General features: G+C 67.4%; 109 protein-coding genes (1 of these 109 cut by a window edge). 47 read left to right on the plus strand and 62 right to left on the minus strand.

The window, feature by feature from the left end; genetic code table 11:
• Positions 1-213, plus strand: a 213-nt coding sequence (locus ACF8O7_RS07675; RefSeq protein ID WP_392442960.1) for a helix-turn-helix domain-containing protein, incomplete at its 5' end; no start/stop codon positions are given.
• A 95-nt stretch (positions 214-308) separates the two neighbouring features.
• On the opposite strand, the gene ACF8O7_RS07680 is transcribed toward ACF8O7_RS07675, so the two are convergent.
• Positions 309-1,106: an SDR family NAD(P)-dependent oxidoreductase gene (locus tag ACF8O7_RS07680; RefSeq protein WP_016450161.1), complete on the minus strand. Its 798-nt coding sequence runs from the start codon at positions 1,104-1,106 to the stop codon at positions 309-311.
• Between the two features lie 118 nt (positions 1,107-1,224).
• On the opposite strand from ACF8O7_RS07680, the gene ACF8O7_RS07685 reads away from it, so the two are divergent.
• On the plus strand, positions 1,225-2,124 hold the full coding sequence (locus tag ACF8O7_RS07685) for a LysR family transcriptional regulator (RefSeq protein WP_016450162.1): 900 nt from the start codon (positions 1,225-1,227) through the stop codon (positions 2,122-2,124).
• 29 nt (positions 2,125-2,153) lie between these two features.
• On the opposite strand, the gene ACF8O7_RS07690 is transcribed toward ACF8O7_RS07685, so the two are convergent.
• The 3 genes from ACF8O7_RS07690 to ACF8O7_RS07700 all read right to left on the minus strand — a co-directional run bounded on the left by ACF8O7_RS07690 (position 2,154) and on the right by ACF8O7_RS07700 (position 4,966).
• Positions 2,154-3,146 carry a Bug family tripartite tricarboxylate transporter substrate binding protein gene (locus ACF8O7_RS07690; protein ID WP_392442964.1) on the minus strand — a complete coding sequence of 331 codons (993 nt, stop codon included), beginning with the start codon at positions 3,144-3,146 and terminating at the stop codon, positions 2,154-2,156.
• Between the two features lie 73 nt (positions 3,147-3,219).
• Positions 3,220-4,062: an alpha/beta fold hydrolase gene (locus tag ACF8O7_RS07695; protein ID WP_189354077.1), complete on the minus strand. Its 843-nt coding sequence runs from the start codon at positions 4,060-4,062 to the stop codon at positions 3,220-3,222.
• 115 nt (positions 4,063-4,177) lie between these two features.
• Positions 4,178-4,966, minus strand: coding sequence for an IclR family transcriptional regulator (locus tag ACF8O7_RS07700; RefSeq protein WP_074923052.1), 789 nt, complete (start codon positions 4,964-4,966; stop codon positions 4,178-4,180).
• A gap of 274 nt (positions 4,967-5,240) precedes the next feature.
• On the opposite strand from ACF8O7_RS07700, the gene ACF8O7_RS07705 reads away from it, so the two are divergent.
• The 4 genes from ACF8O7_RS07705 to ACF8O7_RS07720 all read left to right on the plus strand — a co-directional run bounded on the left by ACF8O7_RS07705 (position 5,241) and on the right by ACF8O7_RS07720 (position 10,559).
• Complete coding sequence (locus ACF8O7_RS07705) at positions 5,241-6,218, plus strand: tripartite tricarboxylate transporter substrate binding protein (protein WP_016453777.1); 978 nt, start codon at positions 5,241-5,243, stop codon at positions 6,216-6,218.
• A 33-nt stretch (positions 6,219-6,251) separates the two neighbouring features.
• The gene (locus ACF8O7_RS07710) at positions 6,252-7,043 is read left to right on the plus strand and encodes an enoyl-CoA hydratase/isomerase family protein (RefSeq protein WP_392442967.1); all 792 of its coding nucleotides are present in this window, start codon (positions 6,252-6,254) and stop codon (positions 7,041-7,043) included.
• A gap of 4 nt (positions 7,044-7,047) precedes the next feature.
• A complete protein-coding gene (locus ACF8O7_RS07715; protein ID WP_392442970.1) occupies positions 7,048-9,150 on the plus strand; it encodes an acetate--CoA ligase family protein in 2,103 nt (700 codons plus the stop codon).
• A 71-nt stretch (positions 9,151-9,221) separates the two neighbouring features.
• Positions 9,222-10,559, plus strand: a complete 1,338-nt coding sequence (locus ACF8O7_RS07720) for an MmgE/PrpD family protein (RefSeq protein WP_349335493.1) — start codon at positions 9,222-9,224, stop codon at positions 10,557-10,559.
• A 23-nt stretch (positions 10,560-10,582) separates the two neighbouring features.
• Here the strand turns inward: ACF8O7_RS07720 and ssuD are convergent, their stop codons facing one another.
• The 14 genes from ssuD to ACF8O7_RS07790 form a co-directional block, all read right to left on the minus strand.
• A complete protein-coding gene (gene ssuD, locus ACF8O7_RS07725) occupies positions 10,583-11,737 on the minus strand; it encodes an FMNH2-dependent alkanesulfonate monooxygenase (RefSeq protein WP_046988041.1) in 1,155 nt (384 codons plus the stop codon).
• Entirely contained in the window at positions 11,734-12,894 is a 1,161-nt protein-coding gene (locus ACF8O7_RS07730) for a sigma-54-dependent Fis family transcriptional regulator (protein WP_047217980.1), read from the minus strand. The genes ssuD and ACF8O7_RS07730 overlap by 4 nt, the downstream gene beginning before the upstream one ends.
• A gap of 9 nt (positions 12,895-12,903) precedes the next feature.
• On the minus strand, positions 12,904-14,085 hold the full coding sequence (locus ACF8O7_RS07735; RefSeq protein WP_043791122.1) for an acyl-CoA dehydrogenase family protein: 1,182 nt from the start codon (positions 14,083-14,085) through the stop codon (positions 12,904-12,906).
• Positions 14,082-14,711 (minus strand): FMN reductase, encoded by a 630-nt coding sequence (gene msuE, locus ACF8O7_RS07740; RefSeq protein WP_392442973.1) that lies wholly within the window; start codon positions 14,709-14,711, stop codon positions 14,082-14,084. The genes ACF8O7_RS07735 and msuE overlap by 4 nt, the downstream gene beginning before the upstream one ends.
• 271 nt (positions 14,712-14,982) lie before the next feature.
• The gene (locus tag ACF8O7_RS07745) at positions 14,983-16,284 is read right to left on the minus strand and encodes an acyl-CoA dehydrogenase family protein (RefSeq protein ID WP_392442975.1); all 1,302 of its coding nucleotides are present in this window, start codon (positions 16,282-16,284) and stop codon (positions 14,983-14,985) included.
• Between the two features lie 125 nt (positions 16,285-16,409).
• Positions 16,410-17,774 carry an LLM class flavin-dependent oxidoreductase gene (locus ACF8O7_RS07750; protein WP_392442978.1) on the minus strand — a complete coding sequence of 455 codons (1,365 nt, stop codon included), beginning with the start codon at positions 17,772-17,774 and terminating at the stop codon, positions 16,410-16,412.
• A gap of 25 nt (positions 17,775-17,799) precedes the next feature.
• Positions 17,800-18,624, minus strand: a complete 825-nt coding sequence (locus tag ACF8O7_RS07755) for a MetQ/NlpA family ABC transporter substrate-binding protein (protein ID WP_392442980.1) — start codon at positions 18,622-18,624, stop codon at positions 17,800-17,802.
• Between the two features lie 25 nt (positions 18,625-18,649).
• Positions 18,650-19,927 carry an SfnB family sulfur acquisition oxidoreductase gene (locus tag ACF8O7_RS07760; RefSeq protein WP_392442983.1) on the minus strand — a complete coding sequence of 426 codons (1,278 nt, stop codon included), beginning with the start codon at positions 19,925-19,927 and terminating at the stop codon, positions 18,650-18,652.
• Between the two features lie 5 nt (positions 19,928-19,932).
• Entirely contained in the window at positions 19,933-21,225 is a 1,293-nt protein-coding gene (locus ACF8O7_RS07765; RefSeq protein ID WP_392442985.1) for an SfnB family sulfur acquisition oxidoreductase, read from the minus strand.
• Positions 21,226-21,308: 83 nt separating this feature from the next.
• Entirely contained in the window at positions 21,309-21,971 is a 663-nt protein-coding gene (locus ACF8O7_RS07770) for a methionine ABC transporter permease (protein WP_012203707.1), read from the minus strand.
• Positions 21,943-23,136 carry a methionine ABC transporter ATP-binding protein gene (locus ACF8O7_RS07775; protein WP_392442987.1) on the minus strand — a complete coding sequence of 398 codons (1,194 nt, stop codon included), beginning with the start codon at positions 23,134-23,136 and terminating at the stop codon, positions 21,943-21,945. The genes ACF8O7_RS07770 and ACF8O7_RS07775 overlap by 29 nt, the downstream gene beginning before the upstream one ends.
• A 23-nt stretch (positions 23,137-23,159) precedes the next feature.
• Positions 23,160-23,966, minus strand: a complete 807-nt coding sequence (locus ACF8O7_RS07780; protein WP_016454128.1) for a MetQ/NlpA family ABC transporter substrate-binding protein — start codon at positions 23,964-23,966, stop codon at positions 23,160-23,162.
• 47 nt (positions 23,967-24,013) lie between these two features.
• Positions 24,014-24,829 carry a MetQ/NlpA family ABC transporter substrate-binding protein gene (locus tag ACF8O7_RS07785; protein WP_016449091.1) on the minus strand — a complete coding sequence of 272 codons (816 nt, stop codon included), beginning with the start codon at positions 24,827-24,829 and terminating at the stop codon, positions 24,014-24,016.
• A gap of 267 nt (positions 24,830-25,096) precedes the next feature.
• The gene (locus ACF8O7_RS07790; protein ID WP_392442989.1) at positions 25,097-25,669 is read right to left on the minus strand and encodes a MarR family winged helix-turn-helix transcriptional regulator; all 573 of its coding nucleotides are present in this window, start codon (positions 25,667-25,669) and stop codon (positions 25,097-25,099) included.
• 141 nt (positions 25,670-25,810) lie between these two features.
• Here ACF8O7_RS07790 and ACF8O7_RS07795 point away from each other — a divergent pair, with 141 nt between their 5' ends.
• From ACF8O7_RS07795 to ACF8O7_RS07810, 4 genes are all read left to right on the plus strand, one after another.
• Positions 25,811-26,269, plus strand: a complete 459-nt coding sequence (locus ACF8O7_RS07795) for a VOC family protein (RefSeq protein WP_013803950.1) — start codon at positions 25,811-25,813, stop codon at positions 26,267-26,269.
• Positions 26,270-26,308: 39 nt separating this feature from the next.
• Complete coding sequence (locus ACF8O7_RS07800; RefSeq protein WP_047326040.1) at positions 26,309-26,995, plus strand: flavin reductase family protein; 687 nt, start codon at positions 26,309-26,311, stop codon at positions 26,993-26,995.
• 10 nt (positions 26,996-27,005) lie between these two features.
• On the plus strand, positions 27,006-27,809 hold the full coding sequence (gene hpaH, locus ACF8O7_RS07805) for a 2-oxo-hept-4-ene-1,7-dioate hydratase (protein ID WP_026062081.1): 804 nt from the start codon (positions 27,006-27,008) through the stop codon (positions 27,807-27,809).
• A gap of 138 nt (positions 27,810-27,947) precedes the next feature.
• A complete protein-coding gene (locus ACF8O7_RS07810; RefSeq protein ID WP_013803947.1) occupies positions 27,948-28,718 on the plus strand; it encodes an SDR family oxidoreductase in 771 nt (256 codons plus the stop codon).
• An 18-nt stretch (positions 28,719-28,736) separates the two neighbouring features.
• On the opposite strand, the gene ACF8O7_RS07815 is transcribed toward ACF8O7_RS07810, so the two are convergent.
• A complete protein-coding gene (locus ACF8O7_RS07815) occupies positions 28,737-29,744 on the minus strand; it encodes an AraC family transcriptional regulator (RefSeq protein WP_392442992.1) in 1,008 nt (335 codons plus the stop codon).
• A 192-nt stretch (positions 29,745-29,936) separates the two neighbouring features.
• On the opposite strand from ACF8O7_RS07815, the gene ACF8O7_RS07820 reads away from it, so the two are divergent.
• The 8 genes from ACF8O7_RS07820 to cutA all read left to right on the plus strand — a co-directional run bounded on the left by ACF8O7_RS07820 (position 29,937) and on the right by cutA (position 36,968).
• Positions 29,937-30,728 carry an SDR family oxidoreductase gene (locus tag ACF8O7_RS07820; protein WP_012203717.1) on the plus strand — a complete coding sequence of 264 codons (792 nt, stop codon included), beginning with the start codon at positions 29,937-29,939 and terminating at the stop codon, positions 30,726-30,728.
• Positions 30,729-30,764: 36 nt separating this feature from the next.
• A complete protein-coding gene (locus tag ACF8O7_RS07825; RefSeq protein ID WP_392442994.1) occupies positions 30,765-32,072 on the plus strand; it encodes a styrene monooxygenase/indole monooxygenase family protein in 1,308 nt (435 codons plus the stop codon).
• A 14-nt stretch (positions 32,073-32,086) separates the two neighbouring features.
• Positions 32,087-32,614, plus strand: coding sequence for a flavin reductase family protein (locus ACF8O7_RS07830; protein WP_074923062.1), 528 nt, complete (start codon positions 32,087-32,089; stop codon positions 32,612-32,614).
• Between the two features lie 59 nt (positions 32,615-32,673).
• Positions 32,674-33,909, plus strand: a complete 1,236-nt coding sequence (locus ACF8O7_RS07835; RefSeq protein WP_016449084.1) for a dienelactone hydrolase family protein — start codon at positions 32,674-32,676, stop codon at positions 33,907-33,909.
• A gap of 180 nt (positions 33,910-34,089) precedes the next feature.
• Positions 34,090-34,647: a MarR family winged helix-turn-helix transcriptional regulator gene (locus tag ACF8O7_RS07840; protein ID WP_392442996.1), complete on the plus strand. Its 558-nt coding sequence runs from the start codon at positions 34,090-34,092 to the stop codon at positions 34,645-34,647.
• A complete protein-coding gene (locus ACF8O7_RS07845) occupies positions 34,640-35,473 on the plus strand; it encodes a class II aldolase/adducin family protein (RefSeq protein ID WP_262984789.1) in 834 nt (277 codons plus the stop codon). Before ACF8O7_RS07840 ends, ACF8O7_RS07845 begins: the two co-directional genes overlap by 8 nt.
• An 18-nt stretch (positions 35,474-35,491) precedes the next feature.
• Positions 35,492-36,517: a 2-dehydropantoate 2-reductase gene (locus ACF8O7_RS07850; RefSeq protein ID WP_017404218.1), complete on the plus strand. Its 1,026-nt coding sequence runs from the start codon at positions 35,492-35,494 to the stop codon at positions 36,515-36,517.
• A gap of 52 nt (positions 36,518-36,569) precedes the next feature.
• Positions 36,570-36,968, plus strand: coding sequence for a divalent-cation tolerance protein CutA (gene cutA, locus ACF8O7_RS07855; RefSeq protein WP_017404219.1), 399 nt, complete (start codon positions 36,570-36,572; stop codon positions 36,966-36,968).
• On the opposite strand, the gene ACF8O7_RS07860 is transcribed toward cutA, so the two are convergent.
• The 6 genes from ACF8O7_RS07860 to ftsY all read right to left on the minus strand — a co-directional run bounded on the left by ACF8O7_RS07860 (position 36,955) and on the right by ftsY (position 44,662).
• Positions 36,955-37,944, minus strand: coding sequence for a Bug family tripartite tricarboxylate transporter substrate binding protein (locus tag ACF8O7_RS07860; protein ID WP_392442999.1), 990 nt, complete (start codon positions 37,942-37,944; stop codon positions 36,955-36,957). The two genes, cutA and ACF8O7_RS07860, sit on opposite strands and share 14 nt — an antisense overlap.
• A gap of 323 nt (positions 37,945-38,267) precedes the next feature.
• The gene (locus ACF8O7_RS07865; RefSeq protein WP_061288227.1) at positions 38,268-39,197 is read right to left on the minus strand and encodes a DMT family transporter; all 930 of its coding nucleotides are present in this window, start codon (positions 39,195-39,197) and stop codon (positions 38,268-38,270) included.
• A 120-nt stretch (positions 39,198-39,317) separates the two neighbouring features.
• On the minus strand, positions 39,318-40,289 hold the full coding sequence (locus ACF8O7_RS07870) for a hypothetical protein (protein ID WP_392443000.1): 972 nt from the start codon (positions 40,287-40,289) through the stop codon (positions 39,318-39,320).
• A 10-nt stretch (positions 40,290-40,299) separates the two neighbouring features.
• Complete coding sequence (locus ACF8O7_RS07875) at positions 40,300-41,427, minus strand: hypothetical protein (protein ID WP_082145145.1); 1,128 nt, start codon at positions 41,425-41,427, stop codon at positions 40,300-40,302.
• A 344-nt stretch (positions 41,428-41,771) separates the two neighbouring features.
• Positions 41,772-42,509, minus strand: coding sequence for a GntR family transcriptional regulator (locus ACF8O7_RS07880; RefSeq protein ID WP_223275154.1), 738 nt, complete (start codon positions 42,507-42,509; stop codon positions 41,772-41,774).
• A gap of 932 nt (positions 42,510-43,441) precedes the next feature.
• Positions 43,442-44,662, minus strand: a complete 1,221-nt coding sequence (gene ftsY, locus ACF8O7_RS07885) for a signal recognition particle-docking protein FtsY (protein WP_392443004.1) — start codon at positions 44,660-44,662, stop codon at positions 43,442-43,444.
• A 28-nt stretch (positions 44,663-44,690) separates the two neighbouring features.
• On the opposite strand from ftsY, the gene ACF8O7_RS07890 reads away from it, so the two are divergent.
• The 4 genes from ACF8O7_RS07890 (at position 44,691) to coaD (ending at position 48,892) form a co-directional block, all read left to right on the plus strand.
• The gene (locus ACF8O7_RS07890; RefSeq protein WP_392443007.1) at positions 44,691-46,169 is read left to right on the plus strand and encodes a M16 family metallopeptidase; all 1,479 of its coding nucleotides are present in this window, start codon (positions 44,691-44,693) and stop codon (positions 46,167-46,169) included.
• Positions 46,170-46,195: 26 nt separating this feature from the next.
• A complete protein-coding gene (locus ACF8O7_RS07895) occupies positions 46,196-47,557 on the plus strand; it encodes a M16 family metallopeptidase (RefSeq protein WP_392443010.1) in 1,362 nt (453 codons plus the stop codon).
• On the plus strand, positions 47,554-48,261 hold the full coding sequence (gene rsmD, locus ACF8O7_RS07900) for a 16S rRNA (guanine(966)-N(2))-methyltransferase RsmD (RefSeq protein ID WP_016449073.1): 708 nt from the start codon (positions 47,554-47,556) through the stop codon (positions 48,259-48,261). Before ACF8O7_RS07895 ends, rsmD begins: the two co-directional genes overlap by 4 nt.
• Before the next feature lie 130 nt (positions 48,262-48,391).
• Positions 48,392-48,892 (plus strand): pantetheine-phosphate adenylyltransferase, encoded by a 501-nt coding sequence (gene coaD, locus ACF8O7_RS07905; protein WP_016449072.1) that lies wholly within the window; start codon positions 48,392-48,394, stop codon positions 48,890-48,892.
• A gap of 53 nt (positions 48,893-48,945) precedes the next feature.
• Here the strand turns inward: coaD and ACF8O7_RS07910 are convergent, their stop codons facing one another.
• The 5 genes from ACF8O7_RS07910 to ACF8O7_RS07930 all read right to left on the minus strand — a co-directional run bounded on the left by ACF8O7_RS07910 (position 48,946) and on the right by ACF8O7_RS07930 (position 52,877).
• Positions 48,946-50,064, minus strand: coding sequence for a putative zinc-binding metallopeptidase (locus tag ACF8O7_RS07910; protein ID WP_016449071.1), 1,119 nt, complete (start codon positions 50,062-50,064; stop codon positions 48,946-48,948).
• Positions 50,065-50,229: 165 nt separating this feature from the next.
• The gene (locus ACF8O7_RS07915) at positions 50,230-50,550 is read right to left on the minus strand and encodes a BON domain-containing protein (RefSeq protein WP_012203732.1); all 321 of its coding nucleotides are present in this window, start codon (positions 50,548-50,550) and stop codon (positions 50,230-50,232) included.
• 70 nt (positions 50,551-50,620) lie between these two features.
• Positions 50,621-51,010, minus strand: a complete 390-nt coding sequence (locus tag ACF8O7_RS07920) for a hypothetical protein (protein WP_016449070.1) — start codon at positions 51,008-51,010, stop codon at positions 50,621-50,623.
• A gap of 111 nt (positions 51,011-51,121) precedes the next feature.
• Positions 51,122-51,283, minus strand: coding sequence for a DUF1328 domain-containing protein (locus ACF8O7_RS07925; protein WP_013803930.1), 162 nt, complete (start codon positions 51,281-51,283; stop codon positions 51,122-51,124).
• A 244-nt stretch (positions 51,284-51,527) separates the two neighbouring features.
• The gene (locus ACF8O7_RS07930; protein WP_016449069.1) at positions 51,528-52,877 is read right to left on the minus strand and encodes a CHASE3 domain-containing protein; all 1,350 of its coding nucleotides are present in this window, start codon (positions 52,875-52,877) and stop codon (positions 51,528-51,530) included.
• A gap of 143 nt (positions 52,878-53,020) precedes the next feature.
• Here ACF8O7_RS07930 and ACF8O7_RS07935 point away from each other — a divergent pair, with 143 nt between their 5' ends.
• Positions 53,021-53,653, plus strand: a complete 633-nt coding sequence (locus tag ACF8O7_RS07935) for a response regulator transcription factor (protein WP_012203736.1) — start codon at positions 53,021-53,023, stop codon at positions 53,651-53,653.
• Between the two features lie 89 nt (positions 53,654-53,742).
• Here the strand turns inward: ACF8O7_RS07935 and ACF8O7_RS07940 are convergent, their stop codons facing one another.
• From ACF8O7_RS07940 to gpmA, 4 genes are all read right to left on the minus strand, one after another.
• The gene (locus tag ACF8O7_RS07940) at positions 53,743-54,141 is read right to left on the minus strand and encodes a response regulator (protein WP_013803928.1); all 399 of its coding nucleotides are present in this window, start codon (positions 54,139-54,141) and stop codon (positions 53,743-53,745) included.
• Positions 54,142-54,260: 119 nt separating this feature from the next.
• Positions 54,261-55,013: a HesA/MoeB/ThiF family protein gene (locus ACF8O7_RS07945; RefSeq protein WP_034366075.1), complete on the minus strand. Its 753-nt coding sequence runs from the start codon at positions 55,011-55,013 to the stop codon at positions 54,261-54,263.
• A gap of 71 nt (positions 55,014-55,084) precedes the next feature.
• A complete protein-coding gene (locus ACF8O7_RS07950) occupies positions 55,085-56,521 on the minus strand; it encodes a S41 family peptidase (RefSeq protein ID WP_016449067.1) in 1,437 nt (478 codons plus the stop codon).
• A 121-nt stretch (positions 56,522-56,642) separates the two neighbouring features.
• Positions 56,643-57,386, minus strand: coding sequence for a 2,3-diphosphoglycerate-dependent phosphoglycerate mutase (gene gpmA, locus ACF8O7_RS07955; protein ID WP_034366077.1), 744 nt, complete (start codon positions 57,384-57,386; stop codon positions 56,643-56,645).
• A 98-nt stretch (positions 57,387-57,484) separates the two neighbouring features.
• Here gpmA and ACF8O7_RS07960 point away from each other — a divergent pair, with 98 nt between their 5' ends.
• From ACF8O7_RS07960 to ACF8O7_RS07975, 4 genes are all read left to right on the plus strand, one after another.
• The gene (locus tag ACF8O7_RS07960; RefSeq protein ID WP_016449065.1) at positions 57,485-57,892 is read left to right on the plus strand and encodes a rhodanese-like domain-containing protein; all 408 of its coding nucleotides are present in this window, start codon (positions 57,485-57,487) and stop codon (positions 57,890-57,892) included.
• Positions 57,893-57,980: 88 nt separating this feature from the next.
• Positions 57,981-58,238 (plus strand): glutaredoxin 3, encoded by a 258-nt coding sequence (grxC, locus tag ACF8O7_RS07965; protein WP_016449064.1) that lies wholly within the window; start codon positions 57,981-57,983, stop codon positions 58,236-58,238.
• 129 nt (positions 58,239-58,367) lie between these two features.
• Complete coding sequence (secB, locus tag ACF8O7_RS07970; protein WP_013803924.1) at positions 58,368-58,823, plus strand: protein-export chaperone SecB; 456 nt, start codon at positions 58,368-58,370, stop codon at positions 58,821-58,823.
• 120 nt (positions 58,824-58,943) lie between these two features.
• Positions 58,944-59,954: an NAD(P)H-dependent glycerol-3-phosphate dehydrogenase gene (locus tag ACF8O7_RS07975; protein WP_016454153.1), complete on the plus strand. Its 1,011-nt coding sequence runs from the start codon at positions 58,944-58,946 to the stop codon at positions 59,952-59,954.
• Positions 59,955-60,144: 190 nt separating this feature from the next.
• On the opposite strand, the gene lysA is transcribed toward ACF8O7_RS07975, so the two are convergent.
• A complete protein-coding gene (lysA, locus tag ACF8O7_RS07980) occupies positions 60,145-61,398 on the minus strand; it encodes a diaminopimelate decarboxylase (protein WP_392443013.1) in 1,254 nt (417 codons plus the stop codon).
• Between the two features lie 102 nt (positions 61,399-61,500).
• Between lysA and ACF8O7_RS07985 the strand changes: the two genes are divergently transcribed.
• Positions 61,501-62,430, plus strand: coding sequence for a LysR family transcriptional regulator (locus ACF8O7_RS07985; protein ID WP_061288238.1), 930 nt, complete (start codon positions 61,501-61,503; stop codon positions 62,428-62,430).
• 16 nt (positions 62,431-62,446) lie between these two features.
• On the opposite strand, the gene ACF8O7_RS07990 is transcribed toward ACF8O7_RS07985, so the two are convergent.
• The 5 genes from ACF8O7_RS07990 to ACF8O7_RS08010 all read right to left on the minus strand — a co-directional run bounded on the left by ACF8O7_RS07990 (position 62,447) and on the right by ACF8O7_RS08010 (position 67,395).
• On the minus strand, positions 62,447-62,659 hold the full coding sequence (locus tag ACF8O7_RS07990) for a DUF3079 domain-containing protein (protein ID WP_016454156.1): 213 nt from the start codon (positions 62,657-62,659) through the stop codon (positions 62,447-62,449).
• 45 nt (positions 62,660-62,704) lie between these two features.
• On the minus strand, positions 62,705-63,556 hold the full coding sequence (gene panC / locus ACF8O7_RS07995; RefSeq protein WP_016449059.1) for a pantoate--beta-alanine ligase: 852 nt from the start codon (positions 63,554-63,556) through the stop codon (positions 62,705-62,707).
• Between the two features lie 74 nt (positions 63,557-63,630).
• Complete coding sequence (gene panB, locus ACF8O7_RS08000; protein ID WP_012203749.1) at positions 63,631-64,512, minus strand: 3-methyl-2-oxobutanoate hydroxymethyltransferase; 882 nt, start codon at positions 64,510-64,512, stop codon at positions 63,631-63,633.
• An 87-nt stretch (positions 64,513-64,599) separates the two neighbouring features.
• Positions 64,600-66,162, minus strand: coding sequence for a hypothetical protein (locus ACF8O7_RS08005; RefSeq protein ID WP_392443017.1), 1,563 nt, complete (start codon positions 66,160-66,162; stop codon positions 64,600-64,602).
• A gap of 3 nt (positions 66,163-66,165) precedes the next feature.
• Positions 66,166-67,395, minus strand: a complete 1,230-nt coding sequence (locus ACF8O7_RS08010) for an ATP-binding cassette domain-containing protein (protein WP_392443020.1) — start codon at positions 67,393-67,395, stop codon at positions 66,166-66,168.
• Between the two features lie 165 nt (positions 67,396-67,560).
• On the opposite strand from ACF8O7_RS08010, the gene ACF8O7_RS08015 reads away from it, so the two are divergent.
• The 5 genes from ACF8O7_RS08015 to ACF8O7_RS08035 all read left to right on the plus strand — a co-directional run bounded on the left by ACF8O7_RS08015 (position 67,561) and on the right by ACF8O7_RS08035 (position 71,941).
• Positions 67,561-68,289, plus strand: a complete 729-nt coding sequence (locus ACF8O7_RS08015; RefSeq protein ID WP_016449056.1) for a Crp/Fnr family transcriptional regulator — start codon at positions 67,561-67,563, stop codon at positions 68,287-68,289.
• A 221-nt stretch (positions 68,290-68,510) separates the two neighbouring features.
• Complete coding sequence (locus ACF8O7_RS08020; RefSeq protein WP_016449055.1) at positions 68,511-68,822, plus strand: DUF4148 domain-containing protein; 312 nt, start codon at positions 68,511-68,513, stop codon at positions 68,820-68,822.
• A gap of 189 nt (positions 68,823-69,011) precedes the next feature.
• Entirely contained in the window at positions 69,012-70,169 is a 1,158-nt protein-coding gene (gene pabB, locus ACF8O7_RS08025) for an aminodeoxychorismate synthase component I (protein ID WP_160853971.1), read from the plus strand.
• Positions 70,170-70,183: 14 nt separating this feature from the next.
• Complete coding sequence (locus ACF8O7_RS08030; RefSeq protein WP_017404243.1) at positions 70,184-70,819, plus strand: aminotransferase class IV; 636 nt, start codon at positions 70,184-70,186, stop codon at positions 70,817-70,819.
• Between the two features lie 138 nt (positions 70,820-70,957).
• Positions 70,958-71,941, plus strand: coding sequence for a tripartite tricarboxylate transporter substrate binding protein (locus ACF8O7_RS08035; protein WP_126312553.1), 984 nt, complete (start codon positions 70,958-70,960; stop codon positions 71,939-71,941).
• Positions 71,942-71,989: 48 nt separating this feature from the next.
• Here ACF8O7_RS08035 and ACF8O7_RS08040 read toward each other — a convergent pair whose 3' ends face one another.
• From ACF8O7_RS08040 to ACF8O7_RS08085, 10 genes are all read right to left on the minus strand, one after another.
• Entirely contained in the window at positions 71,990-72,628 is a 639-nt protein-coding gene (locus ACF8O7_RS08040) for a tRNA-uridine aminocarboxypropyltransferase (protein ID WP_016449051.1), read from the minus strand.
• Between the two features lie 15 nt (positions 72,629-72,643).
• Positions 72,644-73,003 carry a 5-carboxymethyl-2-hydroxymuconate Delta-isomerase gene (locus ACF8O7_RS08045; protein WP_012203756.1) on the minus strand — a complete coding sequence of 120 codons (360 nt, stop codon included), beginning with the start codon at positions 73,001-73,003 and terminating at the stop codon, positions 72,644-72,646.
• 31 nt (positions 73,004-73,034) lie between these two features.
• Positions 73,035-74,252 carry an 8-amino-7-oxononanoate synthase gene (gene bioF, locus ACF8O7_RS08050; RefSeq protein ID WP_043824586.1) on the minus strand — a complete coding sequence of 406 codons (1,218 nt, stop codon included), beginning with the start codon at positions 74,250-74,252 and terminating at the stop codon, positions 73,035-73,037.
• A complete protein-coding gene (bioD, locus tag ACF8O7_RS08055) occupies positions 74,249-74,950 on the minus strand; it encodes a dethiobiotin synthase (protein ID WP_046984872.1) in 702 nt (233 codons plus the stop codon). Before bioD ends, bioF begins: the two co-directional genes overlap by 4 nt.
• Positions 74,947-76,269 (minus strand): adenosylmethionine--8-amino-7-oxononanoate transaminase, encoded by a 1,323-nt coding sequence (bioA, locus tag ACF8O7_RS08060; protein WP_016449048.1) that lies wholly within the window; start codon positions 76,267-76,269, stop codon positions 74,947-74,949. The genes bioD and bioA overlap by 4 nt, the downstream gene beginning before the upstream one ends.
• A gap of 27 nt (positions 76,270-76,296) precedes the next feature.
• The gene (gene panD, locus ACF8O7_RS08065; protein WP_016449047.1) at positions 76,297-76,677 is read right to left on the minus strand and encodes an aspartate 1-decarboxylase; all 381 of its coding nucleotides are present in this window, start codon (positions 76,675-76,677) and stop codon (positions 76,297-76,299) included.
• 151 nt (positions 76,678-76,828) lie between these two features.
• The gene (locus tag ACF8O7_RS08070) at positions 76,829-77,194 is read right to left on the minus strand and encodes a 6-carboxytetrahydropterin synthase (protein WP_016449046.1); all 366 of its coding nucleotides are present in this window, start codon (positions 77,192-77,194) and stop codon (positions 76,829-76,831) included.
• An 8-nt stretch (positions 77,195-77,202) separates the two neighbouring features.
• Complete coding sequence (gene queE / locus ACF8O7_RS08075) at positions 77,203-77,841, minus strand: 7-carboxy-7-deazaguanine synthase (protein ID WP_016449045.1); 639 nt, start codon at positions 77,839-77,841, stop codon at positions 77,203-77,205.
• Between the two features lie 59 nt (positions 77,842-77,900).
• Positions 77,901-78,767, minus strand: a complete 867-nt coding sequence (locus ACF8O7_RS08080; RefSeq protein WP_026062089.1) for a segregation/condensation protein A — start codon at positions 78,765-78,767, stop codon at positions 77,901-77,903.
• Between the two features lie 75 nt (positions 78,768-78,842).
• Positions 78,843-79,046, minus strand: a complete 204-nt coding sequence (locus tag ACF8O7_RS08085; RefSeq protein ID WP_016449043.1) for a DUF3460 family protein — start codon at positions 79,044-79,046, stop codon at positions 78,843-78,845.
• A gap of 46 nt (positions 79,047-79,092) precedes the next feature.
• Between ACF8O7_RS08085 and ACF8O7_RS08090 the strand changes: the two genes are divergently transcribed.
• Entirely contained in the window at positions 79,093-79,590 is a 498-nt protein-coding gene (locus ACF8O7_RS08090; RefSeq protein ID WP_392443026.1) for an outer membrane protein assembly factor BamE, read from the plus strand.
• Positions 79,591-79,763: 173 nt separating this feature from the next.
• Complete coding sequence (locus tag ACF8O7_RS08095; protein ID WP_016449041.1) at positions 79,764-80,414, plus strand: YitT family protein; 651 nt, start codon at positions 79,764-79,766, stop codon at positions 80,412-80,414.
• Between the two features lie 2 nt (positions 80,415-80,416).
• Here the strand turns inward: ACF8O7_RS08095 and ACF8O7_RS08100 are convergent, their stop codons facing one another.
• From ACF8O7_RS08100 to ACF8O7_RS08115, 4 genes are all read right to left on the minus strand, one after another.
• Positions 80,417-80,701 carry a hypothetical protein gene (locus ACF8O7_RS08100; protein WP_126312550.1) on the minus strand — a complete coding sequence of 95 codons (285 nt, stop codon included), beginning with the start codon at positions 80,699-80,701 and terminating at the stop codon, positions 80,417-80,419.
• Between the two features lie 12 nt (positions 80,702-80,713).
• Positions 80,714-82,780 carry a methionine--tRNA ligase gene (gene metG / locus ACF8O7_RS08105; protein WP_017404253.1) on the minus strand — a complete coding sequence of 689 codons (2,067 nt, stop codon included), beginning with the start codon at positions 82,778-82,780 and terminating at the stop codon, positions 80,714-80,716.
• Between the two features lie 139 nt (positions 82,781-82,919).
• Positions 82,920-84,158 (minus strand): patatin-like phospholipase family protein, encoded by a 1,239-nt coding sequence (locus tag ACF8O7_RS08110; RefSeq protein WP_016449038.1) that lies wholly within the window; start codon positions 84,156-84,158, stop codon positions 82,920-82,922.
• Positions 84,159-84,214: 56 nt separating this feature from the next.
• Entirely contained in the window at positions 84,215-84,775 is a 561-nt protein-coding gene (locus ACF8O7_RS08115) for a restriction endonuclease (protein ID WP_016449037.1), read from the minus strand.
• 138 nt (positions 84,776-84,913) lie between these two features.
• On the opposite strand from ACF8O7_RS08115, the gene apbC reads away from it, so the two are divergent.
• Entirely contained in the window at positions 84,914-86,005 is a 1,092-nt protein-coding gene (apbC, locus tag ACF8O7_RS08120; protein ID WP_012203771.1) for an iron-sulfur cluster carrier protein ApbC, read from the plus strand.
• A 192-nt stretch (positions 86,006-86,197) separates the two neighbouring features.
• Positions 86,198-87,166, plus strand: coding sequence for a LysR family transcriptional regulator (locus ACF8O7_RS08125; protein WP_392443030.1), 969 nt, complete (start codon positions 86,198-86,200; stop codon positions 87,164-87,166).
• On the opposite strand, the gene ACF8O7_RS08130 is transcribed toward ACF8O7_RS08125, so the two are convergent.
• The 5 genes from ACF8O7_RS08130 to ACF8O7_RS08150 form a co-directional block, all read right to left on the minus strand.
• Complete coding sequence (locus tag ACF8O7_RS08130) at positions 87,163-89,487, minus strand: molybdopterin cofactor-binding domain-containing protein (protein ID WP_392443033.1); 2,325 nt, start codon at positions 89,485-89,487, stop codon at positions 87,163-87,165. The two genes, ACF8O7_RS08125 and ACF8O7_RS08130, sit on opposite strands and share 4 nt — an antisense overlap.
• Positions 89,488-89,594: 107 nt before the next feature.
• The gene (locus tag ACF8O7_RS08135) at positions 89,595-90,272 is read right to left on the minus strand and encodes an N-carbamoylsarcosine amidohydrolase (protein ID WP_016454168.1); all 678 of its coding nucleotides are present in this window, start codon (positions 90,270-90,272) and stop codon (positions 89,595-89,597) included.
• Positions 90,269-91,354, minus strand: coding sequence for a peptidase M29 (locus tag ACF8O7_RS08140; RefSeq protein WP_017406171.1), 1,086 nt, complete (start codon positions 91,352-91,354; stop codon positions 90,269-90,271). Before ACF8O7_RS08140 ends, ACF8O7_RS08135 begins: the two co-directional genes overlap by 4 nt.
• Positions 91,355-91,404: 50 nt before the next feature.
• Positions 91,405-92,250: an alpha/beta fold hydrolase gene (locus ACF8O7_RS08145; RefSeq protein ID WP_074923075.1), complete on the minus strand. Its 846-nt coding sequence runs from the start codon at positions 92,248-92,250 to the stop codon at positions 91,405-91,407.
• A gap of 11 nt (positions 92,251-92,261) precedes the next feature.
• Positions 92,262-93,050 (minus strand): Asp/Glu racemase, encoded by a 789-nt coding sequence (locus ACF8O7_RS08150; protein WP_043824574.1) that lies wholly within the window; start codon positions 93,048-93,050, stop codon positions 92,262-92,264.
• Positions 93,051-93,373: 323 nt separating this feature from the next.
• Between ACF8O7_RS08150 and ACF8O7_RS08155 the strand changes: the two genes are divergently transcribed.
• The 6 genes from ACF8O7_RS08155 (at position 93,374) to ACF8O7_RS08180 (ending at position 101,190) form a co-directional block, all read left to right on the plus strand.
• Positions 93,374-94,531: an FAD-dependent monooxygenase gene (locus ACF8O7_RS08155; RefSeq protein ID WP_016449030.1), complete on the plus strand. Its 1,158-nt coding sequence runs from the start codon at positions 93,374-93,376 to the stop codon at positions 94,529-94,531.
• 108 nt (positions 94,532-94,639) lie between these two features.
• Positions 94,640-95,197: a (2Fe-2S)-binding protein gene (locus ACF8O7_RS08160; RefSeq protein ID WP_016454170.1), complete on the plus strand. Its 558-nt coding sequence runs from the start codon at positions 94,640-94,642 to the stop codon at positions 95,195-95,197.
• Positions 95,194-98,202: a c-type cytochrome gene (locus ACF8O7_RS08165; protein WP_392443037.1), complete on the plus strand. Its 3,009-nt coding sequence runs from the start codon at positions 95,194-95,196 to the stop codon at positions 98,200-98,202. The genes ACF8O7_RS08160 and ACF8O7_RS08165 overlap by 4 nt, the downstream gene beginning before the upstream one ends.
• A 353-nt stretch (positions 98,203-98,555) precedes the next feature.
• The gene (locus tag ACF8O7_RS08170; RefSeq protein ID WP_026062635.1) at positions 98,556-99,872 is read left to right on the plus strand and encodes an MFS transporter; all 1,317 of its coding nucleotides are present in this window, start codon (positions 98,556-98,558) and stop codon (positions 99,870-99,872) included.
• Positions 99,873-100,117: 245 nt separating this feature from the next.
• Entirely contained in the window at positions 100,118-100,750 is a 633-nt protein-coding gene (locus tag ACF8O7_RS08175; RefSeq protein WP_043790601.1) for a peptidoglycan recognition family protein, read from the plus strand.
• A 5-nt stretch (positions 100,751-100,755) separates the two neighbouring features.
• Positions 100,756-101,190, plus strand: a complete 435-nt coding sequence (locus tag ACF8O7_RS08180) for a hypothetical protein (protein WP_074923077.1) — start codon at positions 100,756-100,758, stop codon at positions 101,188-101,190.
• Between the two features lie 61 nt (positions 101,191-101,251).
• Here the strand turns inward: ACF8O7_RS08180 and ACF8O7_RS08185 are convergent, their stop codons facing one another.
• Positions 101,252-101,695: a MarR family winged helix-turn-helix transcriptional regulator gene (locus ACF8O7_RS08185; protein WP_016449026.1), complete on the minus strand. Its 444-nt coding sequence runs from the start codon at positions 101,693-101,695 to the stop codon at positions 101,252-101,254.
• A 299-nt stretch (positions 101,696-101,994) separates the two neighbouring features.
• Between ACF8O7_RS08185 and ACF8O7_RS08190 the strand changes: the two genes are divergently transcribed.
• From ACF8O7_RS08190 to ACF8O7_RS08200, 3 genes are read left to right on the plus strand one after another with little or no spacing between them, the layout of a single operon-like run.
• The gene (locus ACF8O7_RS08190) at positions 101,995-104,187 is read left to right on the plus strand and encodes a formate dehydrogenase subunit gamma (RefSeq protein ID WP_392443040.1); all 2,193 of its coding nucleotides are present in this window, start codon (positions 101,995-101,997) and stop codon (positions 104,185-104,187) included.
• A 12-nt stretch (positions 104,188-104,199) separates the two neighbouring features.
• On the plus strand, positions 104,200-107,145 hold the full coding sequence (fdhF, locus tag ACF8O7_RS08195; protein WP_392443043.1) for a formate dehydrogenase subunit alpha: 2,946 nt from the start codon (positions 104,200-104,202) through the stop codon (positions 107,143-107,145).
• Positions 107,145-107,387, plus strand: a complete 243-nt coding sequence (locus ACF8O7_RS08200; protein ID WP_126312543.1) for a formate dehydrogenase subunit delta — start codon at positions 107,145-107,147, stop codon at positions 107,385-107,387. The genes fdhF and ACF8O7_RS08200 overlap by 1 nt, the downstream gene beginning before the upstream one ends.
• Here the strand turns inward: ACF8O7_RS08200 and ACF8O7_RS08205 are convergent.
• Entirely contained in the window at positions 107,384-108,268 is an 885-nt protein-coding gene (locus ACF8O7_RS08205; RefSeq protein WP_017406361.1) for a LysR family transcriptional regulator, read from the minus strand. The genes ACF8O7_RS08200 and ACF8O7_RS08205 overlap by 4 nt on opposite strands.
• A gap of 72 nt (positions 108,269-108,340) precedes the next feature.
• On the opposite strand from ACF8O7_RS08205, the gene ACF8O7_RS08210 reads away from it, so the two are divergent.
• Positions 108,341-109,297 (plus strand): DMT family transporter, encoded by a 957-nt coding sequence (locus tag ACF8O7_RS08210; protein ID WP_043790604.1) that lies wholly within the window; start codon positions 108,341-108,343, stop codon positions 109,295-109,297.
• Positions 109,298-109,313: 16 nt separating this feature from the next.
• Here ACF8O7_RS08210 and ACF8O7_RS08215 read toward each other — a convergent pair whose 3' ends face one another.
• Positions 109,314-109,411: the 3' portion of a tripartite tricarboxylate transporter substrate binding protein gene (locus ACF8O7_RS08215; RefSeq protein WP_012203791.1), read on the minus strand. Its footprint extends 898 nt past the window's final position; only the last 98 of its 996 coding nucleotides appear in the window; its start codon lies off the right edge, out of view — the gene reads right to left on this strand; the stop codon is at positions 109,314-109,316.

The raw sequence follows: 109,411 nt of genomic DNA on the forward strand, positions 1-109,411 counted from the left end.
CTGCACGATGTGCTGCACCGCGCACCAGCGCGCACCGCCTTGGCTGGCAATGCCGGCGAGCCCGCCGCACAGGCGCTGGAACAGCTGCTTGCGCAATGCCAGGGCAATGTCTCCGAGGCGGCGCGCCAGCTCGGCGTCAGCCGCTCCACCATCCACCGGCGAATCCAGCAGCTGCAGCTGGGCGTGCGGCATGCCCATTGGCGCGGGACATAGCACGGCCTTCGCCCCAGGGCCCATGCGATGTCCATGGCGGCTGGCCGCGGCGATCGGCCCGTCGGTCGCAGCGCCATGTCAGTCGCAGTGCAATTTCAGTCGCAGCGGGCGGTCATGCCGCCGTCCACGACAAGCTCGGTTCCCGTCACGAAGCGGGCCTCGTCGCTGGCCAGGTACAGGGCGGCACTGGCGGTATCGCGGCCATCGCCCATGAAGCCCAGCGGGATGCGCCTGACCCGCGAGGCCAGCAGCGTCTCCACATCGCCGCCTGTGCGCTGCCTGGCCAGCCGCGCTTGCACCATGGGGGTGTGCAGCTGGCCCGGCACCACCGTGTTCACGCGAATGCCGTCAGGCGCATGCTGCACGGCCACCACGCGGGACAGGTGGATCACGCCGGCCTTGCTGGCCGCATAGGCGACCTGCGCGCTGCCGGTCCAGCGCAGGCCCGAGGTGGACGCCACGTTGACGATGGCGCCGCTGCCGCGTTCGACCATGTGCGGGAGCACATGCTTGCAGGTCAGAAAGACGCTCTTGAGGTTGATGTCGATCTGGCTGTCCCAGTCCTGCTCGCTCAGCTGAATGGGGCCGCCGGCTGCGGAGCCGCCCACGTTGTTGATCAGGATGTCCGGGACGCCCCAGGCCTGCAGGCAGGTCTGGACCATGGCCTTGACGCTGGACGAGTCGGTGACATCGCAGATGCAGGTCGTGATGGACGCTGCCGCCTCGCCGGCCAGGGACAGCGTTTCGTCAAGCCGCGCCTGGTCACGGTCCACCGCCAGCACCTTCGCGCCTTCCTCCGCCAGGCGCACGGCCATGGCCCTGCCGTTGCCCCAGCCTGCTGCCACGCATCCGGCCCCCGTAACGATGGCTATCTTGGACTTGAACCTGCTCATTGGCTTTCCTCATGTGACACGGTGGAGCCGCTGTGGCAAGCGGCGATGCAGGCCAGTTTGCGATCGATGCCGGCAAAGTTAAACTGGATGGCGCCTATACCAGCTATGTTGAATACCTATGGATCTGCGCCAACTGGAGTACTTCGTCGCCGTGGTGGAGCACGGCAGCATCAGCCGCGCGGCCGTGGCGCTGAATTTGGCGCAGCCGAGCGTGAGCCGCCAGATCGCACTGCTGGAAGAGGAGCTGGGGCAGCGGCTGCTGGACAGGACAGGGCGCGGCGTGGCAGCAACCGCGGCCGGGGAGACACTGCTGTCGCATGCACGCACGATGCTCAACTCGGCCAGCCAGGCGCTGTCCGATCTCAAGGAAATGCATGCCGAGCCCGTCGGCAGCGTGGTCGTGGGCCTGCCCCACCGGGTGGCGGCAAGCCTGGCCGTGCCGCTGATACGGGAGTTCCGGCGCCGGCTGCCGCATGCACTGCTTTCGGTGGTGGAGGGGCTGAGCCTGTCCTTGCGTGAGGGAATGATTGCGGGCCGCATCGACCTGGGTCTGATGTTCGACCCTGCTCCGACGCCCCTGCTGTCCTACGAACCCCTGATGCGCGAGTCCATGCTGCTGGTGGCTCCCAAGGGCTACCGGTTGCCGTCGCGCATCGGCCTTTCGGCCCTGGCGGACTTTCCGCTGGTGCTGCCGGGCACCCATAACCCGATACGCAGCCTCGTGGACGCCGTCCTGCTGCCGCGCAAGATCCGGCTGAACGTGGTGGCCGAGGTGGGGGCCGTGCACACGGCGCTGTCCGTGGTGGAGGAGGGACTGGCTTGCTCCATTCTTCCGGACAGTGCGTTGAATCTGGCCGGTGCCCGCACTGGCATACAGTCTGCGCCCATCGGCCCGCCGGCCATACGCAACCAGCTCGTGCTGGCCATGCCCAGGGCGCGTCCCGCGAACCGGCTGATCGCGGAAACCGCCAAGTTGCTGCGCGAGCTTGACTTTCGCAAGGGCGCCCGCGCCGTGTAGGGCATGCCTCCCGGATCGGAAGCGGCAGGTCAGTCGATGCGGATGCCCGCTTCCCTGACGGCCTTGCCGATCTTGTTCAGGTCGTCAGCGATCAATTTCCGGAACTGCGCAGGACTGGACTTCGCGGGGACAAAGGACAGTTCGGCGAACCTGGATTTCAGCGACGGCGCCTCCACGGCCTTTGAAATTTCGGTGTTCAACCTGTGGGTGATGTCTGCGGGCAGGCCGGCCGGGCCCCAGATTCCGTACCAGGACAGGAGCTCGAACCCGGCAATGGTGCCCTCCGCCAGCGTCGGCACATCGGGCAGCGACGGGACGCGGGTCTTGCTGGTGACAGCAAGGGGCCGCAGACGGCCGGCCTGCACGAAGGGCATGACACCCGGCATGGGCGAGATGGCCGCGGAGACATGGCCGCCGATCACGTCCGTCAATTGGGGAACGGCACCCTTGTAGGCGACGATGTCCATCTGCAGGCCAAGGGCCCGGTTCAGCATCTCTTCGCTCAGGTGGCTGGTGGTACCCAGGCCGGAAGTCGCCCAGGTGTACTTGCCTGGATGGGCCCTGGCCAGTTGCACGAACTCTGCCACGGTCCTGACGGGCAACTCGTTGGTGACCGCCACGATCAGCGGCACGTACCCGATTTGCCCCACGGGCGTGAAGTCACGCTCGGCGTCATAGGTTTTCTTGGAACTGACCAGCGGCAGGTAGGCGTGGCTGGAGGCATTGAAGATGAGCGTGTATCCGTCAGGCTTGGCCTTCTTGACCTGCAGGGTTCCCAACAGGCCGGAAGCCCCCGGAACGTTCTCGATCACGATGGCCTGGCCCAGCTGCCTTTGCAGTTGGTCGGCCACCAGGCGGCCCACGGTGTCGATCGAGCCACCCGGCGTGTACGGAATCACCATGCGGATCGGCTTGCCCGGATAGTCTTGCGCGCACACCAGGGTGCAGGTGGCCCAGGCAGCACAGGTCATGGCGATCTTCCAGGTTTTCCTGATGGCGGCTGCGGGCGTGTGGATGGTCATCGTTGTCTCCTGAGCACTGTTTCTGTCCGGCGCATCCCCGAAGGGGCCGGGTGTCTTGCGGGCAAGGGCTGGCCTAGGCGGCGTACACGCGGCGCGTGAATGCCGCAATGGCGTCTGCCATGGCAAGGGGCTGCTCGGGCGCCAGGGCGTGGCCCGCGTCGGCAATCACCTGTTCCGTCACCCGCTCGCCCAGGCAGGACTTCATCACATGGGGGATCACGACCGCGTCATGTTCGGCCCGAAGGTCCAGTATGGGAACGGTCGTTCCTGCGCTGAAGTAGTCATCGACGGGCGTGACGCGCCGTGCATGGCCTTGCGCTTCATGGGCCTGGGCGTTCCACCCGTCCAGCCAGGCGCTGGGGTCATGTCCCGGGGCAAAGAAGGCGCGGCGCAGGCAGTCCAGGCGCTGCTCCCTGGACAGCCGTGCATCGCCCGCGCCGTCGATTGCGTCCCGCAGGCGGCCATACGGCATTTCGTCCGATCCCGGCGGCAGCTTGCCTGCCGAGGCGGCGGCCATGACGACGCCGCGCACCAGGTCCGGCCTGTCGGCCGCCAGCATGCGCGCCGGCTGGCTGCCCCAGGCATGACCCACGACCACGACAGGGCCGGTGGCTTCGTGGTCGATGACGGCCGCGACGTCGGCTGCGAAGTCATGCAGCGTCAGCCCCTGCATGGGGCCACGGCTTTGGCCTATGCCCCGAGGCTCGGGGCGCAGTACCCGCAGCCCTTGCGCCTGCAGATGGCGGGCAACGACGTCGTAGTCCCGGCCGGAACGGGCCAGCGATGGCAGCATGCAGACGACCGGCCCTGCGCCCTGGTCCGCATACTCGATTTGAATCTCGTCCTTCGCAGCCTGCGGGCGGTAGCGCACGAGCCGGCGAGTGACGCCGGTTGTCTCCAGATGGGTGTTTGTCATGCCGCCAGTCTGGGTTTCGGGCGCCATTGCGATAAGGCAATGCAGCCTATATCAGCTATGTTTTTTCCCTATGCAAAGCGGGCCGCCCGCAGGTGCGCGGAACGGCGGGCAAACCTCACCGTTTCTCCAGCAGGCTCTGAATCTGGCGGCCCAGCTGCAGCAACGCCGGGTGCAGCTCCTGCACGATGGCTGGCACAGGCTCCGTCGTGGACACGCTGCAGTTCAGGACATAGATGGCATCGGGTGTCACCAGCGGCGTGGCCAGTGCAACCACTTCCGGCTGCCACGATGCAGCGCAGAAGCCTTGGCTTTTCACGGACCTGATGGCCGCCTGGATCTGTTTTTCCAGGTCGCGCCATTGGGCGCCTCTCTTGAGCCTGAAGCTGTCGAACAGTGCCTTGCGCCTGGCAGGCGGCGCCACGGCAAGGTAGGCACGGCCCAGCGACGTCAGCTCCATGGGCACGCGCTGACCCGACACCACATGCCTGAGCACAATCCGGCGGTTGTAGCGGATCGATTCCAGATAGACCATCTCGTCCCTGTCGGGACAGGCCAGGCCCACGTTGATCCTGCGTGTCTCGGCGAGGGTGCGCATCAGGGGGGCCGCCATCGACAGCACTGTCGATCCGGTACGCATGGCGTGCGCCAGGCTCAGGACAGCGGGAGCCAGGCGAAAGGCGCGGCTTTGGTGATCGGCCTGCAGTATGCCGCAGCCCACCAGGGTCTGCGTCAGCCGGCTCACGGTGGCCTTGGACAGTCCGGTGCGTTCCACCAGGTCGCCGTTGCCCAGCAGTTCCGACCCGGGCCTGAACGCACGGAGTATTTCGATGCCTCTTTCCAGGGAGCGGTTGCTCGGGGACTGACCGGGCTTGTCATGGAGTATGGGGGATCGCCTGTGGGTCATGTTGCTGCCGCCTGCGGGAGGACCGGTTCATCCTCGGTTGAAAGCCTGGTTCTTGCTGCACAGGCGCGGGCGCCTGATGGCGTGGAGTATTCCACCGAAAGGATGGCAGATGAAAACGCAAGTCCTGGCGCGCTCGCTGTGCGGTTTCACTGGTTGGAACATGGGGGATCACAACTGCGGTGCGTTTCCCTAAGCTTTCACCAATCCGTCGCCAGCGTCATCGCAACGCTTGCGCATGGAACGGACCTCTGCCCATAGAACCAGGAGACACACCATGCTTCGTTTCGCCGCCCGCCGTTGCGCCAGGGCCATTGCGCTCATTGCCGTGCTCGCGACTGCCTGCAACGCAGTCTTTGCAGCCTTCCCGGAAAAGCCCGTGCGCCTCGTCGTGCCCTTCGCGCCCGGTGGCGGAACCGACCTGATCGCACGCACGCTGGGGGCCGAGATGGCCAAGGACCTGGGCCAGCCCGTCATCGTGGACAACAAGCCCGGTGCCGGCACGATCATCGGCACCGACAACGTTGCCAAGAGCGCGCCGGACGGCTACTCCGTGGTCGTGGCTTCCTTCGCGCACGCCGTCAATCCGGCGCTGCAGGCCAAGCTGCCGTACGGGAGCAACAAGGCCTTCGCGCCGGTGATCCTGATCGGCCGCGGCCCCAACGTGCTGGTGGTGCCCGCCGCCAGCCCGTACAAGACGGTGGCGGACGTGATGGCCGCCGCCAAGGCCAGTCCCGACAAGCTGACCTATGCCTCGCAGGGCGCAGGAACGTCGGCGCATCTGGCGGGTGAGCTGTTTGCCAACCTGGCCAAGGTCAGGATCACCCATGTGCCCTACCGTGGCGCAGGCCCGGCACTCACCGATCTGATGGGTGGCCAGGTGGACATGATGTTTGCCACCGCGGCGGCGGTATCCACCTTCATCGACAACGGCAAGCTGCGCGTGCTGGGTGTGACCACGGCCGAGCCGTCTGCGGCCTTCAAGGATGCGCCGCCCATCGCCGTCACCGTCCCGGGCTACCGCGTCGAGAGCTGGTACGGCCTGTACGTGCCGGCCGCCACGCCCGCTGCCGTGATCGAGCGCCTGAACACTGCGGCCCGCAAGGCGGCCCGTTCGCCGGACTTTGTTCGCAAGCTGGAACACGAAGGCCTGGTGGTCAATGCCGGGCCGGCGGCGGAACTGGACACCTATGTGCAGGCCGAGGAAAAGCGCTGGGCCCAGATCGTCAGGCAAAACAACATCCATCCCGATTGATCGCATTGCCCGCGATCACCTTGAGAGCACGCCATGAACTACGAACTGATCCAACTGAATGTCGCCGATGCGGTGGCGACCGTGACCCTGAACCGCCCTGACAAGCGCAACGCCATGAGCGATGACATGCGCACCGAGTTCATCGATGCCCTGGAGCGCGTGGCGGCAGACAAGGCCATCAAGGCCCTGGTGCTGACAGGCGTGGGCAAGGGCTTTTGCGCCGGCGGGGACATTGCCGGAATGCAAAGGCGCATGAACGCGCCTGCGGGCGAGGTGGGCTTCAACGGCTGGCAGCGCCAGCAGCGCGTGCACCACGTCCAGGCCCTGTTGCACACCATGCCCAAGCCCGTGATCGCCGCCGTCAACGGCGCAGCGTCGGGCCTGGGCGCGGACACGGCGCTGGCCTGTGATTTCGTCATTGCCAGCGAGTGGGCCAGCTTCGCCTGGAGCTATGTGCTGCGCGGCATCATCCCCGACGGCGGCGGCATGTACTTCCTGCCGCGCCGCGTGGGCCTGGCCAAGGCCAAGGAGCTGATCTTCACCGGCCGCCAGGTCAAGCTGCCGGAAGCCCTGGCCCTGGGCATCGTGGACCGCCAGGCCAGCGCCGAGACCTTGGTGGCAGACGCCCAGGCCTGGGCGCGCGAGCTGTCCTCGGCTTCTTCCACCGCGCTGGCATTGACCAAGACCATCCTGAACCAGAGCTTCGAGCTGTCTTCGCACGATGTCTTCGCACAGGGAAGCCAGGCCCAGGGCATCTGCTACACCAGCAGTGAACACCGCGCATCGGTGGAGGCCTTCCTGGCCAAGACGGCCGGCAAGGAGTGATGCCATGAGCCAAGCCATTGCCAAGCTGCTGTCGCCGCGCAGCGTCGCCGTCATAGGCGCCTCTGCCGACCTGAAAAAGACCACGGGCCGCCCGGTGGCCTACCTGCAAAAGCACGGGTTTGCCGGCCGCATTCTTCCCGTCAATCCGCGCGTGGAGCGCATCGGCGATTTGCCTTGCTATCCCGATGTGGCCTCGTTGCCTGAAGTGCCCGATGTGGCCGTGGTGCTGCTGGGCGCCGAGCGTGCGCACCAGGCCGTCAGGGAACTGTCGGCGCTGGGCTGCGCGGCAGCCATCGTGCTGGCCAGCGGCTATACGGAAACGGGCGAGGACGGGGCGCACCGCCAGCGGCAGCTGATCGAGGCGGCCGGCAGCATGCGCCTGCTGGGGCCCAACACCATCGGCCTGGTCAACCTGACCGACCGGATCGTGCTGTCGCCCTCGGGCGCGCTGGAGATGGACGAGTTCCCCGTCGGAGGCATCGGCGTCGTCTCGCAAAGCGGCGGCATCCTGGGCTCGCTGCTGTCGCGCGCGGCCGCGCGTGGCATCGGGCTGTCCAAGCTCATTTCCACCAGCAATGAAGTGGATCTGGAACTGGCCGACTTCATCGATCACCTGGCCGATGACCCGGCCACCAAGGTGATCGCGCTGTATGTGGAGACGGTGCGCCATCCCGCCAGGTTCCGTGCCGCCTGCCTGAAGGCCGCGCGTGCCGGCAAGCCCGTGGTGGCCTTCAAGATCGGCCGCTCCGAGGCCGGCGCCAAGGCCGCCGTATCGCACACGGGCGCCATGGCCGGAGCCGATCGCATGTACGACGCGCTGTTCCGCCAGGTCGGCGTGATCCGTGCGCACAGCTTTGCCGACCTGCTGGACGTGCCCGCTGCGCTGGCCACGGGCCGCAGGCTGCGCGGCAGGCGCATCGCCATCCTGACTTCCACCGGCGGTGCGGGCACCCTGGTGTCGGACGATCTGGGCGTGGCCGGCTTCGACACGCCTGCGCCGGACGAGGCGACGGCCGATGCGCTGCGCGCGCTGCAGACCGGCAGCGAGGCCGTGCTGGACCGCAACCCCATCGACGTGACCCTGGCGGGCCTGCGTCCCGACCTGCTGCGCGGCGCCATCAATGCCTTGCTGGCAAGCCCCAGCTACGACGCGCTGGTGATCATCGTCGGCTCCTCCAGCCTGGCCATGCCCGAGCTGCTGGCCGGCGCCATCCAGGACTGCCTGCCCCACTCCGACAAGCCGGTGCTGGCCTACGTCAGCCCGCATGCGCCGGAAATCGGCGCGCTGCTCACGCAACGCGGCGTGCCGGCCTTCGCTGCGGCGGAAAGCTGCACGGCCGCGCTGGCGGGCATGCTGCGAGTCAACGGCTTCCAGGGTGCGCCTTCCGAGCTGGTCGTCGGCAAGGACACCCAGCAGGAACTGGACCTGCCCGTCGGCTGCCTCGATGAAGCGCAGGCCAAGGCCGTTTTCCGCCGTTTCGGCGTGCCGTGCGCGGCCGAGCGTGTGGTGCGCACCGCCGAAGAGGCCGAAGCCGCCGCGCGCGAACTGGGCGGCCGGGTGGTGCTCAAGATCCTTTCGTCCCGGATCACGCACAAGAGCGATGTCGGCGGTGTCGCCGTCGGCCTGACTGCGCAAACCATAGGTGCCCGGTTGGGTGCGATGGTGGCCGACGTGCAGGCCAGGGCGGGCGTGCGCCCGGACCGGTTCCTGGTGCAGCAGATGGTGGCCGGTGGCACCGAGCTGATCCTGGGCCTGCACAAGGATGCGCTGGGTACCGCCGTGATGCTGGGCATGGGAGGCGTGACGGCCGAGCTGTTCCAGGACACCACGCTGCGGTTGCTGCCGGACGACGGCTCTCAGCTGGGGGTGCTGAGCCTGTCTGACGCCCTGGAGATGGCCAGGGAGCTCAAGACCTGGCCGCTGCTGGACGGCTTTCGCGGCCGGCCCAGGGCCGATGCCGATGCGCTGGCCCATGCCATCGTCGCGTTCTCTGCGATGGCCGCCCGGCTGGGCGACCGCCTGATCGAAGCGGAGATCAACCCGGTGTTCGTGCTGCCGCAGGGCCAGGGCGTGTGCGCTGCCGATGGTGTGCTGGTTCTGGCCTGAGAGCGCCAGGTACTGCACATTTCTTCCAAAAAAAGACGGCCTCATTGAGGGCCAATCCAAGGAGACCACGCATGCATGCGACCGAAGTGTTCGGGCAGTTTGCCGCTCAATACCACCGTACCGAGCTTCCCGAAACCGTCATCCACCATGCCAAGCGTGCCGTGATCGACTGGTATGCCGCTTTGTTCCCGGGGCTTGGCGCGGCCCCTCTTGCACAGTTGGAGCAGGTGCTTGCCGAGGACCTGGACCGCGGGTCCTGCCGGCTTGGAAACGGCCGCATGGCCACGGCGCGGGCGGCGGCACTGTTCAACGGTTCGGCGGCCCATGCCGCCGAGGTGGACGACAGCTTCCGCGATGCCATGTACCACCCCGGGGCCGCAACCATTGCGGCGGCGCTGGCGGCAAGCCAGCAGGCAGGGGCCAGTGGCCTGGAATTCCTGCGTGCCGTGGTGCTGGGCTATGAGGTCTCCACCCGCATCGGCGTGACCCTGGGCCGGGCCCACTACCGCTTCTGGCACAACACCGGCACCGTGGGCGTCTTCGGGGCAGCGGCGGCCGCAGGGTATGCGCTGCGGCTGGATGCAGGGCCATTCGCCCATGCACTGGCCACGGCGGCCACCTTCTCTGCGGGTCTGCAGCAGGCATTCCGCATGGATTCGATGTCCAAGCCCCTGCATGCCGGGCGCGCAGCGGAGGCCGGCCTGCTGGCTGCGCAACTCGCGCACAGGGGGGTGACGGGATCGCTGGATGTGCTGGAGGGGGAGTCGGGCCTGGGCCGCGCTGTCAGCGACGGACCGGACTGGTCAGGCATCGGGGACACGCTGGGCAGGGACTTCCACATCACCCGGCTCACCTTCAAGAACCATGTCGGCTGCGGCCATACCTTTGCGGCCATCGACGCCGCGCTGGCTCTGCGCAGCCAGCATGCCCTGCGGGCGGACGACATCTGCAGCGTGGCCGTGGCCACCTATGGCCCGGCCCTGGATATCGCCTGCTACACCGATCCCGTGACCGAAAACGAAGCGCGCTTCAGTCTCCGGTTCGTGGTGGCGACGGCCTTGGTCCATGGCAGCGTGCGAATGTCCGCTTACACCCCCGAGCGCCTGGCCGATCCCGCCGTGCGCGCGATGCTCGAGCGCGTCCAGGTCTCGGTGGACCCGCAAATCGATAGGGCCTTCCCGGGAAAGAGATCGGCGCGCCTGGAAATCGTTGCCAGGGATGGACGCCGCCATGTCTGGTTGCAGCCCGATCGCAAGGGCGATCCCGAACTGCCGTTGTCGGATGGGGAGCTGGAGGACAAGTTCATGGAGCTTGCCGCTCCCGTCGCCGGCGCGGGACGTGCCCGGCAGCTGCTGTCAAACATCTGGGGGCTTGAGCGGGCGAGCTGCCTGCGGGGTCTTGCGGTCTGACAAGGCGCAAGCCCGGGGGCGGCTCACGATGCAGACTGCCGGCGCTGGATGCTGCGGATGTCGAAGGCGCCGCCGGTCTGGGCCTGGTCGCTGGTGGTGACGGCCCGCTTGCCGAGCAGGGGGAAGACCAGCTCGGCAAAGCGGATGGACTCCTCCAGGTGCGGGTAGCCCGAGAGCACGAAGCTGTCCGCACCCAGCGCGGCGTACTCGCGCAGGCGCTCGGCCACGGTGGCCGCGTCGCCGACCAGGGCCGTGCCCGCGCCGCCGCGCACCAGGCCCACGCCGGCCCAGAGGTTGGGCGCCACCTCCAGCCGGTCGCGCCGCCCGCCGTGCAGCGCGGCCATGCGCGACTGGCCCACGGAGTCCATGCGCGCATAGCCGGCCTGGGCGCGGGCGATGTCCTCGTCGGTGAGCTTGCTGATCAGGCGCTCGGCATCGGCCCAGGCCTCCTCGTTGGTCTCGCGCACGATGACGTGCAGCCGCACGCCCAGGCGGACCTGGCGGCCCTGCTGCGCGGCGCGGCGGCGGATGTCGGCGAACTTTTCGGCCACGGCGGCGGGGGGCTCGCCCCAGGTGAGGTAGGCGTCCACCTGGCGCGAGGCCAGGTCGTGGGCGGCGTCCGAGGAGCCGCCGAAGTACAGCGGCGGATGCGGCTTTTGCACCGGGGGAAAGAAGTTGCGGCCCTGCTTGACCTTGAAGTATTTGCCGTCGAAGTCCACAGCCTCGCCGGCGAGCAGGCGGCGCCAGATGGTCAGGAATTCATCGGCGTAGGCATAGCGTTCGTCGTGGGCCAGGAAGATGCCGTCGGCCTCCAGCTCGGTGGCATCGCCCCCGGGCACCACGTTGAGCAGCAGGCGCCCGCCCAGGGCCTGGTCCAGCGTGGCGGCCTGGCGCGCGCTGGAGACGGGCGCGCCCAGCGAGGTGCGCAGGGCCACCAGCAGCTTGATGCGCTGCGTGACGGGCACCAGGCTGGAGGCGACCACCCAGGGGTCCAGGCAGGAGCTGCCGGTGGGGATCAGCAGGCCGTCGTAGCCCAGCTCCTCGGCCGTGACGGCGATCTGGCGCATGTAGGCGTTGGTGGGGGCGCGGCCGAAGTCGGAGGTGCCGAGGTAGCGCGTGTCGCCCGAGGTGGGCAGGAACCAGAAGATGTCTGGCGATGCGTGGGGGTCTTGGCTCATGGGATCTCCGGGGACGATGGAAAAGACGGTGGCGCGGCCTCGCCCGGCACCTGGCCCAGGCGCTGCAGCCGCGCGCGCACCACGCTGCGGCTGATGCCCAGCTGGCGCGCGGTCTGCACCTGGTTGCCGCGGTTGCGCTGCCAGGCCTTGAGCAGCAGAGCGCCCAGCACGTGCTGCTCCAGGCCTTCGGCATGCACGTCGCACAGGCTGTCCAGCGCTTCGCCCAGGGCCAGTTCGGCGGCGGCGGCCTGGGCGCCGTGTTCGGCCTCGCGTGTGGGGACGGGATCGGGCTCGCCCTGGCTGCTGGCGATGTGCAGGTCGCCCGCGCCGATGTGCATGCCCTGGGTCAGCAGCAGGCTGCGGTGGATGACGTTCTCCAGCTCGCGGCTGTTGCCGGGCCAGTCGTGCTCCAGCAGCTTGCGCTGCGCGTCCTGGCTCAGTGCCATGGGCGCGTAGCGCATGCGCTGGCAGTAGCTCGCGATGAAGTGGCGCGCCAGCGGCAGGATGTCGGCCGGGCGCTGGCGCAGCGGCAGCACGGTGAGGGTGACGACATCGAGCAGGTAGTACAGGTCTTCGCGAAAGCGCCGCGCTGCCACCTTGGTATGCAGCGGCACGCTGCTGGCCGCGAGCACGCGCACATCGGCTGGCGTGCGCTGGCTGGCGCCGATGCGGGTGACCGCCTTGTCCTGCAGCACGCGCACCAGCTTGCTCTGGATGTGCAGGGGCAGGTCGTCGATCTCGTCCAGCAGCAGGGTGCCGCCGTGGGCGTCCTCGAAGCGGCCGGGCAGGTTGCCGAAGGCACCCGTCAGCGCACCGCTTTCGTGGCCGAAGAGCTCGGCGTTGATCAGGGCCTCGGACAGCGCGCCGCAGTTGACGGCGACAAAGGGGCCGTGGCGGCGCGGGCTCAGGCGGTGGATGTGGCGGGCCACCATTTCCTTGTCGGCGCCGCTGTCGCCCAGGATGAGGACTCCGGCCTCGCTGGCGGCCACCTGTCCCATGGTCTTGAGCAGGGCCTGCGAGGCCGGGTCTTGCAGTATCCACGGCGCGGGCGCGGCGCCGTCATCGTGCGCGGCAGAGGCTGCGGGCGCGGGCGCAGGTACGGGCGCAGGTGTTGCCGAGGACTTGCCGGGCGGCCAGGTGGGCAGACGGGTGTTCATGGCGCGGCGTCACGAATAGAAGCTGGGCTGCGGATGGGTTCCGTTGAGCACCCAGTCGCCCAGCTCCTGCAGCTTGTAGTGCAGCGGGTCGTGCAGCGTCTGCGTGCGCAGGTTGCGCCAGAAGCGGTCAAAGCGCAGCGCCGCGTGCGTGGCGCGCGCGCCCGTGGCCTCGAAGATGCGGCTGGACAGGTCCAGCCCCGAGCGCGTGGTGGCAATCTTGGCGGCCGTCACGGCCACGGCGACTTCGCCGCGCTCGTGGGCGGTCAGCGCCGGGCCACGGCGCCAGGCGGCGTCAAAGCGCTGCGCGGCCTGCAGGGTCAGCAGGCGCGCGCCTTCCAGCGCGGCCCACAGCTCGCCATACAGCGCCTGGATGTGGGGGTCTGCGCCGGCCGCATCGGCAGGGGACTTGAACCAGGGCCGCGCCTCGTTCAGCGTGTAGCCGCGCGCCTGCTCCAGCGCGCCCTGGGCAATGCCCAGGAACAGATGGGCCAGGATGAGCTGGGCCAGCAGCGGGCGCAGCGCGGCATGGGGCGTGGACAGGGGGCCGGGGTCGAGCAGCAGCTCGGCCGCCTCCACGCGCACGCGCTCGAACAGGGCCGAGCCGCTGTCGGTCTGGCGCTGGCCCATGTTGTCCCAGTCGCGCAGCAAGGTGATGCCCGTGCGCTCCGTGGGCACCACGCCGATCAGCAGCTGGCCGCTGTCGGCATCGATGGCCGAGGCCACCAGCATCTGCGAGTCCAGCGCGCCCGAGGTGAAGCTTTTCTTGCCCGAAAACTCCCAGTGGCCGGGCTGGCGCGTGGCCGTGGTGCGGCGGTCCAGAGGGTTCAGCGTATTGCCCCAGAACCAGCGGTGGCGCGCCGTCTGCAGCAGCCAGGGCCGCCACTGGGCGGGCTGGCCGAACAACTGCACGGTGGCCAGGTGCAGGTGCTGGAAGCCGTAGACATGGGCCAGCGAGCCGTCTGCCGTGGCCAGGATGCGCACCGTCTCCAGCGTCTGCACCCAGTCCGCGCCCAGGCCGCCCAGCGCGCGCGGAATGCTCAGTGCCAGCAGGCCGCTGGCGCGCAGCGCATCGCGCTCGGCCTTGGGCGTGCCGCCTGCGGCATCGCGCAGGGCCGCCGTGGCGGCAAGGCGCTGCGCCAGATCCTGCGCAGTGGCTATCGGGTCCGCAGGGACGGCCTCTGACTGGCTCACGCGGGCTGCCCGGCCAGGGCCAGGTCGGCGGCTTCGGGAACGGGCTGCTGTACCTCGGCCTGGGCCTGGGCCTGCACCAGCTGCTGCAGCGCACCGCGCAGCACCGGGGCCGACAGCTGCACGGTCAGCTCGATGCGCTGGCGCAGCGATTCGCTGTGGACCTGGCCGTCCTGGATGTCCTCGGGCGTCGAGTACACGCCAATGGGCAGGGTGAGGGCCGAGAAAAAGCCGAACAGCGGGCGCAGCTGGTGGTCCAGGATGAGGGCGTGGCGCGGGCTGCCGCCGGTGGCGGCCAGCAGCACGGGCGTGCCCTGCAGCGCGTCCAGGTCGATGAGGTCGAACAGGTGCTTGAGCAGGCCCGGCAGGCTGGCGCGGAAGACCGGGGCGCCGACGATGAGGAAGTCGGCCTGCTCGATGGCTTCGATGGCCTGCAGTGTGGCCGGCGGCAGGTCGTTCTTGGACAGGGCCGCGCCCAGGTGGGGCTGCAGGTCCAGCAGGTCGATGACCTGTGCCTGCAGCGGCAGCTCCTGGCCCAGGCGGGCATGCAGGGCGTCCAGCAGGACACGGGTGCGGGAGGGGCGGCTCAGGCTGCCATTGACGATGACAGTCTTCAGCGATCGGCTCATGGAAACTCCTTGGCGTGGGTTCCAGGAGGCAGCGCGGCATGCGGTTTGCGAAGACTGCCAGCCCGGATGAGGTGGGATGGATGCCTTCATTACAGGGCCGAACGCCGGTATGGCGAAAGAAACTTAACGCATTTGCTTATCGGTTTGGGTGCCTTGGCAAGTGCTTGTTTCTGAAAGGGATTTTGTGGCGCATGGCATGTGCTAATGCGTTCTGGCGATATGCGCACGGCCGCTGCGCCCGTCCCTGCGCAGCGCGGCCGCGCAAGGGATTTCAGCCCGCCACTCCCGCCACGCCCACGTGCCAGTAATAGATGGGGTCGGCGCCGTTGAGCAGGATGTCGCCCGCCGAGCGGGCCTTGTACAGCACGGGGTTGTGCGAGGCCAGGGTGCGCGCATTGCGCCAGTGGCGGTCCAGTGCCAGGTCTTCGGACAGGGCGCTGGAGCCGCCCACCTCGAACAGCCGCGCGGCCGCCTGCAGCACGGGATCGACCACGGCCACCTGGGCCTGGGCCGTGCGCAGCTCCAGGGCATGCAGCTGCTGCAGCGGCACCTCGCGCCCGGCCTCGCGCTCGCGCGCGATGCGGCCCAGTTCGGCGGCCACGTCGGCCACGGCCAGGCCCGCGATGTAGGCCGTGCCGGCCAGCTGGCCGACGATGTGCTGCACCAGCGGATCGTCCTTGGGCAGGGTGGCGCTGCCGTGGCTGAACACGCGGCGGCGCGCCTGCACATAGGCGATGGCATCGCGCTGCAAGGCCCGGGCAATGCCGGCCAGGGTGGCCAGGTGGGCCTGCTGGAAATAGGCCACCAGGGGCGTGGGCTGGGCGCACGGGAAGCGGATCACGGCGTCGTCGGGCACGCGCACCTGGCTGAGCACGGTGGTGCCCGAGCCGGTCAGGCGCTGGCCAAAGCCGCGCCAGTCATCGAAGCGCTGCACGCCGGCCTCCGAGGTGGGCACGACGGCGTGCACGGTCTGGTCTTCCTTGCCCGGCTCCACCGCGCGCGCCACCACGGTCACCCAGTCGGCATACAGCGTGCCCGTGCTGTAGAACTTGCGCCCGTCCAGCCGCCACCAGCCGGGTTGGGCATCGGGCACCAGGGTGGTCTGCAGCGTGCCCAGGGTGCCTGCGCCCACCTCGGTGGTGGCATTGCCGAACACGGCGCCGCGCGCGGCCAGCGGCAGCCAGCGGGCCTGGGTGGCGGCATCGCGGTCGATGAGCACGCGGTCCAGAAAGCCGAAGTGCGGGCGCAGGATCTGGGCGACGTTGGAGTCGGCCTCGGCCAGCTCGGTCCACAGCGCGAACAGCTGCTCCACGCTGGCGCCGGCTCCGCCAAGGCGGCGCGGCACGCGCAGCGCGGTGAAGCCGCTGTCACGCAGCCAGGCGATGGGTTCATGGGCCAGGCTGCGCGTGCGTTCGCGCTCGGCCGCACCCTGGGCGATGCGGTCGAACACGGGGCGAAAGCGCGCCTGCAGGGATGGCAGCGAGGGCGCGTCTGGATCGGCCGGGCCGTCTGTTATTGGGCCGGGCGCCGCGTAGGCCGCAGGCTCGGTGGCGCAGGGGAGGGTGGTGGTCATGGCTTTGCAAATTCAAAGGCCCGCCAACCCGGCCTGCCTGCAAGGCAGAGCCGGGCCACGGGCCGGTGGGGAGAGGGGGGCGAAGGCCTGCAACGCTGCCAGCGCCTTCAACGCCTTCAACGCCTTCAACGCCGCCAGCGCGCGGCGGCGTGGCTGGCGGGCAGGCGGTCGCCCTGGCCGAACAGGCGCTGGCGCAGCGTGGCGTCGTCGCCGTAGCTGGTGCGGTAGCGGCCCCGGTTCTGCAGCTCGGGCACGACCAGACGGGCGAAGTCTTCCCAGGTCTCGGGCGCGACGATGCGCGTCAGGTTGAAGCCGTCGATCTCGCCCACGTCGATCCAGCGCTCCAGCTCGTCGGCCACCTGGGACGGGTCACCCACGATGGTGGCGTAGCGGCTGCCCAGCGTGAACTGCTCCAGCAGCTTGCGCCGCGTGGTCCAGCCCTGCTTCTGCGCGGCCTGGGCCGCCGACTGGATGGCGTTGGTGTTGCCGAAGGAGATGGGGTCGTCCAGCCCGTACTGCGCAAAGTCCACGCCGGTGCTGGCGGCAAAGTGGGCCAGCCCGCTTTCCGCGCTGGCGTGGGACAGGTAGTCGGCGTATTTCTCGCGGGCCTCGGCCTCGGTGCGGCCGGGCACCACGGCCACGCCGGCGTAGATCTTGATGTCCTCGGGGCGCCGGCCCGCGTCCACGGCGGCCTGGCGCAGCTGGCGCGAGGCCTCGCGCGCGGCCTCGGGCGTGCGTGCGCCGATGAAGATGCCCTCGGCGTGCCGGCCCGCAAAGCGCAGCCCGCGCGGCGAGGTGCCGGCCTGGAACAGCACGGGCGTGCGCTGGGGCGAAGGCGCGCTCATGTGGATGGCGTTGGCGCGGTAGAACGGCCCCTCGTGCACCACCGGGTGCACCTTGCCGGGCAGGGCGTGGATGCGCCGCGCCTTGTCGGCGATCACGGCACCCTCTTCCCAGCTGCCTTCCCAGAGCTTGTAGGAAAGCTCCAGGAAGTCGTCGGCGCGGTCGTAGCGGCTGTCGTGCTCGGCCAGGCCGTTCTGGCCCAGGCCGCGCGCGCCGCTGTCCACATAGCCGGTGACGATGTTCCAGCCGATGCGGCCATTGGTCAGCTGGTCCAGCGTGGTCACGTCGCGCGCGAAGGTATAGGGCTGGTGCGCGCCCACGGTGGCCGTGAGGCCGAAGCCGATGTGCCGCGTCACCGCCGCCATGGCCGAGACCAGCAGCCAGGGGTTGTTGACGGGCAACTGTATGCCTTCGCGCAGGGTCAGGTCCACGCCGCCCTGGTAGACGTCGTAGTAGCCGACCACGTCGGCGATGAAGATGCCGTCGAACAGGCCTTCCTCCAGCACCCTGGCGATGTGGGTCCAGTAGGCCAGCGTGCCGTACTCGGTGGAGCGGTCGCGCGGATGGGTCCACAGGCCGTGGTGTATGTGGCCCACGCAGTTCATGTTGAAGGCGTTGACGTGGATGTGGCGCTTGGCTTGCGTCATGGGGCGGATCCTGCAGTCCGTTGCGTCAGTTCTTCAACCAGGCCAGGCGGTAGAGCTTCTGGTCGTTCAGGTAGAAGGCGTGGATGGTCTTGCGCACCACGTCGGAGTTTTTGTAGATGTCCAGGAAGCGGGCGATGCGCGGGTCGGCCGCGCGGTCGCTGCGGGCCACGAACTGGATGGCCCAGGAGTCGTCCTCGTAGCTGGTGTAGGCCAGGCCCTTGCTGGCATCGAAGGCCTTGGAGGCGATGATGAAATACGGAAAGCCCTGGGCCAGGTCCACGTCGGGCGTGGTGCGCGCCAGCTGCGGGCCCTCGATCTCCACGAACTGCAGCTTCCTGGGGTTGGAGACGATGTCCGCCTGGGTGCCCAGCAGCCCGGTGTCGGGGCGCAGCGTGATCAGGCCCGCGTGCTGCAGCAGGCGCAGGCCGCGGCCCACGTTGACGGGGTCGCTGGCAATGGCCACCTTGGCGCCCGTGGGCAGGTCGGCCAGGGATTTGTGGCGCGTGGAGTACAGGCCCAGATAGGACAGGATGCCCCCCTGCACGCTGGTGAACTTGAAGCCCTTGCTGCGCGCTGCATTGGCCAGGTAGTTGCTGTTCTGGTAGTAGTTGAGGTCGATGTCGCCCGCGTCCAGCGCCACGTTGGGCGTGGCCCAGTCGGTGAATTCCACCACCTGCACGTCCAGGCCCTGCTTCTTGGCCTCCTTGGCGGCGGCTTCCACCGAGTCCGCGAAGATGCCCGGCACCACGCCGATCTTCAGGGGCGCGGCCAGGGCGCTGCCCGCGAGCAGGGCAGCGCCCAGGAAGGCGGCCAGCCGGGGCCAGAGGGTGGGGGAGGTCGTTGTCATCATTGCATTCCTGTGTCGTTGATAAAGGTCAGAGCGCGCCATGGCGCGGCGGGCGTATGCCGTTGAGCACGTAGTTGCCCACGGCGTGGTATTTCCAGCGCACGGGGTCGTGCAGGGTGTGGGTGCGCGCGTTGCGCCAGAAGCGGTCCAGGCCCTGTCCCGCCAGGGTGGAGGCCGTGCCCGCCAGCTCGAACAGCTTGCTGCCCGCCAGCAGGCTGGCGCTGGTGCTCAGCGCCTTGGCCTGGGCCACGGCCACCGAGGCAGCGGCCACGCTGTCGTCCGTGGGCGCGCGCTGGGCGGCGTCCACGGCCAGGGCCGCGCGGGCCACCAGGGCATCGGCTGCGCGCAGGCGCACGTGGACATTGCCCAGTTGCTGCAGCAGCAGCGGGTCCTGCGTGGCGCTGGCCACGCCCGCGTCCACCCAGGGCCGCGCATGCTCGCGGATGAAGGGCAGGGCGGCCTGCAGCGCGCCGTGGCCAATGCCCGCGTCCAGGGCGGCATGGATGATCTGGGCAAAGGGGCCGATGGTGGTGGGCCGCTCGAAGGAGCTGGTGAAGGGCACCACCCATTCGGGCTCCACGCGCACGCGGTCGAACTGCACGGAGCCGCTGCCCGTCACGCGCTGGCCGAAGCCGTCCCAGTCGTCGGTGACGGTGACGCCGGCCGCATCGCGCGGGATGAAGACCAGATACATGCGCTCGCCTTGCCCCGGCGCCTCTTCCTGCGCGCTGACCAGGGTGGGAATCCAGTGCGCGAACAGGGCGCCCGTGCAATAGAACTTGCGCCCCTGCACGAACCAGCCGCCGCTGTCGCGCAGCAGCCGGGTGCGGCGCTGGAAGTCGCGGTGGCCGATCTCGGCCAGCGCATTGCCCAGGCGCTCGCCGCGCAGCACACGGTCATAGAAGAAGGCCTTTTGCGCGGGTGATCCGCCCACGCGCAGCACTTCCAGCGAGTAGTAGTGGTTCTGCGGAATGTGGCCGAAGTTGCCATCGGCCGCCGCAATCAGGGCAATGGCCCGCGTCAGCGTGGCCGTGGACACGCCCGCGCCGCCGTACTCCCGGGGAATGGTGATGCCCCACAGGCCGCTCTGGCTGAACTGCTCCACCTCCTGCCAGGGCAGCAGGCGGTCGCGGTCGCGCGCCAGCGCTCCGGGGGAGATGAGGGCGGCAAAACTGCGGGCCGCTTCCAGCGCCTCGGCCTCGCTGCCGATGATGTGGGCGGGCCGGGCCGGAGGCGCTGCGGGAGCGGGCTGGCTGCCCGGCGTGGAGGCCAGGGCCTGCAGCTCTTGGGTCGATGTCTGTGTCATGGCGGTCAGTTCCACTGGTGGCGGCGCGGCAGGGCGCCGTTGAGCAGGTAGTTGCCCAGCAGGTGGTATTTCCAGCGCACGGGGTCGTGCAGCGTGTGCACGCGGGCGTTGCGCCAGTGGCGGTCCAGGTGGTGGGCGGCGCGGCTGGCCGAGGAGCCGGCCAGCGCGAACAGGTGCTCGCCGGCCTGCAGCGCGGCCTCGGTGGTGAGGATCTTGGCCTCGGCCACGGCCACCGAGGCCTGGGCGCTGGCCTGCTCGTCCACCGCGCCACCCGCCGCTGCAGCAAGCGTATCCAGCGTGCGCGCGGCCTCCAGCAGCACGGCATGGGCCGCGTCCACCTCGATCTGCAGCTGGCCGACCTCGTGGATGAGGTGGGGATCGTCGCTGGCACGCGCCACGCCGGAGTCCATCCAGGGCCGGCTCTTGTCGCGCACGAAGTCCACCGCGTCGCGCAGCGCGCCCTGGGCAATGCCCGCGTCGATGGAGGCCTGGATCAGCTGCGACACCGGGCCGGACAGCGAGGGCGTGGCCTCGAACTGCCAGGCAGGCACCACGTCCTCGGGCTGTACCTGCACCTGGTCCAGCTGCACGCTGCCGCTGGCCGTGGTGCGCTGGCCGAAGGAATCCCAGTCGTCGAACACGGTCACGCCCGGCGCATCGCGCCGCACCCAGACCTGCACGATGCGGCCCTCCTCGTCCTGGGCACGGAAGGGCACCCAGTGCGCGAAGGCCGAGCCCGTGGAGTAAAAGCGCGTGCCGCTGACGCGCAGGCCGCCTGCCGCATCGCGCGACAGGCGCGCCGTGGCCTCCAGCACATGCGCGGCGCGCCCCTTGCGCTCCGGCCCGGCATTGCCCAGGCGGTGGCCGGCCAGCACGTCGGCGAACCAGCGGCGCTTCTGGGGCTCGCTGCCCATGTCCCGCAGGTTCTGCAGCACGGCGAAATGGTTCTGCGGAATCTGGCCCAGCGAAGGGTCGGCCGCGCACAGCGTGACGAAGACCTGGGCCAGCGTCTCGTAGGAAGCGCCCAGGCCGCCGTAGGCGCGGGGCACGGTGATGGCGCCCAGCCCGCTGGCCGTGTAGCGCTCGATTTCCTGCCAGGGCAGGCGCCGCTCATGGTCGCGGGCGGCTGCGTCCACGCGCCATTCATCGGCCAGGGCCTGGGCGGCCTGCAGGGCCTCGGCCTCGCTGGCGATGCGGTGCGGAGTGGAGGGCGGCAGGGGCAGGCGCCGCAGCGCCCCGCCCGGGGTGTGGTGTGTGTTGCCGGGCAAGGCTGCGCCCAGGGCATCCGGTGTGGTCATTCCGTGCCTCGTTGCTGAGTCGGTGGGGAGAGGGCCGCCAGGCGGCGGCCCCGGAGGGAAAGGCGTGGTGCCTGTTTTCAGCGTCAGCGGCTGCGCAGCCGGCGCACGTAGCGGTCGCCCAGCACCTGGACCACGGTGACCAGCGCGATCAGCACGGCAATCACCAGCAGCATCACCTGGGTGTCGAAGCGCTGGTAGCCGTAGCGGATGGCCAGGTCGCCCAGGCCGCCCGCGCCCACGGCGCCGGCCATGGCCGAGGAGCTGATCAGCGCCACCAGGGTGATGGTGAAGCCGCCCACGATGCCGGGCAGGGCCTCGGGCAGGTAGACGTGGCGCACGATGTCCCACTTGCGGCAGCCCATGGCCTGGGCGGCTTCGATGAGGCCGGGATCGACCTCGCGCAGGCTGACCTCGACGATGCGCGCGAAGAACGGCGTGGCGCTGATGGCCAGCGGCACGATGGCCGCCCACACGCCGATGGTGGTGCCCGTCACCAGCCGCGTGAACGGGATCAGCGCCACCAGCAGCACGATGAAGGGCGTGGCACGGAAGCCGTTGATCACGCTGCCCAGCGCGCGGTGCGTGCGCGGCGAGGCCAGGAAGCCGCCGGGCGCGGTGACGATGAGCAGCACCGCCAGCGGAATGCCGGCCGCCAGCGCGATGCCGCCCGAGACGCCGACCATCATCAGCGTGTCGGCCAGCGCGTTGCCGTAGCGCTCAATGGGAATGGACAGATTCAGCGACATATCCGAGATCCTTGATGTCATGCGCAATGGCCGCCGGGCCCTGCGTCAATGTGTGCCAGTCATGCGCGGCCGTGCCGCCGCCCAGCGCGATCAGCAGCTGCCCCTGAGCATGGCCCTGGATGCGGTCCACGCCGCCATGCAGCAGGCGCACCCGGCCGCCCAGGGCCTGGGCGATGCGCGGGAAGTCGGGCTCCAGCCCGTCCTCGCCGCGGTAGGTCAGCTGCAGGATGCGTTCGTGGCGGCCTGCGGGCGCGTCGGGCAGCAGGCGCTGGCGCAGGTCGTCGGGCAGGCCATGCTGCAGCGGTGCCAGCAGGGCGCGCGTGGCCGGGTGCTGCGGGTTGCCGAAGACCTTCCAGACTTCGCCCAGCTCGGCGATGCGGCCCTGCTCCAGCACCAGCACGCGGTCGGCGATCTCGCGGATCACGCTCATCTCATGCGTGATCAGGACGATGGTGATGCCCAGCTTGCGGTTGATGGTGCGCAGCAGCTCCAGGATGGACTGCGTGGTCTCGGGGTCCAGGGCCGAGGTGGCCTCGTCGCACAGCAGGATCTCGGGGTCGGTGGCCAGGGCGCGGGCAATACCCACGCGCTGCTTTTGCCCGCCCGACAGCCGGCTCGGATAGGTGTCTGCCTTCTCCTGCAGGCCCACCAGGGCCAGCAGCTCATTGACCCGCGCATTGATGCGTGCGCGCGGAAGGCCCGCCACCTGCAGGGGCAGGGCCACGTTGTCATGCACCGTCTTGGCCGACAGCAGGTTGAAGTGCTGGAAGATCATGCCGATGCGCCGGCGCAGCTGCACCAGCTGCGATTCGTCCAGCGTGCCGATGTCCACGCCGTCGACCCGCACCTGGCCGCTGCTGGGCTGCTCCAGCCGGTTGATGGTGCGCAGCAGGCTGGACTTGCCCGCGCCGCTGCGCCCGATGATGCCGAAGATGCTGCCCGGCGCGATCTCCAGGCTGATCGCGTCCAGCGCCTGTACGGGTCCTGCCGAAGACTGGTAGGTCTTGCCCACGCCGCTGAAGGCCACGGCGCCGGGTCCGCGGATGAATTCCCGCGTGCTGCCGGCCGCTGCCGATGAGCGCCTGCCCGCCTCATGGGCCGGCCTGTCCGCCTCGTGGGCCGGCCTGTCCGCCAGGGGCTGCCTGGCTGCAATGCTGGTTGACATGGCTGAAGTCCTCCCCGTGCCGCTCAGGGCTTGACCCAGGCCAGGTTGTACAGGCGCTTGTCGTTGGAGAAGGCGCGCTGGGCCTCGGCCTTCACCGCATCGGAGTTCTGGTAGATGCGGATGAACTTCTGCACCACGGGGTCCTGCGTGCGGTTGGCCTTGACCACGAACTGGATGGAAAAGCGCGCATCCTCGATGCCCGAATACGCAAGCCCGCTGGACGGATCGAAGGCCTTGGCCGCCACGATGAAGTGCGGGTAGCCCTGGGCGATGTCCACATCGCCCGTGATGCGCACCAGCTGCGGCCCCTCGACCTCGACGAAGCTGAGCTTCTTGGGGTTCTCGACGATGTCATTCAGGCTGCCCAGGTAGCCCACGCCGGGCTTGAGCTTGACCAGCCCCACCTTCTGCAGCAAGAGCAGGCCGCGCCCCTGGTTCACGGGGTCGTTGGCAATGCCCACCTTGCCGCCCTGCGGCACCTGGGCGATGGCCTTGTGCTTGAGCGAGTACAGGCCCACGTTGGCCAGGATGCCCGTGCCCGCGCTGGCCAGCTTGTAGCCGTTCTTCTGGATGGCGTTGTCCAGGAAGGGCTGGTGCTGGAAGTAGTTGATGTCCAGGTCGCCCGAGTCCACGGCCACGTTGGGCGTGGTCCAGTCGGTGAACTCCACCACCTGCACATCGATGCCCTGGGCCTTGGCCTCCCTGGCGGCCACGGCCACCGAGTCGGCGTAGGCGCCGGGCACCACGCCGATGCGCAGCTTGTCGGCAGCGTGGGCGGAGAACAGGGCCAGGGCGGCCAGCGGGGCGATCAGGGCACGGGAAAGCTTCATCGGGATCTCCGGAAAAAAAGGTTCGAAAAAGGCAGGAAGGGGCCGCGTCACGGCTTGCGCCACGGCAGGCTGTACAGCCTGTCGTTGGCGGCGAATGACTTGTGGATCTGCGCCTGCACGGCGCCCGAGGTCTGGTAGATGCGCACGAACTGCGCAATGCGCGGGTCCCGGGCGTTGTCCTGGCGCGAGACGAAGCGGATGGCGTAGTACAGGTCGTCAATGCCCGAATACAGCAGCGCATTGCCGGCCACCTGCGGCCGCCCGGCGTTGACGAAGTGGGCCGGGTAGCCCTGGGCCAGGTCCACATCGTCCAGCGCGCGCACCAGCTGCGGCCCCTCGATCTCGACAAAGCGCAGCCTGCGCGGGTTGGACACGATGTCGTCCAGCCCCGCGCGCGGGCCCTTGCCTTCGCGCAGCTGGATCAGGCCGGCCTTCTCCAGCAGCAGCAGGCCGCGCCCCTGGTTGACGGGGTCGTTGGCCACGCCGACGCGCGCTCCCTCCTTCAGGTCGGCAAAGCGCTGGGTCTTGAGCGAGTACAGGCCGATGTTGGGCAGCAGGCCCGTGGCCACGCTGGTGAAGGCATAGCCGCGCTCGCGGATGGCGTTGTCCAGGAAGGCCTGGTGCTGGAAGTAGTTGAGGTCGATGTCGCCGGCCGCCAGCGCCGTGTTGGGCGTGGTCCAGTCGGTGAACTCGATGACCTGCACGTCCAGCCCCTGGGCGCGCGCCTCCTTGGCGGCGACCTCCACGGAGTCGGCCAGCGAGCCGGGCGTGACGCCTATCTTCAGCGCGGCGGCCGCCGCAAGGCCGGGCAGCGCCAGCGTGGCGGCGAGCGACCAGAGCAATGTGTTTCTGCGCGTGGGCAAGGCGTGGTTCCTCCAGCTCGGCCAGGCCCGGCGCCGGCGCCCACATGGCGCCTGCCGGCATGGCCTCTGAAGGCATTGCAACACCCGGCCCCGGCGCGCACCACGACGGAATTCACATTTCCTTATAGCGAGCCATGCGTGGCGCAAGGCATTGATCGCAAAGGAAATTTTGCACAGGCAAGATTGAGCTTATGCCCGCGCGAAATATGGCACCGTGCCGGCTGCGCAGGCTTGCGGCAGCCAGGGCGGCCTGCCGCGCTCCCAGGATCAAGCGCCCTGTTGCGCCTTCATCCTCGTCCAGGCCTTGAAGAGGATGGACTGCAGGCTGGCACGCTCGTCCTCGTCCAGGTAGTCGACCAGGGACTCGCACATGCGCCAGAAGGCCGGCAGCGCGCGGGCCAGCACCTCGCGGCCCTGGTCGGTGAGCGCCAGGTCGAAGCTGCGGCGGTCTTCCTGGCTGAGGCTGCGCGCCAGCAGCGAGCGCTTTTCCAGCCAGTCCAGCAGGCCCGTCACCGACGAGCGCGTCACGCCGACGTAGCTGGCGATATAGGACGGCGTGACCACCGTGTCGCCCAGCAGCCCGCGCTCGGCCAGGCCGAAGATCATGAGCACGTCGAGCTTGCTCTCGGACAGGCCGAACGCCTGCAGCGATGCGTTGGCGCGCTGCTCCACATCGTCGGCCAGCCACAGCAGCAGCAGGCCCAGGCCGGCGGCCGGCGTGTCGGTGCCGGGCTGCGCGGTCTGGGCCATCAGGGCCAGGTGCGGGCGCAGCGCTTCGGGGGCGTTGGCGAGGGGGGTGGAATCGGGGGCCGGTGCGGCAGCGGTCTTGCGCGGACTCATGGGAGTGGATGGAAGCGGGTGAAACCGGGTTGAAGCCGGGAGAAGAAAGGGCGGTTGATTTTACGGCTTTCATATATTACGCTTTATGTATAGTACGTTAAGCATATTATTTGGCAGCACACAAATATGCAAGGACATCCCATGCCCATCAAAGTTCTGGAACTCCACCATGTCGGATTCGGCGTCAACCACGCCCAGGCCGACGCCATGCTCGACTTCTACCGCGAAGTGCTGAACCTGCCCCAGGACGCCGCGCGCTGGAAGATCCCCGGCATCTACGGCTCCTGGATCAACCTGCCCAACGGCAGCCAGTTGCACATCCTCGGCAGCGAGGGGCCGTCGCGCTATGCGCAGGGCCCGGGCAGGGACCCCGTGTCCAACCACATCGCGCTGGCCGTGGACGACATCCTCGGCGCCGAGCAGGAGCTGCAGGCGCGCGGCGTCGATTACTTCACGCTGGACAACGTGGCATCGCCCAGCCTCAAGCAGCTGTTCCTGCGCGACCCGGCCGGCAACCTGGTGGAACTGCACCAGTCCAATGCGCGCGCCCCCGGCATCGCCCAGGCCGAGCAGGACGCGGCGCGCGCCGGCAACGAGTGACGCGACGCCCTCCCTTTTTCCCTTCCCCTCCGGAATCCCATGTACTTTGAAATGCAATCGCTCAACAGCGAGCAGCGCAGCAACATCCTGCACTCCCTGGTTCTGCCCCGTCCCATCGCCTGGATCAGCTCGGTGGACGGGGACGGCACGGTCAACGTCGCGCCGTTTTCCTTCTTCAACGCCATGTCGGGCGATCCGCCGCTGCTGTGCGTGTGCATCGGCTCGCGCCAGGGGGTGCTCAAGGACACGGCGCGCAACATCGCGGCCACGGGCGAGTTCGTGGTGAACCTGGTGTCCGAGCCGCTGGCGCGCCGCATGGCGGTGACGGCCATAGAGTTCGGCGCGCAGGTGGACGAGTCGGCCCAGGCCGGCCTGGTCCTGGGCGATGCCCGGCGCGTCAAGGCGCCGCGCATCGTGGACAGCCCTGCGTCCTTCGAGTGCCGCGTGCGCCAGATCATCGATATCGACGGCGTGCGCAGCCTGGTGCTGGCCGACGTGCTGGCCGCCCATGTCATGGACGCGGCCGTGGTCGATGGCGAGCTCATGTACTTCGACCCCGCGCCCATGGAGCTGATCGCGCGGCTGCAGAACCCCGGCTGGTATGGCCGCGTGGGCGATGCCTTCCAGATGCCCACGCCTTCGGTGGCGCATTGGGATGCCATGCAGCGCCAGGGCGTGTCCGACGGCTACCTGGCCTGGGCCGACGATGGCGCCGCCGCGCGCTGAAGGGCCGCCCATGCTTGCGCAACACACCATAGACAGCCTGGCGGCCGAGCTGCACGCCAGCGAAAAAAGCCGCGTGCAGGTCCGGCACTTTTCCCGCCGCCATCCGGACATGACGGTGCAGGACGGCTACGCCATCTCGCGCGCCTGGATGCGGCTCAAGCGCGCCGAGGGCCGCACGGTCAGGGGCCACAAGATCGGCCTGACCTCGCGTGCCATGCAGCAGGCCGTGCAGATCACCGAGCCCGACTACGGCACCCTGCTGGACGACATGTTCTTCGAGCCCGGCGGCGACATTCCCTTTGCGCGCTTCATCGCTCCGCGCGTGGAGGTGGAGCTGGCCTTCGTGCTGGGCCGCACGCTCAAGGGGCCGGGCGTCACCCTGTGCGATGTGCTGGCCGCCACCGACTGGGTGGTGCCCGCCGTGGAAATCATCGACGCCCGCATCGAGCAAAAGGACCGCGATACCCAGGCCATGCGCACGGTGCGCGACACCATCGCCGACAACGCGGCCAATGCCGGCATCGTCATGGGCGGGCGGCCCGTGCGCCCCGACGCGGTGGACCTGCGCTGGGTGTCGGCGCTGCTGCAGCGCAACGGCGTGATCGAGGAGTCCGGCGTGGCGGCCGCCGTGCTCAACCATCCGGCCACGGGCGTGGCCTGGCTGGCCAACCGGCTCGCGCAATGGGATGAGCAGCTGGACGCAGGCCAGGTGGTGCTGGCAGGCTCGTTCACGCGGCCCGTCACGGCCCAGGCCGGCGACAGCTTCCATGTGGACTACGGGCCGCTGGGCTCCATTGCCTGGCGCTTTGCCTGAGCTTCGTCCGCAGTGCGGCGATGGTGTCGCCTGCGGCACAGTCCGCAGGCCCGGCGCGTCGCCGACAATGCAGCGGCGCCGCCCGCCACCGGTGCGCGGGCGGCGCCTGCAATACATGCACTACAGGATGGACAAGCAATGGAGATGAAGAACGCAAAGACGGCCGTGGTCACGGGCGGAGGAACCGGCGTGGGCAAGGCCGTGGCGCTGGCCCTGGCGGGCGCGGGCTACCAGGTGGTGGTGGCGGGCCGCCGCCAGGCGCCGCTGGATGAGACCTGCGCCGAGGCCCAGGCAAAGTACGGCGCGGGCGAGCGCATGCTGGGCATTGCCACCGATGTCAGCGACCCGGCTGCCGTGGAGCAGCTGTTCGCGCGCACGGTGCAGCGCTTCGGTCGCGTGGACCTGCTGTTCAACAACGCGGGCCGGGGCAATCCGCCCGGCTCCTTCCTGGACTGGACGCCCGAGCAGTGGCGCGAGGTGGTCGATGTCAACCTCAACGGCATGTTCTATTGCCTGCAGCAGGCGTTTCGCACCATGCGCGACCAGTCGCCGCGCGGCGGCCGCATCATCAACAACGGCTCCATCTCCGCGCATGCGCCGCGCCCCAATTCCAGCGCCTACACGGCCACCAAGCATGCCGTCATGGGCCTGACCAAGACGGCTGCGCTGGACGGCCGTGCCTACGACATCGCCGTGGGCCAGATCGATATCGGCAATGCCATGACCGAGCTGGCATCGCGCATGGCCAAGGGCGTGCCCCAGGCCAATGGCGAGATCGCGGTGGAGCCGCTGATCGACGCGGATGTGGTGGGCCAGTCCGTGCTCTACATGGCCAGCCTGCCGCTGGAGGCCAATGTGCTGTTCCACACGGTGATGGCCACCAAGATGCCCTTCGTGGGCCGGGGCTGAAACGGCAAAGGCAGGCCCTCAGGCCTGCACGCGGCGGCTCGCCGTCTCGGACGGGAGCTCGCCGAAGCGGCTGCGGTACTGGGCCGCGAAGTGGCCCAGGTGCTGGAAGCCGTATTTCTGCGCCACATCGCGCACGCCTGAGCCGGCTGCGGCGCCCGAGCCCTTGGCTGCCTGGAGTTCGGCGCGCACGCGGTCCAGCCGCAGCTGGCGCAGGAAATCCATGGGCCCCATGCCCGCGTGCTGGCGGAAGGCGGCCTGCAGCGTGCGCGCGCTGCAGCCGGCCTCGCGGCAGACATCGGCCAGCGACAGGGGCTGGTCGGCATGGGCCTGCATGTACTCCTGGGCCTTGCGCACGCCGCGCGGCAGCAGGCTGCGCCGGCTGTCTCCGGCCAGTGCGCGGCTGTGGCTGTGCGTGGCCGACATCAGCAGGCTGGTCAGCAGGTATTCCTCCGCATGCTGGGCCAGTGCCTGCGTGGCCTGCAGGGCGTTGCCCGCATCCAGCGTGTGCCGCAGGCAGTCGATGAAATGCACCAGCGGTGCCAGTGCCGGCTGGTCCAGCGGCACGCCCAGATCGAACACCAGCGGCCGGCCTGCGGGCGCCTGCAGCAGCGCCTCCAGCCGCGCCACCAGGGCCGGGCGGGCCATGCGCACGATCAGGTGCGGGCTGTCGTCGGCCCAGCGCATGGACAGCGGCTCGGTCGGCGAGGGCAGGGAGGCCAGGCGCGGCGTGGCATCCACCTGCTGCGCGCCGCAGCGGATCTCGGCACTGCCGCGCAGGGGAATCTGCAACAGGAAGAAGTCCCGCAGGTAGCCGGGCTCGATGTGTACGCCGGGACCGTACTGCACATAGTTCAGGCTGACGTTGCGGGAAAGCGGCGCGCTGTGGTGGCAGGCATCCAGCTCGGCGCGCGGGCGCAGCATGCCCAGGCCATGCGGACAGAAGACGCGCGCCACGCTTTCGCGGGCCTCGTCCATGTCGTGGCTCTCGAAAAGCCGGTAGCGCTGCAGCGGCAGCGGTGTGTGCATGGCGTGTTCCATAGGCTGGGCAGAACGTAGCAAAAACCACCCGCTCCCACAATTCGGACCATTCCCCGGGAGCCGATTTCTGCGCGCCAGGGACAGTGCCTGCGCTTGCCGGATGCCTGCGCGGCCCGGCCCCCCGTAACGTGTGCTGCACAGGCCAGCCCGGCCTGGCATCCACACGGGAGAACAAGCGTCATGTTCAAGGGACTCGAAGGCAAAAGCGCCATCGTCACCGGCGGCTCCACCCTGATAGGCGCCGGCGTGGTGCGTGCGCTGCACGCGGCCGGCGTGAAGGTGGTCATTGCCGACATCGATGCCGACAACGGCCAGGTGCTGGCCGATGCGCTGGGCGAGGGCGCGCTTTTCGTGCGCACCGACATCACCGACGACGCGCAGGTCGCCGCCTGCGTTCAGCAGGCATGCAGCCGGCACGGCGGCGTGCACATCCTGGTCAACCTGGCCTGCTCCTATGTGGATGAGGGCCTGCAGTCGCCGCGTGCCGACTGGCTGGCCTCGTTCAACGTGAACGTGGCCAGCGCCGTGGCCATGCTGCAGGCCGTGCACCCGCACATGGTGGCCGCCGGTGGCGGGGCCGTGGTGAATTTCACCAGCATCTCGTCCGAGGCCGCGCAGACCGGGCGCTGGCTCTACCCGGCCAGCAAGGCGGCCATGAAGCAGCTCACGCGCAGCATGGCCATGGATCTGGCGGCCGATGGCATCCGCGTCAACAGCGTCTGCCCGGGCTGGACCTGGTCGGCGGTGATGGACCGGCTCAGTGGCGGCGACCGCGCCAAGACTGACCGCGTGGCCGCGCCCTTTCACCTGCTGGGCCGCGTGGGCGATCCGCATGAGGTGGCCCAGGTGGTGCTGTTCCTGTGCTCGGACCATGCCAGCTTCGTGACGGGGGCCGACTATGCGGTGGACGGCGGCTACGGCGCCATGGGGCCCGAGCGCGCCGTGGCCGCCATTCCCCAATTGATGGACTAGTACGCAGTACGGACACGGAGCCGCAAGGAGACAGCCATGAAGAAAATCGCCATCGTCGGAGCCGGCCAGTCGGGCCTGCAACTGGGCCTGGGCCTGCTGGCCGCGGGCCATCAGGTCACGATACTGAGCAACCGCACGGCGCAGGACATCGCCCAGGGCCGGGTCATGTCCAGCCAGTGCATGTTCGACAGCGCGCTGCAGATAGAGCGCGGCCTGGGCCTGGACCACTGGTCGCGCGAATGCCCGGTGGTCGAGGGCATCGGCCTGTGCGTGCCGCACCCTGGGCAACACGGCGAGAAGGCGGCCGACAAGGCCATCGACTGGGCGGCGCGGCTGAACGCGGGCGCGCAGTCCGTGGACCAGCGCCTGAAGATCCCCGCATGGATGGACGATTTCCGCCGCCAGGGCGGCGAGCTGGTACTCAAGGACGCGGGCATCGCCGAACTGGAGGAATGCACGCGCAGCCATGACCTGACCCTGGTCGCCAGCGGCAAGGGCGAGATATCGAGGCTGTTCGAGCGCGATGCCCATCGCTCGCGCTTCGACCAGCCCCAGCGCGCGCTGGCGCTGACCTATGTGACGGGCATGAAGCCGCGCGAGCCGTTCTCCGCCGTCTCCTTCAACCTGCTGCCGGGCGTGGGCGAGTATTTCGTGTTCCCGGCGCTGACGACCACGGGCCCCTGCGAGATCATGGTGTTCGAGGGCGTGCCCGGCGGCCCCATGGACTGCTGGGGCGATGTGAAGACACCGGAGCAGCACCTGGAGCGCAGCCGCTGGATCCTCGACACCTTCGTGCCCTGGGAGGCCGAGCGCTGCCGCGACATTGCGCTGACCGATGACAACGGCATCCTCGCGGGCCGCTTCGCCCCCACGGTGCGCAAGCCCGTGGCCACGCTGCCGTCGGGGCGCAAGGTGCTGGGCATGGGCGACGTGGTGGTGCTCAACGACCCCATCACGGGCCAGGGCTCCAACAACGCGGCCAAGTGCGCCGGCACCTATCTGCGCAGCATCCTGGCGCGCGGCAATGGCGGCGGCAATGGCGACGGAAATCGTGACGGCAATGGCGCATTCGACGCCGCCTGGATGCAGCAGACCTTCGACCGCTACTGGTTCGGCTATGCGCAATGGGTCACGCAGTGGACCAACATGCTGCTGGCGCCACCGCCACCCCATGTGCTCAAGCTGCTGGCCAGCGCGGGCACGCTGGCACCGCTGGCCAGCGCCCTTGCCAACGGCTTCGATGACCCGCGCACCTTCTTCCCCTGGTTCGCGGACGCGGGCGAGGCAGACCACTACATCGACAGCTGCGCGGCCATCGCCGCCATGGCAGCCGTCCCGGCCTAGCCGCAGAGGCCGCCATGAGCACATGCGAAACCCCGGCCCCCGCCACGGCCTGCTCCTTCGATCCGCGCGAGCTGCGCAAGGCCTTCGGCCAGTTCACCACGGGCGTGACCGTCATCACCACGCGCGCGCCGGACGGGCGGCGCGTGGGCATGACGGCCAACTCGTTCTCCTCTGTGTCGCTGGACCCGCCGCTGGTGCTGTGGAGCCTGGCGCGCCAGGCGCCCAGCGTCTGCGATTTCCAGGGTGCCAGCCACTTCGCCATCCACGTGCTGGCTGCGGGCCAGCACCTTCTGTCGCGGCGCTTTTCCACGCCGCAGCAAGACAAGTTCGTCGGCCTGGACTGCGCGGAAGGCCCGGCCGGCGTGCCCCTGATCGATGGCGTGCTGGCCCGCTTCGTCTGCCGCAACGTCCGGCAATACGATGGCGGCGACCACCTCATCTTCATCGGTCAGGTCGAGCGCTGCGAACGCTTCGACGGCGAGCCCCTGGCCTTTCACGCGGGCTACTATCAGGTGACGGTGCGGCACCCCGAATGCGTATGACGGGCCATGAAAAAAGCGGCACCGCAGCTTTCCCCACCCTTTGAAACGGAGACAACCCCATGCAGCAGAAAGAACCCCCGGCAAGCCGCCATGTGCGCATCAACGCGCTGGACGGCAGCGGCAGCTTCAACGCCTACCTGGCCGTGCCGGCCTCGGGCAGCGGCCCCGGCCTGGTGCTGGCGCAGGAGATCTTCGGCGTCAACGCCACCATGCGCGAGGTGGCCGACTACTACGCCGAAGAAGGCTACGTGGTGCTGGTGCCCGACCTGTTCTGGCGCCAGCAGCCCGATGTGGAGCTGGGCTACACGCCGGCGGACTGGGAGCGCGCCTTCGGCTTCTACAAGGGATTCGACGAGGCCCTGGGCGTGCAGGACATCCAGGCCTGCCTGAACGCCTTGCGCCAGCGCCCCGAGGTCACGGACGGCAAGGCCGGCGTGCTGGGCTTTTGCCTGGGCGGCAAGCTGGCCTACCTGGCCGCCTGCCGCACCGATGCCGATGCGGTGGTCGGCTACTACGGCGTGGGCATCGAGGCGGCGCTGGACGAGGCCGAGCGCATCCGCTGCCCGCTCACCCTGCATGTGGCCGAGCTCGACGCCTTCTGCCCGCCCGAGGCGCGCCAGCGCATCGTCCAGGCGCTGGGCGGGCGTCCCGGCGTGGCCGTGCATGTCTATCCGGGCGTGGACCATGCCTTTGCGCGCAAGGGCGGCGACCATTTCCACCGCGCCTCGGCCCTGATGGCGCACGAGCGCAGCATTGCCACGCTCAAGTCCGCCATCGGCCCGCACTTCGACCTGGCCGCGCTGTGGGACAAGCACTGCGAGTACGAATTCGCCACGCGCAACGTGGACGACACCATGGCCACCATGGTGGCCGAGCCCTATGTGAACCACATCCCCACCATGACCGGCGGCGTGGGCTTCAGCAACCTGCACGCCTTCTATACGAACCACTTCGTCAACAGCAATCCGCCCGACACGTCGCTGACCCCGATTTCACGCACGGTGGGGGCTTCGCAGGTGGTGGACGAGATGCTGTTCTGCTTCACGCACACCACCGAGATCCCGTGGATGCTGCCCGGCGTGCGGCCCACGGGGCGGCGCGTGGAGATCCCGCTGCTGGCCGTGGTCAAGTTCCGGGGCGACAAGCTCTACCACGAGCACATCTACTGGGACCAGGCCAGCGTGCTGGTGCAGGTGGGCCTGCTGGACCCGGCGCTGCTGCCCGTGGCGGGCGTGGAGACGGCCCGCAAGCTGCTGGACGAGACCCTGCCATCCAACGAACTGCTCAAGCGTTGAGCGCGGCGCGGGCGCACGGGTTTCACCCTGCGCCCGCTGGCGGCCTGCAGGCCACCAGGGCCCTCAGGGTTGCCACCAATGTTGATATGTCAACATTGGTGGATCATGCGGCCATCGCAATCGCAATCGCAATCGCAATCGCAATCGCAATCGCAATCGCCGCCCGGTTCCCTCCGCCCAATGCCCCGCCCACGCACATCCACGATCCCTGCCGCCGATGCCGCCACCGGCCCTGCACCGGACACGCAGGTCTGCAGCCAGACGCTGGCGCTGGAGGACTTCATCACCTTCCGCCTGGGCGCGCTGTCCAATGCGCTGCAGACCCAGGTGACGCGCCACTACATCGCGCCGGCATCGCCCGTGGGGCTGACCGAGTGGCGGCTCATGGGCCAGATCCAGCGCCACGGCGAGCTGCATGCCAGCGCGCTGTCGCGCCTGAGCCTGATGGACAAGGCCCAGATCAGCCGCGCGCTGCAGCCGCTGATCGACCGGGGCTGGGTGCTGCGCCGCGCCGATCCGCAGCACGCGCGGCGCCACCTGTTGCAGCTGAGCGAAACAGGGCAGGCGCTCTTCGACGAGGTGCTGTCCCGCGCACGCCCCTACCAGGCGGCCCTGCTCAATGCCCTGACGGCCGATGAGCGCGCCATGCTGGACCGCATCCTGGACAAGCTGGGCCGTGCCTCCCAAGCGCTGGACCAAGGGCTGGACCAAGGGCTGGACCAGGGGCTGGATGCCTGATTTCCCCACAAGCCACTGCACAACCCACCTCAAGACCCACCTCAGAACCCACCCCACGAGCCACACCATGAATTGCTCCATGCACCCTGATGAGCGGGCCGCCCGCATCGAACTGGCCGCCTGCTACCGCGTCTTTGCCATGCTGGGCTGGGACGAGCTGATCTACAACCACATCACGGTGCGCCTGCCCGACAGCGTGACGGGCGGGGAAAAGCAGTTCCTGATCAACCCCTTCGGCCTGCACTACGAAGAGGTCACGGCCAGCAACCTGGTGCGCATCAACGTGCGCGGCGAGGTGCTGGACGGCTCGCGGCATCCGGTGAATCCGGCCGGCTTCGTGGTGCATGCGGCCATCCACGACGGACTGCCGGGCGCGCACTGCGTGATGCACACGCACACCACCTCGGGCATGGGCGTGGCCTGCCTGGAGCAGGGCCTGTCGCAAAGCAACTTCTACAGCGCCCAATTGCACGGCATGGTGGCCTACCATGACTTCGAGGGCATCACCATCCATGCCGACGAAGGGCCGCGCCTGCTGGCCAGCATCGGCCACCGCAAGGCCGTGATCCTGCGCAACCATGGCCTGCTCAGCTGGGGCAGCGACCTGCCCCAGGCCTTCGTGGTGCTGTGGACGCTGCAGCGCGCCTGCGACGTGCAGATGGCCACCCTGTCCATGGGCGCGCCGCGCATGGTCTCCGACGCCATGGCCCAGCGCTGCAACGAGGACTCGCTGACCTTCAACGACAGCCACGGCGGTGCCCGCGATGTGTTCGACCACCTGGTGCGCCGCGTGAACCGGCGCGACAGCAGCTATCTCGATCTTTGAACCCGGAGCTTCCCGCGCATGACCATGGAACAGACAAGCATTTCATTCGACAAGGCCTGCATCTTCGGCGCCGGTGCCATCGGCGGCTGGATGGGCGCGGCCCTGGCCCGCGCCGGCTGCCAGCTCAGCGCCGTGGCGCGCGGCGCTGCACTGCAGGCCCTGCGCACCCAGGGCCTGACCCTGGTGCACGGCGAGCAGCGCGAGCACTTCGCGCTGCGTGCCGAACAGGACCCGGCCGCCCTGGGCGTGCAGGACCTGGTCATCATCTCCGTCAAGGCGCCGGGCATGCCCGATGTGGCCGAGCGCATCGCCCCGCTGATCGGCCCGCAGACCGTGGTGCTCACGGCCATGAACGGCGTGCCCTGGTGGTTCCTGCACGGCGGTGTCGATGCCAGCGTGCGCGGCAAGCAGCTGAAAGCCGTGGACCCTGAAGGCCGCATTGCGCAAGCCATCCCGCTGGGCCAGGTGCTGGGCTCCGTGGTCCATGCCAGCTGCTCCAACGATGCGCCCGGCGTGGTGCGCCGGCACTTCGGCAACAGCCTGATCCTGGGCGAGCCTCTGGCCACAGGGCCCGGCCAGCCGCCCACGCCGCGCCTGGCGGCACTGGCCCAACTGCTGCAGCGTGGCGGCATCGAGGCCAAGGTCTCCGACAACATCCAGCGCGACGCCTGGTACAAGCTCTGGGGCAACATGACCGTCAACCCCGTCAGCGCGCTGACGGGTGCCACCTCGGACCGCATCCTGGGCGACGACCTGGTGCGCGGCCTGATCACGCGCGTGATGCTGGAGGCCAAGGAGATCGGCGCGCGCATCGGCCTGCCCATCAACGAATCGCCCGAAGACCGCCATGCGGTCACGCTCAAGCTGGGCGCCTTCAAGACCTCCATGCTGCAGGACGTGGAAGCCGGCAAGCCCGTGGAGCTCGACGCCCTGGTGGGCGCGGTGCGCGAAATGGGCCAGCTGTGCGGCGTGGACACCCCGTTCACCGATGCGCTGCTGGGCCTGGCGCGGCTGCAGGCGCGGCAAAAGGGGCTGATGGCCTGACGCCGCAAGGGCCAGTACCGGCCTGCAGCACGCAACCGTAGACTACGCCTCCATGACTTCCGCCAAGAACCCCGCCTCGCCCTGGTCCACGCTGTGCGTGGTGGCCACCACCGTCCCCAGTGCCGAGGAGGCCGCCCATCTGGCGCGCAGCCTGGTGCAGCAGCAGGCCGCGGCCTGCGTGCAGGTGGAGGCCATCACCTCGCACTATGTGTGGGACGGCGAGATGCACGCCACGCCCGAGTGGCGGCTGGTCTGCAAGACCCTGCCCGACGTGCTGGAGCGCCTGGCCCGGCTGCTGCGCGCCGGGCACAGCTACAGCGTGCCGCAGATCACCATGCGCACCGAGCGCTGCATGGCCGACTATGCGCAGTGGCTGCGCTCCCAGGTCTCGACCCGGGACGTGGCGGACGCTGCAGAAAGGGCCGCCGCGCCCCGCATCACTGCGGCGTGACGTTGGCGGCCTTGATCACGGGCACCCAGGTCGCTGTCTCCTTGCGGATCAGCTCGCCGAAGGCGCTGCCCGTGACCACCCAGGGCTCGATCCCCTGCAGGTCCAGCTGCCTGACCACGGCCGGCGTGCTGAAGATCTCCTGAATATCCTTCTCCAGCTGCCTGAGCACGGCCGGCGGCGTCTTCTTTGGCGCCATCACGCCGTACCAGGACGAGATGGCAATGCCCGGCACGCCCGCCTGGGCCAGCGTGGGCACATCAGGCAGGTACTTGCTGCGGGCCGGGTCGGTCACGGCCAGCGCGCGCAGCTTGCCCGACTGCACATGCGGCAGCAGCGCGGGCACATTGCCCACGATCATCGGCACCGTGCCGCCCAGCACATCGTTGAGGCCGGGCGCCGTGCCCTTGTAGGCCACGTGCAGGATGTCGGCGCCGGTCTGCTGCTTGAACAGCTCACCGGCCAGATGCAGGCTGGAGCCCACGCCGGGCGAGGCATAGCTGATGGTGGCCGGCCTGGCCTTGGACAGGGCCACCAGCTCCTGCACCGTTTTGGCCGGCACGCCAGGGTGCACGGCGATCACATTGGCCGCCTTGGCCAGCGAAGCCACGGGCGCGAAGTCCGCCTCCACGCTATAGCCGGGCCTGGCCAGCAGCGTGGGATTGATGGTCAGGTTGCCCTGGGGCACGACCAGCAGCGTATGGCCGTCCGGCGCGGCACGCTTGACCATGTCGATGCCGATATTGCCGTTGGCCCCGGGCTTGTTCTCCACCACCGAAGTCTGCTTGTAGCGCTCGGCCAATCCCGTGGACAGCAGGCGGGCCAGCGCATCGACCGGGCCACCGGGCGGGAAGGGCGCGACGATGGTGAAAGGCTTGGCGGCCAGTTGCTGCTGCGCAGCGGCATCCTGGGCCAGGGCGCTCTGGCATGCGGCTGCGGCCAGCAGGGCGGCAGTGCCGAGCAAGGTGGGGGCTTTCATGGGGAACTCCGGGAAACAAGGCAAGGCAGGTACAAGCAAAAGAAATGCCTGAGGGCTATCGATTGTTTCTTGTATAAAACAACGTTCTTCTTATAAATCAATGCAAAGCATAAAACCTGCGGTTTGATTCGAATCAAGGGAAAACCCTTGCCTGCATGCCTGGGCCTTCGCTGCGCTCGCATACCCATGAAAAAAGGAGCGCAGCGCGCTCCCGTAAGTCCACTCCAGAGAATGGGTCAAAGCGCATCAACAGGGGAGCTGATGCAGTCGATGCCAAGCCGCAGGACGACAGCTCCACGAGCAGGTCTTGCTGCCATCGCATGTCAGGCCTGTAGGCAAGTCACCACTAAGCCCAACAGCATCAGGCCCATGCCTATCTTCTCTGTTCGACTGAAGCTTTCGCTGAACACGCGGCGCGAAACCAGGTAGCTGAAAACGACCTCGATCATTCCCAAAGTGCGCACAGGTGATGCTCCTTGCATGGCGTAGGCCGTGAACCAAGCAATTGAAGCGGCTGCCCCCATGCAACCGGCAAGCAGCGAGATGCGCCAAGCTCGAAAAATAGGTGCCAGACCTTGAGCTGTGCGCAACTGGATCCAAAGTCCCATGCCGACGGTTTGCATCGACTGTGCGATCAGCACGCCCCAGGCGCCAGATAACCATGCCGTTTCGGCGCCAAGTGCCAGCGACCCTCCTCGAAATCCTACTGTTGCAACTGCAAAGCAGGAGCCGCAAGCCAGGCCATAAAGTGCAGATCGGTTGAGCCACGCGGACGGTGAGAGCAACTGTTCGCGTGGCGGCAGGGACAGCAGCAGCATACCGATTGTGGCTACGATCATTGCGGCCAACGCCAGCGGTGTTGGAAGTTCATGGAGAAAAACCGATGCGAACAGAGCTAGCTGCAGCACCTCTGTCTTTGTCAGAGTGACAGCCACGGCAAAGTTGCGCTCCTTCATCGCCAGCAGCAAAGCGACCGTTCCAGCCAATTGGAAAAAAGCGCCCAATGCAATCCAGCCAAGGTAAATCGGCGTGATCGAAGGTACAGCGTATGGCTTTGCTGGTACCAGATACAGCAGTGCCAGCCACAACATGGCAAAAGGTAGGCCATACAGAAAACGCACCAGCGTGGCCGATAGCGCGCCCAGCTCCTGTGTCAGGCTGCGCTGCGCTGTGTTTCGTACCGTTTGAGCGAGAGCGGCGAACAGGGTTATGGGAACCCATAACCAAGAAAAACCTTGAATGGATTCAAGCATGAATATGGAGGAGGGATGGGTAAATGGGGCGTAGAGTAAATTCTTACATTGTTGTGGATTATTTGGTAATGCACAGCAATGCTCATTTGCTGATTAGAGAAATTTTGCTCTCTTGAAGATTTATTGAACGGTTGAAGACAGAGACTCGAGATAGAACATGATGCCTGCGTAGAGCGTTTCTTCTGGGGTGCCCGCGCGAGGAGAGCTCGGCATCATCCAGGTATCCTTGCTGCCGTTTATCCGCATGCTGCGGAGAAAGCAGTATGTGGTCAATGCGTAGAATTTACGGTAATTTTCTTCGCCAATCCAATTGGATATTTCATGAATGCTACGAATTACCGGTATTTGATCCAGCATCTGCCGATGCTGATCATGCTTCATGAGAAATAGTATGCTTTTCTCAAGTGGAACGATGTTGATGCTATCGCGAATCTCGGCCGCCAGCTCATGCCAGAAGGAAAATGCGAAACGCGAAAATCCAAAGTAAGGGTCGATGCCTTGAACAGAACCATCCGGATCGATGAAGCTGATTTCATTCAAAGTCTCGTCGTAGAGAACATTGCCAAAGTGAAAATTGCAGTGTGCACTTGTGCTGCTAGCCAGGAAAATTTCTTCCTCGGCATAAGCAAGAGCCCTTTCTACCACGGCACGACCACTTGGGATAATAATCTTTCCCTCAATAATTGCAGGTTTGTCAAACAGGCTGTGCAATTGTTTTAAGGAATCCCATTCGTAGCGAATCTTTTGGTGTAGTTGATACGTTGAATCTATTGGTTGATTGCATTCAATTTTCACTGCTGTCTTTATGCTGTCCAGGGCATGTTTTATGATTTGGTTTCTATATTCTATGGATTTTGTTGCATCGAACACAAGGCTTGCCAGAGATGCACCAGACTTCTTTTCAAGAATATAAAAATGACGACCTCCAACCAATCCTGTGTGAAGAACTGGCACCATCAGTTTGGGATAAATTCCGTGAAGAGCTTGAATCTGTTGGACTTCTGTTTTGAGCTTCTCATTGAACTCGGCTGTATTAGCTGTTTTAAAAACGAATCCCGAATCAAGAATATCGACGCTGTGCGAGCTTGTCATTTCACATTCCTTAGAAAATGGTGCTGGAAAGACCTAATGCGATGTTGCGTGCAGCTGAAATAGCGAGGCTGGAGTAGCCTACGGTATTGTTGACAAAGGATTGAATTGTTAGTTGAGAAAGTCCTTGTGGCTCCAAATAGCTGGGTCGAGATAGCAGTAAATGGTGAGAGTCAGTAAGAATAGTGGCGCATCGATGGTCGTGTGCATAGGCTCTGCTTCCGAGTGGCATCGTGGTTCCTTGCGCGATGTATCTATATCTATCAAATAAATTATCGATTGATGCTTCAACAGCCTCGCGGGTCATCAAGCCTCGATCCTGAACGATGAATCGGTTTATCTGAAAACCTGGCGCATGGACCGGCGCTCGCAGGGAGATGGTATTTACGAGAGGTGCCCAAGGCATAACCTTGGTTTGGCTTTGGGTGATTTGAGAGAAGCTAGGGCGTAAATTGTTCCGTGCATCTTGATCCCTGCCTTCGAAGGAACGGGTGCCTAGAACTCCGTTGGGAGTATCCGGGTGGATGATGTCCGTCTCCACTGCGAGGATGCTCTGGGCTGTAAGGCCAAGTGTTCGCAGCGTATCTATAACTATACGAAGAGACGCATGCATGCCATTGGTTTGGCATGAACCAAGACAATAAACACCATTAGTAATTACTCTGGTTTTTGCGGTTGGCAGATCTGAGGATGAAAGATCTGCAAGACAGCTATATATACTTGGGAGATCATTTGCTTCCGCAACTCCTAGAATCGTGTGACATTTTCTTTTAAGCCACGAGACTACAGCGCTTTCTGCAGAAATGTCTGCTTTGCTCGTCGCGAGAAAAGCTATATCAAAGGAGGTTGATATTGTTGGAAACTCTTTGCGCAGATCACAGAACTCGAATTTGACTTCCCTGGATCCAATTTTCAGTGTTTTTTCATCGATTGCCTGTACAAGCGCATGTGCTCCAGGTTGAGCGAGGGCGAGGCGCGCAATAATTCCATCAATTGGCCGGAGGTGGGGATAGTTTTTGTGAACAGGTGGTGTGTTTGTTAGTACTGTTGTAATTGCAAATCCGTCTTTTTCCGGATTGTTCAAGAGCAGTAAATTTGAACCAATTTCTGCGCCTGCTCCAACAAGCATTGCCGTTTTCATGTCATTATCCTCCACGTTGTGATTTGGCGATATTTCTTTGGAAATCGTTTATTTTGACTGGGTGATTGCGGGCTGTGTCTCAGTCGCGATAGATTTTTTGGCTGTAGATTGACTCGAAAATACGCTTAAGATGATTTTTCTTAAATGTGGAGATATTGAAGTCGATTTGCAGAGTGCGCACTTCTAGCAAGCAATTCGGGGAAAGAATTGCTTTTTCTCAAAAGCAAGCATGAGTGTGCTTGCTATAAAAAGATGATGCGGGGTCTTTATTCTCTGATGCTATCTAAAAATAGCATGACTATAGATGGTGGCTTATCTTGCGTACCAATTTTGAAAGAGAGATTTCATAGGTCCCTGCGTATAGCCGCCAGCAGGCTTTTCGAAGAATTCCAGATATGCTGCTCGGCAAGGGCCTGGGCCTTCTTTGGGTCGCGATTGCGGATGGCGGCGAGGATGCCGCGTTTTTCTTCTGTGCTTTCTGAGGCCCGTGAGCTGTGAGAAAGTGAGAGTCTCCGCAGGCGTGCGAGGCGGCTCCTTTGTGAAGAAAGATAGCTTGCCATCAGCGAATTTTGGGCTGCATCCAGGAGAACTTCGTAGAACTCCTCGATGGTCTCGATCTGAGCCCCGACATCGCCCGAAATCTGCGCTTCACTCATCGCTTTCACTGTGACATCCAGGCGCTCGATTTGCTCTATGGTGGCTCGCTCTGCGCACAGTGCCGCCACATAGCCTTCAACGGCTGCACGCATTTCAAAGATCTGGCGAATGCCGTCTTCATCGATAACGGCGACTATCGGGCCTTTATAGGGCTCCTTTGTGATCCACCCTTCTGCCTCCAATTGCCCCAGGGTTTCACGAACTATCGTTCTGCTCACATCAAGGAGATCGCACAGCTTGCGTTCTACCAAGCGTGATCCAGGTGGAAGTTGGCCTTCCACAATGGCGCGCTTCAATTGCTCAAGTGCCAGCTGTCGGAGCGTTGGATTCACACGCTCTACGGCCATACTGCCTCGCGGAATTCCCATGTCTGTCAATGCAGGTCTGTCTGTGTCTGTACCTGCTTTAGAGGCTTGCCGTTTCATGTCTGTTGGACTTTCTTGCGAATTGAGTGATGGTATACCAACATACAATCTTGGGTCAAGATATGGAAGGGTGCGAAAAATTGAGAGGCATCTGGTTGGGAAGGCAGCAGGAAGACAGTGACCAAGCCATCTCCGCCATCGATGGTTTGTTTCTGATTGGTTTGCAAGCCACATAAATTGGCCTGAACTTGCCATCTGCAGCCAGCAAGTAGCCTAATCGGCTGGTTTAAAACACTTATGTGCTTTTACGAGCCCCGAAAAGTGGGGGGTGGCAGAGCGGGAGAATATGCTTGAAATGATGCGCGGCACACGCCGTAGTTGGCATATCGAAGGCAGGTCGCACTGAAGAGTCTGTTGCCGAGTTTTCGCACAGGCACTCAACAGAGTTGGTGCGCTTGCCGAGGCATGGGCCGTACGCTCACCCGCACGCAAAGGTGGAGCGACGGGAAAAAATGCGTTCTCCACATCGGAGGCCAGAGATGAGTGCGGTGGTGCACCGCAAGGCCTGCCAGCCGGCGTCAGTGAGGAAGAGCTAGGATTTCTGACCGTCCGAAGCAAGGACGGGCTTGTCGGTGCTACCGAGCACTGGCGGAAGTGCTGCTTTGACTGGCCGAAGAGATTCGTCAATTGCCACGTGACGATGAGTGGCTGCTTCGGTGATTGAAGGGCATGCCCTTTCTGGTCTTTGCCGCGCCCACGCTGTCGCCTGTGGCGAAGTTACTGGGCTTTTGCGGCAAGTCACATGAGCTAACCCGGTAGGGCCTGGCCTGATCAGTCCCGAAGCGGTTGAGTGCGTCAGAGGTTGAGGCTGGAGAGCTCTTCGTTGAGCGGTCACTCCCCAATGGATGAGCGGAGAGCGGCTTGAGCGCCAGCCCGCAATTCATCCATTCCGCCTTCCTGTGGCGCCTGTCGAGAAAACTCTGAACAGATTGTCAGGACAGCAGCGCCTGCGCGAATTCCCTGGCGTTGAAGGTCTCCAGGTCTTCGACCTTTTCGCCCACGCCGATGAAGTACACGGGGATCGGCCGTTCCTGGGCAATGGCGGCCAGCACGCCGCCCTTGGCCGTGCCGTCGAGCTTGGTGACGATCAGGCCCGTGAGCTGCAGTGCATCGTCAAAGGCGCGCACCTGGGCCAGCGCGTTCTGGCCGGTGTTGCCGTCGATGACCAGCAGCACCTCGTGCGGCGCCGTGGCGTCGGCCTTGCTGACCACGCGGCGGATCTTGCGCAGCTCTTCCATCAGGTGCAGCTGGGTGGGCAGGCGGCCTGCCGTGTCCACCAGCACCACATCCTTCTTGCGCGCGCGGCCGGCGGTGACGGCGTCAAAGCTCACGGCCGCAGGATCGCCCCCTTCCTGGCTGACGATCTCCACCGTGTTGCGGTTGGCCCAGACGCCAAGCTGCTCGCGCGCGGCGGCGCGGAAGGTGTCGGCGGCGGCCAGCAGCACGCTCTGGCCTTCGTCGGCCAGGTGGCGGGTCAGCTTGCCGATGGAGGTGGTCTTGCCCGCGCCGTTGACGCCAGCCACCATGATCACGGTGGGCTGGTGCTCGCCGATGATCAGCGGCTTTTCCAGCGGGCGCAGCAGGTCGGCCAGGGCATCGGCCAGCAGCGCCTTGACGGCGGCGGGGTCGGTGGCCTTGGCCTCCTTGACGCGGCGGCGCAGGTCGGCGAGCAGGTGCTCGGTGGCCTTGACGCCGGTGTCGGCCATCAGCAGGGCGTCTTCCAGTTCCTCGTACAGCGCATCGTTGATCTGCGTGCCCGTGAAGACCGTGGCAATGCTGCTGCCGGTCTTGCGCAGGCCGGTCTTGAGGCGCTGCATCCAGTTCTGGCGGCTGGCACCTTCGGCCTCGGGCTTGGCCGTGGGCTCGGGCGCGGCAATGAAGTCCGCAGGCGCGATGGTGGACGCGGGTGCAGCAGCTGGGGCAGGCGGGGTCTCGGGGGGCGCGGCATCGCCCTTGCCGCCGCCAAAGGGCTTGCGCCACCAGGCACTGCCGGTGTCGGCGGCCGGCGCTGCTGGCGCGGCCGGTGGCAGGGCGGGGGGGCTGTCCTTCGGTGGGGTTGCGGGAATGCCGGCCTTTTCAGGCGCGGCGCTGCTGTCCGTCGGGGAAATCTCGGCGGCGGAGGGGGTGGGCTTTTTCTTGAAAAAACTGAACATCGGCAGGTTCTTAGAATCACAGCATTCTATGAAACATGCACTCACCCTCCTGGGCTTAATGGCCTGCATGGGCACCGGGGCTGCTTTGGCAGCCCCGGATGCATCCTCTTCCTCCCCTTCGTCACTGCTGCAGACGGTGGCCAGCCAGGCCGCAGGCGGCCAGCGGTCCGCCACAGCAGCGCAGCAATTCACCCTGAAGAACGGCATGCAGCTCATCGTGCAGCCCGACCGGCGCGCGCCCACGGCCGTGCACATGGTCTGGGTGCGCGTGGGCGCCATCGATGAGGTCGACGGCACCTCGGGCGTGGCCCACGCGCTCGAGCACATGATGTTCAAGGGTTCGCGCAAGGTGGCGCCCGGCGAGTTCTCGCGCCGGGTGGCGGCCCTGGGCGGGCAGGAGAACGCCTTCACCAGCCGCGACTACACGGGCTACTACCAGCAGATCCCGTCCAGCCGGCTGGAGGAAGTGATGAAGCTCGAATCCGACCGCTTCGCCAACAACCACTGGCCCGACAGCGAGTTCAAGAAGGAGATCGAGGTCATCAAGGAAGAGCGCCGCATGCGCACCGAGGACCAGCCGCGCGCCGTGCTCATGGAGCAACTGATGGCGGCGACCTTCATGGCCTCGCCCTACCACCGGCCCGTGATCGGCTGGATGAGCGATCTGGACGCCCTGACGCCCGGCGACGTGCGCGATTTCCACAGCCGCTGGTATGTGCCCGGCAATGCCACCGTCGTCATTGCCGGTGATGTGGACGTTGCCAAGGTCCGCGCCTGGGCCGAGAAGTACTACGGCAGCATTCCCGCACGCGCCGTGCCGGTGCGCAAGCCGCGCACCGAGCCTGCGCAGATCGGCATCCGCCGCATCGAGGTCAAGCAGCCGGCCGAGCAGGCCCTGGTGGCCCTGGCCTTCCGTGCGCCCTCGCTGACGCGCGTCAGCGATCTGCAGGCCGATGACCGCGATGCGCTGGCGCTGCTGGTGCTCTCGGCCGTGCTCGACGGCTATGACGGCGCCCGCCTGGAGCGGGCCCTGGTCCAGGGCGAAGGCCGCGTGGCCGACGGCGCGGGCAGCTCCATGTCGCTCATGAGCCGCGGCCCCGGCCTGTTCATGCTGACGGGCGTGCCCGCCACCGGCAAGACTGCGGCCGAGGTCGAGGCCGCGCTGCGCGCCGAAGTGGCCAAGGTCGCCAGGGACGGCGTCGAGCCTGCCGAACTGGAGCGCGTGAAGACGCAATGGATGGCCTCCAATGTCTATGAGCGCGACTCGGTCATGGGCCAGGCCCAGAGCCTGGGCAATTACTGGATACAGGGCATGCCGCTGGATGCGGAAGACCAGTTGCTGACCCAGCTTCGCACCATCACGCCCGATGACGTCAAGCGCGTAGCGGCCAAGTACTTTGGCGATGACCAGCTCACGGTGGGCACCCTGGTGCCGCAGCCCCTGCCTGAAGGCGGCAAGCCCCGCCGCACCGACGCGGGTGCCGGCATTGGCGGACCCCTGCATTGATGCCCCCGAAGCACGCTGGAGTGAAGATGAAGAACATGAAAAAGATGGTGGCCAGCTCCGTGCTGGCAAGCGTGGGCCTGGGCTTTGGCGCCACGTCCGCATGGGCCTTGCTGCCCATCCAGCACTGGACCCAGCCCAGCGGGGCGCAGGTCTGGCTGGTGGACAGCCCGGGCATTCCCATGGTCGATGTGCAGATGGATTTCGACGCCGGCAGCCGGCGCGATCCCGCCAGCCAGGTCGGCCTGGCCAGCGCCGTGGCGCTGATGGCCTCCAAGGGCGTGACCGCCCAGGGCGATGCGCCTGCGCTGGACGAGAACGGCCTGGGCCAGGCCTGGGCCGATCTGGGTGCCAGCTTTGGCGCGCAGGCGGGCCGCGACAGCTTCAGCTACGGGCTGCGCTCCCTGACCGAGCCTGCGCTGCTGCAGCGCGCCGTGGCGCTGGCGGCGCGCCAGATCGCCAACCCCAGCTGGCCGCAGGACGTGTGGCTGCGCGAGCGCGAGCGCTGGACCGCGGCCATCAAGGAATCGGACACGCGCCCCGGCACGGTGGCCGGCAAGGCCCTGAGCCAGGGCGTGTTCGGCACCCACCCCTACGGTGCGCGTGCCACGGCCGAGAGCCTGTCGCGCATCGACCTGTCGGACATGCAGTCCTTCCACCGCCGGCTGATCGCCGCCTGCCGTGCCAAGGTCAGCATCGTCGGCGCCGTCAGCCGCGAGCAGGCCGACCAGCTGGTGCAGCAACTGCTGGCTCCGCTGCAGGCGGCGCAGGGCCAGGATGCGGGCGCCTGCGCTCCGCTGCCCGACGTGCCCAAGGTGCAGGCGCTCAAGGCGCCGGTCAACGAGAACATCCCCTTCGCCTCGGCCCAGGCGCAGGTGCTGATCGCCCAGCCCGGCATTGCACGCAACAGCCCGGACTTCATGGCCGTGCTCGTGGGCAACCACATCCTCGGCGGCGGAGGCTTCACCTCGCGGCTGACCGAGGAAGTGCGCGAAAAGCGCGGCCTGAGCTACAGCGTCTACAGCGACTTCTCGCCGGGCCTGGACGCGGGTGCCTTCACGATCGCCCTGCAGACACGCCCCGACCAGGCGGCCGAGGCCTTGAAGGTGTCGCAGGACACGCTGCGCCGCTTTGTCGCCGACGGCCCGACCGAGAAGGAGCTCAAGGCCGCCAAGGACAATCTGATCGGCGGCTTTGCGCTGCGCATAGACAGCAACCGCAAGCTGCTGGGCAATGTGGCCAACATCGCCTGGAACGGCCTGCCGCTGGACTATCTGGAGCACTGGACCGAGCGCGTGCAGGCGCTGACCGTGCGTGATGTGCGCGAGGCCATGCAGCGCATGCTGCAGCCCGATCGCATGGTGACCGTCGTCGTGGGAGGCAAGCAATGAGCCGCAACAGCATCAAACTGCATACCCCTGCCGGCAAGCGCTGGCTGGAAAAGGCCACGGCCGAGGCCGCGGCGCCCAAGGCGCCTGCCGCAGCGCCGGCCGCAAAGGCAAAGGCGGGCAAGCCGGCACCCTCGGGTGCGGGCGAGGTCCGCATCATCGGCGGCCAGTGGCGCCGCACGCGTCTGCCCGTGGCGCAGCGCCCGGGCCTGCGCCCCACGCCGGACCGCGTGCGCGAGACCCTGTTCAACTGGCTGGGCCAGGACCTGACGGGCTGGCACTGCCTGGACGCCTTCGCGGGCACGGGTGCGCTGGGCTTCGAGGCCGCATCGCGCGGCGCGACCAGCGTGCTGATGAACGAGCAGGACGCCGCCCTGGTGCTGCAGCTGCAGCGCCTGCGCGAGCGCCTGGACGCCCAGTCCGTGCGCGTGCTGCGCGGCGATGGCATCGGCTGCCTGCGCCAGGTGGCGCCGGGCACGCTGGACCTGGTGCTGATCGATCCGCCGTTCGACCATGCCGAGCTGTTCGAGCCTGCGCTGAAGGCCGCTGCGCTGGCCGTCTCCGCCCAGGGCTATGTCTATCTGGAGGCGCCCCAGGCCTGGACCGAGGAGCAACTGGCCGAGGCTGGCGGCCTGCAGCTGTTCCGCCATCTCAAGGCGGGTGCCGTCCACGCCCATCTGCTGCGCAAGGCCGCGCAGGACGAGTAGTCTGGCGCCGCAGCCGTGTTCCAGCGCAGGAATGCGGCTGTCGCGCAGCCGACGGGCCATGCTGCAGTGCAATGCATAATGCGCCATCCGTGCCGGACCAGGGCACGCGCAGCCAAGGAAAGTGAACGCCATGAGCCACGACGTGATTGCCGTCTACCCCGGAACCTTCGATCCGATCACGCTGGGCCACGAAGACGTGGTGCGCCGTGCGACCCAGCTGTTCAGCCACGTCATCGTGGCCGTGGCGGCCGGCCACCACAAGAAGACCATGTTCAATCTCGAGGAACGCATGGAGATGGTGCGCGAGGCCGTGTCCATCTATCCCCATGTCCAGGTCGAGAGCTTTCATGGCCTGCTGCGCGACTTCGTGGTCGAGCGCGGCGGCAAGGCCATGGTGCGCGGCCTGCGCGCGGTCACCGACTTCGACTACGAGTTTCAGCTTGCCGGCATGAACCGCACGCTGATGCCCGAGGTGGAGACCGTCTTCCTCACGCCCAGCGACCGCTACCAGTTCATTAGCAGCACCTTCGTGCGCGAGATCGCCACGCTGGATGGCGAGATCGACAAGTTCGTCTCGCCCAACGTGCGCACGCGACTGCTTGAGAAGGTGCAGGCCAATCGCGCTCCTTGAGAGAGGGAGGCTGGCCAGGCGCCTTGGCCCGCCCCCATGACGAGTTCACGATATCAGGCGCTCTGCGTGGCGGCACTTGCATTCACGGCCGCATGCACGAATTCCAGCTTGCGCCGCGCGCCCATTGAAAGAGCGAACGGATAGGCATCCCCGTGGCCCAGGCTGCGGTTGAGGCTGTTGGTCAGCAGCGTCAGCGGCACCCACTGGTCCAGCATGGTGCCGAAGTCCGGCCGGGCAGGGACCGCGAACGGGTCCTGCACGCACAGCGCGGCCGGCGTTCCCATGCCCGCCGCCGTGCCTGCGCCTCCTGGCAAGGTGATGCAGGTGCCATAGCTGGCCGCAGTCTCCAGCAGATCCACCATGTGCAGGTAGTGGGCCCAGCTTTCGGCCCAGTCTTCCCACGGGTGGGAGGTGGCATAGGCGCTGACGAAGTTGTCGCGCCACTGCCCATCCAGCGGGCTGCGTGCGTAGTAGTTCTGCAGGGCCTGGGCATAGTCCTGGCGCTCGTCGCCGAACAGGCGGCGGAATTCCTCGATACGGCCCGCGCCCACCACCAGCCTGTCCCAGAAGAAGTGGCCGGACTCATGGCGCAGATGGCCCACCAGCGTCCGGTAGGGCTCGTGCAGCGCCTGGCGGCGCCGGGCACGCTCGGCATCGTCGGCCTCCACCACGTTCAGCGTGATGGTGCCGTTGGCATGGCCGGTCATCACCGGCGCCTGCCCGGGCAGGTCGGCCAGCAGTTCGAAGCGCGGCCCGTCCTCTCCAGGCCTGGGGCCCAGGCCCAGGCGGGCCAGCGTATAGAACAGCTGGCGCTTGGCCGCCTCGATCTTGGTCCAGCGCAAGGCATTGGCCGGGTCTGACAGATCGGGCAGCCAGCGTGTCTGGCGGCAGGATTCGCACAGCGCGTGGGGGTCGTCGGCGGGCAGGGCGAAGTTGCACTGGCCCACAGGTCCCCGGTGGCTGCACATCTTGTAGAGGCGGCCTGGCGGCTTGCCTGCGCCCAGGGAGGACAGGCTCTCCCACAGCGCGCTGTCCCGCGCGCCGGAAACCGGTCGCAGGCAAGCCACATGCAGTCGCTCTGGCAGGAAGGCCAGGGTGGCGCCGCAGTGCACGCATTGAACGCTGTCGAAGAAAACCGGGTGGCCGCAGGCATCGCAGTTGAAAACTCGCATGTCGGTCACTTTACGCCGTATGCCCTGGCGCCATGAAAAATGATTCCCATGTCGCCCTGGCGCTGCAAGGTCAGATTCCCCCAATGGTGGTTTTCACCGGGGTGGCCCTGCAATGAAAAAAGGCCGGATGACACCGGCCTTTCGATGGCCCCATGGGGGCCTGCATCAGGGGCGAACCACGATGCTGTTGCGCACTTCGCGCACGTTCTTGGTGGTGCGTGCGATCTCGGCAGCGCGGGCCTTTTCCGACTCCGACTTGGCAAAGCCCGACAGTTGCACCGTGCCGTTCAGGGTCTCGACGCTGATGGAGGTGGCCGAGACGCTCTTGTCCTCTGCCATCTTGGCCTTCACGGCAGTGGTGATGCCGGCGTCATCCACATACGAACCCACGGTCTGCTGGTCGCGGGCCACGGAGCAGGCGGTGGTGCCGAGCACGGTGGCGCCGGCGACGAGAGCGAAAGCGATGGCACGGGTGTACTTTTGCATGGTCAGTTCTTTCTTGGACAAGAAATGGAGGGAAACGGTAGTCGAGGGAACTCGGGGGCTGGGCTGCAGCTCACTTGCGCGAGCGGGAACTCATGAAGAACGCGGTGGCCAGGGCTGCGCCCGTGGCTGCTGCCAGCAGCATGGAGCGGCCAGGCTGCTCGATGACGTAGCGCGTGGTGGCTTCCGTGGCAGATTGCAGCTGGCGGCGGGCGCGGTCGGAGCTGTCGGCGCAGAAGTTGATTCCGCGCGTGGCCAGTTCCTGGGCACGTGCCGCGAGGTCGTCGATGACGGGATTCAGTTCACGCTCGATGGACTTCACGCCTTCCTCGGCCTTGTCCAGAGCATTTGCTGCAGTGCGGCGCGTGGTGTTGACGGCTTCCTTGGCAGTGTCTGCTACGTCCTGGGCAACGTCCTTGGCGGTATCGGCGGCTTTGTTCACGGCTTTCTCGGCTTGGCTCATTGGTTCTATCTCCTCAAAACTTGCATGAATGGGAAAGGCGGTCGGGCTGCCGGGCTGGCTGCCCGCCGGAGGCGGGCTTGGGCTGGCAGGTGGCTGAAGGCGGCGCCGCCGCTACTTCTTGATCAGGCTCATCACAAAGGTGACTACAGCCATGATCACGAAAATATAGAACAGGATCTTGGCGATGCCTACAGCACCTGCCGCAATTCCGCCAAAGCCGAAGATGGCGGCGACGAGAGCGATCACGAAAAACACGATGGCGTAGTGCAGCATGTAGAACTCCTTGGTTGTTCGTTGCCAAGAAACGGCATCTGGCTGTCAGGAGCCGAGTGCTGTTCCCATGCGATTGACTGTACCGAGCCGCCCGAGGCCGGATTGACGGTGCCCGGCGTGGCATGGCGTCAGGGTTAGGCAGGGGGTGGGTGTAGGAAAAGCGCCGGCCCGCAGTGCCCATCAAGAAAAACCCCTGCCAGGGCGGTGCCGGGCAGGGGTTGTGCGTGCAGGCGATGCGTCGTGGTCAGGCGGATGCCGGGCTCAGCGGAATGACGGCGGAGATGGCCGTGCCCTTGCCCAGTTCGGAGGAGACGGTCAGCCGCCCGCCTGCCGCCTCCACGCGATGGCGCATGCCGGCCAGCCCGTGGGAGTTGGGGCGCATGGCCGAGGTCTCGAAGCCCTCGCCATCGTCCTGGATCTGCACTGTCACATAGGTCGGGTAGTTGTGCACGGAGACCAGTACGTGGCTGGCCTTGGCGTATTTGCCGATATTGGTCAGCGACTCCTGCACGATGCGGTAGACCGTGAGCTGGGTCGACTCCGGCAGCTCCACCTGCTCCAGGTTCGCTGTGACCTCGATGCCGCTGCGTTCGCCGAATTCGCGTGCCAGGATTTCCAGCGCCGTGGTCAGGCCCAGGTTGGACAGGGACGAAGGACGCAGGTCCTCGATGATGCGGCGCTTGAGGGCAATGCCGCTGTTGAGCGTCTCCACCAGATGGCTGACGCGCTCTCCCACGTCGGGGGCGCTGAGGTCGATCTTGGATTTGAGCCGGGCCACATCGAGCTTGGCCGCCGTCAGCAGCGAGCCCAGTTCATCGTGCAGCTCGCGCGCCAGGTGGCCGCGCTCATCCTCGCGCACCTGCTGCAAGTGGTTGGCCAGCTCCGTCAGCGTGGCCGTGCGTTCGCGCACCAGGGCTTCAAGGCGGTTGCGCTCGTCACGCTGGATTTCCTGCTCGCGCTGATGGGCCTGCTGCAGCGCGTGGGCCTGGCGCAGGTACATGAAAAAGCCCAGCACGCCCAGCGCGGTCACCGTGGCAATGCCTATGCGCGACAGCGACAGCGTGTGCTCGATATCCTGCAGGTTCTTGGCCGAGCGCTCGTCTATGCCTGACAGCAGCTTGCCTGTGTAGTCCCGGATGGCATCCATGTTCTCCATGCCCACGTCCGTGAACATGACGAAGCGCCAGGCTTCCTCGTTGCCCTGGCGGTACAGGCGCAGGCTCAACTCCATCTCGCTCATCTTGCGCTCGACCTGGCGGGCCAGCGGCGTGAAGATGGCCAGTTCCTGGGGGTCGTAGATGAAGATCTGGCGCAACTCGTCCATGTTGTAGTTGATGGCCGTGATCGCCTTGCTGTAGGGCTCCAGGTAGCGCTCCTCCCCCGTGAGCAGGTAGCCGCGCAGGCCGGTCTCTGCATCGAGCATCAACCGCAGCAGTTGGCTGATTTCCGAGCGGGTCGCCTGGGTCTGGGTCATGGCCTCCAGCGCCTTGGTCGAGCGCTTGTAGCTGGCCTCGTTAATGCTGACAAGCAGCACGGCCGCAACGATGGCAAATGCCAGGCTGATCGCAATTCTTCGGAAATTTATCCAACGCATAAGCATCCTCTCACCTACAAGATCTTCGCCGATATTCTGCATAATTCGTGTTATCGGCAGCCGGAGCAGTTCCTGCCCCGGCCGTTACCATATATTGTTTGCACGACCGGCGTTCCTGCTGGTCCCCCGAAAAAGAGGTATTCATGATCAGAATCGGCATTGTGGACGACCATGCAATTGTGCGCTCGGGTCTGCGTCAGTTTCTCTCGGAACATGTGGACCTGCGTGTAGTCGGTGAGGCCGCCAATGGCCGTGAGGCCATCGACCTGGTCCGAGCCCACGAGATCGACGTGCTGCTGATGGACCTGTCCATGCCCGGGCAAAGCGGCATCGATGCGCTGGCCATGCTGCGGGCCAAGGCCCCTGACATGGGCATCCTGATCCTGAGCGGATATCCCGAGGAGCACTACGCGATCAACCTGATCCGCCAGGGCGCCAGCGGCTACCTGAACAAGGAATGCGATCCCCAGGAGATTGCCGAAGCGATCCGCACCGTGGCCCTGGGCCGCCGCTACCTGACGCCGGCCGTGGCCGACCTGCTGGCCCAGCAGCTCAACCGCAAGGATGACGCGCCAGCGCATGAACAGCTGTCCGAGCGTGAGTTCCAGGTCTTCCTCAAACTCGCGCGCGGCGAAACGGCAGGTGATATTGCGAAATCGCTCTCGCTGAGCGTGAAGACGGTCAGTACCTATCGCACGCGGCTTATGGAGAAAATGGGATTGTCATCCAACAGCGATCTCACGTATTACGCGCTGAAAAACCGGCTGATCGACTGATTCCCAGTCAATAGAAAATACGGGCTGCACGATTATCAAGTCGTGCAGCCTTTTTCTTTGATGGAGAGTAAAAATGCCGTGTTTTGGGTTCAGGCTGTTTTGAGTTGATTGAGCGATGCGGCGTCGATATTCATGCAATAGTCCATGAGTGCATCGATCTCATTGGACTTGTCGAAGACCGCATCCACGCCGAGCTGGGCGCAGCGGCTGCGGATGTCAGGGGTGGCGTAGTTGCTGAGCACCACGATCTTCTGGTGCGGCTGGCGCTCGCGGCAGGCGGTGAGCACACCCAGGCCGCTGCCCTGGCGCAGGAACAGATCGACGATGGCCAGATCCCATGCGTCGGGGTTCTGCTGAAGCCAGTCCGTCCCCGCGCTTTCCGTCTCGGCGATGCCCACGGCCTCGACATCGGCGAGTTCCTCGAGCGTGGCGATCAGGTTCTCGCGGATCGTAGGGTTGTCTTCAACAAGATAGGTGCGCAATTTCACGGCTGTATCCAATAGGGACGCGGATGGCAATCGGAGTCCGGCGGAACCCGGCCTTCATTGTCCTGCGCGACAGCGGGCGATTGTGCCAGTGGGGGATCGGCCTGGAAGTCAGCCGATTCCTACGCCTTGTTGCCGCAAACGGGACAGTCCGGCACACGGGTGGTTTGCATGCTACTCCAATCGAGGCTGCGGCTGTCGAACATGGTCAGGCGGTTTGTTGCAGGCGTGCCAAAACCCGCGATCAGCTTGAGGGCTTCGGCCGCCTGCAGCGTGCCCATGACGCCGACCACGGGGGCGAAGACGCCCATGGTCGAGCACTGCACTTCCTCGAACTGCGCCTCCGGCGGGAATACGCAGGCATAGCAGGCGCAGTTCTCGTCGCGTGGGTCCATCACCATGAGCTGGCCGTCCAGGCGGATGGCCGCCCCCGCCACCAGGGGCACCTTGTGCCGCACGCAGGCCGCGTTGATCATGTGGCGCGTGCGGTAGTTGTCCGTGCAGTCCAGCACCACCGTGGCTTGGGGCACGAGCTCGTCGAGCAGGGCATCGTCTGCGCGCTGCTGGCGGCAATCGATGCGGATGCCGGGGTTGATGGCATGCACGGCCGTGCGTATGGAGTGCACCTTGGGCTGGCCCACGCGGTCCGTGGTGTGGGCGATCTGGCGCTGCAGGTTGGTCATGTCCACGGCATCGTCGTCCACCAGGGTGATGCGGCCGATGCCGGCCGAGCCCAGGTACAGCGAGGCAGGCGCGCCCAGGCCGCCTGCGCCGATGATGAGCACATGCGCTGCCAGGATGCGCTCCTGGCCTTCGATGCCGATCTCGTCCAGCAGGATGTGGCGCGAGTAGCGCAGCAGTTGATCGTCGTTCATTCGCGTCTCCAGACGTGAAAAAGCCGGGCGCGGGCCCGGCTTGGTGGGAGCGCGGACCCGGTCCGCGCTCTTCAGTTTTCCTTCTTTTCGGGCTCGCGCTCGGTCAGGGTCTTGCTGACCATGACGGGCTGGCCCTTGAGGCGGTTGAGCGCCTGCTGCAGCTGGAAGTCCTTTTCGGTGCCGAACTCGGGCAGGCGGCGCTCGGCCAGGGGTTTCTTGGCCTCTTCCTCCAGGCGCTTGCGGGCTTCCTCGCGGGCCTTCTCGCGCACTTCGTCCTTGACTTCGGCGCCCTGTCCGCTGGACAGGTGCTTTTCCAGGTCGGCCTCGCGCATGCGCAGGGCAGCGAACAGATCGCCTTCAGGGGTCTCGTCCACCATCACGTCAGGAACGATGCCCTTGGCCTGGATGGATTTGCCGCTGGGCGTGTAGTAGCGGGCCGTGGTCAGCTTCAGCCCCGTGTCGGGACCCAGCGGGCGAACGGTCTGCACCGAGCCCTTGCCGAAGGTCTGGCTGCCCATGATGACCGCACGCTTGTGGTCCTGCAGGGCGCCGGCCACGATTTCGCTGGCCGAGGCCGAGCCTTCGTTGACCAGAACCACCAGCGGCAGCTTCTTGAGCGAGGCGGGCAGGCGCTGCAGCGGGTCTCCCATGCCGCGGCGGGCATAGAAGCTGGGCGAGGCCTTGTAGGTTTCCTTGCTCTCGGCCAGCTGGCCGTTGGTGGACACCACGGTCACATCGGGCGGCAGGAAGGCTGCCGAGATGGCGACGGCCGCGTCCAGCAGGCCGCCCGGGTCGTTGCGCAGGTCCAGCACCAGGCCCTTCATGTTGGGTTCCTGCTTGTACAGCTCTTCGACCTTGCGCACGAAGTCGTCCACCGTGCGTTCCTGGAACTGGCTCAGACGGATCCAGCCGTAGCCGGGCTCGATGACCTTGCCCTTGACGGATTGCGTCTTGATTTCCTCGCGCGTGATGGTCACGGGGAAGCTGCGGCTTTCATCCTTGCGCAGGATGGTCAGCTGCACCTTGGTGTTGGGCTCGCCGCGCATGCGCTTGACGGCGTCGTTGAGCGACAGGCCCTTGACGGCCGTGTCGTCGATCTTGGTGATCAGGTCGCCGGTCTTGAGGCCGGCGCGGAAGGCGGGGGAGCCTTCGATGGGCGAGACGACCTTGATCAGGCCGTCTTCCTGCGTGATCTCGATGCCTACGCCGACGAAACGGCCCGAGGTGCCTTCGCGGAATTCCTTGTAGGACTTCTTGTCGAAGTACTGCGAATGCGGATCGAGGCTGGACACCATGCCGGAGATGGCATCGGTGATCAGCTTCTTGTCGTCGACCGACTCGACATAGTCGGTCTTGATCAGGCCGAAGACGGCGGACAGCTGCTGGATTTCCTCCAGCGGCAGCGGGGTCATGGCACCGCGGGCCACGGTCTGCAAGGAAACCGTGGTCAGTGCTCCGGCGATTACGCCTACGGAAACCCAGCCGGCAATTTTGATTTTCTGGCCCATATCACCCCTTTAACCGCGTCAATATACACCCGCTTGGAAAGGCAAGCGCCCGCGTGGTTCCCTAAAAACGGCGCAGCAAGCGCAATTTCCGTAGCAGGCGCTCACCTCAGGCGGGTCAGGCTCAAGCCTTGCCCTGTGCGGCCACGGCGGCAGCCGCCTTGGCGGCAGCCTCGGCATCGCCCAGGTAGTAGTGGCGAATGGGCTTGAGATTGGCATCCAGCTCGTAGACCAGCGGAATGCCGTTGGGCACGTTGACGCCGACGATGGCGTCATCCGAGATGCCGTCCAGGTACTTGATCAGCGCGCGGATGGAGTTGCCATGCGCGGCAACCACGACGCGCTTGCCGGACAGGATGGCGGGCGCGATGGACTCGTTCCAGAACGGCAGCACGCGCGCGACCGTGTCCTTCAGGCATTCGGTCAGCGGCACCTGGCTGGGGTCCAGCTGGGCGTAGCGTACGTCGCTGCGCTCGCTGCGCGGGTCCTGGGGCTCCAGGGCCGGCGGGGGCGTGTCGTAGCTGCGGCGCCAGACCAGCACCTGGGCGTCGCCGTATTGCTTGGCCATGTCGGCCTTGTTCAGTCCCTGCAGGCCGCCGTAGTGGCGCTCGTTCAGGCGCCAGCTGTGCTGCACGGGCAGCCAGGTGCGGTCCATTTCGTCCAGCGTGTGCCACAGCGTGCGCGTGGCGCGCTTGAGCACGCTGGTGAAGGCCAGGTCGAAGTCGTAGCCTTCGGCCTTGAGCAGGCGGCCGGCGTTCTTGGCCTGTTCGACGCCGGTGGCGGTCAGGTCCACATCGGTCCAGCCGGTGAAGCGGTTTTCGAGGTTCCAGGTGGATTCACCGTGGCGGATCAGCACGAGCTTGTACATGGCGGCTTTCTAAGTCTCTCGATGCGACAAAGCTGGGCTGTCGCGGGGGCAAAAGCCAGCATTCTAGAATTGACAGGTTTGCCAACCCAAGGAATGACGTGAAATTCATCATCGATAACTGGTATTTGATCCTGATCGCGCTGGCTTCCGGCGTGATGCTGCTGCTGCCCCTGGTGCGCGGCGCAGGCGGCGGCTCGCTGACGGCGGCGCAGGCCGTGCAACTGATCAACCGCCAAAAGGCCGTGGTCATCGATGTCTCCGAGCCCGAGGAGTACGCGGCCGCCCATGCCAATGGCGCCAAGAATGTGCCGCTGGGCCAGTTCGAGGAAAAGCTGCCTGCCACCGTGAAGAACAAGGCCCTGCCGCTGGTGCTGATCTGCACCAAGGGCAACCGCGCCTCGCGTGCCGAAGGCATTGCGAAGAAGCTGGGCTACGAAAAGGCCCAGGCCCTGGCCGGTGGCCTGAAGGCCTGGCGTGATGCCGGCATGCCGGTTGAAAAGGCCTGAAGCGCCTCCAGTTGATCACGATGGAAGCCGCTGCGCCGCGTCCCCGGCGCCTGCAGCCGGCAAGCCGCCCACTCGAAGAAAGTCGCATATGCAAGCCGTGAAGATGTACACCACCGCTGTCTGCCCCTATTGCATCCGGGCCAAGCAGATCCTCAAGTCCAAGGGCGTGGAGCAGATCGAAGAGATCCGCATCGATACCGACCCTGCCGCGCGTGACGTGATGATGCAGAGCACGGGCCGCCGTACGGTGCCCCAGATCTTCATCGGCGACCACCATGTGGGCGGCTGCGACGACCTGATGGCGCTGGACGCCGACGGTGGCCTGGTGCCCATGCTGCAAAGCTGAAACACGGGCACTGCATAATGCAGGCCCAGGTGCCCGCTGCGCAACCTATTGGCAGCGGGCATTTTGTTGGTGATTTTTTTGATGCCCTGGCCGCCGTGCCAGGGTTTTTTGCCCAGAAAGACTGATTCCATGGCCGAACAGGACACTCCCGTCTTCCAGATCCAGCGCGTCTACCTCAAGGACCTGTCGCTGGAGCAGCCCAATTCGCCCGCCATCCTGCTGGAGCAGGAGCAGCCCAGCGTGGACATCCAGCTCGGCGTCGAGGCGACTCCCGTGGCCGAAGGCATCTACGAAGTGGCCGTGACGGCCACCGTGCAGACCAAGATCCAGGACAAGACCGTGTTCCTGGTCGAGGCCAAGCAGGCCGGCATCTTCGAGATCCGCAACGTGCCCGAAGACCAGATGGGTGGCGTGATCGGCATTGCCTGCCCCCAGATCATCTATCCCTACCTGCGCGGCAACGTGGCCGACGTGGTCACACGCGCCGGCTTCCCGCCCGTGCACCTGGCCGAGATCAACTTCCAGGCCATGTACGAGCAGCAGCAGGCAGCCGCCCAGGCGGACGGCAACTCGCTGCCGCAGTAAGCCGGTCCCATCCCGGCCGATGAGACTTGCGCCCAGGCGCGTCGCATCGCTGTGGTACAAGAAAAGAGGCCCGAGGGCCTCTTTTTTTCATCAACGTCGCTTCTTCAACGTCGGGCAGATATGAACATTGTGGTGATTGGTGCAGGCGCCTGGGGCACGGCGCTGGCAATGAGCGCGGCCTCGCGCGATGACGGACGTGTCGTGACGCTGTGGGCGCGCGACGCTGCCCAGGCGCAGGCCATGCGGGACAGCGGCGAGAACGCGCGCTACCTGCCGGGCGTGGCGCTGCCTGCCGCGCTGCAGGTGGTGCATGGCGAGATCGACGGCCATCTGGCTGCGGCAGACCTGATCGTGATCGGCACGCCCATGGCGGCCTTGCGCGAATGGCTGGGCCGCCTGCGCAATGTGCGGGCGCCCGTGGTGTGGCTGTGCAAGGGCTTCGAGGCCGTGCCCGCAGGCGCGTCGGCCGCCGCCCATGGACTGATGGCGCACGAGGTCTGCGCCGAGGTGGCGCCCGATCTGCTGTGCGGTGTGCTCAGCGGCCCCAGCTTTGCGGCCGAGGTGGCGCGCCACCAGCCCACGGCCCTGGTGGCGGCCAGCCGGCATGCCGAGGTCAATGACGCCCTGGTCGCGGCCTTCCATGGCGATGCCATGCGCGTCTACGCCAACGCCGACATCGTGGGCGTGGAAGTGGGCGGCGCCGTGAAGAACGTGCTGGCCATTGCCACCGGCCTGTGCGACGGCCTGCAGCTGGGCCTGAACGCCCGCGCCGCGCTGATCACGCGCGGCCTGGCCGAGATGACGCGATTGGGCCTGGCCCTGGGCGCGCGGGTGGAGACCTTCATGGGCCTGTCCGGCCTGGGCGATCTGGTGCTGACGGCCACGGGCGATCTGTCGCGCAATCGCAAGGTGGGCCTGCTGCTGGCCCAGGGCCGCACGCTGGAGCAGGCCGTGGCCTCGCTGGGCCATGTGGCCGAGGGCGTGTACAGCGCGCGCACCGTGCTGGCGCGCGCGCGGCTGCTGAACGTGGAGATGCCGATCACCGAAACCGTGGTCGAGCTGCTGGACGGCCGGCTGCAGGCGGCCGAGGCCGTGCAGCACTTGATGGCGCGCGATCCGCGCGGCGAGTGATTCTTCGGTGTCCATGAAAAATGGCCCACACGCTCCCCTTGCTGCGCAAGGTCCACTGCCCCCCGAGGGGGCCGCTTTTCATCTTGGGGCGGCCCGGCGATGAAAAAGCCCCGGAGCTGGAAGGCCCCGGGGCTTTTTTGCGTCAGAAATCCTGGCGCCTGGCGCGCTACATGCCCAGTTACAGGCCCAGTTACAGGCCCAGCTCCAGGCCCAGCAGTTCCTCCACCGTCTGGCGGCGGCGGATGAGGCGCGCGCTGTCGCCGTCGACCAGCACCTCGGCGGCCAGCGGGCGCGTGTTGTAGTTGCTGGACATGGAGCTGCCATAGGCGCCCGTGTCATGGATGACCAGCAGGTCGCCGACCGCTGCGCCTGCCAGCGCGCGCGGCAGCACCACGCCGCCGTCGCCCTGGGTGAAAACGTCGCCCGATTCGCACAGCGGGCCGGCGACCACGGCATCGCGCAGGGGCATGGCCTGGCCGTCGCGGCGCAGCACTTCCATGCCGTGCCAGCTGCCGTACATGGAGGGGCGCATCAGCTCGTTGAAGCCCGTATCGACCAGCACGAAATGGTTGCTGCCCGCGTTCTTGGTGGCGCGCACCTGGCCCAGCAGCACGCCCGACTCGGCCACCAGGAAGCGGCCCGGCTCGATCTCCAGGCCCAGCGCGTGGCCCACGATGGCCTCGGCGTCCTTGCGTGCCGCATCCCACAGGCCGTGGTAGTGGGCGGTGTCGATGGTGGCGTCGCCATCGCGGTAGGGAATGGACAGGCCGCCGCCGGCCGAAATGGCCTGCAGGTCATGGCCTGCCTGGCGGGTGGCGCGCACCAGCTCGACCATGGCGCCGCAGACCTGCTGCAGGTGGCCGTAGTCCACGCCCGAGCCGATGTGCATGTGCAGGCCGGCCAGCTGCAGGCCGCCGTCGCGGACGGCCTGCAGCGCCGCCAGCAGGTCGCTGTGCCAGATGCCGTGCTTGCTGTGCTCGCCGCCCGTGTTGGTCTTGTTGCTGTGGCCGTGGCCGAAGCCGGGGTTGATGCGCAGCCACACGGGATGGCTGGGCGAGGCCTGGGCCAGCTGGTGCAGCATGTCGATGGAGCCGGCGTTCACGGGCACCTTGTGCTCGGCCACGCAGGCCAGCGTGGCCTCGTCCATCACGTCGGCGGTGAACACGATGTCGCTGTGCAGGTCGTCGCCATGGCCGGCCGCGTAGCCGGCGGCCAGCGCGCGCAGGATTTCGCCGCGCGATACCGCATCCACCTTCACGCCCTGCTCGCGCATCAGCCGCAGGATGTGGATGTTGGAGCAGGCCTTCTGCGCAAAGCGGATGGTGTCGAAGGCCTTGAGCTGGGCGATGCGTGCGCGGATGGTGGCGGCGTCATAGACCCACAGCGGCGTGCCGTGCTGGTCGGCGAGGGCCCAGAGCTGGGCGGGCGAGAAGGGATTGGACATGGTGTCTCTTTCAGGGGAACTGCTGCGCATGATGGTGGATGTCGGTCATTCAGTCCAATGCTTGTTCTTATGGTGTCTATTTGATTTGGATATGCTTTGGCCATGCAAGACCCCGAGCTGCCGCACACGTCCCCCGAACCCCGCATCTCCCACCGCCACCTGGAGGTGTTTCGCGCGCTCATGCTCAGTGGCAGCGCCACGGCGGCGGCGCAGATGCTGTTCAGCTCCCAGCCCACCGTCAGCCGCGAACTGGCGCGCCTGGAAAGCCTGCTGGGCTATGCGCTGTTCGAGCGTGCCCAGGGCCGGCTGCGGCCCACGGCACGCGCCCTCTCGCTGTGGGCCGAAGTGCAGCGCAGCTGGCAGGGGCTGGACCGGGTGGTGGAGCATGCGCTGGCCCTGGGGCGTCCGCACCAGGCGCGCATCAACGTGCTGTGCCTGCCCGCGCTCAGCCATGCGCTGCTGCCCGCAGCGCTGGCGCGGCTGCATGCGGAGCACGGCCCAGTGGCCGTCAGCGTGGCCACGCAGGAGGCGCCGCTGCTGCAGGAGTGGATGGCCGCCCAGCGCTACGACCTGGGTCTGGCCGAGCTGGCCGAGGCGCCTCCGGGCACGCGTGCCCTTGCGCTGCCCGCCATGGACGAGGTGGCCGTGTTGCCCGCAGGGCATGCGCTGGCGGCCCGCCCGGTGCTGGAGGCGGGCGACTTTGCGGGGGAGGGCTTCATCAGCCTGGCGCGAGACGACCCCTATCGCCAGCAGATCGATGCCGTGTTCGAGCAGGCCGGCGTGCAGCGCCAGCTGCACCTGGAGACCCACAGCGCCGTGGCGGTCTGCGCCATGGTCCAGCATGGCCTGGGCGTGGCCATCGTCAATCCGCTGACGGCGCGAGTCTGCGCCGGGCCGCAGCTGGTGGTGCGGCCGCTGGCGTTTTCCATTCCCTTCCAGGTCCATGCGCTGCTGCCGCTTCACCGGCCGGCCGTGGCCGAGGCGCAGTGGCTGGTGGACGCGCTCGCCGCCGAGGTGGCCGCGGTCGCTTGAAGTGGGGTGGGCGACTTCAGCGCGCCGCGTCCTTCAGGCTGGCTGCGTTGTCTGCCGCCGGCTCGGGCGGCAGGCCCCACTCCATCCAGTCGTCGCCAAAGATCTCCACCGGGTGCTGTGTGCGGTCCGATCCGTTGCCGCAGGCCAGCTCGTCGCGGGCGCAGTAGCGGTCGCAACCCCAGCAGGTGCGCTCGGGATGGGCGGGGTGGATGGGGAATTTCCTGGCCATGGCATCCAGCTTGGACCGCCATGGCCGCCAGGGTTTTGCGCTGGATCAGAACTCCAGGTTGTCGATCAGGCGCGTCTTGCCCAGGCGCGCGGCGCCCAGGGCCACCAGGGGTGCACCGGCCAGTTGCGCGCCCTCGGCCGGCGGCTGCAGGTCACGGCGCAGGCGCACGGTCAGGTAATCGGGCTCCCAGCCCTGTGCGGCCAGGGACTGCATGGCCCATGCCTCCAGTTCGGCCAGCGGCGCCTGGCCTGCGCGCGTGGCGTCGGCCAGTTGCTTGAGTGCCTGCGACAGCGCCATGGCCTGCTGGCGTTCATCGGGGCTCAGGTAGCCGTTGCGCGAACTCAGCGCCAGGCCGTCGTCGGCGCGCGCCGTGTCGCCGGCCACGATGTTCACGGGCAGGGCGAACTGCTCGACCATGCGGCGGATCACCAGCAGCTGCTGGTAGTCCTTCTTGCCGAACACGGCCGTGCCGCCGCCGCTGGCGAAGAACACGGCCGAGAACAGCTTCATCACCACGGTGCACACGCCCGTGAAGAAGCCGGGGCGGAAATGGCCTTCGAGGATGTCGGCCAGCTGCGCGTCGGGCTGGATCTTGAAGGTCTGCGGCTCGGGGTAGAGATCGGCTTCGCGCGGGGCGAACAGCAGGTCGCAGCCTTCGCTCTCCAGCTTGGCGCAGTCCTGCGCCCAGGTGCGCGGATAGCTGTCGAAATCCTCGTGCGGCAGGAACTGCAGGCGGTTCACGAAGATGCTGGCCACGACGATGTCGCCGTGCTGGCGCGCGGCGCGCACCAGGGACAGGTGGCCATCGTGCAGGTTGCCCATGGTGGGCACGAAGGCAGGGCGGCCCTTGCTGGCCAGGATGGCGCGCAGGTCGGCGATGGAGTGGACGATTTGCATGGGGAAGCGGGGAAGCGGGAAAACGGGGGAACGGGAAGCGGGAAGCGGAAAAACGGACCGTGCAGCCTGCCGGACTACCAGGCGTGCTTGCTGTCGTCGGGGAAGCTGCCGTTCTTCACGGCATGTACATAGGCCTCGAAGGCGCCCTTGACGCTGCCCGCATCGGCCATGAAGTTGTGCACGAAGCGGGCCATCTTGCCCAGGTTCACGCCCAGCATGTCGTGCAGCACCAGGACCTGGCCGGCCGTGCCGCTGCCCGCGCCGATGCCGATGGTGTGGCAGTGCGGCAGCTCGGCCGTGAGTTCGCGCGACAGCTGTGCCGGCACCATCTCCAGCACCAGCATGGAGGCGCCTGCATCCTGCAGTTCCAGCGCATGGCGGCGCAGCGTGGCCGCGCCCTCGTCGCTCTTGCCCTGGACGCGGTAGCCGCCCAGCGCATGCACGGTCTGCGGCGTCAGGCCCAGGTGGGCGCAGACGGGCACGCCGCGCTCGACCAGGAACTGCACGGTGGGCGCGGTCCAGCCGCCGCCTTCGAGCTTGACCATATGGGCGCCGGCCTGCATCAGCTCGCAGGCGCTGCGCATGGCCTGCTCGCGGCTTTCTGCATAGCTGCCATAGGGCATGTCGGCGATCAGCCAGGCCGTGCCCTGCACGCGGTGCAGGCCGCGCGCCACGCTGGCCGTGTGGTAGCACATGTCCTGCAGCGACACGCCCACGGTGCTGTGCAGGCCCTGGCAGACCATGCCCAGCGAATCGCCCACCAAAATGCACTCCACGCCGGCCGCATCGGCCACGGCCGCGAAGGTGGCGTCGTAGGCGGTGACCATGGTGATCTTCTCGCCGGCCTCGCGCATCTGCGCCAGGCGCGGAAGGCTCACGGGGCGGCGCTGGGGCAGCGGCGAGGCGGGAGGGATGGTGCCGTAGGGCGTGCCGGCGGTGACGGGGGCTTGGGTCATGGGGCGCTCGGAGGGGGATGGAATTGCCGCGAGTCTATGCGATGCGCGCCGGGGGCACCTGTCCCTGAGCTGTCCTTTGCTGTTCCGTCACCTTTCGGGCAGGCCACGCCATCGGCGCCACAGCGGAGACAGCAGGGCCACGAGCGTGGCCGTGCTGGCTGCCACGGCAGGCGCGCCCATCAGCAGGTCCAGCCAGTGCTGGGTATCCGTCCAAGGGTCTGCGCTGCCGGCGGGTTGGGGCAACAGCAGTGCGGACCACTTGGACCAGGCGGCGGCGAGCCATATCAGGGCCAGCGACATGCCCAGGGCCAGCAGCACCGCGCCGGCCCAGGGGCGCTTGAGCACACGGATGCGCAGCCAGGCGACCGATATCAGCGCGGCGGGAAACAGCCCCAGCACATAGAGGTTGGTGATTCCCAGCATCCCGGCCAGCACGCTGCCAAGCAAGGTCAGGACCAGGCATGCGCCCCAGGCCACCAGCTGCATGGCGGGCATCAGGCGCACCAGCACCAGGGCCAAGGCGAGGAAGAAGCCAACGCTGGCGGCCGCAAGCAACTGGGACATCCTTGGCCATTCGTCGTCGCGGGACCTGTCAGCGCGCCGCAGATGGCTTTCCTGGTAGGCCGGCAGGGCCAGGCCGTAGCGCGGGTGCTGCCATTGCACATGCTGCAGCGGGCTCCACCGGCTGTCGAACCTCTCCAGCAGCATGAGCCACTCACGGTTGCTCTGGGCCAGATAGGTACCGAAGCATTTGCGCGGATCCGGCTCCAGATCCAAAGGCCTGCTGCGACCCAGGGGTGGTTTGCAGTTGGAGTTCTGCGCTCTGGATACCTTCTCGCCAGTCTCTGGTTGCGGGTTCGCTGCCAGGTAGGCGCGCCATTCCTGGGCCAGGGGGGATTGCAGCGCGCTGCGGTAGCTGGCCAGCAGGTGCTCCGCCTGGTCCTGCGCGGAGCTGGCAGACTGGCGCACATAGCCTCTGGCCTGCAATGGCTGGCCGTAGCGCTCCAGCGTCGCGGCAATCGCGCCCTGGTCTCCGCGCATCAACCAGACCAGGGCCTGGATGCCCGGGTACTTCGCCGGATCGACCTCTTCCTCGCGCAGCACACGTATCCATTCCACGAGCATGGCCGCCTGGCGTGGCGCGACAAGCGCCTCCAGGGCTGCGACTTGCTCGACAGTCTGGATCTGTGCACTGACATCCGTGTCCGACCATTGGCGCTGCATCCGCATTTCATAGATGGGCGAAAAGGCGATCGCAGGCGCGAACAATAGCGATAGGAACAAGGCTCCCCACAGGTACTCCCACCACAGGCCCCAGCGGCCCACGGGGGCGTGTTCGCGCCAGCGGTTGTGGATGCGCACGCGCAGCAACCACCACAGCGCCAGGCCGATCGCCACGATGCAGGCCACGACGGAGCCGATGTCCAGCGCCAATTGCTCGGGCGTTTGCTGTGCCGTGGACGCAACGCCGGGCAGGGAGCCCATCCAGCGCGCGGGTTCGGCCATCCATTGCATCCAGATGCCCAGCACCAGCACGCACCACAGCAGCGCCAGCGGCAGATACCAGTGCAGCCGCAACTGCCACAGCAGGGGGCAGCGCATCAGCACCCATTGGTCCCAGCGGTTCGTCATATCGGAAAAACGTGGCATGGCTCAGTCCCTCACGAACAGGCGGCGGGTGGATGCGGTGATGTCGCGGAAATAGCGCACGGGCATCTGTGCCTGCACGGCCTGCGCCAGGAACTGCGCTGCCGTGAAGGGCACGTGAAAGCTCACGATGTGGGTCTGGCCGCTGAGCTGGTGCGTATGGGATGGCAGCCGGTCCAGCCAGGGTTTCAGTTGCGCCATGGCCCAGCCGGTCTCGAACTCGATGGCGCAGCCTTGCATGGCGGCAAAGCTCTGCTGGACGCTGCGCGGCTGGCCTTGCTCCAGGAACAGCACCTGGTCGGCTACCTTTTCCACCTCGTACAGCTGCTGTGAACTCAGCACCAGGGCCATGGGTTGCCAGGGCGAGCGCGCCAGCGACTGCAGATCGGTCAGCAGGGTCTGCTGGGCGTTGATGTCCAGGTTGGCCAGCGGCTCGTCCAGCAGCAGCACGCGCGGCCGGCAGAGCAGGGCGCGCGCCAGCTCGAAGCGCATCTTGTAGCCCGAGGACAGCTGTTTCCACTGGTGGCCCCGGAAGGCGCGCAGCCCCAGCTGCGCGATGACCAGCTGTACCAGGCAGATGTTGCGTGGGCCCACGGCGCCATGGCTGCGCGCGGCGAATTGCAGATGGTCCATCAGGCGCCCGCTCCAGACGGCCGGGCGCTGGGGGATATAGGCGAGCTGGGTGCGCAGCAGGTAGGCATCGGCGGCGGGAACGCCCCAGTCCAGCTGCCCCGCGTCGGGCGCCAGATCGGCGGCCAGCAGGCGCAGCAAGGTGGTCTTGCCGTTGCCGTTCTCGCCCACCAGTCCGAGGATGGTGCCGGGCTCCACGGCCACATCCACCGGCCCCAGCGCAAAGCCGCCGCGCCGGTAGCGCTTGACCAGTTGCCGTCCCAGTATGCAGTGCGCACGGTATGCACGGTGCGCACGGGAAGGTGCGGAATCGGCCTGCAGCGCCTGGCCCGGGGCATGGGCGGCATGCAGGGCGTCGAAGGCCTGCTGCACCAGCGCGCGGCGGGGCTCTGCGCCGGAATCGGCAGCGAGGCCATCCCAGGCGTCCAGCGCAGTCAGCAGGCTCTGCTGCACGGCGGTTTCGGCCGGCAGGGCGGCGTCTATGAGTGCACGCCACGCGCCATGCCATTGCTGGCTGGCGATCGCCTGTTCCACGGATTGCGCCCAGGCCGCCACGGTGGCCTGCGGGCGCGCGGGTGGTCGTGCCGATTCGATGCTCGCTTCCATGAAGCCCTCCCTTTTTTCTGTGCTGCGCGGTGCGGCCATCCGGGGAGCCGGACAGTGCGATTCCCGGCGCGCAACGAGTCTATGCGATCCCGCTATGCTGTACTTCCCGCGACGGACGACAGGGACCGTACAGGCCCTGCGGATGCGCTTCAACGGTGTTGCACCATGTCCGGTTCCTTACAGACATCTCCGCTTCTTCCCGCCGTGGCCTGGCAGGGCCTGCGCCAGGTCCATGTGCTGCAAAGCCTGTCCGACGAGCGCCTGGCCGAACTGGCGGCGCAATGCCGCTGGCAGCAACTGGCCACGCACCAGAGGCTGGAGGGCGCCTATGCCGACCAGCGCATGTACATGCTCGTCCACGGCAGCCTGCGCGTCAGCAGCTATGCCGCGAACGGACGCGGGCTGACGCTCGGTGAAATTGCCACAGGCATGTTCGTCGGCGGCCAGATGCAGCAGCAGCAAAACGAATGCGGGGGCATACCACTGGTCGTCGAGGCGGGAGAACCCAGCCTGGTGGCCTCGCTCGCGCCCGAGGATGTGGAAGCACTGCTGATGAGCGAGCCCCTGGTGCTGCGCGCCTTCATCGTGCGGCTCAGCAGCCTGGCCGTGACGCTGGCGCGGCGCATGGTCAATCTGGGAACCCTCAGCGTGCGCAGCCGACTGCATGCCCTGCTGCTGGAGCGCGCCGAACTGGCCGGGGAGGAGCAGGGGCAGGCCCTGCTCGCCCCCGCGCCCCGGCAGACCGATCTGGCCCTGATGCTGGGCTCCAGCCGCGAGGAAGTGGCGCGCGAGATGTCGCGCCTGGTGCGCCTGGGCCTGCTGCGGCGCGAAGGCCGCAACCTGCGCATCTGCCATGTCGAAGGCCTGCGCGTGCTGCTCGAGGAAGCGCGCTGAGCCTTGTCTGCCGCGGCTGTTTCAAGCCGCGAAAAACACTGTTTCAGGAACGCGTGAATTCGCCTTCTGTCGAGGGGAACACGGGGGAAAAGGCGGCACGTTGGCCAGCCCGGATGCGAAAACACGTGAGAAAACGCACAGACGAAGAATGCTGCAGCGCCGCATAGTACGTCCATGCCGTGAGGAAATGAATGCCGAGCGGCCTTTTGAAAGGATCTGACATGCGTACCCTCTCCGCTGCACTGGCCGCCCTGACCCTGGGCCTCGCCGGCACTGCAATGGCCCAAGAAGCCGTTTCCCCCTCGTCCTCCGCCACCGCAGGCCTGAGCCGCGCCGAAGTGCTGGCCGACCTCGAGATGTGGCACCAGGCAGGCATGACCTACCTGCCCTCGCCCTCGGCTGACCGCGAAATCGGCTACAACTCGGCCGAATACCAGCGCGGCCTGGCCCGCTACCAGCAACTGCGCAGCGGCCCTGCCTACCGCGAGGCCGTGGCCCGCCTGGAAGGCCAGCACACCGTCACCCAGAAGTGATGTGAATGGATATGGGTCCGGCATGGTGCCGGGCCTGTTGGTGGAAAGCGTCCTTTCGGGACGCTTGGTTTGGCGCCCTTCGGGGCGCTTTTTTGTTTCCCTCGCTCTACACTGGGCGGCCCCGTGTCAGTGGCTGCTATCGATAGCGAAGCTGCTGATGCAAGTACAGCATGCGTTGACGGCCGTTTTGTGAAGTTTCTGATCGATTTTCCCAACCCCCATGACGGCTCGGCCGCCCGGCTGCGCCATGGCTTCGGGCCGCCGCTGCGCAGCCTGGCAGCCCATGCGCCCGAGCAGGTGCGCGGTGTGCTTGACGCCGTGCAGCAGGCCGCCCAGGCCGGTCTGTGGTGCCTGGGCTGGGTGCGCTACGAGGCGGCGGCGGCGTTTGACGCGGCCTACGCCGGCGCCCTGCATGCCACGCCGCCAGGCGAGCCGCTGGCCTGGTTTGCCGTCTTCGACGGCCCCCGGCCCTGGCCTGAAGACGCGGACGCGGTCGAGACCGGCCCTCAGGTGCAATCTCAGGTGCAATGGCAGCCCGGCCTGGAGCGCGCCGATTTCGATGCCGCCATTGCGCGCATCCACGAGGCGATTGCTGCCGGTGACTGCTATCAGATCAATTACACGGCCCAGTTCATGGGCCGGCTGCTGGGCGACATCCCATCGCTGTTCGCCGCGCTGCGACGTGCCCAGCCCGGCGGCTACGTGGCCTGCATGGACAGCGGCGACGAGCAGGTGCTGTCCGTCTCGCCCGAGCTGTTCTTCGACTGGGATGGCGAGCGCATCCTCACGCGCCCCATGAAGGGCACGGCGCCCCGTGGCGCCACGCCTGCACAGGACGAGGCGAATGTCCAGGCCATGCGTTCCTCGCCCAAGGAGCGGGCCGAGAACGTGATGATCGTGGACCTGCTGCGCAACGATGTCTCGCGCATTGCCGAGCCTTTCAGCGTCCAGGTGCCGCGCCTGTTCCATGCCGAACCCCTGCCCACCGTGTGGCAGATGACGTCCGACGTGCAGGCGCGCACGCGGCCCGGCACCGGCCTGGCGGACGTGTTTGCGGCGCTGTTTCCCTGCGGCTCCATCACGGGCGCGCCCAAGCGCCAGGCCATGCGGCTCATCCACGAGCTGGAATCGGGTCCGCGCGGCGTCTACTGCGGGGCCGTGGGCGTGGTGCGGCCCGGCACCACCGCGGGGCGCGTGCACGCCACCTTCAATGTGCCCATACGCACGGTGGTGGCGCGTGGCACGGAACTGCGCTGCGGCATCGGCAGCGGCATCACCTCGGGCGCCGAGGCGCCTGCCGAATGGCAGGAATGGCGCCACAAGAGGGCTTTTCTGGACAAGGTGTGAAAGGGCGTGCAGCCATGGCGGATACGGACTTCGATTTCGACATTCTGGAAACCCTGGCCCTGCGGGATGGCGGTTTCATCCACCTGCAGCGCCATGTGACGCGCATGCAGGACGCGGCGCGGCATTTCGGCCGGCCCTGCACGGATGCCGTGCTGGAGCAGGCATTGCAGCAACTGCGCCAGGCGCACGCCAGCGGCCACTGGCGCGTGCGCCTGGCGCTGGATGCCACGGGGCGGATACAGACCCAGGCGGCGCCGCTGCCGCCTTCGGCCACGCCTGTTCGGCTGGCGCTGGCCGACCGGCCCATCGCCAATGCGGTGGCGCGTGGCGACTGGGTGCGTTTCAAGACCTCGCGCCGCGCGCACTACGACAGCCTGCAGCCCACCGATGCCTCGGTGTTCGACACCGTGCTCCACAACGAGGACGGCGAGATCACCGAGGGCACGCGCGGCAACATCGCCGTGCTGCTGGCGGGCCGCTGGGTGACCCCGCCGCTGTCCAGCGGCCTGCTGCCCGGCGTGGGCCGCGCGGTGGCGCTGGACGAGGGCCGCGTGGTGGAGCACCCGGTGCGGCTGGACGACCTGCCACGCGTGCAGGGCTGGGCCTTCGTCAACAGCCTGCGCGGCTGGCTGCCGGCGGTCCTGCGCTGAATTGCAGGCCAGGGCCACGGGCGGAACTCATGGTTTTCAGGGATGGATTCCACAAGGCAATGTCAGACAATCGGTGAATATTGTTGAGCAATATCATTTTGATTGTTGGCTGATGCCTGCCTCCCCTGAGATCGATCCATGCATGAATTCCATATTTCCCGCCGCGCGCTGATCAGCGCCGCGGCTGTCCTGGCGGCGGGCCCGCTGTGCGCCCAGACCACCTATCCCAACAAGCCCATTCGCGTCGTCGTCGGCTACGCGGCAGGCGGCTCGGTCGACCTGGTGGGGCGCGTGGTGGGTGACATCCTGGCCAAGCACCTCAATGCGACCGTCGTGGTCGACAACGTGCCCGGTGCCGCCGGCGTGGTGGCCGCGCAGCGCGTGGTCGGTGCCAAGGCCGACGGCTATACCCTGCTCGCAGGCTCCAGCAACGAATTGGCGGGCACGAAGTTCGTCAACGCCGCGCAGAAGTACGACCCGGCCACGGACCTGACCGGCATCGCGCTGACCGGCGTGCTGCCCAACCTGTGGGTGGCCGGCACCAAGATGCCGGCCAGGACCCTTGACGAGTTCATCGCCCTGGCCAAGGCCCATCCCGGCAAGTACAGCTACGGCAGCCCGGGCATCGGGTCCACGCCGCATTTCTCGGGCGAGCTGATCAAGAAGATGGCCGGGGTGGACATCGTCCATGTGCCCTACAAGGGCTCGGCCGCGATGACCAGCGACCTGGCGGGCGGCAACCTGGATTTCGCCATCGTCTCTCCCTCGGTGGCGGCTCCGTTCATCCAGAGCGGCAAGATCAAGGCCCTGGGCGTGACCACGGCCCACCGCATCGCCATGATGAAGGACGTGCCCGCACTGGGCGAGAACGCAGCGCTCAAGGGCTACGCGCTGAGCGGCTGGTTCGGGCTGGCGGGTCCCAAGGACCTGCCTGCCGATGTGGTGGCCAGTCTGCAGAAGGCCTTGAAGGCGGGCCTGGCCGATCCGGCGATGCGCGCGCGCCTGGAAGGGGCGGGCATCATTGCCCCCACGGGCGACGAAAACCTGGCCCAGATCATCCGTACCGACATGGGCAAGTACGCCGAACTGGTCAAGTTCGCCAGGATCACGCCGGAAAACTGAAGCACGGCCGGCTGCCATGAAAAACGCCTCGTTCCCCGAGGCGTTTTTTCATTCGGGCCTGTGCCGGGCATGCAGGGCCAGCAGCCCCTCGAGCGCATCGCGCAGCGGCTGCAGAGACGGGCCGGCAGGCGCCAGCCGTTGCAGCGCGCAGGCCGCTGCCTCCAGCGTGGACAGCTGGCCCGGCGCATGGGCCTTGCGCAGGGCGCCGTAGCGCGAGGCGGGCAGGTCGCCCTGCAGTGCCAGGCGGGGCAGGGCCTGCAGGCCGGGGTTGAGGTAGAGCATCTTGCGGCTCTTGCGCCAGGTGGCGTCCAGCACCACCAGGCGCAGGTCCTCGGGGCATGGCGCGGGCTGCGGCCAGGGCGCTTGCCTGGCCAGGCCCAGCTGGTCGCCGTGCGGTGTTTCCGGATAGAGCAGTACGGCCTGTCGCGGGGCGTCGCCCGACTGCCAGGGCGCGTGCAGCAGTGCCTGCAACTGCGCTGGCTCGAAGGCCTCGCCCACCGCCAGGCGGCTGGCGGGCAGGCACAGGTGCAGCAGCCGGCCCGTGCCCTTGGCCTGCAGTTCTTCCTCGGGATGCTGGAGCACCAGCAGCTGCACCGCATGCGGCACCGGCTGCACCAGGGGGCACAGGCAGGTGCGCTCAGGGCGCAGGCATTGCGCGCAGCGTGCGCGGGTGCTCACGGCGGACAAGGCCCGGCGCCTGCCTTACAGGCGACCCTTGTAGTAGCTGGGCTTGTCCATGTCGGCGATTTCCACGCTGAGCTGGACCATCATGCCGGCCGGCTGGGGCGTGAGGCGGCGCAGCACCGCGGCAATGCCTTCGGACAGTTCCTTCTTGGCCGTGTCGGTACGGCCCGCCAGCAGGCGCAGCTGCACGTGGACGAAGCCGCGGTTGGCCGGTGCCGAGCCGATCTCGAACTGGCTGACCGGCAGCAGGCGGGCCTTGACGTCGGCCTCGTCCAGGATGCTGGGGTGGCCGCAGACGAAGGCGTTGAGTTCGGTCAGCAGTTGCTGGCCGGGCAGGCCGGCGAGGTTGTCGGTGTATTCGACGTAGAGATGGGGCATGGATGTCTCCGTTCCGGTGGTGAAGAGGGATTCAGGGCAGGGGTGGGGCCAGGCGCGAGACCTCGTCCAGCGCCGTCAGCAGCAGCTGCACGTCGATGCGCGTGTGGGAGGCCGACAGCGCGATGCGCAGCCGCGCCGTGCCTTCGGGCACGGTGGGCGGGCGGATGGCGGGCACCCACAGGCCGCGCTCGCGCAGGCCTTCCATCACGGCCAGGGCCGTGGCGTTGGAGCCTATGACCAGGGCCTGCACGGCGGTGCGCGAAGGCAGCAACTGCCAGCCCGTGCGCGCCAGCAGCGGCGTGAGGCCGGCGCGCAGCTCGGCAATGCGTTCGGCCAGGGCCTCGCGGCGCTCGTCCTCGGCCTCGATCAGGGCCACGCTGGCCTGCAGAGCGCTGGCCAGCATGGGCGGCGCGGCCGTGGCGAAGATGTAGCTGCGCGTCTTTTGCAGCAGCCACTCGACCAGCATGTCGCTGCCCGCGACAAAGGCGCCGGCCACGCCAGCGGCCTTGCCCAGCGTGGCCATGTAGAGCACGCGCGGCGAGGCATTTGCGCCCGTCAGTCCCGCCTCGGCCAGGCTGCCCCGGCCTTGTGGGCCGAGCACGCCGAAGCCATGCGCGTCGTCGAGCAGCAGCAGCGCGTCGTACTGCTCGCACAGCGCCAGCAGGCCGCGGATGTCGGCCACGTTGCCATCCATGCTGAACACGGCATCGCTGATGACCAGCTTGCGCCGGGCCGTGCTGGCGGCCAGTTGCGCGGCCAGGTCGCCCAGGTCGGCATGGGCATAGCGGTGGACCTGGGCGCGCGACAGGCGTGCGCCGTCGATCAGGCAGGCGTGGTTGAGCGCATCGGAGAACAGGGCATCGCCAGCACCTACCAGGGCCGGCACGATGCCGGCATTGGTGGCGTAGCCCGCATAGAAGTAGAGCGCGCGCGGCAGCTGCACGAAGTGCGCCAGCTGTTCCTCCAGCGCGGCGTTGGCCGTGCTGTGGCCGCTGACCAGGGGCGAGCCGCCCGAGCCCACGCCAAAGGCCTGGGCGCCCGCGCAGGCGGCGCGCACCAGGGTGGGGTGGCCGGCCAGGCCCAGGTAGTCGTTGCTGCAAAAGGCCAGCATGGGGTGGCCGTCCACCTCCATGTGGGCGCCGCTGGCAGCGCCCTGCAGCGGCGCCGTGGCGCGGCGGCGGCGGCGCAGGTGGGCCGCGTCGAGCTCGGCGATGCGCGCGGGGATGTCGTCCAGCCAGGAGCCGCTCATTGCCATTGCTCCGGCAGGGTGTAGGTGGTGGCGCGCGGGTCGGGGTGCTGCTGGAAGGGGATGTCGGCCAGCAGCGGCGCCTGCAGTTGCCGGTCCAGGTGCTGGCGCAGCCAGGCCATGTTTTCCTCGGGCACCAGCATGGCGGGGTCCACGCGGCTGGCAATCCAGCCGGCCAGGCGCAGGCCGCGTGCGCGGATGGCCTCGGCCGTGAGGGCAGCGTGGTTCAGGCAGCCCAGCCGCAGGCCCACGACCATGACCACGGGCAGGTCCAGCGCGCAGGCCAGGTCGGCGCCCGAGAGCTGGTCGGACAGCGGCACGAGAAAGCCGCCCGCGCCTTCCACCACCACGGCGTCGGCCTGTTCGGCCAGGCGCCGGTAGCTGTCCACGATGTGTGCGATCTCTATGGAGCGGCCCGCGCGCTGCGCGGCGATGTGCGGCGACATGGGATCGGGCAGCAGCACGGGGTTGTCGAGTTCGGGCGGCACGGCCAGGGTGGAGGCGGCGCGCAGCGCCAGCGTGTCCTCGTTGGCCCAGCCGCCCTGGCCGTCGGGCTCGGCGCCTGCGGCCACGGCCTTCATGCCCACCACGCGGGCATGGTGGCGGGCCAGCGCATGCAGCAGCCCGCAGGAGGCCAGGGTCTTGCCCACGCCCGTGTCGGTGCCGGTGACAAAGCAGCCAATGGTGCGGTGGGCGTTCACGAATGGTTCTCCTGGGCCAGGGTGTCTTCAAGGGCCGCCAGCGCGCTGGCCGCCAGGTGCTGCACGGCTTCTTCGTCCAGCAAATAGGGAGGCATGGCGTAGAGGGTGTTGCTGATAGGGCGCAGCAGCAGCCCGCGCTCCAGCGCGGCTGCGCTGTAGCGACGGGAGAAGTCGGGCAGCGAGGTCTGCACATCCCAGGCCCAGATCATTCCCTGGCGCCGTGCGTGGCGCACGCGGGCGTGCTGGTTCAAAGGGGCGAAGGCGCCGTCCAGCGTTTGCGCCAGCGCGAGGTTGGCGTTGATGGCATCGGTCTGCTCGAACAGCTCCAGCGTGGCCAGGGCCGCACGGCAGGCCAGCGGGTTGCCGGTGTACGAATGCGAGTGCAGGAAGCCGCGCGCCACGGAATCGTCGTAGAAGGCGGCGTAGACGGCCTCGGTGGTCAGCACGGCCGACAGGGCCAGCGTGCCGCCCGTCAGGCCCTTGGACAGGCAGATGAAATCCGGCCGTATGCCGGCCTGCTGGTGGGCGAACATGCTGCCCGTGCGGCCGAAGCCCACGGCGATCTCGTCCACCACCAGGTGCACCTCGTAGCGGTCGCACAGGGCGCGCGCCAGGCGCAGATATTCGGGGTCGTGCATGGCCATGCCGGCCGCGCACTGCACCAGCGGCTCGACGATGAGTGCGGCCGTGGTCTCGTGGTGCTGCTCCAGCCACTGGCGCAGGCCTTCGGCGGCGCGCCGTGCCACATCGACCGGGCTTTCGCCGCCTTGCGCGCCGCGTGCATCGGGGCTGGGCACGGTGTCGGCCAGGCGCACCAGGGGGGCATAGGCTTCGCGGAAGATGGGAATATCGGTCACGGCCAGCGCGCCCACGGTTTCGCCGTGGTAGCCGCCGGCCAGGCCGGCAAAACGGCTCTTGGCGGGGCGGCCCAGGTTGCGCCAGTAGTGCGCGCTCATCTTGAGGGCGATCTCGGTGGCCGATGCGCCGTCGCTGCCGTAGAAGGCATGGCCCAGGCCGGTGAGCGTGGCCAGTCGTTCGGACAGCTCCACCACGGGCGCGTGCGTGAAGCCGGCCAGCATCACATGGTCCAGCCGGGCGAGCTGGTCGGTGAGCGCGGCCTGGATGTGCGGATGGCTGTGGCCGAAGAGGTTGACCCACCAGGAACTGACGCCATCCAGGTAGCGGCGTCCTTCGGTGTCGTGGAGCCAGGGCCCCTGGGCGCGCGCGATGGCGATGGGGGGCGCGGCCTCGTGCCGCTTCATCTGGGTGCAGGGGTGCCACACAGCCGCAAGGCTGCGGGCGGCAAGCGATTGAGTCATCGCGCGATTGTCACACCGCAGCGCAGCTCACAGCTGCTGCGTGGGCACGTGGTGGCGCAGCTCGACCTGGCGGTTGGCATCGTCCACGAAGACCAGCTGGGGCCGGTGCTCGGCCACGTCGGTCTCATGCACCTGGGCAAAGGACGCAATGATCAGCAGATCACCCACGGCAGCACGGCGCGCGGCCGAGCCGTTGACCGAGATCATGCCGCTGCCGCGCTGGCCCTTGATGGCATAGGTGACGAAGCGCTCGCCGTTGTCGATGTTCCAGATGTGCACCTGCTCGTTCTCGACGATGTTGGCGGCGTCCAGCAGGTCCTCGTCGATCGCGCAGGAGCCTTCATAGTGCAGCTCGCATTGCGTGGTCTTGACGCGGTGGATCTTGGATTTGAGCAGGGTGCGGAACATGTTTTGTCTCTCGAGGGGGCGCTTGGGCGCGATCTTGACGGTGGCGGGGACTGGCAAAAAAAAGCCACCAAGTCTATCTGCGAACCGCCAAACCCATGATGGCCGTGGAGTTGCTCTTCGGGGGCGGCTCTCTGGCAGGCCTGGCTTGAGGTCAGCCCAGATCCAGCACGCAGCCATCGCCGATGCTGTCGCGCCATACGCGGATGCGGCTGGGAGCGGGCTGCAGGTCGGCCAGGGAATCGGCAATGAACAGGCACAGGTTTTCCAGCGTGGGCTTGCCCAGGCCGGGGATTTCGTCGAGAAAGCGGTGGTCCAGCGCGTCGCCCAGGGTCTTCAGGCGCGAGCGCAGGTAGCCCAGGTCGATCACCATGCCGTTGTCCGGGTTGCGCGGGCCGGTGACGCTGACTTCGGCGTAGTAGGTGTGGCCGTGGATGCGGCGGCTGCTCTCGGTCTCGATGGCGCGCTCCAGCGTGTGGGCGGCGTCGAAGAAAAAGCGCTGGTGAACGGTGAACTGCATGGCAAAAATCAGCGGATGCCGGTGAGCTTGTGGGTCTGCAGGCTCAGGCGCCAGGCCGGGTGCTGCAGGCATTGCGCTATGCAGGCGGCCGTGTTGTCGGCCTGCAGGACGTTGTCCATGGGCTGCAGGAAATAGTGGTCGAAACGGGTGCCGGCCTCGATGGCCTGCAGATCGAAGCCGGGCTGCGGCCAGACCAGCTTGAGCTCCTGGCCGCTGCGCTGCACCCAGTCGGCGCCCGCCTTGGGGCTGATGCACAGCCAGTCGATGCCCTCGGGCGCGGCCACGGTGCCATTGCTTTCCACGGAAATGCGAAAGCCGCGCGCATGCAGGGCCGCGATCAGGGGCTCGTCCACCTGCAGCAGGGGCTCCCCCCCGGTCAGCACCACCATGCGGTGCCGGCTGTCGCCGGCCGGCCACTGGGACAGGATGCGTTCTGCCAGGGCGTCGGCCGTGGCGAACTTGCCGCCCAGCGTGCCGTCGGTGCCCACGAAGTCGGTGTCGCAGAACTGGCAGATGGCGCTGGCGCGGTCCTGCTCGCGGCCGGTCCAGAGGTTGCAGCCTGCAAAGCGGCAGAACACGGCCGGCGTGCCGGCCTGGCCGCCCTCGCCCTGCAGGGTGTAGAAGATTTCTTTGACGCTGTAAGTCATGGTGCATGGAGGCCGGTGGTGCCGGCCTGTCGGTGTGCGCGTGCCTGTGTCCGTGCCCGCTAGACGGGCGTATAGGCCAGGCGCACGTAGATGGGCGCAAAGGCTTCGGCCTGGGTGATCTCGATCAGCGTTTCCTTGGCCAGCTCCAGCAGGGCGATGAAGGTCACGACCAGCACGGTCGATCCCTTCTCTGGCTGGAACAGGGTCTCGAACTCGACAAAGCGCCGGCCCTGCAGGGCCTTGAGCACCTGGCTCATGTACTCGCGCACCGAGAGTTCCTCGCGCGTGATCTTGTGGCTTTGCACAAGCTTGGCACGCTTGAGAATGTCGCGCCAGGCCGATTGCAGCTCGGCCACGTCCACATCGGGGAAACGCGGCTGCAGGTTCTGCTCGATATGGACCTGGGCCCGGAGGAAGTCGCGCCCGTAGTGCGGCACCTGGCCCAGCTGTTGGGCGGCCAGCTTGATCTGCTCGTACTCCAGCAGGCGGCGCACCAGTTCGGCGCGCGGGTCCTCGGCTTCCTCGCCATCGTCCTGCTTCTTGGGCGGCAGCAGCATGCGCGACTTGATCTCGATGAGCATGGCCGCCATCAGCAGGTACTCGGCCGCCAGCTCGAGGTTGCGGCTGCGGATTTCGTCGACATAGCGCATGTACTGGCGCGTCACGTCCAGCATGGGAATGTCGAGGATGTTGAAGTTCTGCTTGCGGATCAGGTACAGCAACAGGTCCAGCGGCCCTTCGAAGGCTTCGAGGAAGACCTCCAGCGCATCGGGCGGGATGTACAGGTCCTGCGGCAGGGCGAACAGCGGCTCGCCGTACAGGCGCGCCAAAGCCACCTGGTCGATCACGACCGGTGAATCGTCGCCAGGAGCGGGGGATGCGGCGCCGGCGCCCGCAGGCGCCAGTGCGGACTCAGCCTCGGCCATGCCTTGCTGCGCAGGCATCAGCTGCATGCGCACGGTGCCACAGCGAAACAGGCTGATGTGTCATTGCAGCCGAAATCAGGAGTTCGTCTGGTAGACGTAGGGCTTCTGGTCCACGCGGCCGGCGCGCAGGTCTTCCCAGACTTCGTGGTTCACGTCCTTGTCCCACAGCAGCGAGCGGCCGGCCAGCTGCTGGCTGGGCAGCTCGGGCTTTTGCTTCTTCAGCTCGTTGATGAAGTTCGTGGCGTCGGAACGGTAATCGGGGCGGCGAAAGAATGACATAGTCTGATAACCTCTTGAATCGCGTGATTTTACCGGGACACCGCCGATGAACCTAGTCTCCCGTCTTCTGGGCGTTGCCGTGGCCGTGATGGGCATGCTTGGGCTGCCCGGCTGCGATCCCCAAAACATCAAGGAACTCGAAGAAGGCCTGTCCACCGAGGCCGACGTCCGCGCCCGCTTTGGCGAGCCCGAACGCATCTGGACCGAGCCCGACGGCTCGCGCACCTTCGAGTACAACCGCCAGCCCGCCGGCAGCCGCAACTACATGATCACCATCGGCACCGATGGCCGCATGAGCGCGCTGCGCCAGGTGCTGGCGCCGCACAACTTCGAGAAAATCCGCCCCGGCATGGGCGAGGAGCAGGTGCGCCGCATGCTGGGCAAGCCTGCCAAGGTCACCACCTACCAGCTCAAGCAGGAAACCGACTGGGACTGGAACTACATCGATCCCCCCACGCGCGACATGGAGTTCACCGTGACCTTCGGCCCCGACGGCCGCGTGCTGCGCAGCGCCGGCCGCGAGAAACTGCACGGCGGAGCCTGACAACAGGCCCTTGCAAGCTCCTGCAAGCCCCTGCGGCGCGCTGTACCCTGCACGCCACAGCGCGCCGGGGCAACAGTCTCTAGAATCCGGGTTTGTACCTATGACACCCCATGGGTACGGTGAAGGCCCCGAACCGGGGCCTTTGCGACGATAGATCTGTCATCACCCCGACAATGTCCACGCCCTCCCTACCCGCTGCCGCGCCCGCTGCGCCTGTTTCGGCCACCGCTTCGCTGCGCCATGGCCTCTTCGAGGATGTCCAGGCCCTCTTCACCGGAACCCTGTTCGTGGGCATCGCCATGATGATGTTCGCCCAGGCGGGGCTTTTGACGGGCAGCACGGCGGGCCTGGCCTTCGTGCTGCACTACGCCACGGGCTGGCCGTTCGGCCTCATCTTCTTCGCGATCAATATCCCGTTCTACTGGTTTGCCTGGACGCGCGTGGGCCGCACCTTCACGGTCAAGACCTTCATCTGCGTGGGCGCGCTGTCGCTGATCACAGAAATGGGGCCGCGCCTCATCCACATCGACTACCTGCACCCGGCCTTTGCCGCCATTGCGGGCGGCCTGCTCATGGGCTCGGGCCTGCTGTTCCTGGCGCGCCACCGCTCCAGCCTGGGCGGCGCCACCATCGCCTCGCTCTACCTGCAGGACCGCTACGGCATCCGCGCCGGCAAGGTGCAGATGGCCATCGACTGCTGCGTGGTGCTGCTGGCGCTGTGGGTGGTGCCCTTCGAGCGCGTGGCCTGGTCGGTGCTGGCGGCCGTGATCATGGGCGTGTTCCTGGCCGTGAGCCACCGGCCCGGGCGCTACGCCGGGCAGTAGCCTCAGGGCGTCAGGGGCTGCCCATCGGGCGTGCGGTAGCGGACCGTGATGCCGCTGTTGTCTGCGGTTGTCCCGTCATCGCTCATCGCATCGACGGCCTTGCCCACTCCCTTGCCGACGATTTTTGCCGTGCCCACAGCCGCATCCGCGGCCAGCCCCACGGCCGAGGCCGTGACGCTGACCGCCGTGGCCGTCACGGCCACCACGGTGCAGCCGGACAGCAGGGCCGCGGCGCACAGGCAAAGAAAAGCCCCCAGGGCCGGGGACCGTGAGGGCTTGCGGGACATGGATGGCTTGCTTCAGTGGATACGCATGCCGGGGGTGGCGCCTGGGAAAGGCTCCAGCACATAGATGCCGGGATTGCTTTTCTCATCGGCGTGGCTGGCGGCCAGCACCATGCCTTCGGAGATGCCGAACTTCATCTTGCGCGGCGCCAGGTTGGCCACCATCACGGTGAGCTTGCCCTGCAGCTGCTCGGGCTGGTACATGCTGGAGATGCCGGAGAACACGTTGCGTGTCTTGCCTTCGCCCACGTCCAGCGTGAGCTGCAGCAGCTTGGTCGAGCCTTCCACGGGCTTGCATTCCACGATCTTGGCGATGCGCAGGTCCACCTTGGCGAAGTCGTCGATGCTGATGGTTTCGGCAATTTCCTCGCCGCCGGGCAGGACCTTCTCGACCACGGGCTCGGGGGCCTCGAACAGGGCCTCCAGCTGCTTGACGTCCACGCGCTGCATCAGGTGCTTGTACAGGCCGATGGCATGGCCGGCGCCCAGCAGGTTCTGTGCGTCGGCGAACTGCAGCGGCGCCACGTTCAGGAAGCCTTCCACCTGTTCGGCCACGGCCGGCAGGATGGGCTTCAGGTAGATGGTCAGCAGGCGGAAGGCCTCGATGCAGGTGGTGCACACGTCCTGCAGGCGGGCGTCCATGCCTTCCTGCTTGGCCAGCTCCCAGGGCTTGTTGGCGTCCACGTATTCGTTGACGCGGTCGCACAGCTGCATGATCTCGCGCACGGCGCGGGCCGTGTCGCGGTTCTCGAAGGCCTGGACAACGGCCTCGCTCTGGCCGCGCAGCTGGGCCAGCAGGGCCTGGCCGTCTTCGCTGACCGTGCCCAGCTTGCCGTCGAAGCGCTTGGCGATGAAGCCGGCCGCGCGCGAGGCGATGTTCACGTACTTGCCGATCAGGTCGGAGTTGACGCGGGCCATGAAGTCATCGGGGTTGAAGTCGATGTCTTCATTCTTGCCGTTGAGCTTGGCGCCCAGGTAGTAGCGCAGCCACTCGGGGTTCATCTGCAGGCCCAGGTACTTGAGCGGGTCCAGGCCGGTGCCGCGGCTCTTGCTCATCTTCTCGCCGTTGTTCACGGTCATGAAGCCGTGCACGCAGATCTTGGTGGGCGTCTTGCGGCCGCTGAACTTGAGCATGGCGGGCCAGAACAGCGTGTGGAAGGTGATGATGTCCTTGCCGATGAAGTGGTACTGCTCCAGCGCGGGGTCGGCCATGTAGGCCTCGTAGTCCTCGCCACGGCGGTCCAGCAGGTTCTTGAGCGAGGCCAGGTAGCCCACGGGCGCGTCCAGCCAGACGTAGAAGTACTTGCCCGGCGCATCGGGGATCTCGATGCCGAAGTAGGGCGCGTCGCGCGAGATGTCCCAGTCGCCCAGGCCCTCGCTGGTCGTGCCGTCCGGGTTGGTGCGCACGCTGAACCATTCCTTGATCTTGTTGGCCACCTCGGGCTGCACGTGCTGGCCGTCCTGGGTCCATTCGGTCAGGAATTCCACGCAGCGCGGGTCCGACAGCTTGAAGAAGAAATGCTCCGAGCTCTTGAGCACGGGCTTGGCGCCGGACAGCGCCGAGTAGGGGTTGATCAGGTCGGTGGGCGCGTAGACGGCGCTGCAGACCTCGCAGTTGTCGCCGTACTGGTCCTTGGCGTGGCAGCGCGGGCATTCGCCCTTGATGAAGCGGTCGGGCAGGAACATGTTCTTCTCGGGGTCGAAGAACTGCTCGATGGTGCGCGTCTCGATGAAGCCGGCAGCCTTCAGGTCCCTGTAGATCTGCTGGGCCAGCGCGTGGTTCTCGGGCGCATCGGTGTTGTGCCAGTTGTCGAAGGCGATGTGGAAGCCGTCCAGGTACTGCTTGCGGCCTGCGGCGATGTCGGCCACGAACTGCTGGGGCGTCTTGCCGGCCTTCTCGGCCGCAATCATGATGGGCGCGCCGTGGGCGTCATCGGCGCCCACGAAGTTGACCGCGTTGCCCTGCATTCGCTGCGCACGCACCCAGGTGTCGGCCTGGATGTATTCCATGATGTGGCCGATGTGGAAGTTGCCGTTGGCGTACGGCAGGGCGGTGGTGACGAAGAGTTTGCGTGCGGTCATGGATGGCGGCTTTCTCGGGGGAACCTGACATTCTAGAAGGGCTGGGCGGTTGTGGGGCGGCGATGGCTTTTCCGTGCAGGCCGACATACGGGGGAGTTGTTGCGGGCCTTCGCTGCGCCAGGCCTGTTGGCTGCAGGCGTCAGCTGGCGACCAGCGGGCGCTGCCAGCCCATGAACTGCTCGATATCGCTGCGCCGCGCCAGCGCGTCGCGCCGGCCCAGGGCCATGAGTTCGCGGGTGAAGCTGCGCTCGAACAGCAGGTAGCTGGCCAGGGCGGCGCCGCGCGGGTCGCTGGCGTCCTGGCGCACGCCCAGGGCACCCAGCAGGGTGCGCATGGGCAGCGGCAGCTGGCCCACATGGCGCGCGGCGATGGCGTCTATGCGCTCGGAGGGCGAGATGACCAGCAGCTGCAGCGGGCGCAGCCGGCTGCGTTCGCGGTCGGCGGGCGGGATCAGGGCCAGGGTCTGGTTGATGCGCTCGGCGCGCTCCACGTCCAGGGACAGGGCGTCCAGGAAGATGCTCGACAGCGTGTGGCCCGCGATGTGGGCCAGCGACGGGTAGCTTGCGCCTTCTGGCGGCGGCCTGGCCGGCGGCTCGGTGCGCCGGCCCGCGCCCACGACGAGGATGCGCTCTGCGCCCAGGTGGATGGCGGGCGCCAGCGGCGCGGTCTGGCGCATGGAGCCGTCGCCGAAGTATTCGGTGGCGCCGTCCAGCGGCAGCGGCGTGGCCGGAAAGATGAAGGGGATGGCCGAGGAGGCCAGCAGGTGCGCATGCGTGATCTGGGCGGCGGCGGCCTTGCGCTGGTTGCGCACCCAGGGCTGGAGCTGGTCCTGCGCCTGGCAGAAGGTCACATGCTCGCTGGTGGTGTAGCTGGAGGCCGAGACCGCCAGCGCACGCAGGTGGCCGTCCGCGATCAATTGCGGCAGGCGTTCCAGCGGAACCAGGCCACACGACAGCAGGCGGCCCAGCGGCTGGTTGTCCAGCAGCGAGCGCGGGCGCATGCGGCCCCAGCGCGCCAGGGCCCAGCCCAGGGACAGCAGGGTCAGCCAGCGCGCGCCGCTGCGCAGCACGCTCAGCGAGTCGGACAGGTAGATGTCCTCGGGCCGCAGGTTGCGCCAGATGCGCGACATGCGGCGCACGGCCCGGTCGAAATGGTCGCTGCCGCAGGCCAGGGCGGCCGCGTTGATGGCGCCGGCAGAAGTGCCGACCAGGATGGGGAAGGGATTGGGGCCATGCTGCTGGCCGCAGGCGCGGCGTATCTCGGCAATGGCCTCCAGCACGCCGGCCTGGTAGGCGGCGCGGGCGCCGCCGCCGCTGAGCAGCAGTCCGGTGCTGGGGGGAGGGAGGCTGGAGTCGGGTGAGGGCGCGGCATCGGGCATGCCTGGAGTGTGCCGCGCGCCGGCCGTCATCAGATCAGGGGATGACCCCGAAGGAATCAGGCCTTGGCCAGCAGGGAGCCCAGGTCCTTGCCGGAGATCAGGGCGATGCCCTGCTGCTTGGCCCAGGCGGCTGCATTCTCGGCCGGCGGCTGCAGCGACAGGTAGCAGACCGTGGCCGCATCGCGCGCCTGGCCTGCGGCCAGCAGAGCGCGCAGCGGCTCCATGCCGTGCACGCCGGCCTTCCAGCGCCTGGCGCTGGCCACGGTGGTGCGGCCTTCGCGTTCCAGCACGAAGTCGGCGCCGTCCTTGTCGGACAGGCGGGTGACGGTGTAGCCCTCGGCCTGCCAGGCGCGATCGAGCCGATCGGCGAACTCGCGCCAGCTTTGCTGGGCGGCGATCTCCAGGGCCTGCTCCACCTTGGCGGGGCTGGGCGCGCGCAGCTGGCGCCAGGCGGCAACGCAGCCTATGCCGAAGAAGGGCAGGGCGGTGATGGCGGCGAACGGCGCGATGTCCTTGGGCAGCAGCGCCGTGGACACCAGGGTCACCAGCGCGGCCAGCGCGATGCTGATCCACCAGCGCGAGCGCAGCAGGATCGCGAACAGGGAGTTGTGGGCCATCTTGAATTTCACGGGGCGGATCTTTCGCGGAAAAAGGCGGGAGAAATGGGAACAAAGCCAGCGGGGCCTGCATTGTCTCGCGCGGGCGAGGGCTTGGGGCCTTGGATAGACTATCCGGCTCTAGGAGTAATCAAAGCAATGGCAGTCACAGAACAAGCGCTCTTGGCCGCGCTCTCCAGCGTGCTCGACCCCCACACCGGCAAGGACTATGTGAGCACCCGCGCCCTGCGCAACCTGCAGGTCACGGGGGCCGACGTGGCCTTCGACGTGGAGATGGGCTATCCGGCGCAAAGCCTGGTGCCGGCGCTGCGCGGCCAGTTCGTCGCGGCGGCCAAGACCGTCGAGGGCGTGGGCAATGTCTCGGTCAACATCACGTCCAAGGTCGCCGCGCATGCGGTGCAGCGCGGCGTGCAGTTGCTGCCGGGCGTCAAGAACATCATCGCCATCTCGTCCGGCAAGGGCGGCGTGGGCAAGAGCACGACCACGGCCAACCTGGCGCTGGCGCTGGCCGCCGAGGGCGCGCGCGTGGGCATCCTGGACGCCGACATCTACGGCCCCAGCCAGCCCATGATGATGGGCATCTCCGGCCGCCCCGAAAGCCCCGACGGCAAGACCATGGAGCCCATGGAAAGCCATGGCGTGCAGGTCATGTCCATCGGCTTCCTGGTCAACAACGACCAGGCCATGATCTGGCGCGGCCCCATGGCCACGCAGGCGCTGGAGCAGATGCTGCGCCAGACCAACTGGAAGGATCTGGACTACCTGCTGGTGGACATGCCGCCCGGCACCGGCGACATCCAGCTGACGCTGGCCCAGCGCGTGCCCATGACGGGCGCCGTGGTCGTCACCACGCCCCAGGACATCGCCCTGATCGACGCCAAGAAGGGCGTGAAGATGTTCGAGAAGGTGGGCGTGCCCATCCTGGGCCTGGTCGAGAACATGGCAGCCCACGTCTGCACCAACTGCGGCCATGTGGAGCACATCTTCGGCGCCGAGGGCGGCAAGCAGATGGCGGCCGAGTACGGCATCGACTACCTGGGCGCCCTGCCCCTGTCGCTGCAGATCCGCCTGCAGGCCGACAGCGGCAAGCCCACCGTGGTGGCCGAGCCCGACAGCGAGGCCGCGCAGATCTATAAGAAGGTGGCGCGCGACCTGGCCGTGAAGGTGGCGCTCAAGGCGCGCGATTTCACGAGCAAGTTCCCCACCATCACGGTGAGCCAGGGAACCTGAAATGCTGCGCCCCCTGAGCGGCTGCGCCGCTTCCCCCTCTCTCGCTGCGCGGGAGGGGGACGACGCCCTCGGGGCGGGGCGGCCCTTCCTCGGCGTCCCTGGGTTGGATTACGCCAGTTTTTCTCGCACTGTCCATGTCGATCTGATTTGTGCCGAAATCGGTGGCATGGTAATCGACTCAGGTTATTGCGCATGAACCTGCTGACCTCGATGCGGTATCTGGCGGCGCTCAACGAGCACCGCCATTTCGGCCGCGCGGCGCTGGCATGCCACATCACCCAGCCGGCGCTGTCCAATGCGCTGCGCGCGCTGGAGGAGGAGTTCGGCACGGTCATCGTGCGCCGGGGCCGCTCGTTCGCGGGCTTCACGCCCGAGGGCGATCAGGTGCTGGCCACGGCCCTGGCCATGCTGCGGGCCGAGGAAGGCCTGCGCCAGGAACTGAGCGCCGCCGCCGGCGCGCTGCGGGGGCAGCTGCGCATGGCGGCCGTGCCCACGGCCATGCCCATGCTCACGCGCTTTGCGGCCCTGCTGCGAGAGAACCATCCGGGCATCACGCCCGTGGTGCTGTCCATGAGCTCGGCCGAGATCGAGAGCGGGCTCGAAGACCTGTCCCTGGACCTGGCCCTGGGCTACAGCGCGCGCATGCCGCCGCGCGGCCCGCGCCTGCAGTCCTGGCCCCAGTACGAGGAGCACTACTACCTGCTGTGCCGCGAGTGCTGCGAGTGTCGCGATGGGCAGGGCGAGGGCCGGCCCTTTGCCTTTGGCGCCGACATCGCCTGGCGCGAAGTGGCCGGCATGCCGCTGTGCCTGCTCACCCCCGACATGCACAACCGCACGGTGATCGACGAGGCCTTCGCCGCCGTGGACATGACCGTGCAGCCCGCCATGGAAACCAACTCCGTGCTGACCCTGGTGATGGCCGTGGCGCAAGGAACGGATGGCATGACCACCGTGCTGCCCGGCGCCATGGTGGCCACGGTGCGCCACATGCCGGGCCTGGTGGCGCGGCCGCTGCGCTCGCCCGAGCTGGTCACGCCCATAGGCTTCATGGCCCAGCAGGGCGTGGCGCCCACGCGCGCGCTGCAGGCGGCGCTGCAACTGCAGGACGACGCCGGTTGGCGTGCGCAGTGCCTGCGGCATGCGGGGGCGCTGAAAGACTAGGCGGGTTGTGCAGTCTCTGGCGTGGCGTTCGGCGCGGCATTCAGTGCGGCGCGCACCACGTCGGGCGTGAACGGCGCGGCATAGAAACGACGGCCGGTGGCGTCGAACAGCGCATTGGCCAGCGCGGCCGGGCCGGGGACCGAGGCCGATTCGCCAGCGCCCATGGGGGGCTCGTCCTGGCGCGGCATCAGCACCACTTCGATGGGTGGCAGGTCGCGGAAGCCGATGATGGGGTAGCTGCCCCATTCGCGGCTGGCCACGCCTTGCTCGTTGAAGGCGACCTTCTCCATCAGGCTGCGGCTCAGGGTCTGGATGACATTGCCGTGGATCTGGTGGCGCACGCCGTCGGGGTTGACCATCATTCCCGTGTCCTGGCCCACGACCAGTCGCCGCACGGCGATGCGGCCGCTGGCGGGGTCCACGTCGATGTCGATGACCCAGGCGGCCCACGCCGCACCGAAGCCGGGAAAGCGGCTGTGGATATAGCGCGCATAGGCCACGCCGCGCCCGTGCAGCAGGCCGTCGGCGCCGGGGCGGCCCCGGCTTCCCGGCTGGTTTTGCTGCCAGCCTGCGTGGCGGGCCGTGGCCTCGATCAGCTCGACGGCGCGCGGGTCATCGAGGTGGCGAACACGGTAGTCCACGGGGTCGGCACCGGCCGCATGGGCCAGCTCGTCGATCATGCAATCGTGGGCAAAGGAATTGGGCAGGGCCGAGACGCCGCGCAGCCAGGACGAGCGCACGATGGGCGCCATGTCATGGCAGGTGATGCGCTGGCTGGCATAGCGGTAGGGCGGCACGGCGGTGCGGTCGCCCATCTCCAGCGTGCGCGGCTCGCCCGGGATGCGGCCCGTGAGCAGCAGGGCCAGCAGCGGCGCGTCGTTGGAGGGGTAGCGCACGGCAAAGTCATAGGCCAGCAGTTCGCCCCGGGCATCGATGGCCGCGCTCACGTCCATGAGCTGGGCCGTGCCCTTGGGCTCCCACTGGTGTTCCTGCTCGCGCGTGAGCTGTACGCGCACGGGCGCACCCACGGCCATGGACAGCAGGGCGGCGTCGGCGCAGACATCGTCGGCGCAGTTGCGGCCGTAGCAGCCGGCCGCCTCCAGGCGCACGATCTCGATGCGGTCCTCGCCCAGTTGCAGCAGGCGGTCCAGGTCGGTGCGCAGCATGTGGGGGTTCTGCGTGCCGGCCCAGAGCTTGAGACGGCCCCCGCTGAAATCGGCCACGGCGCAGGACGGGCCGATGGAGGCATGCATCTGGTAGGGCCAGACGTAGCTGCGGCGCAGTTCGGTGGCCGCACCCGTGCCGACGCCCGCGAAGGCATCGTCCACAGTGCCCTGGTCCACCAGCGAGCGGTGCTGGGCGGGATTGGCGCGTATCGCCGCAGCCAGATCGGATAAGTCAGGCGCTGGCGGCACGGCCTGCCATTGCACGCGCAGCGCGCGCATGGCGGCAATGGCCTGTTCCTCGCGGTCGGCGACCACGCCGACGAAGTCGCCCTCGGTGACCACCTGCACGTTGCCGGGCAGGTGGGCCACGGAGTCGCGCTCCACGGCCACCAGGCAGCGGCCGATGAAGCTGCCGCCGTCGCGGCCCGGGTGCGGAGGGCGGATGACGCGGCCATGGCGCATGCCGGGCACGCGCACATCATGGACAAAGCTCAGCTCGCCCGTGGCCTTGGCGGGGATGTCCACGCGCGCCGCGCCACGGCCGACGAGCCGGTATTCGCTGGCGGGCTTGAGCTTCACCTCCTGATCGGGCGGGGCCAGCGTCAGCTGCAGTTGCTGGCCGCGCAGCAGATCGCCATAGCCGAGTTCGCGGGCATCACTGCCATCGGCAAAGCGCACCGCACCTTCGCGCGCCTGGAGCCGGTCCGCCGCCACGCTCCATTGCTGCGCGGCCAGCGCCAGCAACTGCTCGCGCGCCTGGGCGGCGGCGCGGCGCAGCGGCACGGCCGAGATCTGGATGCTGGCGCTGGCAATGGTCGGGCCCTGGTTGGGTGCGGCGGCCGTGTGGCCCAGCACCATGTCCAGGCGCTCCAGAGGCACTTCGAGTTCTTCCGCCACGATCTGCGCCAGGGCCGTGCGTATGCCCGTGCCCAGGTCCACATGGCCGTTGAAGGCCAGGGCGCGCCAACCCTGGGGCGCGGCTTCGTCGGCCAGCACGGCCACGAAGACCTCGGGCGTGGATTGCACATAGTCGGAGGCCGTGCCGGGCTGGCCGGGCGCAGGGCGCGGCGGCGCCACGGGCTGGCGCACCACGAGCAGGGTGTCGGCGCGCGTGAGCAGCTGTGCGTGCAGGGCTTGGGGCTGGGGCAGGTTCATGGGGCGGTGTTCTTCGCGGGCACGCCTTCAGGCGTGCCCTGTGCATGTTATGCACTCCGGGGCCGGCTGCGCAGGGCCGGCCCCATAGGCGCGTTGGCGCGGTGGGATCAACCTGCGGCGAGGGCGTCGGTGTCGGCGATGGCCTGGCCCAGCGGCATCACGGCCGCGTACTTCTGGGCCATGTCGAACAGGTTGGCCTCGTGCGGGCCCAGGGCGCGGTCGCCGCAGCAGTCGGCCACCACCAGCGGGCGAAAGCCCGACTGCATGGCATCGACCACGCTGGCGCGCACGCAGCCGCTGGTCACGCAGCCGGCCACCAGCAGGGTCTGCACGCCGCGCTGGGCCAGCCAGGGTGCGAGCATGGTGCCGAAGAAGGCCGAGGGCGTGCTCTTGCGCACCACGTATTCGCCAGCGGCCGGGGCCAGCTGGGGCACGATGGCGCTGTTGGGGCTGTCTTCCTTCAGGGTCAGCATGCCGGGCACCTTCAGGCAGAAGATGTTGTGGTCGGCATCGTCGTCCGAGAACACGATGCGGCTGTGCGCCACGGGCCAGCCGCGCTCGCGCGCATGGGCCAGCAGGTGCTGCGTCTGCGCGATGGCTTCGGGGATGTTGCCGCCGCCGAAGACGGCCGGGTCGGCAAAGCCGTTGACGAAGTCGATGATGAGCAGGCCGAACGGGGCCTTGAGCGGCAGCGGTGTGCCGAAGCCCTGGCGTGCGTAGGCAGAGATGTCGCCCTGCACGCCCTCGGTGGGAACGCTCTGCGTGCTGGTGGTGGCGGTTGTCATGCGATGTCCTTTCCTTGCTTGGACCTTTTGGCGGCGCGCGCCAGTCCTTCCTCGTCCTGCACCACGCCGTTGATGACCGTGGGCTTGCCGTCCAGCGCCACCGAGCAGTGGCGCATGGGGATGTCGATGTGGCAGGCCGTGGTGCGGCTGCCCCCGGCCTCGTTGTTGGGGCCCATGGACCACAGGAAGTTGCCCTCGAAGGCACGGGCGTCCATGCCGATGTGGGTTTCCTTGTTGTAGTGGGCCAGCATGGACCAGTGGGCGCGCGGCTGCAGCCCCCAGCCGATGTGGGAGACGGCATAGGCCTCGGGGTCCTCGTAGGAGGCCATGTACTCCTTGAGGATGTCGGCCTGCAGGCCGCCGCTGATGCGCGTGACGTAGCCCTTTTCGATGACGAGTTCGATGGGCTCGGTCACGTAGTCCTTCATGGGCAGCAGGATGTCGCCCCGGTCCAGCACCACGCGGCCGTTGCTCTCGCCCTCGTCGGGCCAGGTCAGCACGAAGCCGCTGGGCCAGTGGTCCCAGCGGCCGGGCTGGTCCACGAAGCCGTATTCGCAGATGGCCGGGAAGCTGCCCAGGCGGCAGCGCAGGTCGGTGCCCGCGGCCGAGGTGATGTGCATCTGCCCGGCCGCCTCGATCAGCTTGGATGCGGCCTGCACGCGCGCGCGGTCGCCCTCGGTGGGCACCAGGCGGCACAGCACCTCGGGCGGCTCCACGGCCAGCAGGATCTTGGTGCCGGTCTGCAGGATCTCGTGCTGCTCGGGCGAGAACAGCAGCGTCATCAGGTCCAGCACCAGGTCGCTGGCCTTGAGCGCGGCGATGGCGGCGGGGTTGCCGGTCAGTGGCGTGGTTCCCAGGTAGGCCAGCGAGTCGCGGCTCAGTGATTTTTCGGCATTGACGGGCGGCAGGTCCAGGCGGTTGACGCGCGCCCCCATTTCGCTGGAAGCGGCAATGGCGCAGCGCAGCGTCTGCGGGTGCGTGTCGGCGCCCGTGAGCACGGTGACGGTCTGGCCGGCTTCGAGCCGGGACAGCGTGAGCACCTGCTTCCAGGCGTGGATCAGATCGATATCGCTGACGGACATGGTCGGCTCCTTGGTGTCGCGATGGATGGGAGTGGGCTGCGGTTGGACATTCAGTCCACCCGCGCGCCGAGGAAATCGCCCAAGGCCACGTAGAACCCGGCCTCGTTGTCCCAGGGGATCATGTGGCCGGCGTTGGGCACGCGCACATGCTCGGTCTGGGGTGCCAGGCCTTGCCACTCGGCCACGTCCTCGCTGCGCACCACGTCGCCGCGCTCGGCCGTGACCAGCAGCAGCGGGTGCTGGATGCGGGGCAGGTCGGCATGGATGTCGTCACGGCCGAAGTCCTCGAAGCTCTGCACGATGGCCGGCTCGTGGCAGGTGTGCAGCCACTGGGCGCGCAGCTGGCGCTGCTCTTCGGTCCAGGTGGGGCAGAAGGCGCGCATGGCCTCGGCATCCATGCCCAGCGTGGCCTGGCGGATGGAGTCCACATACCAGGGCAGGGCGGCCGGGTAGGCGCGGCGGCCGGGGCCGGAGACCGGCGGATCGACGATGACCAGGCGCGTGAGCCCCACCGGCTGGCTGCGCGCGGCGCGCACGGCGATGCGCCCGCCCATGGAGTGGCCGACCAGCGCCCAGCGCTGCAGGCCCAGGGCCTGGGCGAAGGCGGCCACGTCGGCGGCCTGGGCATCGAGGCTGTAGTCCAGGCCCGGGCCGGAGGACGACAGGCCGCGCCCGCGCACGTCCAGCACATAGGTGTCGAACTGGCGGCCCAGGTGCTCGGCCACGAAGCCCCAGGTCACGGCCGGGCTGGTGATGCCGGGGATCAGGATGACGGCGTCGCGCTGCGCGCGTTCGCCCTCGGCGCCGCCGTAGCGCAGGTAGTGCTGGCGGATGCCGTTGGCATGGACGTTGCCGCCGTAGCGGAATGTGCTGGGGGTGCTGGAGGTGCTGGTCATGCGTGTGTTCCTCAGGCCTTGGCTGCGCTGTTGCCGGTGTCGTAGGGGTAGGCGCCCGACAGCAGCGCACCCGCGCCCGGCACCACGGGGTCCAGCCCCAGTTCCTTGAGGATGGCATAGGTGGTGGCGATGGAGGCGGTCAGCACGGGCTTGCCGGTCTGGGCCTCGACCTGGGCCACGGCCGGCAGCGAGGGCATCTGCACGCAGGCCGACAGCACGATCACGTCGGCGTCGGCGTAGTTCATGCCGGCCACGATGCCGGGCAGCTTGGCGGGGTCGTGGCGGCCCACGTCCAGGTTGTCGGGGATCTCCAGCGCGCGCCAGTCCACGATCTCGAAGCCTTCGGCGGCCACGTAGTCCATGACCAGCTGGGTCAGCGGAATCATGTAGGGCGCCACCAGGGCGATCTTCTTGGCGCCCATGACCTTGAGCGCTTCCACCAGCGCGCCGGCGCTGGTGATCACCGGGGCGGTGGCGCCATTGCTGGCCGTGCGCTCGGTCAGGCGCTGCTGCGAGACGCGGTGGTAGCCCTTGCCCATGGCCATGATGGCCACCAGGCAGGCATAGCCCAGCACGTCCACGCGCGCGTCGCTCAGCTCCAGCGCGCAGCGGTCGCTTTCGGCGTCCATGGCGGCCAGTTCCTCCTTCTGGACCTTCTTCATGCGCATGCGGCTGGAGTGGAAGGTGAAGCGGTCCTGCGGGCGCAGCGTGGAGTGGGCCTGCAGCATGGCCGGCACCTCGGTCTCCATGGTGGTGTTGGAGCTGGGGACGATCTGGCCGATGCGGAACGTTTTGGTCATGGACTTGCCTTTGCGAAGTTTCGAGGGTTTCTGATCAGAATCAACTGAGTGTGTACGCTTTATTCTTGCAAAAGACGTGCCGCCTTGCAAATGAGAATTTTCTCGGGGTTTGTACTTATTTGGTGCAGAAATTGCACCAAAAATGGCGAACTTCAATTTATTCTGCCGCCCTATGGTGCATGCGTCGATTTGAAAAATTCAAGCGCATACACCTGAATTAAGTGTTTTGTTGCCTGGCACGCTTCCTGCTCTACACCCTGCAAGGACGCGCCGAAGCAACGGTTGCCCCGTCTGGCTTTCAACATTCCTGCAAGGAGAAAACTGTGTCTCAATCCCCTCGAATCGCCGTTGTCGGCGCCGGTCTCGGCGGGGCTGCAGCTGCCAAGCTGCTGCTCCAGGAAGGCTTCAATGTCCGCGTCTATGAGCAGGCGCCCAGCTTCTCGCGCCTGGGAGCCGGCATCCACGTCGGGCCCAATGTGATGAAGATCCTGCGCCGCATCGGCATCGAGGACGCGCTCAACGAGCAGGGCTCGCATCCCGACTACTGGTACAGCCGCCACTGGCAGACGGGCGACGTGCTGGCCCAGATTCCGCTGGGCGACTACGCCGTCAAGGAATACGGCGCCAGCTACCTGACCGTGCACCGTGGCGACTTCCATGCGCTGCTGGTCGAGGCCCTGCCCGACAGCGTGATGGCCTACGGCAAGTTCCTGACCAAGGTGGAGGACCGCGGCAATGTGGTCGTCATGCACTTTGCCGACGGCACGACCGAGGAGGCCGACATCGTCATCGGCGCCGATGGCGTGAACTCCCGCATCCGCGAGGAACTGCTGGGCCCGGAGCTGCCCAAGTACGCGGGCTACCTGGCCCACCGCGCCGTGTTCCCCACGCCCGAGGTCAAGGCCGGCATGCTGCCCTTCGACGCCTGCGTGAAGTGGTGGAGCGATGACCGCCACATGATGACCTACTTCGTCACCGGCAAGGCCGACGAGCTGTACTACGTGACCGGCGTGCCCGTCGAGAAGTGGGACCTCAACGACCGCTGGCTGCCCAGCAGCAAGGAAGAGATGCGCGAGGCCTTCTCGGGCTGGCATCCCACCGTGCAGGCACTGATCGACGCCACCGTGGAAGTGACCAAGTGGTCGCTGCTCGAGCGCGATCCGCTGCCGCTGTGGAGCCGTGGCCGCCTGGTGCTGCTGGGCGATGCCTGCCACCCCATGAAGCCCCACATGGCCCAGGGCGCCGCCATGGCCATCGAGGACGGCGCCATGCTGGCGCGCTGCCTCAAGGAAGTCGGCGCGCACAACCATGAGCTGGCCTTCGCCCTGTACGAAGCCAACCGTGCCGAGCGCGCCAGCAAGGTGCAGCGCATCTCGCACGACAACACCTGGCTGCGCACCAACGAAGATCCGTCCTGGTGCTTCGGCTACGACGTGTTCAACGTGCCCCTGGTCGAGCCCAAGGTCAAGGCAGCGGCCTGATACTCGCTGCCTTGCCGGACGAGGGGAGGGGAGGGAATCCCCCCCCTCTTGTCCGGCCGCAGAACGCCGACATCCTGAACCGCAGCCAAGTTGCAAGAGCCTCGTCCCATGGGAACCCCAGTCCATCCAAGCAGTACACCCAGCCCCATCCGCCTGCAGGTCAATGCACGCGCATGCGAGGTGCCGGCAGCGCCCGGGACGGCGCTGCTGCATGTGCTGCGCAATGACCTGGAGCTGAACGGGCCCAAGTACGGCTGCGGCCTGGGCGAATGCGGCGCCTGCACGGTGCTGATCGATGGCGTGGCCGCGCGTTCCTGCGTGATCCCCGTGCGGGCGGCCGTGGGCCGCGAGGTCACCACGCTGGAAGGCCTGGGCTCGCGCCAGTGCCCCGGCCCCACGCAGCAGGCCTTCATCGACTGCCAGGCGGCCCAGTGCGGCTACTGCCTCAACGGCATGATCATGACCGTGGAGGCCCTGCTGCGCCGCAACCCCAATCCCACCGAGCAGGAGCTGCGCAACGAGCTGCACCACAACCTGTGCCGCTGCGGCACGCATGTGGAAATCATGCAGGCCGCCCTGCGCGCCGTGCAGCTGCGTGCGCAACGCGCCGCGCTGCAGGCGCCCCCCGGTTTTCCATCTTCCAGCGCGGGCGAGGTCCAGCCATGAGCCCGGCCGGCAACACACCCGCCCTGCCTTCCGACCTGCTGCACGGCCTGGCGCTGCGCCCGCCCGTCGCGGCCTGGGACGGTCTGCGCTACCGGGGCAGCGTGCCCCTGCATGCACGGCTGCAGGACGCCCAGGCCATGGCTGGCGTGGTGGCCGCGGTGCAGCGCGGGCATTTTCTGGGTGTGGTGGCCGTGGCGCCTGTCCATGCCCGGCAGGCCGCTGCCGGCCTGGCCCCTGCCTGGGATGACCGGCAGGAAGCCAGGGCCGCCAGCGCGCCCCGTGCTGCCGACAGAGCCGACAGAGCCGACAGAGCCGACAAGGCTGGCAAGGCCGACCTGCCCGATGCCGGCCGCTATGTCTGGCGCATGGCGGCGCCCGTGTCTTGCGAGGGTGCCGCACGCGCAGCCGTGTGGTGCCTGGACGGCCATGCCAGCGTCTGGCTGCCGCCCTGTGACGCGGATGCGCGGCAGATGATCGGCCGCGAACTGGCCGCATTGCTGCAATGCCCCGAGTCCGCGCTGCGGCTGTTCAGCCTGCCGGCCACGGCGGCCGGCACCCCGCATGTGCTGGATCTCATGGACGCAGCGGCCGATGCGGCCCTGCTGTCCCAGGCCGTGGGCCGGCCTGTCAGCGTGGCCTGCGAGGCCTGGACTGCTGCGGGCAGCGCAGACAGCCGGGAGCTGGTGCTGCGCGTGGATGCGCGGCCTTCGCAAGGGCTTGATGCCGACACGGTGGTGCAGCCTCAGCCGGGCAATGCATCGCCGCAGCCAGACCTGCTGCTGTCCGACACGCCCTGGGCCGTGCGCCCCAGCATGGCGCGCCTGTTGAGCCAGCCCGAGCTGGCGCGCGCCGCGGCCCTGGCCACCGTGCTCGATGCCGGCGAAGTGCAAGAGCGCAGGCTGGCCGCCAGCCTGCGGCATGCCGGCGTCGATGATCTGAATGCCGCCCAGGTCTTTGCCCGCGAAAGCCACTGGCATGAGCAGGCGCTGGACCAGGGCCGTGACCCGCTGCAATGGCGGCTGCAGCACCTGCCCGAAGGCCCGGTGCGCGATCTGGCCCGGCAGGTGGCCGAGCGTGCGCAGGCATCGCAGCAGGCACCGTCCCACCAGGGTGCCGATGGCCGCCTGCTGGGCCGGGGCTTTGCCACCGCCCAGCTGCAGACCCTGGATGCGCAGGGCGCCGACCTCCATGCCTGGAGCGCCTGGGTGGCCGAGGTGGCCGTGCACCCGCAAACGGGCGAGATCGAAGTGACCCGCGTCGTGGCCGGCCATGACAGCCGCAGCATGCAAGCGGCGCAGGCCGCCAGCACGCGGCCCGAGATCGTCCAGCAGGACCCGCAACTGCTGGCCGATGCGCGCCGGCTGCTGGGCACGGCGCCCGCTTTTGACGACTGGGCAGGGGCCACAGCCTCCGCTGCTTCTTTCGATGTGATCGCCAAGCCCGGCTCCGACCTGGCGCAACATGTGCCCGGCGATGTCGCGGTCATCCGCCAGGGCAATCTGGCGCTGGATGGCGTGGCCACGCTGCCCGCCGCCGCCGCCATTGCCAACGCCATTCACCATGCGACAGGCGTGCGCCTGCGCGAAGTGCCCTTCCAGCCCGAGCAGCTGCGCCTGGCCCTGGCGGGCGAGGGTGCCGGCAAGCCCGGTGCGGCGCGGCCCGGCCGTGGCTGGGGCTGGCTGGCCGCAGGCGCCGCAGGCCTTGCCGGCATGGCCGCCATGGCCTGGCCGCTGAAGCCGGCCCTGCCGCTGACCGACGGGCCCGACGTTTCCCTGTACTCGCCGCAGGCCCTGGAGCGCGGCCGCCTGGTGGCGGCTGCGGGCGACTGCGTGGTCTGCCACACGGCCCCGGGCGGCGCGGCCAATGCCGGCGGCTTCGGGCTGGAGACGCCGTTCGGCACCATCTACTCCACCAACATCACACCCGACAACGAAACCGGCATCGGCCGCTGGTCCTACGCGGCCTTCGAGCGCGCCATGCGCCACGGCATCCACCAGGATGGCAGGCAGCTGTACCCGGCCTTCCCGTACACGGCCTTCGCCAAGCTCAGCGATGGCGACCTGCAGGCCCTCTACGGCTACCTGATGTCCCAGCCTGCCGTGAAGGCCAAGGCGCCCGAGACGCAGCTGGCCTTCCCCTACAACCTGCGCCCGGCCATGGCGGGCTGGAACCTGCTGTTCCACGACGCCACGCCCTTCAAGGCCGACCCCGCGCGCAGCGCCGAATGGAACCGGGGCGCCTACCTGGTCGAAGGCGCGGGCCACTGCGCGGCCTGCCACTCGCCGCGCAATGCGCTGGGTGCCGAAAAGACCGGCATCCACTACCTGGGCGGCGGCGAGGCCGAAGGCTGGACGGCGCCCGCGCTCAATCAACTGGCCGGCGGCAAGCTGCCCTGGAGCCGCGAAGAGCTATACCAGTACCTGCGCACCGGCTTCTCGGCCCGCCACGGCGTGGCGGCCGGCCCCATGGCGCCCGTCATCCACGGCCTGGCCCAGTTGCCCGAAGCCGATGTGCGCGCCATGGCCACCTATCTGATGGAGTTGCCGGGCCAGGCCCCACAGGCACCACAGGCCGCCCAGGCCGCCCCGGCCATGCCGGCACCGGCGCCGGCCGCCGTGCAGGCGGCGGCGCCTGCGGCGCCACCTGCCATGGCCCTGGACCGCCACGCCAATGGCGAGCGCATCTACCAGAACGCCTGCGCCGTCTGCCATGAGGCGGGCAGCGGTCCCACATTGTTCGGCGTCAAGCCGCAGCTGGCCCTGAACACCAACCTGCATGCGGCCAGCCCCGACAACCTGGTCCAGGTGATCCTGAACGGCATACAGGCGCCGGCCGACGATGCGCTGGGCTACATGCCCGGCTTCGGGGACAGCCTGGACGACAGGCAGATCGCGGACCTGCTCGGATATTTGCGCGAACGATTTGCACCGGAGGAAAAAGCTTGGCCAGACGACACGAAGACGATTAACCGGCTGCGCATGCAGGCACAGGCGCATGCGCACTGAGGGCGGCAATGGGCAGCAATGGGCGGCGGCATGGGCGATGCCGCGGATATGGACACCTTGCCCTGGAATCTCTCCAGGGCCTGGGTCCTGACATCTGATGCTGGGGACGGGTGATGGGCAACAACGGACGGCGCTGTCGATGTGCAGCCTGTCCGCAATGCGCCCATCGCCCGGATGCAGAGACCGACATCCTGAATTTTTTCATCGGGCCATGGAGATGGCGCCGAGGGAGCGGTTCGCTCCGGATGTGTGAAGGGTGGAAGGCACGGCAGGAGACGGCAACACAAGCTGAACGGCCTTGCCTGGGAAAAGACAGATTCAACAATTGCGATGGCTAGAAAAGGAGTCCCTGCATGTCATCTACATACATTTCGGTGGAAAAAGGCATCCAGACAGCGGGTGTCGGCAAGTTCCAATATCGGCTGTTCGTCATCTTCGGGCTGGTCTGGCTGGCCGACGCCATGCAGGTGCTGTCCATCGGCTTCAGCGCGCCGTCCATTGCCAAGACCTTCGGCAAGACCGTGCCCGAGGCGCTGCAGACCGGCACCTTCTTCTTCATCGGCATGCTGATCGGTGCCTTCGTCTTCGGCCGCCTGGCCGACCGCATCGGGCGCCGCCCGGTGCTGATGATGGCCGTGGTGATCGACGCCTTCGCGGGCGTGGCCTCGGCCTTTGCGCCCGAGTTCGCCTGGCTGCTGGTGCTGCGCTTCATCACCGGCATCGGCGTGGGCGGCACGCTGCCCGTGGACTACACCATGATGGCCGAGTTCCTGCCCAGCGACCGCCGCGGCCGCTGGCTGGTGCTGCTGGAATCGTTCTGGGCCGTGGGCACCATCTTCCTGGCCATCCTGGCGCTGGTGGCCGTGTCCTGGGGTGACGATGCCTGGCGCGTGATCTTCTTCGTGACCGGACTGCCGGCGCTGATCGGCGTGGTGCTGCGCTTCTACATCCCCGAGTCGCCCATGTTCCTCAACCGCAACGGCAAGTCCGAAGAGGCGCGCAAGGTGCTGCAGCGGGTGGCCAAGGTCAACGGCACCACGGCGGACATCCCCGCGCTGCAGCCTGAAAAGCAGGAGCGCAAGTCCATCCTCGCGCTGTTCAACGGCGGCCTGCGCCGCCGCAGCCTCTCGCTGTTCCTGGCCTGGGCGCTGATCTCCATCGCCTACTACGGTGTCTTCGTCTACCTGCCCGTCAAGCTCAGCAGCGAGGGCTTCGCCTTCATGCGCGGCCAGGTCTTCCTGGTGGTGCTGGCCCTGGTGCAACTGCCCGGCTTTGCGCTGTCGGCCTATGGCGTGGAACGCTGGGGCCGCAAGCCCACGCTGATCGGCTTTTTGCTGCTCAGCGCCGTCGGCTGCATGTTCTACAGCCTGGGCTCGTCGCCCTTCGTGGTCATCGGCTCCACCCTGCTGATGAGCTTCTCGCTGCTGGGCACCTGGGGCGCGCTGTATGCCTTCACCCCCGAGGTCTACCCCACCGACCTGCGTGCCAGCGGCATGGGCATGGCCGGCGCCGTGGCGCGCTTCGGCGGCCTGTTCGCCCCGGCCATCATTGCGCCCATCATGGCCACCCACTTCACCCTGGCGCTGGCCGTGCTGTCCGCCATGCTGGTGGGCGGCGCCCTGTCGATCTGGGCCGTGGATGTGGAATCGCGCAACCGGGCGCTGGATTGACGCCGAGAAAGAACTTCGAATGGAAAAGGCCTGCGCAAGCAGGCCTTTTTTCATGGCAAATATTCCAATCCAGATTCAGATCATTCCTAGAGACGCGGCTGTTTCTATCCTCTATGGTATGAGCCGGATCGAGGCCGGCAATCACGTCAAAATCGCCAAGCCCGCTCTGTAAATCCCATGCTTGTCTGTCATTCGGCTTGAATTGCTGGAGACCTTGCCATGGGCCAGAAAACTCGGAGGGATGCATGAAAGTTATTGAGAACGGACTTCTTGTCGATAGAAATGTCGAGGTGAAAATATTTCCTTCCATACAGCATGGCGATTTGCTGAAGGTGAATTCCATTGTGCTTCACAGGACGAATTCACCAACGGCAGCCAGTGTGTTGAACAGCTACAAGGCCGGCCAGAAGACGGGAGCCCATTTTCTGGTGGGGAAAGATGGAAAAATCCATCAGACAGCCAATCTGAAGAGAGTTTGCTGGCATGTGGGAATATTGCAGGTTCGCTGCCTCAACGAAAGCAATTGCGAAACTGCCGATTTTGAGAATATCAATGCCCTGCTGCATCAAAAGGGGATGGGATTCGGGCAAAGAGTGAGGAAGGTCTCGGAGCATGAAAAGCAAAAGCCCTACCCTTTGAGGTATCCTGTCAATGCAGAGTCGCTTGGGATTGAGGTGGTAGGCATGTTTCAGCGCCATACCCAGGACTACGAAGTGCCGACACAGGCGCAGTTGTACCAGACGCAATGGCTGGTACGCCTGCTGGTGGGTATCTATGGGTTGAGGATTCTGAGCGATGTCTACGCCCACGGAGCCATTGCAAGAAAGCAGCCCGCAGAAGGAAGCCAGTTGCTGCGCTATATATTCAGTGGAGCCTGATTCATATGTTCTTGAAAAATAGCCGACGGATGAAAATGAAATCAATCAGAGTGCTCATTGTTGCTCTGGGGCTTCTCATGTTGATCGTCTCTTTCGGTGCTGCATCAAGGCAGAAGAATTCTGTGACGCTGATCGGTGGAATTCAGCGATCCATTGGAGAAGGGCAAACAATGGGCTGCGAGAAAATTACGCTGCGGCCCAAGGATGTCATCCGTTATTTCTCCACGGCAACCGAGGTTTCCTTCTCCACCTTCCACTATGAATCGATCATTCTGCCTTGCGCCTTCAGTGGGAAGCTGCGGCGCAATGGCGTGGTCTATGGGTGGAGCATCAATGCAGCAGGCGCCGGGTATCTCTATCCGGAAGATGGGCGTGAGAATCTGTTTTTTCTTTGCTACAGGTCGTGCGCAAAGGCACTGCCTGGGTTGATGGGGCTTTGACGGCGAGGGCCCAAGCCCTTTGAGATCGCCTGGCAGCCATCCTCATGAAAACAGGGGCTCTTCAATCCGCCTCGCCACCTTCCAGCATCTTCTTGAGCAAAAAATCCAGCGCCAGGCGCTCGGCCGGATTGAGCTTGCCGTAGGTGCTTTCGGTGATCTGCTTGGCGAAGGGCTCCATGTCGCGCACCAGGTCCTGGCCGGCCTCGGTGAGGTTGATGACGACCTTGCGGCGGTCGATGCGGTCATGGTCCACCTGCACCAGTTCGCGCTGCTTGAGCCGGTCCACCACGCCGCGGATGGTGGCCTGGTCGATCACGGTGGCCTTGACGATGTCGGCCAGCGAGCTGCCGCTGTTGTCGCGCACGGAGCACAGCACCACGAATTGCGCAGCGGTGAGCTGCGAGTCGGGAATGTATTGCTGGAAGAGTGCAGTGTGGCGCTGATAGACACGCCGCAGCAGGTGGCCGATCTGGTCTGAAAAATGATAGCCATCCTGTGGCGTCATGGCTGATGGCGGGTGGTTCATGGTGCGCGTGAGCTTATCAAAATTCACACCAAATACCGTGTGATTTGCGACAAGCCGGGCGCATTTGCCAAGTGGCGCAAACCCGCGCTGGCTGCGGCATCCGCAAGGCCCGGGCAGCAGGCGCAGCACTGCCCGGCGGCTCATTTGCCGATTGAATGGCGCAATCATCCGTTTGAATTTGACGGCTTGCCCGGCAAGGCTTGAAATGGGCATCAGAGACAAAGCGCCAGCGGACCGGACCGCGCCGCTCCCCACAACGAAAGCCAGCAGGGACACCCATGCCAGCCACACAAGGGAAGATCATTCCCATTGCCGTCCTCAATGCCGCTGTTGCCGGCAGCGCACTCGGCGCCCATGAGCGCGAGGCCGTCGAGCACGCCATTGCCGTCCACGCCCTGCGCCCCGGCCCCCTGATCGAGTTGCTGCACGCCGTGCAGGACATGCTGGGCCATATCCCCGAAGCCGCCGTGCCGCGCATCGCCGATGCGCTGAACCTCTCGCGTGCCGAGGTGCATGGCGTCATCTCCTACTACCCCCATTTCCGCAGCACGCCAGCGGGCCGCCATGTGCTGCAGGTCTGCCGCGCCGAGGCCTGCCAGTCGCGCGGTGCGGACGCGCTGCTGGCCCACGCAGGCCAGGCGCTGGGCTGCGGATCGAGTGGGCACGGGCATGGGCATGGAACCAGTGCCGATGGCGCCGTCACGCTGGAGCCGGTCTACTGCCTGGGCCTGTGCGCGTCATCGCCTGCCGTGATGCTCGATGGTCAGCCCCATGCGCATGTCACGGCCAACGGCCTGGATGCACTCATCGCGCAATGCCGCCAGCCGGAGCAGGCCGGCGAGCCGGTGGCCCAGCCTGCGCATGCAGGGGCAGGGGCAGAGGCAGGAGCAGGGGCAGGCCCCGGCGTGCGCGTCTATGTGCCCCGCGATGCCGCCGCGCTGGCCGTGGGCGCTGACGCCGTGGCCGGTGCCCTGCAGCGCGAGTGCGCGGCGCGCGGCCTTCAGGTGCAGATCGTGCGCAACGGCTCGCGCGGCCTGCTGTGGCTGGAAACCCTGGTGGAGGTCGAGACGCCCGAAGGCCGCGTGGCCTACGGCCCGGTCACGGCCGATGCGGTGCCGGGCCTGATCGATGCCGGAATGCTGCAGGGCGGCAGCCATGCGCTGTGCCATGGACTGACCGAGGCCATTGCCTACCTGGCGCGCCAGGAGCGCCTGACCTTTGCGCGCGTGGGCGTCATCGACCCGCTGGACCTGTCCGACTACGCAGCCCATGGCGGCTGGCAGGGGCTGGAGCGCGCGGCGCGCATGGAGCCCGCGGCCATCGTGCAGGAGGTGCTGGATTCGGGCCTGCGCGGCCGTGGCGGTGCGGCGTTTCCGGCCGGCATCAAGTGGAAGACCGTGGCCGCCGCAGCGGGGCCGCAAAAGTACATTGCCTGCAACGCCGACGAGGGCGACTCGGGCACCTTCGCCGACCGGCTGCTGATGGAGGGCGATCCCTACACGCTGATCGAAGGCATGGCCATCGCTGGCCTGGCCGTGGGCGCCACGCAGGGCCTGGTCTATGTGCGCAGCGAGTATCCGCATGCCATCGCCACCCTGCGCGAAGCCATTGCGCGTGCCGAGGCCGCAGGCTGGCTGGGCCGCAACGTGGCCGGCAGCGGGCGGGCCTTCCACATGGAGGTGCGCAAGGGCGCGGGCAGCTATGTCTGCGGCGAGGAAACGGCCATGCTGGAGAGCATCGAGGGGCGGCGCGGCATTGTGCGCGCCAAGCCGCCGCTGCCGGCCATAGCGGGGCTGTGGGGCCGGCCCACGGTGATCAACAACGTGATCACGCTGGCCACGGTGCCGCTGATCCTGGCGCGCGGCGCGGCCTTCTACCAGGGCTTCGGCATGGGCCGCTCGCGCGGCACGCTGCCGTTCCAGCTGGCCGGCAACATCGCGCGCGGCGGCCTGGTGGAAAAGGCCTTCGGCCTGAGCCTGCGCGAGCTGGTGGAAGACTTCGGCGGCGGCACGGCCACCGGCCGCACCGTCAAGGCCGTGCAGGTGGGCGGCCCGCTGGGCAGCTATGTGGCGCCGGCCGACTGGGATGCGCCGCTGGACTACGAGGCCTATGCCGCCAAGGGCAACGTGGTGGGGCACGGCGGCATCGTCGTGCATGACGACACGGCCGACATGGCGCAGCTGGCGCGCTACGCCATGGAGTTCTGCGCCATCGAGTCCTGCGGCAAGTGCACGCCCTGCCGCATCGGCTCCACGCGCGGCGTGGAGGTCATCGACCGCATCGTGCGTGCCGGCGGCGACCCTGCCGCCCACGCCAGCCAGGTGGCCCTGCTGGAGAACCTGTGCGACACCATGCAGCACGGCTCCATGTGCGCCATGGGCGGGATGACGCCGTATCCCGTGCGCTCGGCTCTGACCCACTACCCCCAGGACTTCGGCATCGAGTCCACCACGGCCGCAGCGGCTGCCTGAACGGAGAACACCATGCTCGACCATTTGAAGCAAGCCGACTGGGGCACACCCGCCAGCCCGTCCGAACGCCTGATCACCCTGGAGATCGACGGACGCGAGGTCTGCGTTCCCGAGGGCACCTCGCTGATGCGCGCTGCCATGGAAGGCGGCGTCAGCGTGCCCAAGCTGTGCGCCACCGACAGCCTGGAGCCCTTCGGCTCCTGCCGCCTGTGCCTGGTGCAGATCGAAGGCCGCAAGGGCTTTCCGGCCTCGTGCACCACGCCGGCCGAGCCGGGCATGAAGGTGCGCACGCAAAGCCCGCAGCTGCAGGAGCTGCGCCGCGGCGTGATGGAGCTGTACATCTCCGACCATCCGCTGGACTGCCTGACCTGCAGCGCCAACGGCGACTGCGAACTGCAGGACATGGCCGGCACCGTGGGCCTGCGCGAGGTGCGCTACGGCTTCGACGGCGCCAACCATTTCAAGGGCCAGGCGCGCGCCGAGGTCGATGACTCCAACCCGTACTTCAGCTACGACCCCAGCAAGTGCATCGTCTGCAACCGCTGCGTGCGCGCCTGCGAGGAGACGCAGGGCACCTTTGCACTGACCATCTCGGGCCGGGGGTTCGACTCGCGCGTCACGGCGGGGCAGGGCGGCAGCTTCATGGACAGCGACTGCGTCAGCTGCGGCGCCTGCGTGCAGGCCTGCCCCACGGCCACGCTGCAGGAAAAGACCGTGACCGAGCTGGGCCAGGCCGGGCACAGCGCCATCACCACCTGCGCCTACTGCGGCGTGGGCTGCGGCTTCAAGGCCGAGATGAAGGGCGAGCAGGTCGTGCGCATGGTGCCCTGGAAGGACGGCCAGGCCAACGAGGGCCATGCCTGCGTCAAGGGCCGCTTTGCCTGGGGCTATGCCACGCACAAGGACCGCATCACCCGGCCCATGGTCCGCGCGAAGATCACCGACCCCTGGCGCGAAGTGAGCTGGGAAGAGGCCATTGCCCACACGGCCCGCGAGTTCCGCCGCATCCAGGCCAAGCACGGCAAGGATTCCATTGGCGGCATCACCTCCTCGCGCTGCACCAACGAAGAGGCCTACCTGGTGCAAAAGCTGGTGCGCACGGCCTTCGGCAACAACAACGTCGATACCTGCGCGCGCGTGTGCCACTCGCCCACGGGCTATGGCCTGGGCCAGACCTATGGCACCTCGGCCGGCACGCAGACCTTCAAGTCCATCGAGCACACGGACGTGGTCATGGTCATCGGCGCCAATCCCACGGCCGCGCACCCGGTGTTCGGCTCGCGCATGAAAAAGCGCCTGCGCGGCGACGGCCGGCGTGTGGGCGCCAAGCTCATCGTCATCGACCCGCGCGAGATCGAGCTCGTCAAGTCGCCCCACATCCGCGCCGACTACCACCTGCAACTGCGGCCCGGCACCAACGTGGCCATGATCACCTCGCTGGCCCATGTCATCGTCACCGAAGGCTGGCTGGCCGAGGACTACATCGCCGAGCGCTGCGATGCCAAGTCCTTCGCGCAGTGGAAGGAATTCGTGGCCCGGCCCGAGAACTCGCCCGAGGCCATGGCCGAGGTCACCGGGGTCGCTCCCGAACTCGTGCGCGGCGCCGCGCGCCTGTATGCGCTGGGCGCCGAGGACCACCCAGCGGGCCGCCCCGTCAACGCGGCCATCTACTACGGCCTGGGCGTGACCGAGCATGCGCAGGGCTCGACCATGGTCATGGGCATTGCCAACCTGGCCATGGCCACGGGCAACGTGGGCCGCGAGGGCGTGGGCGTGAACCCGCTGCGCGGCCAGAACAACGTGCAGGGCTCCTGCGACATGGGCTCCTTCCCGCATGAGCTGCCCGGCTACCGCCACATCTCGGACAGCACGGTGCGCGCCGAGTTCGAGGGGGCCTGGGGCGTGGCGCTCAGCCCCGAGCCCGGGCTGCGCATTCCCAACATGTTCGAGGCGGCCCTGGCCGGCAGCTTCATGGGCCTGTACTGCGAGGGCGAGGACATCGTGCAGTCCGACCCCAACACCCAGCATGTGACGGCCGCGCTCTCGGCCATGGAATGCGTGGTGGTGCAGGACATCTTCCTCAACGAAACCGCCAAGTACGCCCATGTCTTCCTGCCGGGCGCCTCCTTCCTCGAGAAGGACGGCACCTTCACCAATGCCGAGCGCCGCATCTCGCGCGTGCGCAAGGTCATGGCGCCGCTGGCCGGCTATGCCGATTGGGAGGTCACCCAGCTGCTGGCCAATGCGCTGGGCTACGCCATGCACTACACGCACCCGAGCGAAATCATGGCCGAGATCGCCGCGCTCACGCCCAGCTTCGCGGGCGTGAACTACGACAAGATCGACCGGCTGGGCAGCGTGCAATGGCCCTGCAATGACAGCACCGAAGAGGCCGGCACTTCCATCATGCACAGGGACCGCTTCGTGCGCGGCAAGGGCCGCTTCATCATCACCCAGTACGTGGCCACCGAAGAGAAGGTCACCCAGCGCTTTCCGCTGCTGCTGACCACGGGCCGCATCCTGTCGCAGTACAACGTGGGCGCCCAGACCCGGCGCACGCACAACAGTCACTGGCACAGCGAGGATCGGCTGGAAATCCATCCGCATGACGCCGAGGACCGCGGCATACGCGACGGAGACTGGGTCGGCATCGCCAGCCGCGCGGGCGAGACCGTGCTGCGCGCCACCGTCACCGAGCGCATACAGCCCGGCGTGGTCTACACCACCTTCCACTTTCCCGAATCGGGCGCCAACGTCATCACCACCGACAGCTCGGACTGGGCCACCAACTGCCCCGAATACAAGGTCACGGCCGTGCAGGTGCTGCCCGTCCCCCAGCACGCCCAGCCGTCCGACTGGCAGCGCGGCTTTGCGCGCATGCATGAAGAGCAGATCGGCCTGTTGCAAGCCGCGCAGGCCGCGCAGGCAGGCAGCATGGCCGTGGCGGGAGGCAAGTGATGGACAGCGCCAACCTGGTCCGCATGGCCAACCGCATCGGCGAGTTCTTCGAGGCCATGCCCGAGCGTGACGATGCCCTGCAGGGCATCGCCGAACACATCCGCAAATTCTGGGAGCCCCGCATGCGCGCCGAACTGGCCCGCGTGCTGGCCAGTCCCGACGAGGCCCAGGCGCTCAAGCCCATCGTGCGTGAGGCGCTGGTGCTGCATCCGCTGACCTTGCCGTCGGCGGCGCAGGCTTAGCCAAACTGCTTCTTCTTCGCCATCTCCCGCGCCAGCTCCACAAAGCCGGCAGCGGCCGGCGACAGGCGTTCCATGCTGCGCACGGCCAGCCCGGTGACGCGGCGCTGGCGGGGCGAGAGGCTGCGGTAGACCATGCCTTCGGGCGCCTGCTCGGGCACGGCCAGGCGTGCGGCAATGGCGATGGCGTGGCCCTGGGCCACGAAGCCCTGCATGGAGGACATCTGCTCGAAGTGGTAGATGGCCGCAGGCTGGGCGCCGGCCTCGGCCAGGAAGCGGTCGATGTGCGCGCCCGACCCGGCCGAGGTGCGCACAAAGGCCTCGCCCTGCAGGTCGGCGGCGCGGATGCTGCGCTGGGCCGCCAGCCGGTGCGCGGCGGGCAGCAGCGCCACCAGTTCGTCTTCCACCAGGGGCACGGTCTCGAAGCGCTCGTCGGGCAGCACGACGAAGCCGATCTCCACGCGCCGCTCCAGCAGCCACTTGACCACGGTGTCGTCGTTTTGCTCGTCGATCTGCACCAGCACGGCGGGCTGGCGGCGCCGGTACTCGGTGATCAGCGGGGGCAGCAGCCGCAGCGAAGAGGTGGCGCCGAACGAGGCCACGCGCAGCGTGCCGCGCGCCATGCCGCGCTCGGCATCGGCCTCCTGCCGCAAGGCCTCCTTTTGCTGGAGGATGTCGTTGGCGCGCTGCAGCAGCCGCGTGCCTGCGTCGGTCAGCGGGGAGTGGGGGCCTTCGCGCCGCACCAGCTGAACCTGCAGCTCGCCTTCCAGCGCGCGCAGGGCATGGCTGACGGCGCTCTGGGTAATGCCCAGCAGCGCGGCCGCGCGCGAGAAACTGCCGGCGCGGGCCAGCGCCGCGAACACTTCGAGCTGGGTGAAGGTCATGGGATCACGTTGTCCAGGTCATGAGCATTCGCTCATTTGTCTATGAATCGATATGAGCACATAGTACGCGCCATGAATTTTCAACGCTTCTTCGGTCCCCACCTGCGGCTTGTCGGCATGGCCCTGCTGTGGGGCGCTTCCTGGCCTGCGGGCCGCGTGGTGGCACAGAACATGCCGCCGCTGGCAGCCGCCAGCCTGCGCTTCCTGCTGGCCGCAGCCGTGCTGCTGCCGTGGCTGTACTGGGCCGGTGGCATGGCGGGCCTGCGGCAATGGAGTGCCAAACGCTGGCTGGGCATGGCGGCCGCCGGCGCCACGGGCGTGTTCGGCTATGCGGCCTTCTTCCTCATGGGGCTGCAGCATGTGCCGGCCGGCAAGGCGGCCCTGGTGATCACGCTCAACCCCGTGCTCACGCTGGCGCTGGCGGTCTGGCTGTTCGGCGAGCGGCTCAACCGCACCATTGCCCTGGGCATGGCCCTGGCGGCCTGCGGCGCCGTGGTGGTGATCTCGCATGGCCAGCCGCTGGCGCTGCTGCAGGGATCGGTGGGCGCCGGAGAGCTGCTGATCCTGGGCTGCGTGGTGTGCTGGGTGACCTACACCCTGATCGGCCGCTGGCTGCTCACGGGCGTGGATGCGCTGTCGGCCACGGCCGTGACCTCGACCATGGGCGCGGCCATGCTGCTGGTGGCCAGCCTGGTGGTCGAGGGGCCGGCCGGCCTGCAGGCTGCCGTGCTTGGCAACGGCACTGCCTGGGGCGCGCTGGCCTTCCTGGCCTTCGGCGCCACGGCGCTTGCCTATGCCTGGTACTTCGACGGCGTCAAGGCGCTGGGCGCGGGCGCGGCCTCGGGCTACATCACCCTGGTGCCCGTGATCGGCGTGGCGCTGTCGGCGCTGTGGCTGGGCGAGAGCATCGATGCCAGCATCGTGCTGGGCGGCGGCATGGCCGTGGCCGGCACGGCGCTGATGAACTGGGGGCGCAGGCCTGCGGCTGCGGTGCACGTGGTTGCCAAGCGCACCGCAGTCCAGAGCTGAACGGACTCCGTCCGGATCAATCCAGCGAGGCGCCCGAGGTGCGCACGCGCTCGCCCTGCACCTGGTAGTCGCGCGCCAGGAAGTCGCGGTATTCGGCGGGGCTGGAGGCCACGG

Origin of the sequence: Delftia sp. WSY_16 (assembly GCF_043104415.1) — a bacterium.
Classification (GTDB): domain Bacteria; phylum Pseudomonadota; class Gammaproteobacteria; order Burkholderiales; family Burkholderiaceae_C; genus Comamonas; species Comamonas tsuruhatensis.

Bases quoted from the DNA above. Each gene is read 5' to 3' on its own strand.
- ACF8O7_RS07680 (WP_016450161.1), bottom strand. From the start codon at position 1,106: ATGAGCAGGTTCAAGTCCAAGATAGCCATCGTTACGGGGGCCGGATGC.
- ACF8O7_RS07685 (WP_016450162.1), top strand. From the start codon at position 1,225: ATGGATCTGCGCCAACTGGAGTACTTCGTCGCCGTGGTGGAGCACGGC.
- ACF8O7_RS07690 (WP_392442964.1), bottom strand. From the start codon at position 3,146: ATGACCATCCACACGCCCGCAGCCGCCATCAGGAAAACCTGGAAGATC.
- ACF8O7_RS07695 (WP_189354077.1), bottom strand. From the start codon at position 4,062: ATGACAAACACCCATCTGGAGACAACCGGCGTCACTCGCCGGCTCGTG.
- ACF8O7_RS07700 (WP_074923052.1), bottom strand. From the start codon at position 4,966: ATGACCCACAGGCGATCCCCCATACTCCATGACAAGCCCGGTCAGTCC.
- ACF8O7_RS07705 (WP_016453777.1), top strand. From the start codon at position 5,241: ATGCTTCGTTTCGCCGCCCGCCGTTGCGCCAGGGCCATTGCGCTCATT.
- ACF8O7_RS07710 (WP_392442967.1), top strand. From the start codon at position 6,252: ATGAACTACGAACTGATCCAACTGAATGTCGCCGATGCGGTGGCGACC.
- ACF8O7_RS07715 (WP_392442970.1), top strand. From the start codon at position 7,048: ATGAGCCAAGCCATTGCCAAGCTGCTGTCGCCGCGCAGCGTCGCCGTC.
- ACF8O7_RS07720 (WP_349335493.1), top strand. From the start codon at position 9,222: ATGCATGCGACCGAAGTGTTCGGGCAGTTTGCCGCTCAATACCACCGT.
- ssuD (WP_046988041.1), bottom strand. From the start codon at position 11,737: ATGAGCCAAGACCCCCACGCATCGCCAGACATCTTCTGGTTCCTGCCC.
- ACF8O7_RS07730 (WP_047217980.1), bottom strand. From the start codon at position 12,894: ATGAACACCCGTCTGCCCACCTGGCCGCCCGGCAAGTCCTCGGCAACA.
- msuE (WP_392442973.1), bottom strand. From the start codon at position 14,711: ATGAGCCGATCGCTGAAGACTGTCATCGTCAATGGCAGCCTGAGCCGC.
- ACF8O7_RS07745 (WP_392442975.1), bottom strand. From the start codon at position 16,284: ATGACCACCACCCTCCCCTGCGCCACCGAGCCTGCGGCCTACGCGGCG.
- ACF8O7_RS07750 (WP_392442978.1), bottom strand. From the start codon at position 17,774: ATGACGCAAGCCAAGCGCCACATCCACGTCAACGCCTTCAACATGAAC.
- ACF8O7_RS07755 (WP_392442980.1), bottom strand. From the start codon at position 18,624: ATGATGACAACGACCTCCCCCACCCTCTGGCCCCGGCTGGCCGCCTTC.
- ACF8O7_RS07760 (WP_392442983.1), bottom strand. From the start codon at position 19,927: ATGACACAGACATCGACCCAAGAGCTGCAGGCCCTGGCCTCCACGCCG.
- ACF8O7_RS07765 (WP_392442985.1), bottom strand. From the start codon at position 21,225: ATGACCACACCGGATGCCCTGGGCGCAGCCTTGCCCGGCAACACACAC.
- ACF8O7_RS07770 (WP_012203707.1), bottom strand. From the start codon at position 21,971: ATGTCGCTGAATCTGTCCATTCCCATTGAGCGCTACGGCAACGCGCTG.
- ACF8O7_RS07775 (WP_392442987.1), bottom strand. From the start codon at position 23,136: ATGTCAACCAGCATTGCAGCCAGGCAGCCCCTGGCGGACAGGCCGGCC.
- ACF8O7_RS07780 (WP_016454128.1), bottom strand. From the start codon at position 23,966: ATGAAGCTTTCCCGTGCCCTGATCGCCCCGCTGGCCGCCCTGGCCCTG.
- ACF8O7_RS07790 (WP_392442989.1), bottom strand. From the start codon at position 25,669: ATGAGTCCGCGCAAGACCGCTGCCGCACCGGCCCCCGATTCCACCCCC.
- ACF8O7_RS07795 (WP_013803950.1), top strand. From the start codon at position 25,811: ATGCCCATCAAAGTTCTGGAACTCCACCATGTCGGATTCGGCGTCAAC.
- ACF8O7_RS07800 (WP_047326040.1), top strand. From the start codon at position 26,309: ATGTACTTTGAAATGCAATCGCTCAACAGCGAGCAGCGCAGCAACATC.
- hpaH (WP_026062081.1), top strand. From the start codon at position 27,006: ATGCTTGCGCAACACACCATAGACAGCCTGGCGGCCGAGCTGCACGCC.
- ACF8O7_RS07810 (WP_013803947.1), top strand. From the start codon at position 27,948: ATGGAGATGAAGAACGCAAAGACGGCCGTGGTCACGGGCGGAGGAACC.
- ACF8O7_RS07815 (WP_392442992.1), bottom strand. From the start codon at position 29,744: ATGCACACACCGCTGCCGCTGCAGCGCTACCGGCTTTTCGAGAGCCAC.
- ACF8O7_RS07820 (WP_012203717.1), top strand. From the start codon at position 29,937: ATGTTCAAGGGACTCGAAGGCAAAAGCGCCATCGTCACCGGCGGCTCC.
- ACF8O7_RS07825 (WP_392442994.1), top strand. From the start codon at position 30,765: ATGAAGAAAATCGCCATCGTCGGAGCCGGCCAGTCGGGCCTGCAACTG.
- ACF8O7_RS07830 (WP_074923062.1), top strand. From the start codon at position 32,087: ATGAGCACATGCGAAACCCCGGCCCCCGCCACGGCCTGCTCCTTCGAT.
- ACF8O7_RS07835 (WP_016449084.1), top strand. From the start codon at position 32,674: ATGCAGCAGAAAGAACCCCCGGCAAGCCGCCATGTGCGCATCAACGCG.
- ACF8O7_RS07840 (WP_392442996.1), top strand. From the start codon at position 34,090: ATGCCCCGCCCACGCACATCCACGATCCCTGCCGCCGATGCCGCCACC.
- ACF8O7_RS07845 (WP_262984789.1), top strand. From the start codon at position 34,640: ATGCCTGATTTCCCCACAAGCCACTGCACAACCCACCTCAAGACCCAC.
- ACF8O7_RS07850 (WP_017404218.1), top strand. From the start codon at position 35,492: ATGACCATGGAACAGACAAGCATTTCATTCGACAAGGCCTGCATCTTC.
- cutA (WP_017404219.1), top strand. From the start codon at position 36,570: ATGACTTCCGCCAAGAACCCCGCCTCGCCCTGGTCCACGCTGTGCGTG.
- ACF8O7_RS07860 (WP_392442999.1), bottom strand. From the start codon at position 37,944: ATGAAAGCCCCCACCTTGCTCGGCACTGCCGCCCTGCTGGCCGCAGCC.
- ACF8O7_RS07865 (WP_061288227.1), bottom strand. From the start codon at position 39,197: ATGCTTGAATCCATTCAAGGTTTTTCTTGGTTATGGGTTCCCATAACC.
- ACF8O7_RS07870 (WP_392443000.1), bottom strand. From the start codon at position 40,289: ATGACAAGCTCGCACAGCGTCGATATTCTTGATTCGGGATTCGTTTTT.
- ACF8O7_RS07875 (WP_082145145.1), bottom strand. From the start codon at position 41,427: ATGAAAACGGCAATGCTTGTTGGAGCAGGCGCAGAAATTGGTTCAAAT.
- ACF8O7_RS07880 (WP_223275154.1), bottom strand. From the start codon at position 42,509: ATGAAACGGCAAGCCTCTAAAGCAGGTACAGACACAGACAGACCTGCA.
- ftsY (WP_392443004.1), bottom strand. From the start codon at position 44,662: ATGTTCAGTTTTTTCAAGAAAAAGCCCACCCCCTCCGCCGCCGAGATT.
- ACF8O7_RS07890 (WP_392443007.1), top strand. From the start codon at position 44,691: ATGAAACATGCACTCACCCTCCTGGGCTTAATGGCCTGCATGGGCACC.
- ACF8O7_RS07895 (WP_392443010.1), top strand. From the start codon at position 46,196: ATGAAGAACATGAAAAAGATGGTGGCCAGCTCCGTGCTGGCAAGCGTG.
- rsmD (WP_016449073.1), top strand. From the start codon at position 47,554: ATGAGCCGCAACAGCATCAAACTGCATACCCCTGCCGGCAAGCGCTGG.
- coaD (WP_016449072.1), top strand. From the start codon at position 48,392: ATGAGCCACGACGTGATTGCCGTCTACCCCGGAACCTTCGATCCGATC.
- ACF8O7_RS07910 (WP_016449071.1), bottom strand. From the start codon at position 50,064: ATGCGAGTTTTCAACTGCGATGCCTGCGGCCACCCGGTTTTCTTCGAC.
- ACF8O7_RS07915 (WP_012203732.1), bottom strand. From the start codon at position 50,550: ATGCAAAAGTACACCCGTGCCATCGCTTTCGCTCTCGTCGCCGGCGCC.
- ACF8O7_RS07920 (WP_016449070.1), bottom strand. From the start codon at position 51,010: ATGAGCCAAGCCGAGAAAGCCGTGAACAAAGCCGCCGATACCGCCAAG.
- ACF8O7_RS07925 (WP_013803930.1), bottom strand. From the start codon at position 51,283: ATGCTGCACTACGCCATCGTGTTTTTCGTGATCGCTCTCGTCGCCGCC.
- ACF8O7_RS07930 (WP_016449069.1), bottom strand. From the start codon at position 52,877: ATGCGTTGGATAAATTTCCGAAGAATTGCGATCAGCCTGGCATTTGCC.
- ACF8O7_RS07935 (WP_012203736.1), top strand. From the start codon at position 53,021: ATGATCAGAATCGGCATTGTGGACGACCATGCAATTGTGCGCTCGGGT.
- ACF8O7_RS07945 (WP_034366075.1), bottom strand. From the start codon at position 55,013: ATGAACGACGATCAACTGCTGCGCTACTCGCGCCACATCCTGCTGGAC.
- ACF8O7_RS07950 (WP_016449067.1), bottom strand. From the start codon at position 56,521: ATGGGCCAGAAAATCAAAATTGCCGGCTGGGTTTCCGTAGGCGTAATC.
- gpmA (WP_034366077.1), bottom strand. From the start codon at position 57,386: ATGTACAAGCTCGTGCTGATCCGCCACGGTGAATCCACCTGGAACCTC.
- grxC (WP_016449064.1), top strand. From the start codon at position 57,981: ATGCAAGCCGTGAAGATGTACACCACCGCTGTCTGCCCCTATTGCATC.
- secB (WP_013803924.1), top strand. From the start codon at position 58,368: ATGGCCGAACAGGACACTCCCGTCTTCCAGATCCAGCGCGTCTACCTC.
- ACF8O7_RS07975 (WP_016454153.1), top strand. From the start codon at position 58,944: ATGAACATTGTGGTGATTGGTGCAGGCGCCTGGGGCACGGCGCTGGCA.
- lysA (WP_392443013.1), bottom strand. From the start codon at position 61,398: ATGTCCAATCCCTTCTCGCCCGCCCAGCTCTGGGCCCTCGCCGACCAG.
- ACF8O7_RS07985 (WP_061288238.1), top strand. From the start codon at position 61,501: ATGCAAGACCCCGAGCTGCCGCACACGTCCCCCGAACCCCGCATCTCC.
- ACF8O7_RS07990 (WP_016454156.1), bottom strand. From the start codon at position 62,659: ATGGCCAGGAAATTCCCCATCCACCCCGCCCATCCCGAGCGCACCTGC.
- panC (WP_016449059.1), bottom strand. From the start codon at position 63,556: ATGCAAATCGTCCACTCCATCGCCGACCTGCGCGCCATCCTGGCCAGC.
- panB (WP_012203749.1), bottom strand. From the start codon at position 64,512: ATGACCCAAGCCCCCGTCACCGCCGGCACGCCCTACGGCACCATCCCT.
- ACF8O7_RS08005 (WP_392443017.1), bottom strand. From the start codon at position 66,162: ATGCCACGTTTTTCCGATATGACGAACCGCTGGGACCAATGGGTGCTG.
- ACF8O7_RS08010 (WP_392443020.1), bottom strand. From the start codon at position 67,395: ATGGAAGCGAGCATCGAATCGGCACGACCACCCGCGCGCCCGCAGGCC.
- ACF8O7_RS08015 (WP_016449056.1), top strand. From the start codon at position 67,561: ATGTCCGGTTCCTTACAGACATCTCCGCTTCTTCCCGCCGTGGCCTGG.
- ACF8O7_RS08020 (WP_016449055.1), top strand. From the start codon at position 68,511: ATGCGTACCCTCTCCGCTGCACTGGCCGCCCTGACCCTGGGCCTCGCC.
- ACF8O7_RS08030 (WP_017404243.1), top strand. From the start codon at position 70,184: ATGGCGGATACGGACTTCGATTTCGACATTCTGGAAACCCTGGCCCTG.
- ACF8O7_RS08035 (WP_126312553.1), top strand. From the start codon at position 70,958: ATGCATGAATTCCATATTTCCCGCCGCGCGCTGATCAGCGCCGCGGCT.
- ACF8O7_RS08045 (WP_012203756.1), bottom strand. From the start codon at position 73,003: ATGCCCCATCTCTACGTCGAATACACCGACAACCTCGCCGGCCTGCCC.
- bioF (WP_043824586.1), bottom strand. From the start codon at position 74,252: ATGAGCGGCTCCTGGCTGGACGACATCCCCGCGCGCATCGCCGAGCTC.
- bioA (WP_016449048.1), bottom strand. From the start codon at position 76,269: ATGACTCAATCGCTTGCCGCCCGCAGCCTTGCGGCTGTGTGGCACCCC.
- panD (WP_016449047.1), bottom strand. From the start codon at position 76,677: ATGTTCCGCACCCTGCTCAAATCCAAGATCCACCGCGTCAAGACCACG.
- ACF8O7_RS08070 (WP_016449046.1), bottom strand. From the start codon at position 77,194: ATGCAGTTCACCGTTCACCAGCGCTTTTTCTTCGACGCCGCCCACACG.
- queE (WP_016449045.1), bottom strand. From the start codon at position 77,841: ATGACTTACAGCGTCAAAGAAATCTTCTACACCCTGCAGGGCGAGGGC.
- ACF8O7_RS08080 (WP_026062089.1), bottom strand. From the start codon at position 78,767: ATGGCCGAGGCTGAGTCCGCACTGGCGCCTGCGGGCGCCGGCGCCGCA.
- ACF8O7_RS08085 (WP_016449043.1), bottom strand. From the start codon at position 79,046: ATGTCATTCTTTCGCCGCCCCGATTACCGTTCCGACGCCACGAACTTC.
- ACF8O7_RS08090 (WP_392443026.1), top strand. From the start codon at position 79,093: ATGAACCTAGTCTCCCGTCTTCTGGGCGTTGCCGTGGCCGTGATGGGC.
- ACF8O7_RS08095 (WP_016449041.1), top strand. From the start codon at position 79,764: ATGTCCACGCCCTCCCTACCCGCTGCCGCGCCCGCTGCGCCTGTTTCG.
- ACF8O7_RS08100 (WP_126312550.1), bottom strand. From the start codon at position 80,701: ATGTCCCGCAAGCCCTCACGGTCCCCGGCCCTGGGGGCTTTTCTTTGC.
- metG (WP_017404253.1), bottom strand. From the start codon at position 82,780: ATGACCGCACGCAAACTCTTCGTCACCACCGCCCTGCCGTACGCCAAC.
- ACF8O7_RS08110 (WP_016449038.1), bottom strand. From the start codon at position 84,158: ATGCCCGATGCCGCGCCCTCACCCGACTCCAGCCTCCCTCCCCCCAGC.
- ACF8O7_RS08115 (WP_016449037.1), bottom strand. From the start codon at position 84,775: ATGGCCCACAACTCCCTGTTCGCGATCCTGCTGCGCTCGCGCTGGTGG.
- apbC (WP_012203771.1), top strand. From the start codon at position 84,914: ATGGCAGTCACAGAACAAGCGCTCTTGGCCGCGCTCTCCAGCGTGCTC.
- ACF8O7_RS08125 (WP_392443030.1), top strand. From the start codon at position 86,198: ATGAACCTGCTGACCTCGATGCGGTATCTGGCGGCGCTCAACGAGCAC.
- ACF8O7_RS08130 (WP_392443033.1), bottom strand. From the start codon at position 89,487: ATGAACCTGCCCCAGCCCCAAGCCCTGCACGCACAGCTGCTCACGCGC.
- ACF8O7_RS08135 (WP_016454168.1), bottom strand. From the start codon at position 90,272: ATGACAACCGCCACCACCAGCACGCAGAGCGTTCCCACCGAGGGCGTG.
- ACF8O7_RS08140 (WP_017406171.1), bottom strand. From the start codon at position 91,354: ATGTCCGTCAGCGATATCGATCTGATCCACGCCTGGAAGCAGGTGCTC.
- ACF8O7_RS08145 (WP_074923075.1), bottom strand. From the start codon at position 92,250: ATGACCAGCACCTCCAGCACCCCCAGCACATTCCGCTACGGCGGCAAC.
- ACF8O7_RS08150 (WP_043824574.1), bottom strand. From the start codon at position 93,050: ATGACCAAAACGTTCCGCATCGGCCAGATCGTCCCCAGCTCCAACACC.
- ACF8O7_RS08160 (WP_016454170.1), top strand. From the start codon at position 94,640: ATGGGAACCCCAGTCCATCCAAGCAGTACACCCAGCCCCATCCGCCTG.
- ACF8O7_RS08165 (WP_392443037.1), top strand. From the start codon at position 95,194: ATGAGCCCGGCCGGCAACACACCCGCCCTGCCTTCCGACCTGCTGCAC.
- ACF8O7_RS08170 (WP_026062635.1), top strand. From the start codon at position 98,556: ATGTCATCTACATACATTTCGGTGGAAAAAGGCATCCAGACAGCGGGT.
- ACF8O7_RS08175 (WP_043790601.1), top strand. From the start codon at position 100,118: ATGAAAGTTATTGAGAACGGACTTCTTGTCGATAGAAATGTCGAGGTG.
- ACF8O7_RS08180 (WP_074923077.1), top strand. From the start codon at position 100,756: ATGTTCTTGAAAAATAGCCGACGGATGAAAATGAAATCAATCAGAGTG.
- ACF8O7_RS08185 (WP_016449026.1), bottom strand. From the start codon at position 101,695: ATGACGCCACAGGATGGCTATCATTTTTCAGACCAGATCGGCCACCTG.
- ACF8O7_RS08190 (WP_392443040.1), top strand. From the start codon at position 101,995: ATGCCAGCCACACAAGGGAAGATCATTCCCATTGCCGTCCTCAATGCC.
- fdhF (WP_392443043.1), top strand. From the start codon at position 104,200: ATGCTCGACCATTTGAAGCAAGCCGACTGGGGCACACCCGCCAGCCCG.
- ACF8O7_RS08200 (WP_126312543.1), top strand. From the start codon at position 107,145: ATGGACAGCGCCAACCTGGTCCGCATGGCCAACCGCATCGGCGAGTTC.
- ACF8O7_RS08205 (WP_017406361.1), bottom strand. From the start codon at position 108,268: ATGACCTTCACCCAGCTCGAAGTGTTCGCGGCGCTGGCCCGCGCCGGC.
- ACF8O7_RS08210 (WP_043790604.1), top strand. From the start codon at position 108,341: ATGAATTTTCAACGCTTCTTCGGTCCCCACCTGCGGCTTGTCGGCATG.